The following is a 115,343-nucleotide window of genomic DNA, read 5'->3' as shown; positions in this document are numbered from 1 at the left end:
ATGTCCGCCAAGGCCAGAAGCTTTAATCTATGGTCTAATGCAATTAAAAGAAAAAATTCAAAATCCTGAAGTAGTAAGGATGGGAAAAGATGAGCAGGAAATATCTGAATAAAGTTTTATTGGGGAAAATTGAAAATACATTTAAGGATTCAGTAGAGTTTATCGGTGAAGAAGACTCTCCAGCGATTCTTACAGATGCGAAACATTTATTAGATGTATTAACATATTTAAAAAAGGAACCGGCAATATGGCTAAATATGCTGAGTAATGAAACGGCTGTAGATTATCCGGAGTATTACGAAATGGTATATCATTTGTATTCTCAGATGGTGGGTCATACAGTAGTGGTAAAAGTTAGATTGCCAAAGGAAAATCCAGTTGTATCAAGCATCACTAAAATTTGGCAGAGTGCAGATTTTCAAGAACGGGAAATTTATGATTTAATGGGAATTATTTTTGAAGGTCATTCAAATTTAAAACGAATTTTATTACCAGACGATTTTGAAGGACATCCATTACAAAAGAACTTTAAAGCTTTAAAACGGGAAACGGGGTGCTAGAGAATGCCTATTACAGAAAAATATACCTTAAATATGGGACCTCAGCATCCAAGTACGCATGGGGTTTTACAAGTTGAATTGGAGCTTGATGGTGAACGAGTAATAAAAGTTACACCCCATATGGGATATTTACATCGTGGAATTGAAAAATTATTGGAAAGCAGAAATTATGTGCAAGCAGTTCCTTATACAGATCGATTGGATTATGTTTCTTCAATGAATAACAACTTGGCATATTGTCAAACGGTTGAAAAATTAGCGAATATTACGGTGCCGCAGCGGGCTGAATATATTAGAGTAATTGTAGCTGAACTTAATCGTATTGCCAGTCATTTAATTTTCATTGGTACTCTAGCAATTGATTTAGGTGCAAGCACGGGAATGATTTATGCATTTCGTGATAGAGAGAAAATTCTTGATTTGTTTAATTTGATTTGTGGCGCACGAATGACTTTTCATTATATACGTATCGGTGGAGTAGCTGCTGATGCACAGCCAGAGTTTATCAAAGATACTTATGATTTTCTTGATTATGTACCCAAAATGTTAAAAGAATATGATGAATTGCTTTCAGGAAATGAAATTTTTCAAATGCGCTTGAAAGGGACATCTATTTTGACAGCAGAAGAGGCAATGCATTTTGGTGTAACAGGTCCTACGCTTCGTGCTAGTGGCGTCGCATATGATTTGAGAAAAGCCGATGGTGGCTATGGTATTTATAACCGTTTTGATTTTGATATACCGATAGGGAAAAACGGCGATAACTGGGATCGATATATCGTTCGATTTAAAGAGATTGAGGAAAGCGCGAAGATTATCCGTCAGGCTTTAGATCAATTGCCAGAAGGCGAGATTATGGCGAAAGTGCCACGGGCGTTAAAACCGCCGGTTGGAGAAATTTATCATAGTGTGGAAAATCCTCGTGGCGAATTAGGATTTTATATTGTAAGCAACGGAACATTAAAGCCATATCGCGTACATATTAGAAGACCGTCGTTTATTAACTTGCAGGCACTAGATACGATGTGTAAGGGAATGTTAATCGGTGATGTAGTAGCGGTATTGTCAACGATAGATCCACTGATGGGTGAAGTGGATTGTTAGTAAACTTTTGTTTAGGCAGGTGAGAGTATGCATAGCGGGATATTGATGTCTGTTGCCGATTGGATAGAAAATTTACTTATGGCGTTCATCGGCAATATGGATATCGTTAGTATAATTATGCTTTTTGTAAAAATTGGTGGAATATTTGGTGTTGTTTTAACATCCGCAATTGTTCTTGTTTATATGGAGCGAAAAATATGCGGGTTTATGCAGGTTCGGCTAGGGCCGAATCGTGTTGGCCCACGAGGAACTTTACAATCGGTAGCTGATATGTTGAAGCTGTTAGGAAAAGAGGATATTATTCCCGAACGGGTAGATAAAATTGTCTGGGCGCTTTCACCAATGTTGTTATTTGTGCCAGCGGCACTTGTATATTCTGTGTTTCCTTTTGATGATGGCGCGATTTTTGCAGATTTGAATATTGGGATTTTCTTTGTAATTGCAATTTCTGCTCAATCGGTATTGCCTTTTTTAATGGGTGGTTTTGCATCGAATAATAAATACTCGCTTATTGGTGCAATGCGTACGGTAGCGCAGATGCTTAGCTATGAAATTCCACTGGTGTTTGCATTGCTTGGTATTGTGATGATTACCGGTTCAATGAAAATGAGTACAATTGTAGAAATGCAATCTGAAGTTTGGTTTATTGCATTACAACCTCTAGCCTTTTTAATTTTTGTTATTTGTGCGACTGCGGAAACGAATCGTACTCCGTTTGACTTAGTAGAAGGGGAATCAGAAATTATTGGTGGCCCATTTACTGAGTATAGTGGTATGCGCTGGGCTTTATTTTTTCTAGCCGAATATGCAAATTTATTGGCGGCATCTATTTTGACAACGACTTTATTTTTAGGTGGTTGGCATGGTCCGTATTTGCCGGGAATGTTATGGTTCTGGATTAAAGTGTTTGCAATGATTTTTATCTTTATGTGGTTTAGATGGACATTCCCACGCTTTAGGGTAGATCAGATGCTATCTTTTGGTTGGAAAGTACTATTGCCTGTAGCATTAGTTAATGTATTATTAACGGGTATTGGTGTATACGTGTATAGATGGTTATGTTAGGAGTGAAATGACATGTGGGGCAAAGGTTTACTAACTGGAATGGGCATCACATGGAAACATTGTTTTGGGAAAAAGGAAACCGTGCAATATCCAGAAGAAAAATTGCCGATGTCAGAGCGTTTTCGCGGTGGGCAATTAATTGTTGATCAGGATAAATGTATCGGATGTAAAATGTGTTCGATTTCTTGCCCAAACGAAGCAATTTCCATTGATGTTAGTGTAGATGAAAATAAAAAAAGGCATCTTGAGAAGTATATACATCATTCAGGAAGATGTATGTATTGCAATTTATGCTTAGAAGCATGTCCGGTAAAGTGTTTAACATGGGATAAAAACTATGAAAATGCGGTTTATTTCAAAAAAGATACAGAGTATGATTGTATAAAAATAAAACAGCAAGAGGTGAAAGAAAATGAATGAGTTAGTGTATTCAGTTGCTTTTTATCTGCTTGCAGCAGTTACTTTGTTTGCAGCAATTGGTGTTGTTGCAAAGAAAAACTTAGTGCATAGTGCATTGCTTCTTACTGTATCTTTTATTGGTGTAGCTGGTGTTTATATCTTATTACATGCAGATTTTCTAGCGGCAGTTCAAATTCTTGTCTATGCAGGAGCAGTTGCGATTTTGATTACGCTTGGGGTAATGTTAACAAGGCGTGAAAGTATGGATGATTCAAATCCGGATCATGGACATAAAATGACATCGCTATTTTTAGTCGGTTTATTTGCCATTGTAATGATTAGCATTTTTGTTGCCACACCTTGGCAATTAGATGCGAATTTGTTTACTGATACGGTAGGCGGGATTGCTGATTTATTACTTAATCAATATATTGTCGCATTTGAAGTTGCAGCTGCATTGTTATTAGTAGCAATGGTTGGGGCAATTATTTTAGCAAAAGGGGCGGATGAAGTATGACGATTGGTCTAACACATTTTTTAGTTTTAGCCGCGCTCTTGTTTTGTATAGGTTTATACGGTTTATTTGTAAAGAGAAATATTATTGCTATTTTGATGTGTATTGAGTTAATGCTCAATGCAGTGAATATTAATTTTATTGCTTTTAATCATTTTGTTCCAGTAAGTGATCTTACGGGACAAGTAATGACGATATTTTCAATTACCGTTGCGGCTGCTGAAGTTGCAATAGGTTTTGCCTTGGCGTTTAGAATTTATCGCGATAAATTTACTGTAAATGCAGACGAATTAGATGGCATGAAAGGGTAGGAAGGAGGAGTTTTATGTTTAGTGAATTTGCACTTCATCACGCTTGGTTGATTCCACTACTCCCTGCAATTGCTTTTTTGTTTGTTGGACTTGGAGTAAGAAAGTGCTGGCGGTTATCTGCAGCAGTTGCGATTACGATGAGTACAGCAAGTTTTGCTTTGGCACTTGGAATTGCACAAGCGGTTTTAAATTTAAATATCACCGTTGAAACGCCATTTGTACAAAGAATTTCTTGGATGAGCATTCCTGGATTACATATTGATATGGGTGTATTAATTGATCCATTGACGGCGATGATGTTATTTGTTGTTACGTTAGTTTCTTTATTAGTACAGATTTATTCTGTAGGATATATGCATGGAGACAATGGCTTTGGACGGTTCTTTGCATATTTATCATTGTTTGCGGCTTCGATGCTTGGTTTAGTTATCGCTGTAAACTTTGTTCAACTATTTGTTTTTTGGGAACTGGTAGGTTTATGCTCTTATTTATTAATCGGTTATTATTTTCACAAAATCTCGGCAAGAGAAGCGGCGAAAAAGGCTTTTATTACAACGCGTGTCGGAGATTTTGGTTTGCTGCTCGGTATTTTATTATTACAAATTACGTTTGGTACGCTAGATTTTGTATCGCTTCGTGAGATGTTGCCAGGCTATATTGCAGTCTATGGCACAGCATTTTTGACAGTAGTTGCGTTACTTCTTTTTGTTGGACCAATCGGTAAATCTGGTCAGTTTCCTTTGCATGTATGGCTTCCTGATGCTATGGAAGGACCAACGCCAGTATCGGCATTGATTCATGCGGCTACAATGGTCGTAGCTGGGGTATATTTGATTGCTAGAGCTTATTTCTTATTTAGTCAGTTACCTTTTGTGATGGATGTGATTGCATGGCTTGGAGCATTTACTGCATTTTTTGCTGCTAGCATTGCATTTACGCAACGTGAAATTAAACGTATTTTGGCATATTCTACAGTAAGTCAGCTTGGCTATATGATGCTTGCTTTAGGCGTAGGATCGCTTACTGCATCCATGTTTCATCTGATGACACATGCATTTTTTAAAGCACTATTATTCTTAGGTGCAGGTGCAGTTATGCATGCTCTACATGATGAGGCGGATATCTTTAAAATGGGTGGATTGAGGAAAAAATTGCCGGTTACCTTTGCTACAATGACAATTGGTGTCCTTGCAATTTCTGGACTTCCTCCATTTGCCGGTTTCTTTTCTAAAGATGAAATTTTAGCGGCAGCGGCGGCGGTTAGTACGCCACTATATTTACTGGCAACGCTTACGGCTTTTATGACAGCCTTCTATATGTTTAGATTATTATTCGTGACTTTCTTCGGCGAAGCGCGAAATGAACATACACCACATGAAGCACCATTTAGCATGAAGTTACCATTGATTGTTTTAGCGGCGCTTGCAGTAGTGAGTGGTTTGTTTGGACACCTTTTTGGCTTCGGTGATTGGGTACGGTTTGGATCTCCGCATCATGGCGGAATTGATTATACGATTGCGGGAACCTCTATTATATTATCCTTACTTGCAATGTACTTAGCTTGGAATATTTATGTTGCAAAACGTTGGTCGGCGGATGCAATCAGCGAAAAGTTCGGTTGTCTTTATGACTGGAGCTTCCATAAATATTATATTGATGAGTTTTATGCAATCTTTACAAAATACTTTGTTGATGGTATAGGTAAGATCTTATATTTAATTGATATTTATATTGTCGATGGCATTGTGAATGCATTGGCAAGATTTACTGGAATGTTTAGCAACTTATTAAGCAGAGGACAAACTGGTCAAGTACAACAATATGCAGCAGTCTTTTTCTGCGGTGTAATCGCCTTATTGGCATTTAGTCTGTTTTATGCGTATAAGATGCTAGCACTTATGCGGGCAGGAGGTGCTTTTTAATGGGTGAATTTCCTTTAATGACGGCGATTTTACTAGCACCGATTGTCGGCGCATTGATGCTTTGTTTTGTCTCTAAAGAATCAAAACAAGTTGCAAAATTAATTGCTGCTGGATCGATGATTGCAGCTTTAGGAATGACAGTTTTTGCTTATGTAAATTATGATATTTCTTTAGGTGGAATGCAGTTTGTGGAAGAAATTCCGTGGATTACAGACTTAGGTGTGGCTTATGCCGTTGGTGTGGATGGAATATCGCTTCCTATGTTATTATTAACGAATTTAATTGGCTTGGCAGCAGTATTTAGCTCCTGGAATATAGATAATCGTTCCAAAGAGTTCTTTATTCTATTATTAGTTTTGATTGCTGGTGTAACAGGCACATTTATTGCACGTGATTTATTTATTTTCTTACTGTGCTATGAGTTAGTGGTTATTCCAATTTATATTATGGTACTTATTTGGGGATCGACAAAACGAGTTGCCAAAGAATATGCTGGTATGAAATTAACGATTTATTTATTAATGGGGTCAGCATTCATGCTCGTTGGTATCGTTGCGCTTTATTTACAGGCCTATCCGGGACCACTTAGAACCTTTAGTATGGAGGCGCTTGTAGCTGCACAGCAGATGGGGCATTTTAGCGAAGAATTTCAAATCTTTGCTTTCTTGTTACTGCTTATTGGTTTTGGATCCCTTTTATCAATGTTTCCTTTTCATAGTTGGTCACCGGACGGATATGCAGGTGCACCGACAGCAGTATCGATGATTCATGCTGGTGTTTTGAAAAAAATTGGTGGATATGGTTTGATTCGTTTAGGTCTTCTTGTATTGCCTTTAGGCGCAAAATTTTGGGCACCGCTCATTGCGGCTTTGGCAATGATTAATGTTGTTTATGCAGCATATATTGCTTTAGTGCAAAAAGATTTAAAATATGTGATTGGATATTCTTCGGTATCACATATGGGATATGTATTATTAGGTTTTGCAGCACTCAATGTAATTAGTGTGAATGGTGCGATTGCCAATATGGTTGCACATGGTGTGATGAGTGCATTGTTCTTTGCGATGATTGGTTATGTTTATGAGAAAACGCATTTACGCAGTGTAGATGAGCTTTGTGGTTTAGCTCATCAGATGCCACGCATAGCAGTAGGTTTTATGCTTGCAGGGATGGCATCACTTGGATTACCTGGATTAATTGGATTCGTGCCAGAATTTACAATTTTTGTTGGTTCCTTTGGTGAATATCCAGTTTGTGCGGTTTTAGCAATTTCAGGCATTATCTTTACCGCTTTATATACCCTACGGGTATTAGCTAAAGTATTGTTTGGTCCACGTTCAGTACGTTTTGATAAATATCGTGATGCTAAAGGCGTGGAGTTAATGCCGCTTATTCTTTTGGGTATCGTCTTAATTGGTTTTGGTATATTCCCTCAACTTTTAATGGGTGTGATTAATAGTGGTGTAGAACCGCTAATGCCTTTATTTGCTCAATTAAGTGATGCACCGACTTTACTGGGAGGGATGTGCAAATGAATTTTTCGATAATCAGCACAGAGCTGCTAGTTTTAGTATTAGCATTAGTTTTAATGGCAGTTGATCTAATTCTGCCGGCAAAAGAGACACGACGCAGTATTGGTTATATTGCGATTTTTGGTCTGCTTGGTTTATTTCTTCATACGTTCACTCAATATCATTTAGGACATAGTGAATATTTTTATCAAAATTTATTTATCTTAGATAATTTTGCGATATTCTTTAAACAACTCTTTATTTTATCTGTAGGATTTACCATTTTATTTTCCTTAGATTATGTAGAGACATTGCCAAAATATCGTGGTGAATATTATGTTATTTTACTGTTTGCTTTATTAGGTATGATGGTAATGGCATCAGCGAATGATTTTTTAACAATGTTTGTTGGTTTAGAATTAATGACGATTTCATTTTATATTTTAGTTGGCTATAAGCTAGGAAATCGCTTATCAAGCGAAGCCGGAGTAAAATATTTATTGATAGGTTCTGCATCTACAGCAGTGATGTTATATGGAATCAGTTTGGTGTATGGTGTGACAAGTCAGATTACTTTTGCAGGTATTTGTATGAACTATCATTTGTTTTATGCGGCAGGACTTGCAGGGATTACAATGGTGATGATTGGATTCTTCTTTAAATTATCAGTGATTCCATTTCATATGTGGGCGCCTGATATTTATCAAGGCGCACCAACGCCTATAACAGCGCTCTTAGCAATGGGATCTAAAGCCGCAGGCTTAGCAGTATTTATGCGTATTTTATATACGGCATTTCCGATTACTGCTGATTATTGGTTACCGATACTCTCTATTTTTGCAGCAATTTGTATGATATTTGGTAATATTATGGCAATTCGCCAAGAAAATTTAAAAAGAATGTTAGCATATTCTTCGATTGCACAAGCAGGTTATATGATGGTCGGTATCGTAGCTGCCGATGTGGCAGGAATGAAAGCGGTAATGTTTTATGCGCTATTATATGTATTTGCGAATGTAGGTGCTTTTGCTGTACTTGCTGTGGTTGATAAATATAAAGGTGGCACAGATACGAAAGATATTAGGGGATTATCGAGGACAGCTCCAATTTTAGCAGCTGTGATGACGATTTCGCTACTCTCTATGGCTGGAATTCCACCAACAGCTGGTTTTGTTGGTAAATTGTATTTATTTACTGCTGTTGTTGAACAAGGGTATTTATGGTTGGCATTTGTCGGCTTTATCATGTCGATGATCTCTGTATATTATTATTTGATGGTAGCAAAAGCAATGTATATGGAATACGATGAAGATGAAACCAAAATCGTAATTTCTGGCGCAATTCGAGCGGTAGTATTAATTAGCTCAATTGCAACAATTTTAATTGGGATTTGCCCAGAAAAAGTTGCATTGATTACGAACATTGCATCGCAAACATTTATGAGATAAACAGCGCGCTTGCTTCATATGAAGTTTTAATGCCAACTGAATCTTAGAAATTGCTATCCAGGGATTTATATTATAATTTTAAAGACTGATTCAAACTTTTATGTTGAATCAGTCTTTAATTTTTCTAGGACTTATTTCACAAAATAACAATAATAGTTAAAAAACAATAAACTTATTCTAGAATTTTGTTATAATAAAAATATAATATGCTGAAAGAAGGGATATGTATGGGGATGAAAAACAAATTTTTGGTGTTAATTGCAGTTATCGCAGCGATTTTAATTATTGTATCGGGGATTGGATATTATAATTCTCAAAAGCAATTAACGGAAAGTATTGAAAGCAGATTAGCTATGATTGTCGATCAGCAAGCATATGAAGTCGATAGCTGGATGATGTCGAAAGCGAATAAAATGACAATGATTGCAGATACTTTTTTACATATGCCGGAAGATATCATCAATGCAAAAGGGTCTGTAATGGGATTGGCGAATGATAAAGACGTTCAAAATTTTTATAATGGGAGAGAAAATGGTCTATTTATTAGATCGAATGAAGCGGATATTCTACCACCGGACTATAATCCGACTACCCGTGGGTGGTATGTAAATGCAAAAAATTCAGGGGCCTTGATATTCACTGATGTATATATGGATATTGGTACTAAAAAAAATGTTATTAGTGCAGCAGTTCCATATAAAGATGCTATGGGGAAAACGCAAGGCGTTTTGGCAATGGATATTTCTCTTGATATTATGAACGAGATAGCAAAGAACATAAATATTGATAAGCATGGAAAAGGCTTTATTATAGATAAAGCTGGAGTTGTAATTGCGCAAGGTGAAGGCGGAATTGAAGAAAAAAACATGCAAGAAAGTGAATTATTTAAAAGTCATTGGCAAGAGATGCAGACTAATGATAAAGGAAACTTTGAAGTGAGTGTCAATGGACAAAAAATGATTTTTAGCTATGCAAAAGTAGAACATATGGGTTGGATTGTAGGGATTATGGTTGAAGAAAGCTTTGTTTATAGCGATTTAGCAACGATGAAAATCAACTATACTATTATCACTCTTATTAGTATTATCGTATTGTTAGTACTAGGATTACGTTTCTCTAATATGATTACAAAACCGATTATCATGTTAACGAATAGCGCTGAAAAGATGTCGAATGGAGATTTACAAGGAGAAAAGCTGCAAGTAACGACAAATGATGAAATTGGTACTTTAGTTAAGGCATTTAATACAATGAGTGATAACTTGAGAGATCTTATTCGTCAAGTATCTAGTTCCTCTGAAATGATTGCAGCATCATCAGAAGAATTGACAGCAGGTGCGCATCAATCTGCAGAAGCAGCAAATCATGTTGCAGGAACAGTTGTAAACGTGGCAGAGGGAATGCAAAATCAAATGGTAACGCTAGAAGCAACATCAAGTGAAGTTGCAGGTGTAGCAAATGAAGTTGCACAAGTAGCAGACCAAACAAATAAAGTAAGTGAAATCTCTAATAAGACAGCAACAGAGGCACAGCAAGGACAAAAATTAATGTCAGACGCAATTGAACAAATGACACAAATTGAAAAGACAGTTGTTGATTCAGCAGAGGTTGTAGCAAGACTAGGAGAAAATTCAAAACAAATCGGACAAATCGTTGATACGATTTCTGGAATTGCAGGACAAACTAATTTATTAGCATTAAATGCAGCAATTGAAGCGGCTAGAGCAGGGGAACAGGGAAGAGGATTTGCTGTTGTAGCAGAAGAAGTAAGAAAATTAGCAGAACAATCTCAAAATGCAACACAGGAAATTACAAATCTTATTACAAGCATTCAAGAAGATACGATGCAGGCCGTTGAAGCGATGGATAACGGAAGTAAAGAGGTAAAAGCAGGCTCGGAATCAATAAGAGAAGTAGGAAGCGCATTTAAAGCAATTTTGAATATGGTGCAGGAAATCACGGATAATATGGGTACAGTTGCTCAATCGGTAAAACAAGTTTCTGCAGGCAGTGAAAAAATAGTGGAATCAATTGAAAAGGTGAATAAAGTAAGTCATCAGGCAACAGACCAGGCCCAATCAATTTCAGCAGCGACACAGCAGCAATCGGCATCAACTGAAGAGATTGCATCATCATCAAGATCATTAGCGCAAATGGCAGAAGATATGCAAAACATGATTAATAAATTTAAAATTTAAAAGATTAAAATAGGCTCCAAAGATAATTTATCTTTGGAGCCTATTTTAATGTAAATATATTGTATTTTTAGACGAACTTTTAGAATGAATAAATGAAATAAAGAGATTCAATGTTAAAAAAATAATATTTTAAAATTTTTTTAGGGGATAGGAGTTTAATAGTTTGTCAATAGTAGATTTAGCTAAAGGTTGGAGACGTCCAAACAACATATATGTTCCATGATAAGAAGTACTTTTTTTCTTGTTAAAAAATGTGTCAGTATCTCGCTCATAACTAATTAAACGTAGTGAAATGTTACTTGATAAATAAGTTTCCCCATTCCATAGGTTTTGATATTGACGTTCATGTGCATTCAAAATTACAATACCAATGATTAAATCCGCCGAAAGTTTATCAGCAGCAATTTTTAATTTTTCTGGATTATTGAATTGTGTTTTTAACTCAGGTAAAATGACTTCGATTTCTTCTACAGCAATATATTCGTGAGCATGGATGATATCATTCAGTGGAATACGTAATTTCTTTGTCAATTCACTTCTTAGATAGTTTTCTAATTCTAAATTTGGGACGCTTTGATTGATCGTAGGTAAAACCGCAATACGTTTAGGTAAGGATATCGTTTCAGCAAAACAACTGGAAGTAGTAAAGAATAGTAATATAAGAAGAAAAGCCCCTTTTCTTTTCATAATAACACTTCCTAATAGTAAAATGATTTTTTAATATTCATTAAACATTTGCTGGATTTCTTCAGGTTTATTTGTCTGGGTTAAAGCTAAAGCGAGGAGAATTCTTGCTTTCTGAGGATTAAGAGTATCTGATTTCACAAAATTATTTTCATCCCAGAATGGATTAGTTGTAACGACAACACCATTTCCTGCACGGCTGCTTCGTACGACGATTACCCCTTGTTTAGCTGCATCAATTAAAGCTGCTTCAGCGTTGCAGTGAATGCTGCCATTTCCCATACCAGCATAAATAATTCCTTTAGCTCCGCTTTTTACAGCAGCATCAATTAAAATACGATTTTGATTGGCATGTGCATAAATAATTTCTACTTGTGGCAACGCTGTTATATGTTCTAAAGGTAAATCTACATTTGTGGTATGCTTGCGAGTAGTTGCACGATAGTATTTTACTTCGCCATTAATAATATAGCCGAGAATACCCAATTCTGTTGCTTTAAAGGTATTTACCATGAAGGTATTGGTTTTTGTTACATCGCGGGCAGAATGAATTTCGTCATTCATCGTGACAAGAACACCTTGTCCAATAGAATCTGGATGAATTGCGATTTTTACAGCGTTTAATAAATTTAACGGACCATCAGCGCTAATGGCTGTTGCTGGTCGCATTGCACCTACTAATACGACTGGTTTGTTGCTATTTAAAACGAGATTTAGAAAGTAAGCAGTTTCTTCCATTGTATCGGTACCATGTGTGATAACGACACCAGTAATTTCATCGTCTGCGAGTAAAGCATTAAGTTTATTCGCTAACTTAAACCATATTTCTTCAGTCATATTACAACTGTCAATTTCAGAAATTTGTTCGCCGCTTATATCGACAATTTTTTGTATTTCGGGTACAGCAGATAGCAAAAGTTCAACTCCTAATGTGCCAGCTTGATAGCCTGTCATTTCGGTGCTAGAAGCTGAACTTCCAGCGATTGTACCGCCTGTTGCTAAAACTTTAATTTTGGGTAATGTTGTCATGGTGTATCCTCTTTCGTTATTAGTTTTCCATTTTTTTTATTTCGTCAAGATAACTATAGACAGTTACTTTAGAAATGTTCATTTTTTCAGCGACTTTATCAATACTTCCTTTAATTAAAAATACGCCTTTTTTCTCCATGAAATGAATGAGTTCAATTTTATCTTTACGTTTTAATGTTGCTACATCTGTATTAGAGATAATTTTATCAATTAAATCATCCACGATTTCTACTACATGATCAAAAGGTTCAATTTCAGATGGAATCGTTTCAGTATCTATCATTAACATATCATTGCAAAAATTTTGGATGTTACGCAATGCTGATAAATCATAATTAATACAGATTGCACCAATAATTTTATCAGTAGAATCACGCAAAAATACTGTTGAAGATTTTATTTCTCTTTTATCTGGCGTACAAATTAAATAGTTTGCTTTATAATCATCGGTAAAATCTTTTGCTAGAAGTACTTGTTTAATTAAATGATCAAATGGCTGGCCAATTTGACGTCCAGTAACATGATTGTTTATCGTATAGACGACGGAAGACTGAGGCTGTGATAAATCATGCAGAACAATTTCACAGTTCTTCCCAAAAGTTTGCGCAAGCATTTTTATCATAGGAATATATTTGCTTAATTCTTTTTTCATAAAAGCTCCTTTAAAATATAAATTTTTCTATAAAAAGATTGATAATGTAGAAAAATTTATGTATTATAGACGTAGAATAATTTAATTAAGTTCATTTTATATAAAATTTTATATAAAATCAAGTTCGATGAAAAGAGGATGTGGAAATATGGAATTTATTCATACAAATCACTCAAAATTTTCAAGTGGACATTATTGTCCAGCGATTATTCATGATGGGATTGCCTATATTTCAGGGCAGTTACCAATAAATTATGACCTAAAAGAGAAATTTCCCAAGGGGTCTCTAAAAGATCAGGTAAAACAAGCTTTATCAAACTTAGAAGCTGTTTTAATTCAATGTGGCAGCAGTAGAAAATCGGTTTTAAAAACAACGGTATATGTATCGGATATTGATGGTTGGGAAGAAGTAAATCAAACTTATGCTGAATTTTTTGGTGAGCATAAGCCTGCTCGTACGATTGTACCGGCGGCAGGGTTGCATTTTAATTCACTTATTGAAATAGATGCAGTTGCGGCAGTAGAATCTGAAGAAAATAAGGGGTGAGTATATTGAAATCTTTTAAAAGTCCATATGTAATGATTGATACTCCAGCATTGTTAATTGATCAGAATATTATGATGCAGAATTTACGGTCTATGATAAATAAGGCAGAAGAAAATAAAGTAAATTTAAGACCTCATGCAAAGACGCATCGTATGCCTGAACTTGCTAGGCTTTGTCTTAATGAAGGGGCAAAAGGAATTGCTGTTGCCAAGATTGGTGAAGCGGAAGTCATGGCAGAGAATGGGATAAAGGATATTTTTATTGCAAATGAAATCATTGGTGAAATAAAATATAATAGATTAAAAGCTTTACATGATAAAATTGAAATTCGCATCGGCGTTGATGGCAAAGAACAAATTGATCAAATAGAAAAGGTATTTGTAAATACATCGAAACCTTTAGAAGTATTAATTGAAATTGAAGTTGGCGAAAATCGCTCGGGGGTTATTGAAGATGAAGATTTATTTGAATTAGGTCAATATATTCTTTCTAAAAAAAATGTAGTGCTTAAAGGTGTATTTTCTCATGAAGGGCATTGTTATAAAGCAAGCTGCGCGGAAGAATGCATTAGATTAGCACGAATTGCGCACAGACGTACTGTTGCAGCTGCTGAACTTTTACGAACAATGGGACATAAAATTGATATTGTAAGTATTGGTTCAACACCATCTTTGATGCATGGTGAAATTGCGGAAGGTGTTACTGAAATTCGTCCCGGAACTTTCATTTTAATGGATGTAGGACAAGGTAGTGCAATTTCTGATTTTAGTAAATGTGCAGCAACAGTTTTGTCTAGTGTAATTAGTCGACCTACTGCTGAACGTGTCGTTCTCGATGCTGGTGCAAAAGCATTGACTTCACAAAATCGCACGGAAGGAATATGCACTACTTATGGCTATGGAATGATTAAGAATTCAAATAATGTACGATTAAGTGGTGTATTTGATGAGCATGCTGTCCTTTACAATAGAGGATTTCGTGAAGCAATTGCTGTCGGTGACAAAGTAGAAGTAATTCCAAATCATATTTGTCCAACGTGTAATTTATATGAAAAAGCTTATCTTGTCACTGATGGTAAAGTAATAAAAGAAATTCCAGTGCTTTGTAGAGGAAAATCACAATAATTAAATATTTCGATCTTTATCTGATGATTTAGACGAAGTTAAAATTACGCTAAAATCAAGTCTTACTTTATAGCAGCTTATCTTTTTTAAGATAAGCTGTATTTTTATTTGATGATAATAGTAGTGAGTAAAGAAGTAATATTTGGCGAAAAATTAAGAAACAGATTTTTGCTAGATGAAGACTAATAGATTTTTTAAAAATAAAGAAACAAGGGAAAGGGGAGTAATTTAGCGAATAAAATAGAGAATATAGTAAAATTGATCTTGGGTTTATGAATTTGTTTTTAGTATTATCATAGTCCTTTTAGTCAGAAAGTCCAAATTTAATTTTAAAGAGGTGAAGCTAATGAAACGATTTAAGATTTTTTTTCTAGTTATTTTTCTATTAAGTTTAACTACTTCTATGGTTTTTGCAGAAAATCAAACTTGGGCAGATCGTAATTTTAATTTTAGCGGCATTCAAAATGTATATATGGAGGAGCCTACTTATTCTGATGATATTGATGAAGAGATAACACAGAGATTGCTTTGTGATGCTTTTTATGATGGAAGTTCAAAAGTAAAGAATGGAAATTTTTTTACTGCACGTGATATCAAGAGTAAATTGCTTCGTTATAAGCTTGTTGACTTAGATGCAATTACTGATGAAAGTGAACGAGATCAAGTATGGCAAGATGCGATTAAAGAATTTTCTGATGTTTGGATTAAAGAAACTATTCAAGAATATTGGATAGATAAGGTTTGGAAAGACCCTTATTACTATACAACGACTGAGTATAGAGATTATAGCTATTGGGTTGACGGAAAGAAGTATGAAGTGAAAGTTCCTGAGACTGTAGAACACTATGTTGAGGGTAAATATCTATACATTGCACATATCAGGGTGAAATTTGAGGTTTTCACGACGGCAGATAATACTTTAATTTATAGCTATGTAGATTATCGTGAAGCTGAAAAAGATTTAATTGATATGTATAAACGGATCGTGAAAGATTTTTATGCAGGATTCGGCAAGAAAATAAAATAAAAAATGAGCATTTGACTGAAAGTCAAATGCTCATTTTTTATTCTGCTAAGTAGATAGGTACTGATTTTGTTTCATTTGCAATTGTAGGTGTGATATAGCCTGTGTCTGCCATACGACTTAGAACGACCGATTGGCGTTTTTTTGCAGCATTAAAATCGACATACGGAGAATAAACTGATGGTGCATTAGGAAGTCCCGCTAACATTGCAGCTTCAGCAAGTGTTAATTCATTTGGCATTTTTGCAAAATATCCCATAGATGCTTCACTGATGCCATAAAACCCAGAACCAAAGTAAATGGTATTTAAATATAATTCTAAAATTTCTTCCTTGGAATAGCGCATTTCCATATCGACAGCTAAAGCAAACTCTTCCATCTTTCGATTTAAGGAGCGATCTTGTGAAAGAAAAAGATTTTTAACAAGTTGCTGAGTGATTGTGCTGCCGCCTTCAGTAACTTCTCCATATTGTAAATTTACTAGACTCGCACGCATAATTCCCTCAACATCAAAACCTGGATGCGTATAAAATCGGTTATCTTCAGTAGCGATGATTGCTTGTTGTAAAGATAAACTAATATTTTCGAGCTTTACATAATTTTGTTTGGCAATTTTGCTATCTACTGCTGATTTAAGTGCAATTAAACGGTAGATGCGGTCATAAGTAGACGTTAAATCATTTTTCGTTTCATTTGTCACATTTGTCAAAGAGGATATTTGATTGGCATCTAAAGCTTGCTTTATTGTAGTTTTTAAAGCAGGATCGAAAAAATTGAGAATAGTGTTACCACCCGAAAACCAAAAACAAAGAAAAAACAAAATCAATAAATATAGAAAAAAACGTCCAAAACGAAAACGTTGCATATCTAACCTCCAATAATACAAGTTAAAATCTCATTATATTTTACCCTAAATATTAAACTTTTCAAACGTAAAATTCATTTCATATAAATGAATTTTACCGCATATTTTAAAAATAAATTCTTTTTCTAAAAACTTTTATTCGATGACTAACCTGAGTTAAGACTCCATCTTTTATAAGTGGAAGTTATACCCATGGGGCACAGATGAGCCTCTAAGTCTCTGAATTAAATCTATTTTATTGTTTTGCTAGGGAGGCACATAGTATGCGAGCGTATTTTATTTCGATTCCATTGCTAAAGCGCGTAGTATTATTTAGTATTACTATTTTCTTAGCACATAGTTTAATGATAAAATATCTGGCCGATAATGAGCTGGAAATGGTCTCGTTAGATTATTTACAAGGAACAAAAGTGATTATTGATGCTGGTCATGGTGGCATAGATAGCGGAGCAGCTTATTATGGTTTGAAGGAAAAAGATCTTACTTTGGAAATTAGTTTATTGCTTGGAAAGATTTTAACAGAGAATGGTGTAGAAGTGATTTACACAAGAGAAAGTGATGTTGATTATTATACACGGGGAAAGGGCGGGAAAAGGAACGACTTGTTAACAAGAGTGGATATGATTAACAATTCAGGTGCAAATGCATTTGTGAGTATTCACTGTAATGCGGATAAAGCAACAAGATGGTCAGGTGCACAAGTTTTTTATTCAGATAAACTAATGGAAAATAAAATTTTAGCTCATACTATGCAAGAGCTATTAAGAAAATATCCGCCCAATAATAAAAGGGCGGAAAAATTGGATAATAGTATATTAATTTTAAAATCCAGCAATATTCCAGGAGTTTTGCTTGAAACAGGATATTTAAGTAATCGAAAAGAATCTGAATTGTTATCTGATAAAAATTATCAGGAAAATATGGTAAATCAAATTGCAAAAGCATTATCCTATCATTTTCATCAAAATTCTGGAGGCTGAGGAGGTATCGAGTTGGCTAAATTAATTGGAGGAGCATTTTTGTCCTGTATGATTGAACTGCTGCATGAGACAAAAGAAAAGCAAACACAAAAAATAGCAGATTATATGGAAAAAATATCACAAATGATTTGTCAGTATAAACCGCAAACGATTGTTATAGTAACAAAGCAAAATTTATTTCCATCAGCGATTACGATCGATGTACAGCCAAGAATAAAAGGTGATATGGGTAAATTCGGTTTAACGGATATGGTGCTTGGATTTGAGACTGATAGTTTACTCATGCGAAGCATTATGAATCAGAGCAAGCGTGTAGGTATTGAATTGGAAGAATTATCACAGCAGGCGGAAGATAATCATCTATCAAGAGATATCGATCATCAAAGTTTTATTCCACTTTATTATTTGTATAAAGCTGGCTTTAAAGGGCAAGTTGTCAGTATCGCTTGTAATCAGCTTCCATATGAAGAAATGTATACTTTTGGGAAGAGTTTACAGAAGGCAATTGATAAGGTAAATAAAAGGGTTATAGTACTGACCGTCGGAGAATTCAATAAATTTGGACAAGCTGATGATAAGAAAATTATGCAGGATGTTGGTGTAGCGATAGAGAAAGCAGAGATAAAGACACTTTTGAATATGGATAAATCAGTTATACCATTAGAAGATGAAGAAGCTTTTAGTAAGTTATTTTTACTTCTTGGGGTAGTAGGTGGAAAAGAGGTAACACCACAGATGTTTACCCAAGGATTTATCGAAGAGAAGCAGTGTATATTTTTATTGCATAATAAAGACTGAATAAAACCTTTGAATATACAAAGTGAAAGTGTATATTCAAAGGTTTTGTTTTATATAGTTAAGAAAAATAAATAAATATTTATAGGATATATGTGAATAAATTTGCAAAAAGTATTGAATTATTATTCATAAAAGGTGTATAATAATTAACAGAGTTGCTTGGTAAGGAGGAATTCGATGAAAGTAAGTGTTATCGGAGCTACTGGATATGCAGGAGTAGAGTTATTAAGATTATTAAAAAATCATCCGAAAGTAGAAGTTGTTCATATTACATCTGAAAGTCAAACTGGAACGGGAATTGAAAATATATACACACATTTAAACAATGTTTATACAAAAAAATTAATTAGTATGAAAGATATTGATTTGATTGCTAAAGATAGTGAGGTTGTATTTATTGCTTTGCCACATGGTCATGCAATGGCGGTAGGAAAAGCTTTTGAAGGGAAAAATGTAAAGCTGATTGATTTGGGGGCGGATTATCGTTTTAAAGATACAAGCATTTATGAGAAGTGGTATAAAGTTGATCATACGCATAAAGATGCGAAACGCGTGTATGGATTAGCAGAATTATATCGCAGTCAAATCAAAAATGCGACAATTGTTGGTAATGCAGGCTGTTATACAACAGCAAGCATTCTTGCCTTAGCACCATTGACAAAAGAAGGATTAGTTGATTTACATACTGTAGTGATTGATGCAAAATCTGGGGTATCAGGTGCGGGTCGTTCAGCGAAAGTAGATAATTTGTTTACCGAGCTGTATGATAATTTGAAAGCATATAACGTTGGTGGACATCGACATACTCCGGAAATTGAGCAGGCTCTATCTGAATTTTCAGGTGAAGAGGTTGTGCTTAGTTTTACGCCACATTTGATTCCGATGTCACGCGGAATATTAAGCACTTGTTATGCAAATTTAAAACCGGGTGTTACAACGCAGATGGTTAATGAAGCATTTGAAAAGCTTTATAAGGATGAATATTTTATTCGTTTACTTGGCCATGGGGGCTATCCAGCAACGAAAAATGTTCGTGGTTCAAACTTCTGTGATATTGGCTGGCATGTGGATGAACGTGTGGGCAGAGTCATCGTCTTATCGGTGATTGATAATTTAGTTAAGGGTGCGGCTGGGCAGGCTGTGCAGAATTTTAATATTATGTGTGGTTTTGAAGAAAAGATGGGATTAGAAGGTGTACCTTTATATCCGTGATTTTGATAGAAGATAAAAAGAAAATATTAGGGAGGTTTTATTATGTTAAGAGAAAATAACGCAGGTGTTACACTTGCGAAAGGTTTTAAAGCATCCGGAATCAAAGCTGGAATTAAAAAGAGTGGTAAAGATGATTTAGCAATTATTTATAGTGAAGTACCTGCGACTGTAGCTGGTGTGTTTACACAAAATCTTGTTGCTGCTGCGCCGGTATGGGTTTCGAAAGCAGTTGCACAAAATGGTGTAGGGCAAGCGATTGTTGCCAATGCAGGTTGTGCAAATGCCTGTACTGGAGAAATTGGGTTTGCAAACGCTAAAAAAATGGCTGAACTTACAGCAAAGGAATTGAAGGTAAAAGCTGAAGAAGTATTTGTAGCGTCTACAGGCGTTATCGGTGTGAATTTACCAATGGATAAAGTTGAATCTGGCATAAAAAAAGCTGCAACAGCTCTGGATGATAATGGTAGTATTGCAGCGGGAAAAGCAATTATGACAACGGATACTTATCCAAAAGCATGTTCCTTTACTTTTGAAATTGGTGGGAAAAAAGTAAACATTGGCGGTATTGCGAAAGGTTCAGGGATGATTCATCCGAATATGGCAACAATGCTTTGTTTTGTGACAACGGATGTAGCAATCAGCCATGACCTGTTACAACAAGCATTAGCTAAAGTTGTAACGACTTCTTTTAATATGGTTTCAGTCGATGGTGATACAAGTACAAATGATATGGTTCTTGTTATGGCAAATGGCATGGCAGAAAATGTGATGATTACTGCGGAAGATGCAGATTATGATGCATTCTTAGCGGCATTAAATACGGTATGTACAGAGCTTGCAAAATTAGTTGCCCGCGATGGTGAAGGCGCAACGAAATTCCTTGAAGTCAATGTAAAGGGTGCTGAAAGCTTTGAAGATGCAAAAAAAATTGCAATGAGTATTGCAAAATCTCCATTAGTAAAAACAGCGTGCTTCGGTCAAGATCCAAACTGGGGCAGAATTATTTGTGCCGCCGGTTATGCAGGAGCAAAAATGGTACCGGAAAAGACAGTTGTTTCGCTTGGCGATATTGTCGTATACGATCAAGGTCTTGGTGCAGAGTTTGATGAAGATGCACTTCGCGATGTTATGGCGGAGCATGATATCACAATCAATCTTGATTTACATTTAGGGGAAGAAACCGCAACGGTTTGGACGTGTGATTTTTCCTACGAATATGTGAAGATAAATGGAGAATACCATACCTGAGTTAAATTATAGGGACAGAACGATGGCGGGCAGCCGATTGCGGATAGCAGGGACGATAGACCGCGGGTAGACAATAAATACGTATTTGCGTTGTTGCTCCGCGTGAGGCTTGGTCGATGTACAGACGTATGACTCCGCGCACTCACTTGCGGTGCGCCCAGCAGCTACCTACTTCTTGTCAGCCGGCAGTCTATCTTAGTGCTGGTTTAAAAGGTTTTGTTTTGGGGGAGGTTTTGGAGCATGAGTTTTTTAGCGGAAGATAAGGCTTCTGTCTTGGTGGAGGCTTTGCCTTATATCAAGCATTTCTATGGGAAGACGATTGTCATTAAGTATGGCGGGAATGCGATGATTAATGATGAGTTAAAAGCGAAAGTTATCCAAGATATTGTTTTAATGAAGTTTGTGGGAATGCGCCCAGTGATTGTGCATGGGGGCGGGCCTGATATTACTGGATTTTTGAAAAAAGTCGGCAAAGAGACGGAATTTGTCAGTGGACTTCGGGTAACGGATGAAGAAACGGTACAGATTGCGGAAATGGTTCTTGTCGGTAAAATTAACACGGAAATTGTAAGTTTATTAAATCATAATGGCGTAAAAGCCGTTGGGCTTAGTGGAAAAGATGCAGAATTAATCAAAGCGCAAAAGCATTTGGCAGTTGTACATGAAAATGGAATACAGCGTAAAGTTGATATTGGTTTTGTCGGTGATGTGAAGAAAATCAATACGGAGATATTAAACGACTTATTAGATCAAGATTATATTCCAGTCATTGCGCCAATCGGCGTTGGTGAAGGTAATGAAAGTTATAATATCAACGCAGATTATGTAGCGGCAGAGGTCGCAGGTGCATTGGAAGCTGAAAAGTTGTTATTACTAACAGATATTGAGGGGATTTATCGCGATTATCATGATAAGAGTACATTTATCTCGACGCTTACGCAACAAGAAGCACGGAATATGATTCATGACGGTACGATTGCAGGCGGGATGATTCCGAAGGTAGAAGCTTGTCTACGTTCTTTAGAAGCTGGGGCAGCCAAGACACATATTATTGATGGACGTCAGCCACATTCCTTAATTCTAGAAGTATTCACTCCACAGGGGATTGGAACTGAAGTTGTAAAATAGGGAGAGTGAACCTTAGATGACAAATGAAGAAATTTTTCAAAAGGATAAAGATTATTATATGCCGGTGTTTGCACGCTATCAGCTCGTTTTGTCGCATGGAAAAGGCGTGTATGCATATGATACCGATGGAAAGCAGTACATAGATTATTTGGGCGGGATTGCCGTAAATGTTTTAGGTCATGCGCATCCAAAACTCGTTAAAGCAATTAGTGACCAAGCAGCAAAGATGATTCATTGTTCGAATTTGTATTATACGCAGACGCAAGCAGTTTTAGCGGAAAAGTTAGTAAAGTTAAGCGGTCTTGGCAAGGTATTTTTAGCAAATAGCGGCGCGGAAGCAAATGAAGGGGCAATGAAACTTGCGCGTAAGTATGCACATCAATTCGATGCGGATAAATCAGAGATTATTACGGCGAATCATTGCTTTCATGGGCGAACTTTAGCTACGCTTACAGCAACAGCACAGCCGAAATATCAGCAGGGTGTAGGTCCACTTCCAGAGTGTTTTCGTTACGTGGAGTACAACGATATCAAAGCGTTAGAAGCAATGATAAGTGAAAAAACATGTGCTATAATGCTTGAGCCAATTCAAGGCGAAGGCGGCGTAAATGTTCCTGATGCGGATTATCTGCAAAAGGTTCGTGCATTATGTGATAAATATAATGCGGCGCTAATTTTCGATGAAATTCAAACGGGCATTGGACGCAGTGGAACGATGTTTGCCTATGAACAATTTGGGGTAAAACCGGATATTGTAACTTTGGCAAAAGGATTAGCTGGTGGTGTACCAGTTGGAGCGTTTATTGCTACGGATCAATATGCAGCTGCTTTTCATGCGGGCGATCATGGTTCAACTTTTGGTGGCAATCCGTTAGCCTGTGCGGCGGCAAATACGGTATTAGATACAATTGATGAAGAAAATTTACTGGACAATGTAAAAACAGTAGGGGCGTATTTTATAAGTGAACTTCAAAAGTTAAAAGTAAAATATAGCGGGCTCATCAAAGCTGTGCGTGGAAAAGGCTTTATTCTCGGTGTAGAACTTACAAAACCAGGTCGTGAAATCGTGGATGAATGCTTGAAAAACGGTGCAATTATCAATTGTACAGCAGGTAATGTCCTACGTTTTGTGCCACCATTAATCATTACGAAAGCAAATGTCGATGAATTAATTGTGATTTTGGATAAAGTGTTGGCAAAACATCAATAAATGAAACGGTAAAAGTATTAAATATTTTCTTGTTGCGTGCTATAATAGTACGGTATGGGGGTTTTATAGAATGAAAGGGAAAGATTTATTATCGATCCACGATTTAACAAGTGAAGAAGTAAAGCAAATTCTTAACTTGGCAAAAGAGCTAAAATCAAAACAAAAAGCCGGAATTGAGCATCATTTATTAAAAGGAAAAACGCTAGGCATGATTTTTCAAAAATCATCGACGAGAACACGTGTGTCTTTTGAAGTTGGGATGTATCAATTGGGCGGCAGTGCATTATTTTTATCGGGGAATGACTTGCAAATTGGTCGCGGTGAACCGATTAAAGATACTGCTAGAGTAATGTCAAGATATTTAGATGGGATTATGATTCGTACATTTAATCATGATGATGTCGAAGAGTTTGCTAAATATGCTGACATTCCTGTAATTAATGGGCTGACTGACCTACTTCATCCATGTCAAGTATTAACGGATTTATTGACCATCCAAGAATATAAAGGACAAAACTTAAAAGGTCTGAAATTAGCGTATGTCGGTGATGGCAATAACATGGTGCATTCTTTGATGTACGGCTGTGCAAAAGTTGGTATGCATTTTGCTGTTGCTACGCCAAAGGGTTATGAACCAAACCCAGAGGTTACGGCAAAAGCACTCGAAGATGCAAAAGTAACGGGTGGTTCAATTTTAGTAACAAACGATAGAGTTGAGGCAGTAAAAGATGCCGATATCGTTTATACTGATGTATGGGCAAGCATGGGGCAAGAAGCTGAGCATGATGCACGGGTAAAAATCTTTCAGGATTATCAAATCAATACAGAATTGATGCGACATGCGAAAGCAGATGCGATGGTAATGCATTGTCTGCCAGCACATCGCGGCGAAGAAATCAGTGAAGAGATTTTAGAAAAACATGCGGATGAAATTTTTGATGAAGCTGAAAATCGTCTGCATGTGCAAAAAGCCATTATGGCATTAACGATGTGTGATTAATACATAAAGTAATTAGAGTCGAGGAGTGGAAACAATGAGTGATATTAAAAAAGTAGTATTGGCATATTCCGGAGGGCTAGATACATCCGTAATTATCCCTTGGTTAAAAGAAAATTATAATGGCTGTGAAGTTATTGCAGTTTGTGCAGATATTGGGCAAGGCGACGAATTAGACGTTGTTCATGATAAAGCATTAGCATCCGGTGCGAGCAAAGTGTTTATCGTAGATTTAACAAAACCTTTCCTTGAAGAATACGTATGGCAAACATTAAAAGCAGGAGCTGTATACGAAGGAAAATATTTATTAGGTACTTCTTTCGCACGCCCAATTATTGCGAAAGCATTAGTTGAGATTGCTCGTCAAGAAGGCGCAGACGCAATTGCGCATGGTGCAACAGGTAAAGGCAATGACCAAGTTCGTTTTGAACTTACAGTAAAAGCGCTAGCACCAGATTTACAAATTGTTGCTCCATGGCGTATTTGGGATATTCGTTCCCGTGAAGATGCACTTGCCTATGCTGCGAAACACAATGTTCCAGTTGCAACGAGCAATAAAACATACAGTATGGATAGGAATATCTGGCATCTAAGCCATGAAGGTTCTGATCTTGAAGATCCATGGAATGCACCAAAAGATAATGTATATCTTGTAACAAAATCACCAGAACAAGCACCAGATGAACCTGCTTATGTAGAAATTGAATTTGAAAAAGGGATTCCAGTAGCTGTAGATGGTGAAAAGCTTGGCGCAGTAGAATTACTAACAAAGTTAAATGAAATTGGGGCGGCAAATGGCGTTGGTATTACTGATATCGTTGAAAACCGTCTTGTAGGGATGAAATCTCGTGGTGTTTATGAAAATCCAGGTGGAGCAATTCTTTATTATGCACATCGTGAATTAGAATACTTAACTTTAGACCGCGCAACTTTCCACTATAAAGAAACTGTAGCAATTCGTTATGGAGAACTTGTCTATGATGGAATGTGGTTCAGTCAATTACGTGAAGCATTAGATGCATTTGTAAATCAGACACAAGAAACTGTAACAGGTACAGTTCGTCTAAAACTTTATAAAGGTAACATCATTTCAGCTGGTTCCAAATCTCCTTATTCCTTGTACAGTGAAGAATTCGTTACATTTGGTCGTGATGAAGTTTATAATCAAGCGGATGCAGAAGGCTTTATCAACTTATTCGGTTTACCGTTAAAAGTTAGAGCTTTAATGCAACAAAAAGAAGGTAAATAATGGGTAAACTTTGGGGCGGAAGATTTTCAAAAACTACAGATGAAATGATTAATGAATTTCAAGCGTCAATTCAATTCGATAAACGAATGTATCAAGAAGATATCGCAGGCAGTATTGCTCATGCAACGATGCTTGCAAAATGCGGGATTATTCCAGAAAGTGATACAAAAGCAATCATTGATGGCTTGCAAGGAATTTTAGCTGATATTGAAGCTGGTAATTTTTCTTTTGATGTCGCACTTGAGGATATCCATATGAATATAGAAAAACGGCTGACTGATCGTATCGGTGAAGCAGGTGGAAGACTACATACGGCGCGTAGTCGTAATGATCAGGTTGCCTTAGATACGCATATGTATGTACGCAAGGAAACTGCCAATATTGCAAAATTGGTGCTTGATATGGAAAAAGCACTCGTTGAAGTTGCGGAAAAATATTCAGATGCGATTATGCCTGGATATACGCATTTACAACGGGCACAACCGATTCTTTTTGCACACCATATGTTAGCGTATTTTTCAATGTTAAATCGTGATTTTTCTCGTTTGAAAGGCGTATATGAGCGGGCAGATATTATGCCGCTTGGTGCAGGTGCATTAGCGGGAACGACGTTCCCGATTGATCGCCAGCTTGTAGCTGAGCAATTAAATTTTGGTGCAGTCTACAATAACAGTTTAGATGCTGTTAGTGATCGTGATTATATCTTAGAATTTTTATCTTTTGCATCAATTATGATGATGCATTTAAGCCGCATCAGTGAGGAAATTATTCTTTGGTGTTCACGCGAATTTTCATTTATTGAATTAGACGATGCACATTGTACTGGTTCAAGTATGATGCCGCAAAAGAAAAATCCTGATGTATCCGAACTTGTACGCGGAAAAACAGGCAGAGTGATCGGACATTTAATGGCGATGCTGACAACGGCAAAAGGGTTACCGCTTGCATATAATAAAGATTTGCAGGAAGATAAAGAAGGTTTATTTGATACAATTGATACGGTTAAATTTAGTTTAAGCGTATATAGTGCGATGATTCGCGCGATGCGTGTCAACCAAGAGGTGATGCTAAAAGCTGTGCGTGAGGATTTCTCCAACGCAACGGATTTGGCAGATTACCTTGTAAAAAAAGGATTGCCATTTAGACAAGCGCATGAAGTTTCAGGAAAGAGCGTACATTACTGTATTGAACAAAAGAAATGGTTGATGGATTTAACTTTAGAAGAGTTTAAACAATTCTCGCCATTATTTGAAGAAGATATTTTAGAAGAAATCAAACCAGAAACTTGTGTAGCAAACCGTAATTCCTTTGGGGGTACTTCTTATCAACAAGTAGAATTACAAATCAAAACGGCAAAAGAAATCATGAAAAATCAGCAAGTAATTGTTGATGAATATGATAAAAAAATTAAGTTGTAAAAATAAACGAGATATTGCTTTTGGCAATATCTCGTTTATTTTTACAAAAAAGCTGGTATTTTATCATAAATATGATAAAATACTAAAGTGGTATATATTTTTAAGTAGCTTATGACTATTGGGTTATGAGCTTTTTCTGTTTTTAATATGTGCCATAAATATTTTTTGAGAGATTTTATAGGGGGAGAAATCGTGAATAACTGGTTTAAGTTTTCGGAACGTGGGACGAATATTTCTACGGAAATATTAGCGGGTCTTACTACTTTTGTTACTATGATTTACATAGTTATCGTAAATCCGGCAATTCTTAGTCAAGCAGGTATGGACTTTAATGGTGTATTTGTTGCGACGATTGGGGCAACGATTGTTGCTACTTTAATTATGGGGATTTTTGCGAATTATCCTATCGCTCTTGCACCTGGTATGGGAATGAATGCGTATTTTGCCTTTGGTGTCGTTATTGCAGGTGGAATTGCATGGCAAGGTGCTTTAGGTGCAGTATTTGTATCAGCAGTTATATTTGTTTTATTATCATTGACAAAATTTCGTAATACTCTAATTGATGCAATTCCTATGAGTTTAAAACAAGGGATTACAGCAGGAATTGGACTTTTTATCACATTTATTGGTTTACAAAATTCAAAAATTATTGTAGATTCACCAGCTACTTTGGTTACTATGGGGAATTTAGCTGAACCAATGACTTTTCTTTCAATTATTGGACTTATTGTTACAGCTGTATTAATGGTTTATAATGTAAAAGGTTCTTTATTTATTGGAATGATTGTTACAGCTGTTATTGCATATTTTGAAGGTTTAGTTGTTATTCCAGAAAGTTTCTTTTCAATGCCAACAGGTCTTGAACACACAATGATGCAAATGGATGTTGAAAGTGTGTTTAGTGGTGGTTTATATGCAATTGTATTTACATTTTTAATTGTTACTTTGTTTGATACTACTGGAACAATGCTTGGTGTTGCTGAGCAAGCGGGCTTACTTAAAGATGGTAAATTCCCAAAAGTAAGAGGCGCTTTACTTGCTGATGCAATTGGTAGTACAGTCGGTGCTATGCTTGGTACAAGTCCAACATCTTCTTATGTTGAATCTGGTGCAGGCGTAGCTGCAGGTGGCCGTACAGGATTTACTGCGGTTGTTGTTGCAATTTTATTTGCACTTACACTATTTTGTGCACCAATCGCGCAAATGCTTGCTTCAGTTCCAGCTGTTACAGCACCATCCTTGATTGTTGTTGGTTTTTTAATGATGGGCGGACTTCGCAAAATTGATTGGTCTGATATGGAGGAAGCTTTTCCTGCATTCCTAGTATTGTTCTTAATGCCAATCAGTTATAGTATTGCGACTGGTATTGGTGTAGGATTTATCGTATATCCACTAATTAAAGTGTTACGTGGTAAAGGATCAACAGTACATCCATTGATGTATGTATTTATGGTTCTTTTCATTATTCAACTAGGGTTTTTACATCACTAATTTTTGAATTTTAAGTTGTAGAGGTAGTATATGAAGAATAAGATCATACAAAAATTTTCTATTGTTTGTTTGACCTTTGTTTTTGTTTTTGCTGGATTTAGTATGATTGCAAATGCAAAACCGTTTGTATGGGTAGATAAGCCAAAAGACTATGGCAATAATAGCAAGGAATATTCCATTATGGGGGATGCAATTGCAACAAAAGAGCAATGTTTGAAATACTTGTTAAAATCTAATCCAAGACCGTCTCTTACCGTTAGTCCTAAACAATTAGTAGATTACTATTATGAAGAGGGAAACCGCGAGGGAATCAGACCGGATATTGCTTTTGCGCAAGCATTACAAGAAACTGGCTACTTCCGCTATGGTGGATCAGTATTAGCAGGTCAAAATAATTATTGTGGATTAGGTACTACAGGTGGTGGTGTAAAAGGTGCATGGTTTAAATCGGCACAAATTGGCGTTAGAGCGCATATTCAACATATTATGGCATATGCAACAACGAAAAAACCACAAGCAACAATTGTTGACCCACGTTATGATGTAGTAAAAACTACACGCAATTTTGGTAAAGCAAAAACATGGTCGGATTTAAATGGAAGATGGGCAATCCCTGGAAATGGGTATGGTCAAAAGATATTAAAAATTCATAGTGATATATTAGCGACGAAATAGAACGAACAGAGGGGGGAATCTCACAATATGAGATTCCCCCCTCTGTTTTCAATGCCATTTTAAAATTTTAAATTCAGCAGGTGTAACTTTACCTGGAGGTGAGTTAATTATCGTTACAATATCTCGAAATGGTTTAATAGCACTTCGCTTATATTTTAAGATAGAACCAACCTTTAAAAATACAGGTTCAGCAATTATGTTACCTTTGGCCTGCATAGCGCCAAAAAAATTAACATCGCTACTTTTAAAAGTAATATTGCCAAAAGAAATCAAAGTGACATAATCAAGACCAGCATTATTATTAACGAGAACGTTACCTCGAACAATTAATAAAATTTGTTTGTTTGGATTTTGTTCTATATAATCGCCAATACAAGCCGAATTTTGTATTGTAAGGTCTCCGTCTACAAAAATTTCTAATTGACCTGGGCGGGATAATTTCAAAGTTAAATAGAGAAATTCGCGGGAGATATCGCCATCAATGAGTAAATTCCCATCGATATAAAGTCGTTCGCCAGGAGGATATGCTTTATCTCGCAATAATTTGTAAGTTTTTTTCCCGTTAGCTGTTGATACCGATACATTGCTATCCTTAGCCCATTCAGGTGCTAATTTACGAGCGTTTTCAATGTATCTATCAGGAAGGTTATAAATTCCTGCATCATTATTAATATAATTATTAGTAGCGAAACTACCAACAAATCCATTATGTTTTACATTTTTTTTAGGGCAAGCGTAGATTGTACTGCTATAGGAAATGGAGTTGAATAAATCTATTGAAGTATTAGAATATATATTTCCTCCCCATAATCCAGCAAATAAATCAATCTTACCTTCAGCAAAGGCAAAAAAGTATTCATCATACATAAAACTATTCCAGGAGTTTGGAGTTTCTTTTGTTTTTGCTTGCACATCTACCCGTACGGTTCTTTCGGTATTGTTGTATCTACCCGTAGAAATTATTGTGTAATTATTGGTTCCGGAAGCATGTGTATGTGTAGTCGTATAAGTAGCAGTATAAGCAGGAGAATGAGGATCAGTTGTAACCCGTTGCGGAGTGACATAATCGATAATGATTAGGCTATCATCAAGGTCCTCATAAAACTCGGCAATTACTCTTTTGGCTCCAGCTTCAGCTACTGCTTGAGCGATTTCTCCGTTTTGATCTATTTTTGTCATATGTAGCATATTTGTTGCTGCTGGTAGTAATCCTGCCATCACAGTAAGGATTATTGCAGTGATAATTAAAGCGATGGCAGTAGAAAATCCTTTATCATTAAGCATAATTACGACTCCCTTATTACATTTGGTGCGAAGAAAGTTTCTTGATATTCAACTGCTGGATAATTAGGATTATCAGGGTCGAGGAGAAACATTCGAACGCGGATATACCGACGATCTTCAAAGCTGGCAGTAAACAGCGTTGAGCGAGTAATATCAATGCATTCTGGAGTGCGACGAATTTCATTACCATTTGCATCTGTGACCATAAAGCAAGCATTGACTTCGCGCATGTGATGAGTTCCAGATGATGTACTATATTGACAAGTTGTTTGATTAGTAGTGTCTTGGAAAGGATCATCATCATTTTTATTTATATCTTTTATTCCTTTTGCAGGTAATTGAATTGTAGTCATATTTCTAAATTCTTCTTGCAATATTTGATGAATTAATTTTTCTTGTGTCTCAATAAATTGTTTTGAGAGTTGGTTTCTATTAGTTGCATACGAATAAGAAAAAACTGAAAATAGTATTGAAAGAATAATGGTGAGAATAGAAATGCCAATCATCAATTCAATTAAGGTAAATCCTTTTTGCTTCTGCATAGTGTTGACCTCCTATAAATTTTGAGGCTTGCTGAGAAAATATTTTATGACTTCATAACTTCTATCTATCGAATTTCCATTAATATTTTCTTGCCAAGTAACCGTGACTTTTATTGGAACAATATCGAATTTAGAAAGGATTTCATTAGGTATTTCACAAGTCGGAAGCGTATCATCAACATTTTTTATACTTATAATTTGATTGTTTTGCTCTGCTAACTCAATTAATGTTTTATTGCCGCTTTTTATTGGATAGCCATTATTATTTATTATTTGAGATTTTGTTGTTTCATTAATATAGTCGTATCCGGGTAAAACCGTACATTCTATAGTGTATTTATGTTCTCCTTGCCCATTTGCTCTATTACTAGGATGGTTATAAACTTCGGGACAAATATTCCACCAGTTTAGATTTAATCGGTCAAAACCTCTATATTCATATTGTTTTAAATAATTTATTTGTGTACGTGCTAATATTACCGCTGCTTTTTCATCGTCATTCATAATATTTGTTTTACTAACCATAATATAAAGTCCAAGAACAGAAATGAATGCAATACTAATGACAATAACAGCTGTTAGTACATCTACTAAAATGAAACCATGATTTTTACTAATTTGATTCAAAGAATTTACCTCCTAGTGGATTAAATTAATTTGAATGACCGGTCATTCTTGGGAAAACAAAAAGAATTCACATATCTAAATAATGATATAATAACTTGAACTTAAAAATAATCAAAAAGATATGTGATTACATAATAAATAAAAATAATCAAATATTTGCATTTTTCTTTGGGCTATTTAATAAATCATTGACTTTATCATTGGTTATTCTACAAAAATAGCAAAAAATCCTTCCTAAATTTAGATAATGTAGGAAAAAATCTTACGAATAAATCCACTGGTAGGAAAGCTTTGTTTATATATTAAATACTAAAGATACAGAATGGAGAAATAAATCAGAAAATAATGATTCTAAACTTGACATGTATACAATCGGAGAAATATAATAAGTAATTATAGATTTAAGTATATTTCTGGATTTTCTGAGTTGAAACGAATTCGGAGATATCTTTTGAATTAGCGTTAAGGGGATGTTTTTATGGCTGAAATTAGATTTGAGCAGACTGCTACATTAAAAGAGAAACCTGATGTATCCAAAATTGGATTTGGAAAAGCGTTTTCGGACTATATGTTTGAAATGGATTATAATCCGAAGGATGGTTGGCATGATCCAAGAATTGTTCCATATCGTGATATATCTGTCAGCCCAGCAAATTGTACGCTTCATTATGGGCAGGCAATTTTTGAAGGAATGAAAGCTTTTCGTACCTATGACAATCGGATTGTTATTTTTAGACCGCTCGACCATATTAATCGTTTAAATAATTCAGCACGTATTCTTGATATTCCACAGGTCGATGTTGAAACGGTTCATCAGGGATTAAGAAAATTAATTGAAATAGAAAAAGATTGGGTTCCAGCGAAAAAAGGAACAAGTTTATATATTCGTCCATTTATTTTTGCAACAGATCCTTATTTAGGTGTTAGTGTAAGTGCTACATACAAAATGATGATTATTTTATCCCCGGTAGCAGCTTATTACGCCGCTGGATTTAATCCAGTAAAAATTATGGTAGAAGATACTTATGTGCGTGCTGTTCCGGGCGGATTAGGCGAGGCAAAAACACCGGCAAATTATGCAGCAAGTTTGCATGCTGGCCTTGTTGCACATGAAAAAGGCTATGATCAAACGTTATGGCTAGATGGCGTACAGCGTAAGTACATTGAAGAAGTTGGCTCAATGAATATCTTATTTAAAATAAAAGGCGAAATTGTTACACCAGCACTTTGCGGTAGTATACTTTCAGGGATTACACGCAAAACAGTTTTATCAGTTGCAAAAGAGTGGGGCGTGCCGACAGCGGAACGTCGTATTACAATAGATGAAGTACATGAAGCTTATCAAAATGGCGAGTTGGAAGAAGTATTTGGATCAGGAACAGCAGCTGTAATTTCTCCTGTAGGCGAGCTTTATTATAAAGGCGAAAAGATGGTTATCAATGATGGGAAAATAGGTCCATTTACGCAAAAGATGTATGATCATATTACGGGATTGCATAGCGGTGAAGTTAAAGATACATTAGGTTTTGTTGAAGAAATTATAAAATTATAATAAGGATGAAAGAGAATCCCCGATGACTGAAAAAATCATGATTCGGGGATTTTTTATGGATAATTAGATACAATAATATATATTAGAAAAATGCAGTCATAATGTTTGTATTTGACATATTTTCGGTGTAAAATATATAGGGTGTTATAGGCATTAAGGTTTATTTTTCTTATTTATCTAAAAACATCGCAAAACAAAAAAGGTTTTTACCCTTAAAAAAGAGAATAGCTTTTTATGAACACTAAGTTGAGGGGTTTTGTATATGCCAATACAATTAAAAGGATTAATTTCAACCATTAGCTTCCTTGACATAGTTGATATTCTGATTGTAGCGTTTATTTTATATAAACTTTATATGCTACTAAAAGATACTAGGGCAATCACTTTAGTGAAAGGGCTTTTAGTTCTTTTGGTGCTTACAATGGTCAGTAATTGGCTAGGTCTTAATGTAATCTATTGGTTAATGCAAAAAACGGTTACGCTTGTATTCGTTGCTTTACCTCTGGTTTTTCAACCAGAGCTTAGGCGAACTTTGGAACATTTAGGGCAGGGGAAATTATTTGGTAAATCTGTATTCTTAAATATAGAAGAAGCTAAATCTTTGGTCAACGAATTGGATAAGGCGGTCATGGTGCTGGCGCAAAATAAGATTGGTGCATTAATCGTTTTAGAGCGCGAAAATATATTGAGTGATTATATTGCAACGGGTATTCAAATTGATGGATTGGTATCATCTGAATTTTTAATTAATGTTTTTATTCCGAATACACCATTGCATGATGGCGCGGCAATTATTCGCGGGAATCGAATGATATCAGCAGGTTGTTTGTTGCCGTTAACGGATGATCGGACACTTAGTAAGGAACTCGGAACTCGACATCGGGCGGCGATTGGGATTACGGAACAATCGGATGCAATTGTGCTGGTTGTGAGTGAAGAAACCGGAACGATTTCTATTGCAAGAGGTGGGCGATTGACTCGTCATCTTGATTCGGAAAAACTGAAACAAAATCTTAAACCATTATTTACGACTCGTCCAACCAGTATCATGGATTGGTTTAATTGGAGGCACTCGAAATGATGGATATGTTAAATAGAAATGTTGCTGCGAAAATTATCGCTTTAATTGTAGCTATTATTTTATGGTTTTTTGTGATGAATGAACAGAATCCCGCAATTGATAGCAATATAACTGTACCATTAGAAGTACAAAATGCTGCTGATGGCTATGTGGTGAATCGTACTGTTGAGACTGTAAAGTTAAAGATAAGAGGTCCACGCAGTTTATTTGCTATGGCTACAGAGCGTGATTTTAAAGCTTATGTTGATTTAAATGGTGCTACAGAAGGAAAGCATTCAATGAAAATACAGACTTCATTGCCACAAGGATTTGAAGTTGTTACTGTATCTCCAGAAAGTGCAATTTTTGAAATTGATAAAATCGTCCAGAAAGATGTATCAGTTGAAATTGCTTTTTCCGGAGCATTAGAATCTGGGGCGACGATAGGAAAAGTAGTTCCTGCATTTGAAAAGGTTCGAATTGAAGGACCAAGTAATGCCATACATGAAGTAGCAAAGGTTGTTGGGTATTTAAATTTATCTGGTAGAGACAGTGACTTTAACGTTGCTGTTCCAGTGGTTGCAGTGAATAATGATGGAAAAGAAGTCTCAGATGTACAAATAACGCCAGCAGTGGTCAAAGTCGATGTATCTGTTGTCAAAGGATTGTATAAAAAATATGTAGATATTAAGCCAAATGTAAAAGATGATTTAGCGGCAAATTATGTATTACATGGTGTTCGCTTAAATCCAGTGAAGATTGATATCTATGGGGATCAACGTGTGGTTGATACATTAGAAGTTGTATATACAGAACCAATTAGTTTAGCAGATGTCAAAGGCTTGACGAAAAAGCAGATCAAATTACAGCTGCCGATTGGTATTACCGTAATAAATGATGTAATTCAGGTTGAGATTGATGTTGCAGAAAAGAAATAAAGCACAAGGAGATTTAGATTATTGTTACGCATAAATAATTTTAATGTGCCGTTTGACGATGTTTCTCCTTTAAAAGAATTAGTAGCAAAACGTTTAAAAATGCCACCTCAAGTTGTACTTGAGGTGGTTGTTGTGCGTAAAGCTATTGATGCACGGCGGAGAAAGAACAGTCCAATTTATTTTGTGTATTTATTGGATGTAAAAGTTGACGCAGAGGAAAGAAAAGTTTTAGCTAGATTAAAAAATGATAAAAATATTGCGATTGTAGAACCTAAAGAAAGAGAAGTTCTTCATTATGGTGATATTGGGTTAAAAGAGCGCCCTGTCATTGTGGGGCTTGGGCCAGCAGGACTTTTAGCAGCGGTTACTTTAGCGCAGCATGGGTATAAGCCGTTGGTATTGGAGCGGGGAAAAGATGTTGATCGTCGCAATGACGATATTGAGCTGTTTTGGCAAACTGGAAAACTATCGGAGCAATCGAATGTGCAATTTGGTGAAGGTGGTGCGGGGACTTTTTCCGACGGTAAGTTGACGACACGCGTAAATGATAGTAAAATGCGTGATGTGTTAAACTTATTTGTGGAAGCCGGCGCACCAGCGGAGATTAAATATTTACATAAACCGCATATTGGAACGGATAAGCTGAAAATCATGGTAAAAAACTTGAGAAAAAAGATTATCCAATTGGGCGGCGAAGTGTTATTTGAAGCACAAGTTACCGATGTTGAAATCAAAGAAGGTAGAGTATGTGGCGTTGTTGTAAATCAGGATGCACAGATAAAATGTTCTCTGCTTATGTTGGGAATCGGTCATAGCGCACGTGATACTTATGAAATGCTTCATCAAAAAGGGGTTGCGATGCAGGCAAAACCTTTTGCTGTAGGTGTGCGCATTGAGCATCCGCAAAACTTTATTGATGATGTACAGTATGGAAAAGAAGCTGGACACGAGCGGCTGCCGGTTGCAGATTATGCATTGACTTATCAAGATAAAGAAACAAATCGTGGTGCATATTCTTTTTGCATGTGTCCAGGTGGTGAAGTTGTAGCGGCGACATCTGAATTCAATCAGGTGGTAACGAATGGAATGAGTAACTTTAGACGTGATTCAGGTGTGGCAAATAGTGCGTTACTTGTGACTGTTGGACCAGAGGATTTTGGTAGTGATGTTTTAGCCGGAATTGCTTTTCAACGCAAATATGAGAAGTTGGCGTTTGAATGTGCCGGTAGTAATTATTTTGCACCAGTGCAAACAGTTGGAGATTTTCTAAATGGTAAAAGTGGTAGTAAAGATTTTCTTATTCAGCCAACCTATCGTCCGGGTGTAACTCCAGTAGACTTAAGAGAGTGTTTGCCTAAGTTTATTACGGAGACCTTGAGACATGCATTGCCTGATTTTGGACGGAAAATTAAAGGCTTTGATCATCCATCAGCAGTAATGACAGGTATTGAATCTCGTTCGTCAGCGCCATGCAGGATTATTCGTGATAAAGAGTATGTATCTATTAGTACTGAGGGATTATATCCGATTGGTGAGGGTGCAGGGTATGCAGGGGGAATTATGAGCGCAGCATTAGATGGATTAAATGCTGCTTTAGCTGTAATTCGCAAATATAAGTCGTTTTAAATCAAGATAATTTTAATAGATTGAATAGATTGAATAGAGTGATTTGAAGGGAGCAAACAAATTTGGCTAGACTTTTTGGAACAGATGGGGTACGTGGTGAAGCGAATCGTGAGCTTACGCCAGAATTAGCATTTCGTTTAGGACGAGCTGCTACAGTTTATTTCGGTGAACATACGCATAAGCAACCAGTAATTATTATTGGGCGTGATACGCGTATTTCAGGAAAAATGTTTGAATCTGCATTAGCGGCAGGTATTTGTAGTGCTGGTGGTAGAGCTGTACTTGTTGGTGTAGTGCCAACGCCGGCAGTAGCTTTTTTAACTCGAAAAATGGAAGCGCAAGCAGGTGTCGTGATTTCTGCATCACATAATCCATATTATGATAATGGAATTAAGTTTTTTGGCGCAAGCGGTTATAAATTACCGGATGCTGTAGAAGATGAATTAGAAGAAATTGTACGGACGATGGAAACAAATGATACATACTATCGCCCATTGGCAGATAAAGTGGGAAAAGTAGAGTATCATCATGAGTATATCAATGAATATATTGATTATGCGATTGATACAGTGAAAGATAGTTTTGCTGGAATGAAAATTGTTATGGACTGTTCCAATGGTGCGTCTTATGAAACTTCACCCATTGTATTTAGGCAACTTGGTGCGGAAGTTATCGTGATTCATGACCGCCCGAATGGTACGAATATCAATGACAATTGTGGTTCAACGCATATTGAAAGTTTGCAAAAGGCGGTACTGGATCATAAAGCAGATATTGGAATTGCACATGATGGTGATGCTGATCGGTGTTTAGCTATAGACAATAAAGGACAATTGATTGATGGCGATCAGATCATGGTAATTTGTACTTTAGAGAAAATAAAACAGGGTACACTAAAAGATAATACTTTAGTTACAACGGTGATGAGCAATATTGGATTGCACCAAGTGATTAAAGCAAATGGTGGTAAATTGGAAATCACTGCAGTTGGTGATCGTTATGTATTAGAGAATATGTTGGAAAATGGTTATAATTTAGGCGGAGAACAATCTGGGCATATTATTTTTAGTGAATTTTCTACGACTGGTGATGGACTTATTACGGCATTACAGCTTGTTTCAGCTGTAAAAAGAAGTGGCAAAACATCTGCCGAGCTTGCCGGAGTAATGACACGGTATCCGCAATTGTTGGTAAATGTACGTGTAGGAGATAAAGCTGGATGGGAAGCAAATGAAAAAATTAAAGCGGCGATAATGGCTGGTGATCAAGAACTTGGTGAATCCGGACGTATTTTAGTCCGTGCATCTGGTACAGAACCTTTAATTCGCGTAATGGCAGAGGGACCTAACCAACCACAGCTTGATCGAATTTGTCATGAAATTGCCGATGTAGTCAAAAAAGAACAAGGTTAAATAATGATTGACCAAATAGAAATATTATATTAAAATGTGTACATGCAGAGGAGCAATTAAGCTCCTCTGTTCTATGTAAAGGACAAAAAGGAGGAGGATAGAATATTTGTAAAGAGAATATCATAAAATAATTATAGCGCTAGCTCTCATTTGATGAGATGACGAGGGAGAGGTTTATCGAATTGTCGGCGGATGCCTCTCGGCTGACTGAGGTCGTGAATAACTGAGAAAAATACAAAGTGATTTGTATGACAAAGCAGTTTAATCAGTAATATAGTAAAAAATATAATCATGTGAATTTTAATTTATTGGAGGAATCCTTTTATGTGTGGTATTGTTGGTTATGTAGGCGCAGCGCAAGCAACGCCGTTTTTGATTGAAGGTTTAACAAAACTTGAGTATCGCGGTTATGATTCGGCTGGTATCGCGGTATTTGATGGTGAAAAAATAAATGTAGAAAAAAGCGTAGGACGTTTAAATGCTTTAGAAGAAAAAATTAAAAATAATCTTCCAACTGGTACGGTTGGTATTGGGCATACAAGATGGGCAACACATGGTCGCCCATCTGATCGCAATTCTCATCCACATACAGATTGTACAGGTGATTTTGTTGTCGTTCATAATGGAATTATTGAAAATTACTTGCACCTAAAAGAAGATTTAATTGAAAAAGGTCATGTATTTACTTCAGAAACAGATACAGAAGTTGTTGCGCATTTAATGGAAGAATTATATGATGGTAACTTTGAAGAAACTGTTCGTAAAGTATTAAAGAAAATTGAAGGATCTTATTCTCTTGTATTTATGTCTCGCCGTGACCCGGATAGATTAATTTGTACGAAACAAGACAATCCATTAGTGATTGGCCTTGGTGAAGGAGAAAACTTTATCGCTTCTGATATTCCTGCAATTATTGCCAGAACGCGTAAAACATATATTGTAAGTGATGGAGAAATTGCTGTTGTAAAATCGGATTCTGTTTGGATTACAAATCGTGAAGGTGTGCCAATTACGAAGAAAGTATTTGAAGTAAATTGGGATGCAGAAGCTGCGGAAAAGGGCGGCTATGAACATTTCATGATAAAAGAAATCTATGAACAATCCAAAGCGGTTCGTGAAACAATGTCTGCACGTATTGCAAAAGATGATAGTGCTATCGTAATGGATGAATTAAAATGGAATAAAGAGTTTTTAAATTCTATTCGCAAAATTTTCATCGTTGCTTGTGGTACGGCATATCATGCAGGCTTTGTTGGCAAGTATTATATTGAAAAATTGGCTCGTATCCCAGTTGAAGTGGACATTGCATCTGAATTTAGATATCGTTCCCCGATTATTGATGATCGTACGTTAACTATCGTAATCAGTCAATCAGGAGAAACAAGTGATACTTTAGCTGCACTAAAAGAAGCGAAACGCCTTGGTTCTAAAACGTTAGCGGTAACGAATGTAGTTGGTTCATCTATTGCTCGTGAAGCAGATCAAGTAGTTTATACTTGGGCTGGACCTGAAATTGCGGTTGCTTCTACAAAAGCTTATACAACACAATTGATCATGATGTTTATGTTATCTCTTTATATGTCTGAGATTAAGAAAACGATTGAAAAAGATTATACAAAACATCTCATTGGTGCACTTCGTCAAGTGCCAAGTCAGATTCATGAAATTCTTGAAGATGTCGAACCAATTAAAACGTTTGCGCAAAAATATGGATTTAATGAAGATGTGTTCTTTATTGGACGTTCCTTAGACTATGCTGTAGCGTTAGAAGGTTCATTGAAATTAAAAGAAATTTCCTATATTCATGCGGAAGCGTATGCGGCAGGAGAATTAAAACACGGTACGTTAGCACTTATTATTGAAGGTGTACCAGTGATTGCACTTGCTACGCAAGAAAGTGTTTATGAAAAAACTTTGAGTAATATCAAAGAAGTAAAAGCGCGTGATGCAGTCGTTATTGGGATAGCACTTGCAAATGATGATCAAATTGAAAAATATGTGGATCATATTATTAAAGTACCAACGACAGATGAATTATTGGCACCGCTTTTAGCTGTTGTTCCACTTCAATTGCTTGCTTATTATGCAGCAATTACAAGAGGCTGTGACGTTGATAAACCTCGTAACCTTGCAAAATCGGTTACAGTTGAATAAAAATTAAGTTATAAGACCTCTTGATGTTGTATCCCAAGAAAGTTTGAACATTTACAAGAAAATATGAACATTTACAAGAAAGTTTGAACACTTTTAAAGAAAGTTTGAACATTTGCCTCTTGGGATATAACTATCCCAAGAGGTATTTTTGTATATTAGGAGGAGTTTATTTGGAATCTAAGATAAAAACCGATGTATATGATCAGATTAAAAGAGGAAAAGAATATAAGCCAGCTATTACTATTCAAGATGTTCCTTCATTAGGAAGATCTACTCGTATACATGGAATAAAAACTGGAAGACAACATGAATTTTTATCTGATATGGAAAGAAATTATTTTCATATTTTAAATTTCTCTGATTTTGTGATTGATATTCGAGAACAATTTCCATTGCAACTTGATTTAACAATGTTGATTGCTGAAGAATTAGGTATTAAACATCCAATACATCCTAGAACCAAAAAGCCTGTTCATATGACATCTGACTTTAATATAACAATAAATCAAAACGGAAAAATTAAAGACATAGTTCGCACGATAAAGCGGAAAGATGATCTAGTTGATAAGCGGATTGTAGAAAAGTTTGAAATAGAACGTATTTATTGGAGTCGGCTTAACCTTGATTGGGGAATGGTTACCGATATTGAGATTAATAAAACACTTGCTTTAAATATTGACGATGTAATGCATTATTATAGCCTTGAACAATTAGAAGCTTTTTCACAGTTTGATAATAATGAATTTGAAGATATAATACTTGCTTTCCTGCAACGTTTTATTGATTCTAATAAAACCGTTAGAGAATTAACTTCTATTTTTGAAAGAGATATACACTTAGAAAAAGGTGCTGGTATTGCTTTATTTAAATATTTGATTGCAAATAAATTTATAAAGATAGATTTATTAAAACCTCTAAATATAGATGCTGTAATTAATTTCGATTTGACACAAAAAAGTATGAGGCTTGGAGAGGCAGTATTATGATTGTAAAAAACGCTGTTTATCAATATTTAGATGAAAAGACAAGAATTCGCATAATTTATTCTTCAAATGATGATCTTTTTGCTTATGTTAACATTGAAGCAAATTTAGCAGTACCAGTATTAGATAGTATTGCAGCAATTGAAGCAGAAATAGAAAAAAATAATATAGTCGAAATTGTTGATCCTTTCTTACAACTGGTAGAAGAGGATAATTTATCTGATACTGTACGAAAGAGAAGAGATGACAATTGGAATGTTATTCAGCAATATTGGGAACCTAGAAAAATAGATTTAATTAATCGTTCTACTAGAATGAATGTTTTTCGTGAAATTTCAGAGACACAAAATATTTCTTTAATGACAGTCAGACGTATGTTTAGTCGATTTTGGCAACGTGGAATGACTCCAAACGCTTGTATTTTAGACTATGAAAATTCTGGTGCACCAGGAAAAGAAAAATCTTTTAATGTGAAAACGGGAAGACCAAGAATCAGTATTTCAAAAGATGGTTCATTAGGAATAAATGTTGATGATAAAGTAAAAAAACAATTTGAAGTAGGTAGAGATAAATATTATCGTAATAAACAAAAAAAATCATTGTATACTGCTTATCTAGAAATATTAGAAGAATTTTATTCCGTAACAGTTAAAGAAAAGGGCAAGAATAAACGTATCCTTCAAAATACAGCTAATGTTCCTACTTATAAACAATTTTATTATTGGTTTAAGAAAAATGAAAATTTAGGTATAGATATAAAAAAGAGAGACGGAGAAAAAACATATGAACTTACGAGTAGACCAATATTAGGTGATGCTAGAATGGAGGCCCCAGGACCTGGTTTTCGTTATCAAATTGATGCTACTCCAGCCAATATTCATATTGTAAGTGAAACAGATAGAAATAAACTTATAGGGCGTCCTGTAATTTATTCAATTATAGATGTATATAGCAGAATCGTTACGGGTGTTTATGTTGGATTAGAAACAAATTCATGGAATGGTGCAATGATGGCACTCGATTCAATGATTGCTGATAAGGTAAAGTTATGTGCTGAGTATGGAATACCAATTGATAAGGAACTTTGGCCTTCTTCACAATTACCAGAAATAATAATTGCAGATCGTGGGGAAATGAAAGGTCATGGTGTTGAAAATTTAATTAAAAACTTTAAAGTATCCATAGAAAATACCTCTCCTTATAGAGGTGATCTTAAAGGGATTATTGAGAGAATTTTTAGAACAATTACTGAAAAATTAACAGGCTTTATGCCTGGGGCCATTATGAAAGATTTTCGTAAAAGAGGAGATGCCGATTATCGATTAGAGGCTAAATTAACGCTTCGAGAAGTTACAAAGGTAGTTTTATTATCTGTCCTTGAACATAATTTAGGTTCAATTGATGGATATCCGCTTACACCTGATATGATACGTGATAATGTTAGACCAATTCCTCTAGAAATATGGAATTGGGGTATAACTAACCAAAAAGGTTGTTTGAGAAAAGTAGATCAATTAACCTTTAGACTAGGAATACTACCTCGAGCAACAGCTACCTTCAGTAGAGGGACAGTAGTTTTTCATAAATTGCATTATGGTGCCTCCGAATTATTGGTAGAATATAAACATATGCAAATAGCTGAAAAGAAAATTGAAGTGGTTTATGATCCACGCAATCTACATAATATTTATATGCTTCAACCAGATAGAAAAAGCATTTTATTAAATCTGTTGGAAAAAGATAAAGTATACGCAAGCTTTTCCTTAGAAGATGTGTTAGAAGCAAATAAAAAATCTGCTATTTTAAAAAGGTCTGCTGATGAAGAACAATTAGCAATTTCAGTACAGCTAAATCAAGAAATAAAAAATATAGCAAAGGCTGCAACTAAAGTGACAAATGAACAGTTAAATCCTAATGTTAGTAAAGCAGAAAAATTAAAAGATATAAAAGCTAATAGAGCAAAGGAGAAAGCAATTCAACGAGAAAAAGAGAGTTTGATTTCTTCTGGAAATAATAATGAAAAGTTAGCAGATGTTATAAAGTTGACGAATATTAGCGACGAGGATAATACTGAAGAAACTGAAAGCATGATTGATCTAATTCGGAGGCGTAAAAATGAACGGAGAAAAAAATAGTAGACATTTATTTTCAGCGTATGTAGAAGCAGTATATAAACCACAAAAAATTGAAGATTATGCCGGAAATCCACTTATAGAAGCTTTACCAAGAATATTGGAAACAGAAGAACAAGTAGTTGATGCTTTCTATAGTCTGCCGACAGTGAAGCCTGAGGAACGTAATTTACCTCCATTATTAAGAACTCATGTAATAAAAAGAGTAAAAGGCTTTATACAGCCCTTGCCTGTTCATATAAAGTTAGAGTCTAAGATATCAGTTCTAATTAGGCAATCTTACATTTGTAGAAATCCTATAAAGCTTGAGTATAAGAAAAAGCTACAGCTATTAAATCAGCTAAAAACTGAAAATAACGTTGGTATTGAAACTGTAGAAAATTATTATCGGGATTTTCAGTCGACTGCGGAATGTATTTTTATTAATGGTGTCTCAGGTATGGGGAAAACTACTGCAATTAGACGGATATTGCAATTATATCCGCAAATTATTCGTCATAGCGTATATAATGATCAAGCTTTTACAAGAACGCAACTTGTATGGATTAAGATAGATTGTCCTTATGATGGCAGCTTTATAACTTTATGTAGAAATGTATTTCAAGAAATTGATCGACTTACTGGTAGTCGATGGAACGAAAAATATGGATATTTAACACGTTCTACTTCTACCATGGTGATGTATTTAACTACCTTATTAGCGAATTATGATGTTGGATTATTGGTTATTGATGAAATCCAGAATCTTTATAATGCTAAGGGTGACCCTGCGGAAATGCTAGACTTCTTTGTAACATTAACGAATATGTTTTCAGTACCAATCGTATTTATTGGTACAAATAGGGCCAGAAATTTATTTCAAAAGAATTTTAGATTAGCAAGAAGAGTTCAATCAGATGGATATATTGAAATTGCCAATCTAAAAAAAGCTAGCGCGGAATGGGAGTTATTCTTAGAATCTTTATGGGAGTTCAGTGTAATGGAAGAAAATCTGCCTTTAAGTAATGACGTTAAAGAAGTTTTTTATAACCATTGCCAGGGTGTAATTGCAGTTGCAGTAATGCTGTTTATGTTTTCGCAAAATATGGCTATAAGTAAAGGCAAAAAGTTACTAACCACTGAAATCATAAAGAAAACTGCTGATGAAGATTTGAACTTGATAAAGCCAATGCTTAAAGCGCTGCGTTCAGGAAATCCTTTTGAAATAGCTAAATTTGATGATATTACGATTGATGAAGATGCTATCTTAACACATTATGAACAAAATATAGGAATGTCAGAACGCGTACAGGAAAAAATACGTCAGAAAAAAGAAGAACTCGAAGGGGTTAGAAATAAAGTTAATGATAGTCTTTATCTAGAATTTATCACATCAGGTTTATTCAATAGTATTAAGCCAGATGTAATAAGAAAGATTATTGATGCTGAGGTAGACAAGGCTCCAATGAATTTAGATTATGAGGACTTGAGAGATCTTGTTTTAGAACTGCTTCAGGCTGAGAAAAAGAAGTTAAAGAAGCCAAAGCTTGATAATGTGGTTTCTTTAGAAAAACAATCTTTGTTAGTGCTATTTGAGCAATCTGTAAAAAGCAAGCAACATCCCTATGAAATATTTAAAAAACATGGGATTATAAAGAATCCAATTACAGAATTTTTAAAGGTGGAGTAATACTATGTTACCTTTTTTTAGTGATCCATATAAGGAGGAATTATTGTATTCTGCATTTGCTAGGTATCACTATTATTCAGGTAACATTGATTTAAAAGATACTTTGAGAGAATTGTTTGGTAAAGACTCAGTTATTCCAAGTTTTGAAATTGGAAACCATCTTCAGTTTTTTTGTGATGCAATGGGAAAACATTATAGTCCAAATTGCTTGATACAAGAACATACGTTATTCCCTTTTTACGCTCCTTTTCTACCTATAGACCGAAAAAAAGAAGTGTTGAAAGCTATTACAGTTGGTGATGGACAAGGTGTTTATGCTCAAATAGGAATTGTTGCGGGAAGTATTTGCAAAAAAGAGAGTATCTATTACTGTTCAACGTGCGCTAAATCAGATATCTTGCAATATGGTGAACCCTATATACACCGCGAACATCAGCTACAAGGAATTATGGTATGTCCACATCATGAAGAGGTGTTAAAGAAATATTTAAGTAAAAAATCTGATATTAGTCGTTTAGAATATATTCGATTTGATGAAAAATTACTGGATTTATCAAATCTTTATTTAGCGCAAGACAGATATCATGAAAAACTTGTGCAAATTTCTAAAGCTGCTTATTATCTACTGACTCATGATTTAAGCAGTATCAGTAAAACTGATATATTATTTCGGTACAAAAATTTGTTATACGAAATGGGACTTGCAACTAATAATTTAAGAATTAAACAAAACGAATTACATGAATTCTTTCTCGGGCATTATGGGGTAGATTTATTAAATGCTTTGGAATCGAGTATTGATAAACAGGATGAATATAACTGGCTTAGGGTAGTTACCCGTGATTTAGAGAGAACTGTACATCCTTTGCGGCATATACTTTTGATATTATTTTTAGCTGGTGATATGGAGACTTTTCTCAAAGATATACGAAATGAATATAAACCTTTTGGTGTAGGACCATGGCCTTGTCTTAATAAAGCATCGGAACATTATAGGCAAGAGGTGGTAAATGATTTAAAAATTACTGCTGACTATAAAACACGAAAACCTATAGGAACATTTACTTGTGAATGTGGTTATATCTATGCACGAATTGGACCAGATAAAACTGAGGAAGATAGATACCATAAAGGAAGAGTTAAAGCTTTTGGAACTGTTTGGGAAAATAGACTTAGAATTTTAATAAGCGAGAAAAAACACAGCTATCGTAAATTAGCAAATTATATGGGGTGCGATATAAAAACTGTACAGAAGTTTGAAGTTGCACTTACAGAAAAATTAGAACCTCTAATTGATAATAATTCAGATAAATCTGCTGAGGCTTATAAAAATAAAATATTAAGTCTCTTAAATGAGCAGCCTGGGTTATCAAGAACGGTATTACGTAAGCTGTGCCAGAAGGAATATATTTTTCTCTATCGGCATGATAAAGAGTGGCTTTTTACAGTGCTTCCAGTACCCAAGAAAGCAATCGGAAAGAGAAAGACCGTTGATTGGGATAAGCGGGATAAGGAGCTTCTATCTAGCTTAAAAAAGGTTTATATAGAATTAATTAAAAGTGAAGAATTGATTCGGATAACTCAGTCGTCATTAGGTAAAAAAATCAATAAGCTTGCTTTGTTAGAGAAAAATATAGATAAGTTACCAGCATGTAAGGCTTTTATTAATAAAGTTTCGGAAACAAAGCAGCAATTTCAATTGCGAAGATGTCAAATCATCATATTAAAACTAAAAAAAGATGATTTATTTTTAAGCGATTGGAAGATTCAAAAGCAAGCAGGTTTACGAAAAGAAGATTATTTAGCACTAAAGGAGCAGATTGTAGAAATAGAAAGTTGCGAGGAAATGAATAATGCCTAAACAAAAAATAGGATTTGATAGTTGGCCCTTTAAAAAAGGGGAGAGAGTAAAATTAATTAAAATCAGCAAGCCTTATTCTTATAATGGATTATGTTATTTAAAAGCAATATATCTTTCAATTGCAACACATCAAGCTAAATTTGTGGAACATTTCTTTGGTGACTTGCATTTACTTGTTTTAGAGGCAGAATATATAGATGGGATTAGGCAAAATATGCCCAAGTGGGAAACGGTTGATATTAAAATTTTTAATAATTTATTGAGTGGTAAAAAGATTGAAGCACGACTTGTTACAAATGGTAAATACAATGAATTTGATTATTATACTTTTGGTGCTAGTGGTAAGAACGGATATTATATTATCCCTTTATTTGAAATGTTGAGGGCTATATTAGCACCAGATGTGTTTTGGCTTAATCAGATACCAACACTTGACTCTATAGATACTCGGATTATATGTAGTCAATTTGGAGCTACCTTAAATTTGCATTTTAGTACAGATGTACCTGTGCGATACGTAAGTATGGATGCGAAAATAAAACATATTGCTTGGATATTTACAAATATGGAAATTCACAATATGTTTCAAAAGCTTTATCATAATATTCAAGCAGGCAAAGGTGTTTTATTTGATTTTTTATTTAATGAACTAGTAATAAAAGCAAATATTGAAAAATGGAATGGCAGAAATTATGTCCGGGAAATTATAGAATGTAAAGAAAAACGACTTAATTGTAATGAAATTATCGTACAACATCCAAATCTAGTTGAGTACACTAAAAATCAAAATAATGATTCAAATGAAGAGTTGAAGCGGAAAAGACGTATTCCCATAGGAAAAAATGGTTTAGATAAAACTTTAGTTTCTAACATGACAGCAGCCCAAGGTTTTATTGATGTTGAATCGGAAGATTCCATTTATTCAGAGTATAGTTCATTTGCAAAAATAAAAAGAATTAGAACATCTAGACTTAGTAAACGCAATTTAAGTGAACAAAATGAAAAAGTACCTGGGACTAATAAAAGAACAACAGCTGATTTTGGGGGTGTAGAGACTGTACCACAAATGGAATTTCAGCATAGTATTAGTGAAAAACTTAAAGGTGATTTCGCTGATATATATGCTATTTTAAGTTTAATGGAAGATAGAAAAGAAGTAGCATCAATCAGATATCATGTAGGTAAGTTGGAGGATCATTTTAAGTTTAGATCAATTTGTACACTTGCCGATAAGATTACACCGCGCAAATATTTGGTAGGAATAATATTGTTAAAAAACGGAAAACAAGCTATGATAATTGAAATTCAAAGGGAAAAAATATCATTGACAACACTTATGTTAATATCCTCAAATAATCAAAAATGGAAAGTTATCTGCCATAAAATTTTAAACGGTTTAATTGAGAAATCAGGATCATGGACAGATGTTGAAAGTGAATTTGATCAATTAGAAGTATATAGATTTAAACATACAAGTGCAACGATTAAAATTAGGGAAAAGAAAATGTTTGATGCGATAAATAGTTTCTTTGAAATTTGAGATAAAAGATAATTTTGAATATAATAAACAAATATTTATTAAAGAAAACATATAGATGAAATTAATGTTGCTGGAGCGTAATATATACTGATAATATTATTTGTTAATTAAATGTAAGATAATAAATCTTTTTGTTACATAATTAAAAAATATGTAGCAGGATTTAAATGTCGAAAATTGAATATATAACCATAGAACAAAATGTATATAAAGATTATAAGGATTAAAGATATTTCGAAAGATTGTTTGTCGTGTATTTTATGCGTAATGCAAAAACATGCGTGTTGGGAGTATTTTTAAAATCTCAATATCATTATAAAACTAATATGTAATAGATAGGTGATGTAATGAATTTTAATGTTTTAGATTTATTTTCAGGCGCTGGTGGCATGGCTGAAGGGTTTATTCAAGCAGGGTTTAGAGTTCCTTTTGCAAGTGATCATAGCAAAGAGGCTGCTGCTACATATAAAAATCGGCATGCGCAGTTGGGCTATAATTTAAATTATTATGAAGGAGATGTAAAAGATCTTACCAAAAGAAAATTTTTATGTGATTTTTTAAATAATTCTAAAATTGATGTAGTTGTAGGTGGTCCTCCTTGTCAAGGTTTTAGTCTTGTTGGAAGGCGAGCAGAAGATGATTTTAGGAATGTGTTATTTTTAGATTTTTTAAAAGTAGTTAAATTGGTTCAACCGTCTTATTTTGTTATGGAAAATGTAGAGGGGATATTAACCTATGAATTTAAGAAAATCAAAGGAATTTCAGGGCGAGAGTATGAAAATATTAGTGCGCCTGAGGTGATTGTTAAAGAAGCTAAATATTTTGGATATGCAGTAAAGTATCAATTACTAAATGCAAAAGATTATGGTGTTCCTCAAAATAGACCGCGTGTTATATTTTTAGGTTATCGTGCTTGTTTTAGAGGAGCAAAAGTACTTAATTTAGTTACTATTCCAGAGTTTCCTGAAAAAAGAAATAGTATTGTAACAATTGAAGAGGCAATTTCTGATATTAGGTTTCTAAAATCTGGTCAAACATCAGAAAAATATGATAATCGATTTAAACTTTCTGAGTATCAAAAATCTTTGCGGAACGGATTAACTCCGGATGTGAATGGTGATTTTATACCAGCTGCTACTTTATATAACCATAAAGCATCCGTCCATCGCGAAAAAACTACTGACAGGTTTAAGCTTTTAAAGCCAGGTGAAGATATTGATTCACTTCTAAATAGATTAGATCAAGAACAATATAAAATATATGTTACAAAAAAATATAGGTGTAGGAAGTTAGCCCCTAATTCTGTTTCACCTACGGTTTTGACGCTTCCTGATGATATAGTTCATTATGATTTAAATAATCCGAGGATATTAACAGTTCGTGAATTGGCTAGAATTCAATCTTTTGATGATAGCTTTGAATTTTTGGGAAAAAGGACAACAGGAGGAAATCGACGTAAATTTGAAGTTCCACAATATACTCAAGTTGGAAATGCTGTCCCGCCATTATTTGCATGTGCTATTGCAGGAAAAATCATGGTAGCTTTAAAATGTATGTTAAATGAATCAGAAATTTTGAATATTAATAAATCATAGAGGGAGATTTTTATGCCTGAATTAAGATTTAGGACAAATGCAAAAGTTGAAAGATTGATTGGTAGGGAGTTAATTACTAATAATAAAATTGCTATCTTTGAAATCATTAAAAATTCATATGATGCTGGTGCTAAAAAAGTAGAAATAACCTTTCGTAATTTTCTTCCTTTTCGAGATAATAATGGGACAATCGTTTCAGATACAAGATCTTACATAAAAGTGTGTGATAATGGCAAAGGTATGACGCTAGATGAGATTAAAGAATATTGGATGGAACTTGGGACTCCTAATAAAGAGAAAAATCGTGTCGAACATTTCCGCGTAAGAGATTCCCAAATTGAAAGTATTGCTAGAAGAGTAAATGGAGAAAAGGGAATTGGGAGGTTTGGGGTAGATAAGATAGGATCTTCTTTAATCATGGATTCGATTGATAGACATCTCTCAATGAGAACAATTGTAAAATTTAATTGGGAGCATTTTAATAATACTAATAAATTAATTGAAGAAGTACCATGTAAATATAAAATTAGAAACGTACCACTTGGAGCGCATTCTGGATTGTCTTTAAAAATTAAAAATTTAAGAGATCTTTGGTCTCAGAGAGATATAATAGCTCTTAAAAGAAGTCTTAGAAAATTTTTATCTCCGATACAGGCGGAAAACGATGAATTTAAAATATTGTTTCATTATGAGTATAAAGAAAATGGAAAAGTAGTTAGAGACTCTGAAGAATTGATTAATGATACTTTTGATTATCTAAAAACAAATATTTCAACTACATTGGATATTAATGGAAATGGATTTTATGAAGTTTATGATAAAGACGAAATTGTAGAGGAAAAAAATTTCAATTTTGAATCAAAGCACCCTTTCGGTGCGGTTGAACTTCGAATTTTTTATTTGGATAGATATGATAAATCAATTTTTTCTAAAAAAGTGGGCTTGACTACTAGAGAATACGGTAATATAAAAATATTTCGTGAGAATTTTAGAATATTGCCGTATGGTGAATCGCATAATGATTGGCTTGAAATTGATAATAAGCATGCTCAAGGTGTTTTTAGGACATTTGCTACTAGAGATGTTATTGGGTATATATTATTATCATATGACCCCGAAAAAGGGAATTCGGGGTTAAGAGATGCAACTGATAGGGTTGGTCTAATTGAAGATGTGCCTGAATTTGATGAACTTAAAAATTTTGTTTGGATGTCAATTAAAATTCTTCAAGAATATGTTTTTAACCGTGAAAAGGCGCGTGCAAAAGAAGCTGTTAATATATTAAAAATAGAATCTGCTTCTTTAAAAGATGATGTAGTTCAAATGGTAAGTAGTTTTAAAAATTTTGTGGATAAAACAGAAATGCCTAAAACAGAAAAAAAGATGTTTTATAAAGAGTTGTCTACATATGGAGATGAGTTACTAAGAAAAGCAGATGTAGTTGATAATGCGAGTAAAGAGTTGGATAAAAAGATAACAGTATTTGCTCAAATAACGGCTAAAGAAGGTATTTTATATGATATGCTTCATACTATAAAGAATAAGTTGGCTGTCATTAATGCTCAGATAAGAGGTTTTAGTTATCAATTAGATAAATTAAATGTTTCTATTAGTACTACAGAATTAGATATTGCTTTTCAATCAATAAGTAAGTTAGTTGAAGGAGCTTTAAATAAAGTTAATACATCAAGATTGAGAAAAATTATTGTACCAATTGATAAGGTTATTCAAGATGTTGTTGATTCGTATAAACCTCGTTTGCACGAAGAAAAAATTGAAGTTTTAACGATTCTTAAAAGTCAAGAAATTATGATTAGGTGTAATCCGGAAATTTTAAAAAATAATATATTTGAAAACTTACTTGATAATTCCGTAAAAGCTTTGCAAAGTATAAATAGTAAAAAAATTATTATCGAAACTGAAGTTGATAATAGCTATGTAAATATTTTCTTTTCTGATAATGGAGTAGGGATTATAGAAAGTAAAGTTCCGTTTATTTTTTCTTTATGGAGTTCTAATACTGATGGGACTGGGATTGGATTAGCGACAGTTAAAGATTCGATTGAGGATATGGATGGACAAATTGACTATGTTGAATTAGATGATACTAATAAGAAAACTACATTTCGGATACGAATACCTATAATAAAGAACGTGGGAGATTAGTAATATGGAGTATGTATTTCAAGCATTAGTTGTTGATGATGAATCACAGATGAATAGCTATTTTGATGTAATAAAAATGGAGCTAAAGGATGCTGGTATAGATATTAACTTTGATATAGCTCGGGATGAAAAAGCTTATCAAGAGTTTATAAATAGCAAGAACTATGATCTTTTATTGTTTGATTTTAATCTCACAAGGGGCTACTCAGTAGATAAGCCACACGGAAATGAGTTTATAAAAGAGTTTAGAAAAGATAATCGCATCAGTAAAATTATTTTCTATTCAAGTTCGTTTATTTATCTTGATGCGAAAAAAAAGTATTCAATAGGTCTTCCAGAAAAAGAAATATATGACCTAATTAATGATTTTCAAGTGGATAAAATTGTTTCAAGAGAAAATATTAGTATGATGAAAAAGGCAATAAAAGATTGTTGCGAAGAATTAGATATATTGCCTGTAATGCTAACCAAAATGCTCTTACAATATAAAAAGGCTGGTATTACAACAATGTATATTGACTCTAATGGAGAAGAAATTGACGCTAATGAATTAATTAGTGAAATAATGAAAGATAAGAATGAGGGAAGATTGTTTAAAGAACGTTTTACTAAAGCCATTTTAAATACGGTTTTTAGTTTTAAATATTAAATACGGAGATTTATATATGAGTGTATTAATTTATCGACCAAGACTTACAAAGAATATAAAACGTTTTGGTCGTTTCAGCAAAGAAATAAAAAGCAGATTGACAAATAAGGGAATTATAGTGGATGTAGTTAATGATGCTAAAAAAAGTATTTGTTTACAACAAATGAGAAATCATGAAACTATTATTATTATTGGCCATGGAGATGATGGTGTAATTTATCATAGGCTTCATAGGCAAATGACGAAAAAACAATCGCTTATTAGTAAATATGATATTGTTCAAAAAAATACAAATGTGCTTTCTGCTATTCGTGGGAAAAAAATTATAGCTATTGCATGTAGAACTGCTCGGTCTTTAGGAAAATGTGTATGTGAAAAAGGGGGATGCCTTGCGTATTTAGGGTTTTACAGCAAAATACACTTTGATAAGCGTGATCATCAAGGGATAGACGAAGTATCACCTGAATATTATCATTTTCTTTTAAAGTTTTATAAAGCGGTTTTTGCAGATGTATTAGAAATGGCAATAGAAAATCAATGGACTTTTTATAAATTATCTATTGTACTAGAAATTGAGCTTCAAAAGAGAATCTTTACTGCTATTAATAATGAGGATTCTATCAAATCACCATATTATAAGGAATTAGTTTTTGGACAAGCACAAATTGCAGTACTGAATGTATCCCAAAATATAAAAGTATATGGAAATGATCAAGAGCAGGTTGTGTAGAAGTTTTTTATAAAAATATGCTTCTACAATCAGTGAGCTTTTTTGCTTGAATAATTAATCTGCATGCTGGCCAATTTTTTGGATCATGTCCTAAAACTATTAACAAATCAGCTTTATATAGTTCTTCTAGTGCAAGATGAAAATCTTTTAAAGGTTCGCCTTTAAGTACGATATCTGGTCTAAGATTTTCAGTATGACATTTTGGACATATTGAAAATAAATTAATATTTTTTTCTAAAACATTAATTTTATATTCGCATTGTGTACATTTTAATTCGGTAATATTTCCGTGTAGTTCAACTACGAATTGTGAACCAGATTTTTTATGAAGACCATCAATATTTTCTGTGATAATCGGAATTCCAAGATCTTTTAAAATAAAATGATTTTTTGTTGGAGAAAGATTTCTAGCTTTATTTATTAATTCGTTACAAATTTGAAAAAAATTTTGGTTTTTATTTTTGAAATTTTCTAGGTTTAATAAATTAATAAGATGATTATTCCCCCAAAATGCATTTATATCATTAATTTTTGCTGAGAACATTTTTGGGCCAGTATAACATATAGGGTATTTGGATTTATTTATTAATTCTACTAAATTGCGTGTTATCTCCAAAAATAATTCCTCCACTCTTAATAATAAGGTTAATCTATTATACAACCAAAAGGTAAAAAATACCAGTAAAAATAAACAAAGATTTTATTTTAATCTTTACTGGTATTTTTTGTTGCTATGATGTATAGAATTTTTGATATAAATATTTAACTGTAATAAAAATAAGAATAGGAAATAAATTAATTCTAAATTACTTTCAATTGTATTTTTGAATAAAAATAGTTTTAAATGATAATCTTTTATTCGATATAATAAATATGAAGGTAATTTTCAAAGATTTATTAATCATAAGGTTGTATTTTTATATTAAATGTATTTTCTCGCATTAATTTGATTTTATCCTCTTTATAGTATTTAAAGTTTTCAAATTAATATATTCCTTTTTGTCATGAATTTACTTGGTTGTAAATTTATTAAAATACCATAATTTAAATCGGTGCTTTGTAAATGTAAAAAATTTTTATCAAAAGAAAGTTTGAACAGATTATGTTATAACCGACACATCTGTTCAAACTTTCTTTTATAATATTTAAGCAAATTCATCAAAAAAGAGTATCTTTTATCTAAGTTATGTTCAAACTTTCTTTTAATCTAACACTTGAGTTCAAGCTCAAGAGGTCTTATATATTCTCTTGACAAAAAAAGATATTTCTTTTACTATAATATGAGAATAATTATCAATATCAAAATTAAATGTAGTTTTAAATCTATTTAAATTCTAATTTTATAAAAAGAGTAAGGAGGAAAGAAACATTATTAATTTACTTTCTCTTGATTTTAGGTGAATAAAAGAGAAAATGACAGAGCTAAAATTAGTGCAGTTACAATTGAAATATTACAGTAATGGTAAATGTATGGAATGAATTTATTAGATTAAATAAAAATTGTAGTAGGGGATGATTTTATGAAAAAGATAATGTCAATGATGGTTGCAGGGGTTATTATGACAACTATACCGGTGTACGCTGCACCTCTTGAAGTAACAGGAGATGCAAGTATAAAATACCAAAGAGATACTGCTGACAGAGAAGATACAATCTCTGGAACGGTTACTAGCATAAAACTCATGGGAGAAGTTGAACTGGGGTCAAATTGGTCGTTATATGGACGATTGGGTGCTCAGACGACAACGAATCCACTATTAGCAGATTATAATATTTCTCCTGAAGTATATGGAGAAAATAAAAAAACAGTTGCTACGTTAGATCAATTTGGATTTAATTATCAATCTGATGAATTAGCATTAAAGATTGGACGTCAGGATATAACGATCGGCAAGACTGCTTTATTATATAGTCGTCCGGATTCTAATATTGGGGAAAAGGCTTTTGTAGATGGAATTTCTTTTGCGCAGGAAAATGGGAGTTTTGAATTATCTGGGGTAATTGCTCGTGAAGATAATTCTGATAATGAATCTAAAAATAAAATTTATGCAATGAGAGCGGGTTATAGCCCTAGCGAAGATTTTAGTTATGGAGTTACTTTGGGACGCTATCAAGGGGATGCTAGTACAAATCATTGGGCAGCAGATGTAACTTATACATATGGTAAGAGCAGTTTAACTGCTGAGTTCGCAAAATCCAATAGTGATTCAGATAATAAAGCGTATGCAATCGCACTGAATTACGAATTTGATGACAAAAATGATATTTCTATTACTGGATTTAGAGTAGAGGAATTTGCTTCTATGGGGCAACAAAGTGATTTTGACTTTGATAATCGCGGCATACATTATAGCCTTACACATAAATTGAATGATAATGCGAACGTAAATTTAGTTTATAAAGATCAAAAGACGATAAGTGAAGATATGAAAAATAAATCATTTGAAGCGACCTTGAATTATGCTTTTTAATATAGTTTTATTTTAATTTTAGATTTTTTATTACAAGTATAATAAAATTTTTTGCTATTTCCTCACTTGACCGTCGTTAATTGTTTAGTTAAATAATGAATAAAATTAATGACGCCGAACAGGCATGATAAAACCCCCAGTTCAACTGGGGGTTTTAATTATAAGCAGGTTATAGTAATTTAGGAATTTGTAGTATCCTCTAGATACAGTTGTTTGCTTTTTTCATCGTATGCAAACAATTCGGCGTAGCGTCCCCAAGTGATTAGAATATCCATGTGTTTTTGGACTTCGGTCGGGGAAAATGAATTGGTCAAAATATCTTCAAAAAATTCAATGCTCATGCGTTTATTAGATTTTGATTGCAATATGGCTATAATTTTATTAATAAAAGGTACATGTTGTATAAGTTGAGAGCGGAATAATTCCTTCCGCTCTAGTACGGAAGCCTGAGCAAACAGAACACCTTCCGGTGTAAGCTCAATATCTCCGTCTGTGACTTTAGTAAACTTGAGAAGTGTAGTACCTTCGACAATAGGAAAAAAGTCTTCACTGTCCATCATAAAACGATCAGCTAATTTATATAAATCAGTTTTTTTGTTTAGATCCTTTAGTAACTCTAAAAAACCAGTAAGTGCGCCTGCTGATACCTGAGGAATCACTGCTATTTCACGGCTTTCCACAGTAATGACTCTATGCGTCTCAACATGTTCTTTCTTCATCATAAGAGAATATAGTTTATCAACAAAATTGGTGAACAATGGATCTTTTTTATCTCGCCAATGAGGTAAAGTCACTTGCATATCATAATTAATGCGTGCCGGGTTACCAGATACTACGATTATACGGTCAGCCATATAGACAGCTTCTTCAATGCCATGGGTTACCATGATGATCGTCTTGGTGGGAATTTTTTTATCTCGCCAAAGTTTTAATAAATCTCGCCGGAGATTCTCTGCTGTTAATACATCCAAGGCAGAAAAAGGTTCATCCATCAGGAGTACATCGGGGTCACTTACTAAAGCGCGCCCAAGTCCAACACGTTGCTGCATACCACCTGATAACTCCTTGGGGTATGCATTTTCAAAACCATCAAGGCCAATTACATCGATAATGTGCAATGCTTTTTCTTTCTTTTCATCATCATCAATGGGCTTAGATTCCAAACCAAGCGTTACATTCTCTAATACTGTTAACCAAGGGAATAGAGCGAAGGACTGAAATACCATAGCAGCACCAGGGTTTACACCGTGATATTCCTTTCCTAAATAAATTATTTCCCCAGAACTGACTGGCGTTAGCCCAGCGATAATGCGGAGAAGAGTAGATTTCCCTGAGCCGGATGGGCCCAATATTGCAAGAAACTCTCCAGCGCGAATGGTGAGGTTTATGTTAGTCAAAACTGGAATAGTAGCGTTACCACCCATATCCCATTTTTTCTGGACATTTTTTAATTCTATTAAGGATTGTTTATTCATAATGCTTTTCCCCTTTAATTCAAATGGTATTTAGTTTCAGCTAGTTGATAAAGTTTGCGCCAAAAAAAGTGGTTAATCAGGACGACAAAAGCACACATGACGGTAATACCGCTAATAATCCCTGGCCAGTCGCCCGTAGCTGTAACTTGGTTAATGAAGCTTCCTAGCCCCGTAGCGCTGAGTTGATTAGATTTCCAAATTACCAGCTCGGATACAATACTAGCATTCCAAGCACCGCCAGAAGCAGTGAGACAACCGGTAATGAGATAGGGAAAGATGGATGGCAAAATCAGTTTACGCCATCTTTGCCATTTTGAAAGATTAAAGACTGTAGCAGCCTCTTTTAAGTCGTTAGGAATCGCCATAGCACCGGCGATTACATTAAATAAAATATACCATTGAGTACCAAGCATCATTAGAGGAATGGCGCCAAATTCAAAGTTGACCGTGTATTTTATATAGAATATAGCAACAAAAGGATAGATCATATTTGCTGGGAAAGAAGCCGCTACTTGCACAATGGGCTGACAAATTTTACTTAATCTAGGATTGGTTCCAATCCAAACTCCCACAGGCACTGTCCATAGTAGCCCGATCAGGCTGGCCGCCATTACTCGCCCCAGAGTGTAGAACCCAACTTGGATAATATTTACTAGATTTTCAAATCCCATAGAGACCATCATATGATAGCCTTCATAAGCTTGTTGTGTAGTGTAGTACAGCATTATAGAAAACAAGGTCCATTTTATAGTAAAAGATAAATAAGAAAGAGAATTGCTGCTTTGAATTTTAGCTGATGTTCGATCAGTAAGATGGGCAGTAAAATTAAATATATTATAAAATATTTTCCACAGAGGAATTAATGCATATTTTTGTAACCATACTAAAAATATCGATTGTTTACAAATGTCGTATACAAATGAGGTTGGAACTTCAAGAGCTTCTGTTCGTTCCATTTTAAATTTTTGCGACCATACTACAAGTGGACGCCAAAAAAGTTGGTCAATCAGCACAATCATAATAACCATCGTTAAAATAGCATAAACGAGTGCTTTCATATTACCTTCTTCTACTGCAGCCGCCATAAAAGATCCAACACCGGGCAGTCGGATACTTTCATTGAGAACAGTGATGGCCTCACTAGCCGCCAGGAAAAACCAACCGCCGCCAAAGGACATCATGCTGTTCCATACTAAGCCAATCATGGAAAAAGGTACTTCCAAGTGAATAAATCGTTGCCACCAATTCAAGCGAAGTACTGCCGCTGCTTCATGAAGTTCTTTAGGAATTGTAATCAGCGAATGATAAAAACTGAAAGTCATATTCCAACATTGCCCGGTAAAAATAGCAAAGATGGAAGCAAGTTCAACACCTAGCAAGCTATAAGGGAATAATCCCATAAACATGGTAATGGTAATAGACAGAAATCCAAGTACTGGAACAGATTGTAAAATATCCAATAGTGGGATGAGAACCTTTTGCGCTATACGAGTTTTAGCGGCAATACTACCGTAGATCAAAGTGAAAATTAGAGATGCACCATAAGCTAAAAACATTCTAAGAAGCGACCGTCCAGCATAATAAGGTAAATCAGAAGGATCAGTGGAAATTTCCATCTGGACTTCTGGTGAAAATGGAACGGTCATTCCTACTCCCAGATGTAGGAGGGAATACAAGATTGCAAATACAAATCCGATAACCAGTATGTCGGTGAAGCCAAACCGGCGGGTGGGTATGTGAGTGGTAAATACGGACATATAAATCACTTCCTAATTCAATTGTGTTTGTGTGTAAGTAGCCGGTCAACACCGGCAGGTGTATATCTGGTACAGGACTATCCGGATCAGAACTATCTGCATTCATTGTATACTCACCTCCTTTACAAATAAAAAAACCTTCCTAAAAGGAAGGTCTCTAAAGTCGATCAAAATGTATAACAAAACAGCAGTAAATGACCTCCCCACTCGTTTGAGTTTCGGCACTGTATAACGTAGAGTCAAGTTAAAACTCAGCCACCTTAAGTAAAACCTTATGTCGGTAATACCTGTTCTACCCATTGGCGTCTCTCGACATTTCCGGGCAGTGGCCTATGTTTATATAGGAGCCTCACCTAACGAGGAAGCACTATTTAGTTAAATACTATATTAAATATAAGACTGATCCCAAATAATGTCAATATAGTATTTGTAATCTTTTCGATAAATTTATAGATATTAAGTCTAAAAAAGGAGTTTAATTCTAATGTGAGTATACGTTTTCTTATAGTATATTTTTTATAGGATAGAATGGTTACTTCAGATTCTAGTTTTAGTGATTTAAGATAGGATGTAAATTAGAATTTAAATCTAACTTTTAAACAAGACTTATTTATATTGACAATATGTATTTTTTGATTTAATCTGTAGTTTATGTACTATTGCAAAGAGTAGAACAATATTGTGTTTTATCCGAATGGTTAAGTCTTTATTTATATTGCTGTTTTTAAATATCACAATACTAGAGCGGAGGATATTATGTTTAGTGTAAGAACAAAAGTTAACTTTTATGAAACGGATGCTATGGCTGTGGTTCATCACGCAAATTATTTTCGTTGGTTTGAAATGGGACGGGTTGAATTTTTGCGTAAAGCTGGAATTACATTGAATGAATTAATGGCAAAGGGAATTGTTTTTCCGATTACGGAGGTTTCATGTAAGTATAAGGCTTCTGCTAAATTTGATGATTGGATTGTGATTGAAGTGACGCCGACGGCTTTAACTCCTGTGAAAATGGCTTTTACCTATCAAGTGTTTCGTGAAGCAGATCATACTTTGTTAGCCGAGGGGACAACACAAAATCTATTTACAAACATGGAAGGGAAAATTATTCGTTTAGAGGCTGAGTATGTAGAAAAATTAAAGAAAATAGCAGAATTGTAAGATTTATTCTGTGTTTTATTTTTATATTGAAGTAATCCATGGGCTAAGGAGGGGGTGCAATGATTAATAAGAATGCACCAATCGGTATATTTGATTCGGGAATCGGTGGTTTAACGGTGGTAAAGGAAGTGCGTGCTTTATTACCACATGAAGATATTATTTATGTAGGAGATACAGCAAGAGTTCCGTATGGATCCCGAGCGACAGAGGAAGTAAAATGTTTTATGCATCAGACTTTACGATTTTTTGCAAAACAAAAAGTTAAGATGGTGGTATTTGCCTGTAATACGATGACAGCTTGTGGATTTTCAGAGGCTGCATCAATGTACCAATTTTTGCTTGTGCCAATGAATAGTGCTGTTAAAGACGCTATTGAAGTAAGTCCAACAAAAAAAATTGGCGTAATTGCTACCCAAGGGACAATCATGAATCAAATGCATAGCAGAGCGGCTGAAAAAATTGATGCTGAGGTAGAAATTTATGCGATGGCTTGTCCGAGTTTTGTTCCATTAATTGAAGGAGGAAAGATAAGAGGAAATGAGCTTGAACAGGTTACTTCTGAGTATATGAATGAATTTAGAGGGAGTGGAATTGATTCATTAATTTTAGGATGTACACATTATCCTTTGATCTGTGATATTTTGCAAAAATATGTTGGAAGTCAGATTCATTTAATCAACCCAGCGAAATCTACGGCAATGGATGCAATGAATCTCTTGCAAAGCGAACAGCTATTAACAGCGAAAGAGAGTATGGGAGATTTGACAATGTGTTTTTCGGCTGATATCGAAAAAGCTAAGCAAATGACCCATTTAATATTAAATACTGACAAAGCTAAATTTAATTTAATAAATTTAGCAGATTATTGATGTTTTTATGTAGATTTGACCAAATTTTTGATATAATACTAATATTGTATAGATTAGTATAATTGGGGGCGTAAGTTTTGGTAGTTTTATATGGTTTAGTAGGGATAGCAGTCATCGTTGTTTTAGCGACATGGTTGTATATTGAAAATAAGGGGAATGCTCAATTCGTAGTGAAAAATACTGAGCGCAGCGAATTTAAATTAGTCGCCCAGTCTCAAAAGAGTATTACTCTGCAATGTGAAGTTGAAATTGCAAATGAAGGTAAACAATGTGGCACAATTATGGATTGTTATAGCCGTCATTTAATGCCTTATGAATATTTTGATGGTGTTGAAGTGAATTCGCGGATTCAGCGTAAGGATGCATTGCGTGAGGATGACTATTTTGAATCGTTTATTATTTATCAACGAAGCAAAGCTATCTTAATCGTTGAAGTAGAACTTATTGCGCGTAAAGATGAGTCAATTAAAGATACTTTAGTTAATATGGTGGACATGCCAATTGATATTGTCTATCAAATGGTAACACGTAAGGATTGGCATATTGAGAAATCTAGAATTGAGCTAAAAGCGAGTGAGGTAGCTCAAGCTGTGGGAATTACTTTGGCATAATTTCAGTGAATGAAAGTTTATGCTGGGGAGATAAGCAGGTCTAGACTTCCTTCGAAGTGTTTTTATATAAATAGGGAGATGTAAAGATGGCGAATGTAGAAATTATACCGGTACCAACACGGATTTTAACAGATAAAGATAATATATTAGATGTAATGGATAAATACGTGAAAGATAAAATAGGTCCGAACGATGTAGTATCTGTGGCCGAGAGTGTAGTGGCGATTACACAAGGAAGAATTGTTAGACCAGAAGAAATACAGCCTTGTTTTTTGGCACGGGTTTTATGCAGATTTATTCATCAGGATGGGAGTTTAGCAAGTCCTTATGGAATGCAGGCGTTAATGAACGTAGAAGGTATGTGGCGTGTCTTTTTTGCTTTTATTGTTGGGATGCTTGCAATGGCAGTTGGTAAACGTGGCGTTTTCTATCAATTGGGTGGTGAACAAACAGCTTTAATTGATGATGTTACAGGTACGATGCCTCCGTTTGATAAACATATTGTATATGGACCAGCAAATCCACAAAATGTAGTGAATGAAATAAAAGAACGGTTAGGTTGTCACGGTGTAGTTATTGCTGATGTTAACGATTTGAAACGTTCTCGTATCGTTGGCGTAACCGAAGGTACAGATGGCGCAGTAGTTGCACATTTACTTATTGATAATCCGTTTGGCAATGCGTCACAAAAAACACCAATTGTAATTATAAAAAATTTTACAAAATATAATGGCTAGTGAAGAGTATGAAACCACGGCGAAAGAGGATAGACTATAATCTATCCTCTTTCCTTGTGTTTTGATAGATTTTAAGAAAAAATTGATTAACTAAGTTGCTGTTTTCACAAAGTAGTTATAAAATAAGAGGTAGCTAAAAATAGTAGAGGATTTGTATAAAATTCGCTTAAATGACGTTAACAAATTGATAGTAGGTGAAATTGTGATTAGAGTAGATGGACGACAAGTCGATGAAATGAGAAAAGTAAAAATAACTAGGAACTATTTAAAATACCCAGCAGGCTCGGTTTTAATTGAGTTTGGAAATACAAAGGTAATTTGTGCCGCGACAATTGAAGAAAGAGTTCCTCCATTTTTAAAAGGAAGTGGAGAAGGTTGGATTACGGCAGAATATTCTTTGCTTCCAAGTTCTACGCAAACACGTAATGCACGTGAATCAATGCGTGGAAAGGTGTCGGGAAGGACACATGAAATTCAAAGATTAATTGGTCGGTCACTTCGCAGTGTAATTGATTTAAAAGCATTAGGTGAACGAACCATTATGATTGACTGTGACGTTATTCAAGCGGATGGTGGGACAAGAACTGCTTCGATTACAGGAGCGTTTGTGGCATTGGTGGATGCTGTAGCTACAATTTATCATCCGGAGAAACCATTTCCGGTAAAAGACTTTGTTGCGGCAATTAGTGTTGGCTTATTAAAAGACGGCACATCTATCCTTGACTTATGCTACGAAGAAGATTCAAATGCTGCTGTAGATATGAATGTGATTATGACAGGAGAAGGTAATTTTGTTGAAGTTCAAGGAACTGGGGAAGAGCGCCCTTTTTCTCGGATAGAAATGAATGCTATGCTTGAAAAAGCCGAAAAGGGGATACAAGAGCTCATTGATTACCAAAAGGATGTACTTGGACAATTGGTTTGGAAAGTAGGGCGCGAACCGTGAAAGAAATTGTAATTGCCAGCAAAAACAAAGGAAAAATTGCAGAAATTGAAAAGTATTTTGCCACCTTACCGGTAAAAGTAATTTCATTGGCTGAATTTCCTGAGGTTGATGAGCCAATTGAAGATGGAGATACTTTTGAAAAAAACTCTCTCATTAAGGCAAGTTATTATGCTTTGCATACGGGGAAAGCTTGTTTGGCCGATGATTCTGGGCTAGAAGTAGATGCTTTAAATTATGCTCCAGGAGTGTATTCGGCTAGATTTGCGGGAGAACATGCTACTGACGCGGAAAATAACCAAAAATTATTAGTTTCATTAGAGAATATTTCACAAAATAAACGGCAAGCAAGATTTCGCTGTGCGTTAACATTTTTAGATACGGATGGTACTGTAATTACTTGCGATGGAAGTTGCGAGGGAGAAATTGCTTTTGCGCTTTCTGGTGATGGTGGATTTGGGTACGATCCTTTGTTTTATCTACCTGAATTAAATAAATCCATGGCACAATTATCAATGGAAGAAAAAAACAAAATTAGTCATCGCGGCAAGGCTTTAAAAAAAATGGCTGAAAAATTAGCAGGGTACTTAAGATGAGAATAGGTGTAATGAGTGATAGCCATGGTGATGAAGATGCGGTAAAAAAAGCTGTCCAAAGTGCAGGTAACGTCGATATTTGGTTACATGCAGGGGATTATTATCATGATGTTAACTTTATTCGCAAAAATCATATAACAAAAATTGTTTCTGTAGCAGGAAACTGTGATGGGATTGGAATAAAGTGTCCAGAAGAAGAGTTTGTTCAATGTGCAGGGAAAGAAATATGGATTTGTCATGGGCATCGGTATGGGGTTAAATCCAGTACTCGCGAATTAGAATGGATGGCTAAAACATATGAGGTTGATATTGCTGTTTACGGACATTCACATATTCCAGAGATGCATTGGGAAGATGAATTATTAATTTTAAACCCTGGAAGCGTATCGCGTCCTAGATTTAAAAATCCGACATTTGCCATTATTGAAATTGATGATTGGGGAAATATTAAACCTGAAATCATAGAATTGGTATAATTATCGTAAAATATATTTATTATATTATAATGAAAGTTTATTGTTTGGGGTTGTTTGGCTTATACAGCTCATAAAGGCACGAATAATCTAGCTTGAAAGGCAATTATATGTTTGAAATTCTTTTGAAAAATTGTTGAAATGGCATAGTAAATGTGCTATCATGTTGCTGTTGAGTATATAAAAAATTTATTATTGGGAGGGTCTGAATTGCGCGAAATTGATGTGAAACAAGTTACTGAAGTTGTTTCAAAAATGTGTAAAGAAGCAGCTTATTATTTACCGGATGATGTTTATGCAGCTTTGGTAGAAGGTCGTAAGACTGAAGAATCTCCAGTAGGTAGAGACGTTTTAGATCAAATCATTAAAAATGCTGAAATTGCAAAGGCTGAAGATAGACCAATTTGTCAGGATACGGGTATGGCTATCATCTTCTTAGAAGTTGGACAAGATGTTCATTTAGTTGGTGGTGATTTGGTTGAAGCAGTAAATGCTGGTGTAGCTGATGGTTACATAAGTGGTTACTTACGTAAATCTGTTGTGGCGGAACCGTTATTTGATCGTAAGAATACAACAAATAATACACCTGCGGTTATTTATACTTCCATCGTACCAGGTGACAAATTAAAAATTAAACTTGCACCAAAAGGTTTTGGCAGTGAAAACAAGAGCGGATTGAAAATGCTTGTTCCTGCTGATGGTGTAGAAGGCGTGAAAAAAGCTGTCCTTGATATTATCAAACATGCTGGTCCTAACCCTTGCCCACCAATGGTTGTTGGTGTAGGTATTGGTGGTACTATGGATAGAGCAGCTCTTCTTTCTAAAGAAGCACTTGTTCGCTCCATTAATGTTCGTAATGCACATCCTGAATATGCAAAATTAGAAAATGAACTTTTAGAAATGATTAACAAAACTGGTATCGGACCTCAACTTGGCGGTACGACAACAGCTCTTGCAGTTAACATTGAATGGTATCCTACGCATATTGCCGGTTTACCTGTTTGTGTAACGATCTGCTGTCATGCAATGCGTCATGCTGAAGTTGTGTTATAGGAGGGGAATGTAAAATGAGTGAAAAAATTCGTATTACAACGCCGTTAACAGAAGAAGTCTCTCGCAGCTTAAAAGCTGGTGATAGTGTACTTATCAGCGGAACGATTTTCAGTGCACGTGATGCTGCTCATAAAGCGATGACAGAAGCATTAGCACGTGGTGAAAAATTGCCAGTGGACTGGACAAATCAAATCGTTTACTATTTAGGACCAACACCTGCAAAACCTGGTGATCCAATTGGTTCTGCTGGTCCTACTACAGCTGGTCGTATGGATGCTTATACACCTACAATGCTTGATCAAGGTATTAAAGGGATGATTGGTAAAGGCTCCCGTAGCCCAGAAGTCGTAGAAGCAATGAAAAAACATGGTGTTACTTATTTTGCTGCTGTTGGTGGCGCAGCAGCACTTATTGCAAAATCGGTTAAAAAATACGAAGTGCTTGCTTATCCAGAACTTGGTCCAGAAGCAGTTGCTGCTTTAACAGTTGAAGATTTTCCAGCTATCGTAGTAATTGATTCAGAAGGTAATAACTTCTACGAACAGGGTCAAGCACCTTATCGTAAGTTATAATATTTGACTCGTGAGGGTCGCAAAAAATATAGGAGGTTTAACATGGGTAACAATGATTTTTATGTACGTCGTCTGCATTCATTATTAGGTGTAGTACCTGTCGGTGTTTTCCTATTGGAACACTTGATTACAGTTTCGACAGTAATGGGTGGGGCAAAAAGCTTTGACGATGCTGTAGCAAGACTTGCAGCAATTCCTCATGAACTTTTAATTTTTATGGAAGTTTGTTTTATCGCGATTCCGCTATTATTCCATGGTCTTTATGGTGCATATATTGCATTACAAGCTAGAAACAATGCAATTGGAAGATATGGGTATACTCGTAACTGGCAATTCTATTTACAAAGATTGACTGCTTGGTATACTTTATTATTTTTAATTGGTCATGTTGGCTATTTACGTTTTGCAATGAAAGGTTCAGGAGTACCAATTGATTTTGCACTTGTGAGCGCACATTTAAGCAATCCTATCATATTTGTATTATATGCGATTGGTGTAGTTGCAGCGGTATTCCATTTCACAAATGGTTTATTCACATTTACTATCACTTGGGGTATTGCAAAAGGTCCTCGCATTCAATCTGTAGTTAATAAATGTGCATGGGCTTTATGCGTGATTTTATCCGTATTAGGTGTAGTATCACTTACTCGTTTTATTGCTTAATAACATCGATATAGAGATGACGATTCTATATAATCTAGATTAAGGAGAGAACCTGCGTGAAAAGTAAAATTATAGTTGTAGGTGGCGGTTTATCCGGTTTGATGGCTACCTTAAAGATTTGTGAAGCTGGCGGCGAAGTAGAATTATTCTCCTATTGCCCAGTAAAACGCTCTCATTCCCTTTGCGCACAAGGCGGGATTAACGCATGTATGGATACAAAAGGTGAAAATGACAGCACATATGAACATTTTGATGATACTGTATATGGTGGCGACTTCCTAGCTGACCAAACGGCAGTAAAAGGTATGTGTGAAGCAGCGCCAAAATTAATTAAAATGTTTGACCGTATGGGCGTAACATTCACTCGTACAGATGAAGGTTTACTTGACCTTCGTAACTTTGGTGGTCAGAAAAATAAACGTACTTGTTTCTCTGGTTCCACAACAGGTCAACAACTTCTTTATGCACTAGACGAACAAGTGCGTGCATGGGAAGTAAAAGGCGCAGTTAAAAAATATGAATTCTGGGAATTCATTAAAATCATTAAAAATAAAGAAGGCGTTTGCCGTGGTATCGTAGCACAAAGCATGAATTCTATGGAAATCAGAGCTTTCCGTGCTGATACAGTTATCTTAGCTACTGGCGGTCCTGGTATGGTATTTGGTAGATGTACTGCTTCTACAATCTGTAATGGTTCGGCAGTATCCGCAGTATATCAACAAGGTGCACATATCGGTAATCCTGAATTTATTCAAATTCATCCAACTGCTATTCCTGGTACAGATAAGAACCGTTTAATGTCCGAAGCTTGTCGTGGTGAAGGCGGACGTGTTTGGGTATATAAAGATGGTAAACCTTGGTACTTCCTTGAAGAAATGTACCCTGCATATGGTAACCTTGTACCTCGTGACGTAGCATCTCGTGCAATTTATGATGTTTGCATGAATCAAAAACTTGGTATTAACGGCGAAAACAAAGTATATCTTGATCTCTCTCATATTCCAGCTGATTATTTGGAACATAAATTGGGCGGTATCATTGAAATTTATACAGAATTTGTTGGTGATGATCCTCGTAAAGTTCCAATGCAAATTTATCCTTCAGTTCATTATTCTATGGGCGGTATTTGGGTTGACAGAAAACATAACACAAATATTCCTGGACTTATGGCATCAGGTGAGTGTGATTACCAATATCATGGTGCAAACCGTCTTGGTGCTAACTCTCTTCTTTCCGCTGCATATTCGGGAACAGTTTCTGGTCCAGAAGCTATGCGTTGGGCTAAAGAAGGCGAAAAAGGGTCTGAACTTACAGATGCTGAATTAGCACAAGCAGAAAAAGAATGTCTTGACGAATATCAAGCGATCTTGAAAATGGATGGCTCTGAAAATGCACATCAACTTCACCATGAACTTGGTGATTTGATGAATAAATATGTAACAATTGAACGTGTAAATAAAGATCTTGACTACTGTTTTGCAGAAGTGAAAAAGATTCTTAAACGTTGGGAAAATATTGGTTTAACAGATAAAGGAAACTGGGCAAACCAAGAAGCTATGTTTGTAAGACAACTTCGCAATATGATTCTTTATGCTTTAGTTGTAACAAAAGCTGCACGTATGCGTGATGAAAGTCGCGGTGCTCACTTCAAACGCGAATTCCCTCAACGTGATGACGAGCGTTTCATGAAGATTACTGTTGCTGCTTATGATCCAGCTACTGAAGAACCTGTAATCAGTTATGAAGATTTTGATCATTCTTTAGTAAAACCTCGTCCTCGTAACTATGCTGTTGCTAAGAAGGAGGCTAAATAATCATGGCAGAAACTAAGAAAAAAGTACATTTTATTATTGAAAGACAAGATAGCCCTACAAGTGCTCCTTACACAGAAGAATTTGAAGTTGACTATCGTCCAGCTCTTAACGTAGTTGCGGCTCTTATGGAAATTCAAAAGAACCCTGTAACAAAAGATGGTAAAAAAACAACTGCTGTTGTTTGGGAATGTAACTGTCTGGAAAAAGTATGCGGTGCCTGTATGATGGTTATCAATGGCAAAGCTCGCCAAGCTTGTGCAGCTTTGATTGACCATTTGGAACAACCAATTCGTTTAGCACCAGCTCGTACTTTCCCTGTAATCCGTGACCTTATGATTGATCGTTCTGTAATGTTTGAAAGCTTAAAACGTGTACAAGCATGGGTGAAAGTTGACGGTACTTGGGAGGTTCATAATGACGCTCCTCGCCAAAACCCTAAAACTGCTGAAACTGCATACGAAATTTCTCGTTGCATGACTTGCGGTTGTTGTATGGAAGCTTGTCCTAATGTAAATGCAGGTTCTGATTTTATTGGTCCTGCACCTACAGTTCAAGCGCATTTATTCAACTTACATCCAATTGGAGCGTATTCTAAAGAAGAACGCTTGAATGCTTTAATGGACAAAGGTGGCATTGGTAGCTGTGGTAACAGCCAAAACTGTGTACAAGCATGTCCAAAAGATATCAAACTTACTGAATATCTAGCACAATTAAACAGAGATACAAATAAGCAAGCATTAAAAAACTTATTTAATAAATAAGAAATGTTTGTTAAAGCCCTGCGCTAAAGCGCAGGGCTTTTTATTTACAATTTTCTTTTTAAGTGTTAAAGTAATAGAGTTTAGAATAAAATTTTAAGAAAGAAATAAAAGTATGAACAAATTTTTTCAACTCTTTACATATACTTTGAATAAAAAAAACTTATTAACCGTAATGAGGGGGAGCTTTATGCTATACATTTTTCTGGTATTCGTTTTTATGGGAGTTATGACAAAAGCATGTTTTGCTTCTGGAATAACAAATTATCCACGTCTAAATACAGCAGAGTTTTGGCAAGGAATAGAGAAAAATGGCGATGAACTTATACTGAATGATGAAGAAGTAGCAAGATTTAATCAAGAAATAATAGATAGAAGTAACAGCGTATATGATTTAAGCAAATATCCAACATTAATTTCAGGAACTCAATTAAAAAAAATGTTAGAAACAGAGGTGCTAGATGAATCTGTTTTTATCGGGTCGCACCTTATGTCTAAGGCAGAAAAAGAAAGATTACGAAGTGAAAGAAATTTGACTGAGATTTTTGAAGATAATAAAGTTCAGTATGGCGTTGCTGTAAGAAGAAGTAATTTACGGACGTTACCGACAATGGAAGGGATATTTGAATCAGCCGAAGATAAAGAGTTTGATTACTTGCAAGAAACTGCAGTTGATCCATCTGAACCAGTCGTTATTTTACATGAAAGCAAGTCCAAAGAATTTTATTTTGTTCAAATGCGCAATTACTATGGCTGGGTATTAAAAAAGGATATTGCATTAGCGAATCGCGAAATGTGGCTCACCTATGTACAGCCAAATCGGTTTCTTACTGTCTTAACAGATAAGATAGTACTGCAAAGTGTAAATGAAGCTATAATTTATCAAATGGGGAGTAAGATAAAACTAGCAGAAAGTGCTGAAAGCTTTTATGAAGTAATTTTACCGACACGTAATGCAGATGGGAAATTAATAGAGATTTCTCAAAATATAGCGAAAACCATTGGGTTAATAGAAGGAAATTTGCCCTATACGAAAAATAACATTATCCAGCAATCCTTTAAGTTTTTGCAAGAGCCGTACGGCTGGGGTGGATTAAAAAATAGTGTGGATTGTTCAAGTTTTATTGCTGATATTTATCGCTCTTTTGGCATTGAGTTGCCGCGTAACGCAGATGAGCAGGAATTGACAGCAGGAAAATATATCCCTATGGCATCTATGTCAAGTGAAGAGAGACTGGATACTTTAAAGCAACTAAATGCTGGTGATGTAATTTTTTTTGACGGGCACGTAATGCTTTATCTAGGTATGACAAATGGTACACCTTATATTATTCATTCGTTAGGAAGCCATACACTTCATCAAAATGGCACAAAAGAAAAAGTTAGAGTAATGAAGGTTGTAGTTAGTGACTTATCCTTAAAGAGATATAGCGGAATTTCTTTTTTAGATGCACTAACAGGTGTAATATCATATCAATTTTAAATGGGGTTTTTAAATGACAAAGAATAAAGGCTTAAATGAGGTAACAATATCTAAATTAAAGAATCAAGTGCAAATGTTGCGCAAGCAGATTATTCACGTCAGCAACGATTTGGAATATGAACATTTATTGCATCAGATTCGAGATTTAAACCGAATTATACAGAAAAATTCCGGTAGTAAATAATATTACTACCGGAATTTTGTTTGCAATAAAATAAATTTGTGATAAACTAAATAAGAATTTTACTATTTAGGAAGTTGATGAAATGGAAAAAATAATAAAGGTACTTAGAGAAAATGGTTACAAAATTACACCACAAAGGCGTGCGGTTATCTTAGCATTATTAAAATGTGATAAATTTTTAACTGTGCAGCAGATTCTAGACTTTGTAAAGCAATCTAATCCAGATGTTAGCCTAGACACAGTATATCGCAATTTGGATATATTTGTTCAGTTAGGGTTGGTACATGAGATTCATACAAATAATAGAGAGGGAAATGTTTTTGAATTGATGATCTCAGGTCATCATCATCATTTGGTTTGTTTAAAATGTGGTGAGATGGAATGCATGGAAAATTGCCCTGTCAATGATAGATATTTTGAAGAAGCGGAGAAAAAAGGATTTGCAGTAAAAAGGCATATCTTTGAAGTGTATGGTTACTGTAAAAATTGTAAAGAGTTTAAAGAGTAATTTAGGAGGATTTAAGGTGTTAAGAAAGTTTTTTCATCATCATACAGGAAAAGCGGACGATAAGTGCAATAAATTATGCTGTACGAAAATAGATGGTTTTTCTGTTACGTTTGGGAAAAATGATGTTTTTCATGATGTGAATATTCATATTCATTGCGGGGAGTTAACCGCTTTAATTGGACCGAATGGTGCAGGTAAAAGTACTTTACTAAAAGCTATTTTAGGTGAGATTGATCATCAAGGGAATCTCTATTATTTTGATGCTAAAGGAAAACATACCGGAAATCCAGTGATTGGATATGTTCCACAATATTTGAATTTCGATTTAAGTACCCCTACGAGTGTATTGGACTTGTTTAGAGTGTCATTAAGCAATCGACCAGCTTGGTTTCAAAGTAAAGCAAAAGAACGGGAAAGTGTATTACATACATTGAAAAAGGTAAAAGCGGAACATTTAATAGATAGGCGATTAGGCGCACTTTCTGGAGGAGAATTGCAACGGGTGTTATTAGCTTTGGCACTTAACCCACTGCCTGACTTGCTCTTATTAGATGAGCCTGTATCGGGTGTAGACCAAAATGGATTAGAAATATTTTATGAAATTGTTTCGGATTTGAGAAAAAGTCATGATTTAGCAATTATTTTAATTTCTCATGATTTTAATTTAGTAGCAAAACATGCAGATAGAGTCGTGTTATTAGATAAGACAGTAGTTTGCAATGGAGTACCTAAAGAGGTATTTAGGGATGCACGGACACATAAGATTTTTGGGATGTTAGTAAATCAAGGAGAACGGGGGGAATAAAATGGAGTTCATTTATCAAGTTATCGATATGGTTTTGCCTTTTGAATGGCTGTCTTATACTTTTATGAAAAATGCTTTTTTAGCAATAATTTTGATTACTCCCCTATTTGGCTTATTAGGAACGATGGTTGTCAGCAATCGGATGGCTTTTTTTTCTGACTCATTAGGGCATGGTGCATTTACTGGCGTTGCGATAGGTGCACTCCTTGGAAGTATAGAGCCACTTTTATCAATTGTTCTTTTCTCCGTTCTTTTTGCAGGGATTATTACTTATATTAAGGGAAAGAGCAGTGCATCGACGGATACGATTATTGGCGTTTTTTCTTCAACAGCGATTGCTATTGGGCTTATGCTTATGTCATATGGAGGAAGTTTTAATAAATTTTCTTCCTATTTGATTGGAGATTTATTGAGTATTTCAGATAGTGACTTAGTTGTCCTTTTTTTCGTTTTTATTGCAGTACTTATTGTTTGGATGATTATATTTAATAAATTGCTTTTAATCAGTATTAATACGTCGCTTGCATCAAGTAGAGGTATTAATACTATGGCTATTGAAATGATTTTTGCGGCTATGTTAGCAATAGTCGTTGCAATTAGCATTCAATGGGTAGGCTTATTGATTATTAATTCGATGCTTGTCCTGCCTGCAGCGGCTGCTAGAAATATTACGAATAGCGTTCAGAGTTACCACTGCATATCTATTACATTTGCTTTGCTATCAGGTATCTTTGGGCTTGTTGCTTCATATTATTTTAATACAGCTACAGGGGCAACCATTGTCTTAATTTCGTCAATACTATTTTTTGTTACTTTAGTGATGAAACCTTACGCTGTGAAATGATAAAAATCTTAGATGAAGATTGGCTTTTATATGGGGTGACGTTGTGTTCGATGAAGAATCGTTAAATGATTTGGAGGAAATTTTTGTCTATGTAGATTTACTCAGTTCGATTATAGCTGTTATGGTATATTATGACCAAAGAAGAGTGGATAAGGAAGCAGAAGAAAAAGTAGCTCGAGAAGGAGTTATGCTACAGAATGAAATAAATGATATAAAATCTCGAATTGATGGTTTAGAGGAAAAATTGGATGTATTGATTGAAAATTTATTAAAAAATAATAAAAATATTGACAAGAGGATTAATCAATGATAATATATAAAAGCTAACTGATGCGGGAGTGGCGGAATTGGCAGACGCACCAGACTTAGGATCTGGCGCCTTTGGCGTGGGGGTTCAAGTCCCTTCTCCCGCACCATTTATTAAATTAAATATTTAGCTTTAAATAATAATCAATTCTAGCTCGGAGCATTCCGAGCTTTTTTATTTGCCTAGAAAATGTATTGGGATTTATAGCAAGAATAATTGAAGAAAAACTAAAATAAAGAAATAATTTATCTAATCTTTCCATAATATGTAAAAATATTTACTTTAAATGAAAATATGCTGATTTTTGTAAGATTTTATGGTAAAATAGAAAATAAAATGGTAGTAGGACAAAAGGCTGAGATACGAAAGAGAGTAGAGTTCTATGCTGAAAAATCAATTTGATGAGACAAGTTTAGAAAGACAAACTTTAGATGATGTAAGAGTAGAATATCTTGACCAGTCTGAGTTGAATCGAAAATCTGTTGCTAATGTATGTAATTTAGCAGATGGTGTAGCATTGCTTATTGCATTTATATCCTCTGCTTGTGACATGTCAAAAGTAGGGGAGTTTATAAAGAGATGTTTACCAGTTAATACAAAATTTATGATGATTTCTACAGCGGGAGAACTTTGTCATTTTGAAGGGAAAACTTCTATTTATCCGCCAAATCAAGTTGGCAGAAAGAAAATAGTTTTACAGGCATTTTCAAATAGAATGATTACCGATTGCCAAATTTTCACTATAGATTTGCCGAATGATGATTTATTAAAAAATGAGAGCGTAATGACGCCTAAAGAAAGAACCGACATTATTGTAGAAAAGTTAAAAAAACAGCCTGTTAGTATGTCGATTAATGCGCAAGATACGGTTGCACTTGCCTATATAGATGGAATGGCAAAATGTGAAACGTTTGTTATGCAAGCTGTATACGATAGTCAAAAATTTCCTTGTATTTTTGTTGGGGGATCGTCGGGAAATGATGAAGCCTTGGGAAGTGCGTATTTGTATGATGGGGAACGATTAATAGAAAATCATCTAATGGTTTGTTTGCTAAAAATAAACTCTGGATATAAATTTGGTATGTTTAAAAGTCAGGGATTTTGTCGCACTGAGAATTCCTTTATTATTGCAGATGGAAATCCTTCACTGAGATATGTTTCAAAAGTTTTGGATGAGCAAGGACGCTTTGTAGATTTTATTGATGCGCTAAAGCTGAAATTTTCTTGTAAAACAATAGAAGAGTTAGAAAAGATTATTTATAATTATAGTTTTGCAATAGATGTCAATGGAGAGATTTTTGCGCGAACAATTCTAAAAATTGATGAGATACAAAATAGAGTTTATTTTTATTGTGATATTGGCATTGGAGAAAAGCTTTTAGTTATTCATCGGGCATCTTTTTTAGAGACATTACAACGCGATTGGGATGCTTTTATGAAGAATAAACCCAAACCTTTTGCTGGAATACTGAATGATTGTATTACTAGGCGAGTAGTCAATAGTGAAGAACTTCATAAAATGAATCTTTTTAAAGATATTACAATCGGAGGATTTTCATGTTTTGGTGAGTTTATGGGGATTCCATTAAATGACACTTTAACGTCGGTTTTCTTTTTTAAAGTGGATAAAAATGCTTCATATGAAGATAAATATTATGATTATTTTCCTATTTATTACGCGGAATTTAAAGGGTACTTTCTATTAAGACGCTTGAAGCAAGTGCAGATTGTTAATAATTTAGAAAAGAAAGTCCTTGAAATTTTAAATGAATATCGTCGGGCTAAAAAAGGTGAAAAGAGCGAGCAGAATAAAAATCAAATGAATATTGATATGATTTTTTCTTCATTAATTACAGATTTTAATTATGATAAAGTATTGGAAAGACAGTATCAAGACAATCGAAAAGTAATTCTTGATACATTTGGTGAAGCTTCAGACGAAGAGAAAAAAGTGAGTTATGGCGAGATTGGAACGCTGATTTCTTATATGCAAATGGCATTGGATAAATTATCTTCTCAACGAAAACGCTTAGAAAAGAAAGTACAGATTATGGAAGAATCTATGTCGAGATATACAAAAGATGAGTTAACGGATGTATATACAAGAAGATTAGGTTACGAGATTATTCATCAATTATTAAATAACCCTATAAGTCAAGGGACGATATTAACCTTTGCTTTTATTGATTTAGATAATTTAAAAATTGCAAATGATTATTATGGGCATGAAGAGGGCGATGAATATTTACGTACAGTTGTTGGACTCTTAAAAGAAAAAACTCAGCCCCAGGATATTATTTGTAGATACGGTGGAGATGAATTTATTATTGTTTTCTCTAACCGTAATGAGAAAAAAGTTATAACTTTATTAGAGCGCATTAATAAAAATTTGAATTCTTTAAATAAAACAGAAAAAGATGGTTACCAACGATCTTTTGCTTTTGGCGTTTTAGAATATACCTATAGAGATGAACTGACTTTCGATGAAATTATGCAAATTTTAGATGCAAGAATGTATCAGCATAAAAGTAAAAACAAAATATTGAATAAAAAGAAAATGCATAGAGTATGATAGGGATAATATAAAGATTTGTTAAGAAAAATTTTTATCCGATGGCTAATGGGCGGTTTCAGGAGAAGATAAAACTACTACGGAAATCGTTTTGTCTTTAAAGTAAATTATTTTTACTCGACTTACTGCCTTATATATGATATAATATTATTCGTTATGATTTGCGCCTGTAGCTCAGTGGATAGAGCGCTGCCCTCCGGAGGCAGGTGCGTAGGTTCGATTCCTACCAGGCGCACCAGTTAAATACTTTATATGAAAAATATGAATGAGAATTGATAAATAAAGAATGGGTAGATAAGATATCTTATCTACCCATTCTTTATTTATCAATTCTCGTACTAAAAATCCGATTAAAAATGTTTGATTATTTTCCATTAAAATTTGGTCTAGTTTGAATTTATTATGGTTTTTGCTTTAAGTTTTAGCAACCCGATTAATTAACCTTTAGCATTCTTATTGACACAATTACACTAATTATAGAACCACAAAGAAAAAATAAGGAATAAAGCAGTCTGAGTTTATCGGTAGTAATTATGTAAGATTGCATAAAAATCCCTCACGAATATATTTTTTATAGTATATGATCTCTGTGTTAAGAGAGATACTTAAATGTTCGTAATATAAATTATATTTATTTTTTATAAGATATATTAACAAAATGAAATATAGTGTAAAATAATGAAAAGAGTAAAATTTTGTAGTGTTATATCACATTGAAAGAGCTCCGTTAAACTAAAAAAATAATAAAAGCATTATCAGCTTAATTTTATTTAATAAATATGAATAAACGAAATAGAGGGATGATTATGTTAGTTTATGTCATTGGTGGAGTTCTACCTTGTTCGCCAGTATACATCTCCTGTTACCAATCGCCACTATGTAACTAAAGGAAAATTGATTGATTGGAATGGAATAGACGCACATATTGAATATATTTCTGATGAAACTGAACGTATCAATAATCAGAAAAATATTTTAGAGCTGAATAAAAAACTTATGATTAGTGAAAATTTATTGCAAGCTGTGATTTCACATTCTGGATTATTTTTTTTGGAGTATGATGTACAGAAAAACTGTGCAATGCTGGATGAAAAATCTCAAAAGGAACTTAATCTACCACGATTCGTCGAAAATTATGTAGAAACATTAATTAGAAAGAACATTATCCTTTCTGAATTTATTGAACCTTTTAGAAAATTACATCATGATCTAAAATGTGGAGTTAGAGAAGCAGAGCAAACGATTAGAGTATTACTGCCTAAGTTATCACGAACCAGCTGGGTGAAAATTTGTTATACAAATATTTTTGATGAAAAAGGAACCCCGATTAAAGAAATCGGAACGGGGCAAAATCATGATAGGTATAAAGAACTGGAAGAGCAATTTTTAATTTCAGCCAAACAAATGGGGATTACCACGTGGATATATAATATTGAAAAAAGGCAAATTCATTTAAATAATAACTTGCAGGACAATTATGGATTAAAATCTATTATTAATAATGTCCCAGACAGCATGATTGCAAGAAAAATTATTCACCCAGATGATATAGAGACTTATCGTAGAATGCATGAAGATATATTTAATGGGGAAAAAATATAGAAGTAATTCTTCGGATTTTCTCAAAAAATAAACAAGAATATCGTAGGGAAAAGATCAGTTATACCGTAGTTTATGATTATTTGAACAATCTGATTCGAGCGATTGGCAGTGGGATTGATATTACCGAAGAATTTATTGATCAGACTAGATATAAAGAGCAGATTAATGTAATTTCTACTTTTGAATTAAATTCTATCGGCAGTTTTCGTTTTAATTTAACAAAAAATTGGTGATATAGTCCTTATCCTAGCGTTTTAAAGCTGCAGGAAGCCGGAACTGTAGATGGATTTTTTGAATACGGTTATTCGCAACATGCAAATGCAGATGATTTAATAGAATTTCGTAAAATTTTTAATCGTAAAAGTTTAATTGCACATTTTCATAAAGGGGAGGACCGTTTATCTTTTGAGCATAGGTATTATATGGAGGATGGTTCGATTGAATGGATTAAAAGTTATATTAATATGACAAAAAAACCCTATACGAATGATGTGGAAGCGATAATTTATGCAATCAATATCAATGATCAAAAAATTATCGAGGCATTAACGGATACGGTGATAAAAAATAATTATGATTTTATCATGTTAATTGATGCTGTGAAGGGGACAACGCGAACTTATGGGATAGAAAAAGATAGGCCGTTTTTTAGCGAATATGATGATGTGAATAGAGTTAGTAGGGCGTTTTTGAGTAGATGTTATGTAGGCGATGATTTTGAAGAGTTTATTAGAAAAACAAGTATTGCTGGATTGGTGAAAAGTTTAGCGATGAAATCACGTGATAGTTTATTTTATTCTTTAAAATCTTCTGAAGGGCAGTTATATCATAAATGTTTTACTTATTCTTATTTAGAAGCAGGAAGTCAGCTTATTTGTTGTGTGATTCGCGATATTACGGATGTATATGAAGAAGAAAAAAGAAAGAATATAGAAATGAAAAATGCGCTTGATCTTGCCAATAAAGCGAATAAGGCCAAGAGTATTTTTCTTTCCTAAAATGAGTCATGAAATTAGAACACCGATGAATGCGATTTTTGGTATGACTAAGTTGGCTTTAGATGAAGTTGAGGATTCTTTAGCAGTGAGATATTTGAATAAAATTTATTCAGCTGGTGAATATTTGCTCCGGCTAATTAATGATATTTTAGATATATCCAGAATTGAACAAAATAAAATAGAATTTATATCAGAAGTTGTTGAGGTCGATAAATTCTTTGATAATATTGTTTCAATTATAAAACCTCTGGCAGAGGAAAAGCAGATAAATTTTAAATTTATAAAAAATGAGAGTCGGTATCCATATCTTAAATTTGATAAAATACGCGGGCAGCAAGTCTTTGTAAATTTAATCTCTAATGCGATAAAATTTACTCGTACAGGTGGAAATGTTGAAGTTTATATTGAATTTTTAGAAGAAAATGATAAGGTTGCCAAGACAAAGCTGGTGGTCAAGGATAATGGGATTGGCATGAGTGAAGAGTCTAGTTGAAGTATCGGGTGGTCGTATTAGTGTTGAAAGTAAGCTTGGCGTTGGTACTACTTTTACTGTTTATAAGAATTTTGAAGTGGTCAGATATATAGAAGCAGGAGAAAAGGCGGTAACAGATAAGTTAAACTTTAATGGCAGACGAGTATTGGTTGTGGAAGACAATGAAATTAATATGGAAATCGCTCTTGCTATCCTTGTGAAAAAAGAGCTTTTGGTTGAAACCGCAAAAAATGGACAAGAGGCTTTGAGAATGTTTGAAAAATCCCCACTTTGGTATTATGATTCTATTTTAATGGATATCAAAATGCCAATTATGGATGGATTAACAGCAGCGAGGAGTATTCGTTTATTAAATCGAGAAGATGCGGCCGCTGTGCCAATTATTGCGATGACAGCAAATGTTTTTGATTCTGATATTGAAGAATCAAAACAGGCGGGGATGAATGATCATATAGCAAAGCCGATTAATACCGATTTACTATATGAGGTTTTGGGAAAGGTTCTAGGAAAAACTAGATTTGACTAATCTGCTTTTTTAAGATAAAGTAATTCTATTATCAGAGAATTTTTGTCTATTGGAGGTAATCGTTATGCAGTTATGGTGCACAGAAAATCAAACTGAATATCTTGGCTTAACAACAAGGGTAAAAGAAACTCTTTTTACTGGAAAATCTGAGTTTCAGGATGTTGCAGTAGTAGATTCATATCAATTTGGCAGAATGCTTGTTTTAGATGGAGTTTTCCAAACGAGTATTGCAGAAGAATTTGTTTATCATGAGATGATTGCGCATGTTCCGCTTTATATGCATCCGAATCCTAAACGTGTTTTGGTCATTGGCGGTGGTGATGGTGGAGCTGTACGTGAAGTTGTACGCCACGATAGTGTAGAAAAAGTTGAAATGGTGGAAATTGATGGTATGGTAGTTGAAGCTGCTAAGAAGTATTTACCGGAAATTAGCGTGGCAATGCGTGAAAACCATCCTAAGCTAGAGTTGAAAATTGGTGATGGAATTGCTCATATGGCGGCTGCAGAAAATGCGTATGATGTAATTATTGTAGACTGTTCTGATCCAATTGGTCCAGGAGAAGGCCTATTCACAAAAGAATTTTATAAGAATGTACATAAAGCACTCAAAGAGGATGGTTTATTTGTTCAGCAGACAGAATCGCCTTTTTATCATCAAGAATTAATTAAAAAAATTGCGAAAGATGTAAAAGACATTTTCCCGATTCATGATATGTATTTAGCATATATTCCAATTTATCCAGGTGGAATGCATTGTTTTACTATTGGTTCTAAAAAGTATAAACCAATGGATGTAGATTTAACAAATCGTCAAAAGTTAGAAACTCGTTATTACACAGCAGCAATACAAAAAGCATGTTTCGCATTGCCTCAATTCGTACAAGAGTTAATTAAATAATGATAAATTGGCTGTCTTAATATAAAAATTTAAGGCAGCCATAAATTTATCCTTATAATATAATTAAATTGAGTTACTACTAAAATATTCCGTAATAAAAATCAGAATTTATCTGACTGTATCTTTAAAAATTTAAAGATATAATATAAATGGAAAATTTTATTTATAATTATATAGGGGATGAGAAGAGATGCAGAGAAGCAAGATAATGAGACGTATGGTGATTGCAGGTCTAACAGCTGCCGTGATTGGGTTAGGTGGAAGTTTTGTCAGTCAACAGCAAGCTTATGCAAAAGCAAGTTTTGATGTATTTGATTTTGAGCCACATCGTGGTGGCCGTGATGCACGTCCAGAGAATACGTTATACTCTTATGCATATGCAATGGAAATGGGAGCTACATCAATTGAATGTGATATGCAATTGACAAAAGATAATCGTATTGTGATGAGTCATAATCCAATTTTAAATCACAAGATCACAAGGGATAAAAATGGAAATTATGTAGAAGATGGAAAATACGATATTCGATTAATGACATTAGATGAACTTAGAAAATTTGATGTGGGCGTTATGGATCCTAATTGTGGAGAGTACTATGAAGGGCATGGGAAGACTCAGATAACAGTATCAGGTGCACAGATACCGACGTTAGATGAATTGTTTGAATTAATTCAGGAATATGGAGATAAAAAAGTTATTGTCAATGCAGAAACAAAATCTTATCCTGACCCATTATCTGGGGATGCTTATAAAAATAGTGTAGATCCTGTTCGGTTTGTAAAAGCATTTAATGATGTTGTTAAAAAATATGGTATGGAAGATCGCGTTTTATTACAGTCGTTTGACTGGAGAACTTTAATTGAAATGAAAAAAATAAATCCAAATATTTCCTTGGTGGCTTTATGGCAGGAACAGCCTTCTTGGGGGCCTGATGCAGTATCATTAAGAGCATACCAGAAAGGAAAATCCCCTTGGCTTGGTGGATTGGATATTGATGATTATCAAGGCAATCCAATTTTAGCGGCAAAAGCGATTGGGGTGGATATTGTATCACCTTATTATCCGGAAATTTCCAAGCAAGATGTCGATTTGGCACATGAGCTTGGAATGAAAGTAGTTCCTTGGACAGTAAACAGTGTAACTGATATCAATATGATGATTGATATGGGTGTGGACGGTATGATTTCAGATAAGCCTTGGGTTTTACGCAGTGTGTTAGAAAAACGCGGAATTAAATTGCATGAGCCAACGATAAATCCTAAGAGTAAATATCATACGGGTGTAGATTATATAGACGTAAAAACGAAAAAAATGGCTGGCGGTGGGGATTCCGCAGAATAAACAATAAATAACGCTTTAGACAGGTTCGGGAGAACCTGTCTATTTATATATCAAATTGATTTTTAGGAAGAATTTAATTTGATATATAAATAGATAATTTTTCATTTCACACTTTGGGGAAATTTTTGCATGTTAGATATAGTTTTGATAAAATTAATAAAATATAGAGGGGAGGTAAATCATATTGATTTATGCTTTAAAAAATATAGCCGCTTTTTTATTACCACCAGGTATTTTTATTCTTCTTTTCTTTTTCGTAAGTATTTTAATTTGGCGAACGAATCGGTTTTGGTCAAAAATTTTGATGGGAATTACATTAGTTTTTTATATTTTTTCTACTTCCTATGTTAGTTCTTATTTAATTCATTCTTTAGAAAGTCAATATACGGTTCCAGAAACGATTCATGGGGATGTTATCATTATGCTGGGTGGAGGTGCTACAGTGGAAACGCCGGATATTGATGGAGAGGGCAACTTATCTGGTAGTGCAGCAAATCGTTTATTGATGGCAGCGAGGTTACAACATCAACTAGAGATTCCGATTATTGTGTCTGGTGGAAAGGTTTTTTCTGATTCAGGCAGAGAGGCTTTAGTTGCAAAGAGAATGCTAATGGGGATTGGTGTTGAAGAAGAAAAAATCATCATTGAGGACAATAGTTTAAATACACGGCAGAATGCACAATTGGTACATGAAATTATGAGGCAAAATGGATATGAAAAAGCAATCTTAGTTACATCTGCATTTCATATGGAGCGCTCTATGATGAATTTTAAGAAAGAAGGCATTGATGTTTTGCCTGTTCCAGCGGATTACTTAGTAAGTGGTAAAAATGACTTTTATTTAAATAAAATAGTTCCATCAAGTTCCGCTCTACAAGCTTCCTGTATATTTTTTCATGAATGGTTAGGTATATTAGGTGGAAAAATAATGAAATGAAAAAAATCCATATGTATGTAAGTGAATGCATACATATGGATTTCCTTTTACTTATTGATGAGTTTTGCAATATTTTTCAAGTTGATAGAAACGGTACCATTTTGATTATTGACAAATTCAACGTAGTCTTGATTTTCAAAGTATTCAACAGGAATAATTAACTCAATACCTGTGTCAGTTTTAATTCTATGCGTTTTTGTTTTTTTGATAGCAAATTCACGATCAAGATTCACTTGAGGGCTGATTCCGGCAGTTTGAATCTCTTTAATGTATTCCTCTTGCAACATAGGGGAAGAGGCAAAGACTTGCCTACCTAACGCTTCGGGATTTACAGATTCAGAGTATTCAATATTATCTACAATGTAATTTTTAGCTTTTACTATGGCATCGACGCTATTTTGCCCATGATCTTCAGCTATTTTTTTGGCAATTGTCTGCATGGCTTTTAATGAGTCTTTACTTGATAGTTGAAAGTTACATTGCAAGATATAGTCAGAAAGAAGAAATGCAGCATCACCATCGATAGAGTATTTTTTATCTGTAAATTTAATTTCTAATGTTTCAGCATTAATAAATGCACATTCATCAATTTTTTGTGATAACATGGGCATAATCGCGTAATGGTTGATAATATCATTTTTAACACCACCATCATCTTGCATGACTTGATGAACAAAGCCCATACGATTATTACATTTTAATAAAGCGATATAACGGACAGTATCCACATCAATATCACAAATTAACAAATCGGCAGATTCAGGATTTTCGACCCGTTGAATCATCGTATAAGCATGATTGGCGAGTGTTTTAGAAAAATCAACAAAAGGAATTTCCTCATTTAAATAACTGATAAGGGAAGCTTTAAATGGACTGGTTTCATAAAAATTACCTGTTTTAAGATTAGTGTCGGTAAATGATTTTTCTAAGTGTTTTAGCAAGAATGTTTCTACACTATTTTCTATGGCTAATTCTTTATCAGAAAAAACAGTTACACCTGAGTTGAAATCAAATATATGTAATATAGAATGATTAATAATAATCATCGAAATACCTCTTTCTTTATGTAAAGTAAAAGTTTTGACTGGAAATAAGCGAAGTGCAAGTATTATTTCCAGTCAGAAACGTTTGGAATGCTATTTTAAATTTTCAGGATTGAGTCCTTGAAGTTCTGGTATGGTGAAGAGTCCATCTTTTCTGATTAATACATCATCAAAATAGATTTCACCACCGCCATATTCAGAAGTTTGAATACAAACTAAATCCCAATGAATGGAGGAGGAGTTTCCATTATTCGCTTCTTTATAAGCCATACCTGGGGTAAAATGAAAACTTCCGGAAATTTTTTCATCAAATAAAGTATCTTTCATCGGCTTTGTGATATATGGGTTTACACCAAGTGCGAATTCACCGATAAAACGAGATCCGTCATCAGTATCAAATACCTTATTGATTTGCTCTGTATGATTTGCTGTTGCATTTACAATTTTTCCGTTTTTGAATTCTAAAGAAATATTTTCGTAAGATACCCCCTGATAAACGGCAGGTGTATTATAGGATAGTTTTCCGTTTACAGAAGTCTTAACTGGTGCGGTATAAACTTCACCATCGGGAATATTGCGGAGACCGCAACATTTTACTGCGGGAATATCTTTGATCGAAAAAGTCAAATCGGTATTAGGACCCACGATTTTTACTTTGTCTGTATGATTCATTAGCTGAATAAGTGGTGTCATTGATTCAGCCATTCTTGCATAATCGAGGTTACATACGTTGAAATAGAAATCTTCAAACTGTTCACTGCTCATATTAGCAAGCTGTGCCATTGCACCATTAGGATAGCGCATAACGCACCATTTCGTATGAGGAACACGGATATTACTGTGGACTGGATTCTGCCAATACTGCTGATATAAACTCATTTTTTCACTTGGTACATCGGAGAGTTCACTGACATTTTGACTTGCGCGTATACCGAGATAGGCATTCATGTCACGCATACGTATAGATTCATAAGAGGCAATAAAGTCGAGTTGCTCTCTGCTTGCACCTAGCAATAGTTCTCTTTGTAAGACATTGCTTTTGACGGTTAGGAAAGGAAGTGCACCTACTTTGTATACTTCTTTAATCAATGCTTTTGCAAGTGGATGTGCGTCGTCGAATACTTCAATGAGGATTTTTTCACCTTTTTGCAATCTTGTTGAGTAGTGAATTAATTGATGAGCCAATTTTTCTATTCTTGGATCCATGAAATAAAGACTCCTTTAGATGTTATTTAGCGTTTAAAGCTAGTATTAGATAGAATTCGGAAAAAAATTTATAAAACCTGCAAAAAAAATAAAAAAAGTACTTGCATTATTTAAAACAATCCGCTATAATAATAAATGTTCCTTCCTTGATAGCTCAGTTGGTAGAGCAATCGGCTGTTAACCGATCGGTCGTAGGTTCGAGTCCTACTCAAGGAGCCATGGCGCGTTGGTCAAGTGGTTAAGACACCGCCCTTTCACGGCGGCTTCACGGGTTCGAATCCCGTACGCGTCACCAATTTTATATGGGCGATTAGCTCAGCTGGGAGAGCGCCTGCCTTACAAGCAGGATGTCAGCAGTTCGATCCTGTTATCGCCCACCATACTAAGAAATATTACCCTCATCTTTGATGAGGGTTTTGTTTTTATATAGTTTAGAAATTAAAGAAGGTGAAACAAAGTGACCGTTTTAAAACGATATTGTTTGTTTATATGTGGAATTTTCTTTATGGCATTAGGCATTGCTTTAATTATTCAAAGTTTCTTGGGAACATCGCCGATTTCAAGTGTACCTTATATCTTAAGCTTTCGTTATCCGATTACTTTAGGTGGTTTTACATTCATTGTTAATATGCTTTTTATTATAGGGCAAATATTTATTTTACGACGGCAGTTTCAGTACATTCAATTTTTGCAGATTCCAATGACGCTAATTTTTAGTTGTTTTATAGATCTGGCGATGCTTTTATTTTCTCTGATACAGCCAGAAAATTACTTATTTAAATTATTATTATTGTTTATTGGCTGCGCTTTGTTGGGATTAGGAGTCACGTTGCAGGTAATTGGCAATGTAGTTATGATGTCAGGCGAAGGCTTAGTAAATGCGATTGCAATGCAGTGGAAGTTTAATTTTGGTTATACAAAAATCGCTTTTGATGTTTCACTTGTAATTATAGCGCTTACGTTATCTTTGATTTACTTTGGCGAAATTCATGGGATTCGGGAAGGTACGGTGATTTCCGCTTTTTTGGTAGGTAGCATGGTAAGAGTTTATTTACCGAGGCTTAGTTATCCTGATGAACATGGCAATTTAATTTTTTGTTTGCCATTTTTCAAAAAAAGATTAAATGTAAAATAAATTCTAAATTGCATAGAATAAAAGCAAGCCTTTTGTTTTTTCTACTTACGGTATATAATAATTACATTGTAAAAGACGGAAAGAGGGATAAATACATGGATAGAAATTCGCAATGTTGGTGTGGAAGTGGGAAAAAATACAAAAAATGTCACTTGGAATTTGATGAAAAGATAATGAGTATAAAACTGGATTTTTATAAAGGTCAAATTCGCCCACCTCATACAATTATAAAGACACCAACCGATATTGAAGGAATAAAAAAAAGTGCGGTCATTAATGATGCAGCATTAGATTTAGTTGCAGAGCATATGAAAGTTGGCGTTGATACAGAGATGCTAAATCAATTGGCTCATGAATATATTGTTTCACAAGGTGGCATTCCGGCTTGCTTAAATTACGAAGGATATCCAAAGAGTATTTGTGTTTCAATTAATGATGTTGTATGTCACGGAATTCCATCTAAAGATACAATTTTAAAAGATGGTGATATTGTCAACGTGGATATCACAACGATTTACAATGGATATTATGCGGATGCATCAAGAATGTTTATGATTGGCAATGTAAGTGAAGAGGCTGAAAAATTGGTTCGTGTAGCACGTGAATGTATGATAAAAGGAATTGAAGCTATTCGTCCATGGGGATTTTTGGGAGATATTGGTGCAGCTGTACAATTACATGCGCATGCGCATGGTTATTCAGTAGTAACGGATTTAGGAGGACATGGGATTGGAAAGAAATTCCATGAAGAACCATTTGTACCTCATGTTGGTGAAGCTGGAACAGGAATGCTTCTTGTACCAGGTATGGTATTAACGGTTGAACCAATGATTAATACAGGAAAATATGCTGTTTATATAGATAAAAATGATGATTGGACTGTTTATACAAAAGATCACTCGCTATCTGCACAGTGGGAACACACCGTTTTAATTACTGATGATGGTGTAGAAATTTTAGCAAAATAAATCATTTTAAAAATTATTGAAATATCTTTAAAAATTGTGTTGACAATCTATTTGTTTATATATATAATATTACAAGTAAAGCACGTGACTCTGTAGCTCAGTTGGATTAGAGTATTTGACTACGAATCAAAGGGTCGCAGGTTCGAGTCCTGCCAGGGTCACCATTTATTTATAAAGAAGTTGACATAAAGTTATTGCTTTGTTATAATAAATGACGGTTTACAGCAGTTTTTATGGTGGCTATGGTGAAGCGGTTAACACGCCGGATTGTGGCTCCGGTATTCGTGGGTTCGAGACCCACTAGTCACCCCATAAAATACTGGGGCATAGCCAAGTTGGTAAGGCACGGGACTTTGACTCCCGCATGCGTTGGTTCGAGTCCAGCTGCCCCAGCCATTTTGATCCACTAGCTCAGTCGGTAGAGCACCTGACTTTTAATCAGGGTGTCCCGCGTTCGAGTCGCGGGTGGATCACCATTTATGAGATAGAAGTCCTTTAACACATAGGTTAGAGGGCTTTTTTGCTATTTTATTATCATAAAGGAATTTGAAATGGAAAAGAAAAAAGGAATTTTAATTACAAGTTTTGGATCTGCAAATTTAAACGCACATTCATTATTGAATGATTTTGTTAAACAAGTAGAATTGAATTTTTCAGATGCAGTTGTCAAAAACGCTTTTACTTCAGTATTTATTTCTAAAAAGCTTAACGACAAAGGAATTACTGTTAAAAGTGTTCAGGAATGTTTAGAAGACTTTGCACAAGCAGGTATTTTAGATGTTGTTATACAGCCAACAAATTTGGCGACAGGAAAAGAGTATGAAGAGAAAATTGTTAAAGTTGCAGAAAAAATGAGGCGGATTTTTAACAGTTTAAAAATTGGAAAACCATTAATGTATGTTGGAACTGCGAGCGAAAATGAAGTGAATTATACTTTATTAGCCCTTGCACTACAAAAGCAGTTTAAGAATTTCGATGATTGTGAATTTGTTTTCATGGGGCATGGTGTAAAAAATCGGTGCTTACAAGAATATAAATTATTGCAATCAACATTTAATAAAATGAAGCTTCCTGTATTTATTGGGTTAATGGAGGAATGTTTTAGTCTTGAGCATATAGTAGAGTGTTTGGCGGTAAAGTCTAAAGGCAGGAGAATTATCCTCATGCCTTTATTATTTATTGCAGGTGGACATGTAGAACAGGAATTGCTGACTGATGATAAAAGTTCATGGAAAAATAGATTAAAACAGGCGGGGTATGAGGTGGAAGTTTATCCGCATGGAATTTGTGAAAATAGAGAGGTACAAGAGATTTACATAGGGAAAATTAAGAAATTGTTATAGTCTTTATTGACAGTGGTATTCATTAATGGTATTATTGGACACGAATCGATTCAATTGTAAAATTAAATAAAAGAAACAGGTGTCCGCAAGGACTTAATAGGGAAGTTGGTTGAATGCCAACGCGGTCCCGCCACTGTAATAGGGAGCAAACTCAAAAATGTCACTGGAAATAATTCTGGGAAGGCTGAGTGAGCGATGAACTAGAGCCAGGAGAACTGCCTGTTTAACATCACCGTTATACCTACGAGCGATAGGGAGGGGGATTCGTCAGTCTTATATTTATTACTGAATATGATGAACCTTTTCTATGCGAAGTAGAAAAGGTTTTTATTTTTCTAAAGATGAAAATATGGGAGGATTTTATGAAAACTTTATTATGTGGAGTAATGGCAGTTGTTTTTTCTGTTTCAGCGGTATTTATGACGGGAGCTTCTGTTGCACAGGCAAATAGTAAAAAAGCTTTAGTTGTTGTAAGTTTTGGTACTACTTTTGAGGAAGCTAGACAAAATGATATTGAGGGGATTGAAAATGCATTAAAGAAGGCTTTCCCTGATCGTGAGTTTAGAAGAGCGTTTACATCTAAAATAGTAATGAAACGTATGTTAGAAAACCAAGGAATTAAAGTAAATGATTTAGAAACAACATTAAAAGAATTAAAAGCAGAAGGATATGAAGATATTTTAATTCAGCCAACGCATTTGATTCATGGAGAAGAATACGAAGGAAAAGTTTTAGGAACAGTTAGCAAATTTGAAAAGGAGTTTGCTAAAGTTTCCGTGGGAAAACCTTTGATGACTGACGAAAAAGATTATGCAATTGTGGCTGCTGCTTTAGCAACACAATTCCCAGCTTTAGAAAAAGATGAAGCTGTCATTTTCATGGGGCATGGATCGCCGCGTGATAATAATAAGTCATTTGGCAACACTTATAAAACATTACAAGCTGCATTTGATGCTGAAAAAATGTCTGTTTTAATTGGTGTTGTTGAAGAAGTTGACCATCCAAATTTTGAAGACATGTATGCGATGTTTAAAGAACGTGGATATAAATCTGCAGTATTTATGCCATTGATGGTAGTGTCTGGTGATCATGCCAATAATGATATGGCTGGTGATGAAGAAGATTCTTGGAAATCTATGATTGAAAAGGATGGTTATAAAACTAAAGTTCAATTTGGTGGAATTGGACGTAACGTGGCAATTCAAGCAATTTATGTAGAACATGCTCTTGAAGCTTTGAAATAATAAAATATTAAAATATATGAAAAGATATGCATTAAGGGTGCATATCTTTTCATATATTTAATCTAGTTAAAGACTTTAGTTATGAGACGAACTGTCGATAAAGTTCACTTATAAAAAATTTTTTCAAGTGTTAAATCCTTGGGATTTGTAAGATATTTAATAATTTCTACTAAAACGACAAGGAAAATCCACTTTTATATAGTATTTCTACTTATAGGGTATTTTTTGATACGTTTAATATGTATACAAAATACGAAGAAAGGTGGGGTTTTTATGAATGGAGAGCCAGTAACAACAAATCCCTTTTTAATCATGTTAATTAACATGACCATTGTATTCGGCGTTTTATGGTTGCTTGGATGTATGATTAAGTTTATTCATTTTATTGATCCGACGAAGAAAAAAAACACGGAAAAAATTATTCCGACTGCACCTATGCAGCCAGCGACTGTTGTTGTTTCTGAAGATGATTTACCAGATAAATTACAGGAAAAAGAGTTGGTTGCAGTTATTACCACAGCAATTATGGCGTATGGGTATCGCGACGTGAGAATTACCTCGATAAAAGAGATACACGATTAACTTTATTGAAGTAAAAAGAATTATTTACAGGAGGTATAAATAAATGGAAGCATTTAGTATTGCGTTGCAGTCAGTTTGGGCGAATAGTGGATATGCCGGGTTTAGTATAGGCAATGGCATCATGATTTTAGTTGGTATTCTTTTATTGTATTTAGCGTTTGGCAAAAAATTTGAGCCATTATTATTAGGTCCAATTGCATTTGGCTGTCTTTTAGCAAATATACCCAAGACTGGTTTTGATGTTGAGCCTGGTGTCATGCAGGCGATTTCTTACGGAATTCAATATGAAATCTTTCCACCGTTGATTTTCTTAGGTGTAGGTGCAATGACAGATTTTGGGCCGCTCCTTGCAAATCCCAAAATGTTATTACTAGGTGCAGCAGCACAATTTGGTGTTTTTGCGGCTTTAGCAAGTGCAATGTTCTTTGGGTTTACTGTACAAGAAGCATCTGCGATTGGGATTATTGGTGGGGCAGATGGTCCTACAGCAATTTATATGACAATTAAATTAGCGCCTCATCTGTTAGGTGCAATTGCTGTCGCCGCATATTCATATATGTCGTTAGTTCCACTCATTCAGCCGCCAATTATGAAACTTTTAACAACAGAAAAAGAACGTGCGGTACAAATGGGACAATTACGTGAAGTAACTAAATTTGAACGTATTGCATTTCCTGTAGTATCTACGATTGTAATTAGTTTATTATTACCACCAATTACTTCATTGATTGGTATGCTTATGCTTGGAAATTTATTTAGAGAATCTGGAGTAACAGACAGATTGTCAGATACAGCGCAGAATTCTTTAATTAATATTGTAACAATTTTCTTAGCGACAGGAACTGGACTTACGATGTCAGCAGAAAATTTCTTACATATACAAACAATAAAAATTATCGGGTTAGGTTTATTTGCTTTTGCAGTTGGTACAGCATCTGGAGTTCTTTTAGGTAAAGTTATGTACTGGACAAGTGGAGGAAAAATTAATCCATTAGTTGGTGCAGCGGGCGTTTCAGCTGTTCCAATGGCAGCGCGAGTATGTCAAGTTGTTGGTCAAAAGGCGAATCCATCCAATTATTTGTTAATGCATGCAATGGGGCCTAATGTTGCTGGTGTAATCGGAACTGCTGTTGCAGCAGGAACTATGTTGGCTATGTTCAAATAATGTGGTATGCTATAATAGCATATTTGGTTAGGTAAGTTAGGAGGATAACGAATGTCAGGAATTTTTTATGGTATCGGCGTTGGGCCTGGGGATCCAGAATTATTAACGGTGAAGGCAATCAATGCGATTAAAGAAGTCGATATCATTATTGCACCAAAAACTGAAAAAAAAGAGGATAGTGTAGCACTTTCTATTGCTAGGCCATATCTTCGTGATGATGTAGAAATTGTAAAACAAGTTTTCCCAATGGTAGTCAACTTTGAGAAATCACCTGAAGCGTGGGAAAATAACAAAAATGAAATTTTAGCATTACTAAAAGCCGGTAAAAAGGTTGCTTTTTTAACTTTAGGTGACCCAATGTTTTATAGTACATATATTTATGTTTTTAGATTGTTAGAAAACGAAGGGTATCCAATTGAAACAATTCCAGGAATACCAGCTTTTTGCGCGATAGGGAGTAAACTTGGTTATCCTCTAGTTGAAGGTAATGATATTTTAACGATTATTCCAGCAACAGCAGAAGAAGCTAAAGTAAAACAGGCAATTGCTGTATCTGATAATGTAGTTTTGATGAAAGTATATAAGAATTTCTCTGAAATCGTAGATTGTTTAACAGAGAATCAGTTAACGGATAAAGCGGTTATGATTAGTCGTTGTGGATTGCCGGAAGAAGAAATTATTCATGATTTAGAAAAAGCGAAAGATAAAAAAGTTAATTACTTATCGACTATTTTATCTCGTCGTAGATAGTTTTCTCAGCTTCATCTGGAATTATGTTCCACGTGAAGCTGAGTTTATTTTAAGGTAAAAGAAGAGGAAAAGATTTATATGAGAAAGTTTAAATATAGAAGTCTCTTTATTCTTGCCATTGTGATTGCTTTATCGATTATAGCTGGATGTGGCAATCAAAAACAGCAGATGGATACTGCTGATTCAGCGGAGAATAAAATAACGGTTATTGATGATTTAAATCGAAGCGTATTCATTGATAAATATCCTAAAAAAATCGTAGCATTATCACCGTCTTTTTTAGAAATTCTTAGTGAAGTTGACGCAGAGCTCATTGGCAGACCAAGCTCGAAATCTAATGTTCCCGAAAATTTCAAAGCAATAGAAGAAGTTGGCGCTGTTTATCAGATTAATATTGAAAAAGTTGTCGGGCTTCAGCCTGATTTAGTCATAGCTTATGAAGGTATGCATAATAAATTTATTCCAATCTTAGAATCAAATCATATTCCGGTGATTGTATTAAAAATGAAAACATATGAAGATGTAATAGATAAAATTCAATTATTAGGGAAAGTTGTTGGAAATGAAGCTAAGGGACAAGCATTGGTTGAAAAAATGCAAAAAGAAGTGAAAAATATTGTTGATAAAGTTCCAAAGGAAAGCAAACGAGTGGCAATTCTTCATTCTACAGCTAAAAGTGTAACCGTAGAACTGGATAGTAGTATAGCTGGGTCTACTGCAAAGATGTTTGGTTTTAAAAATGTTGCTACAGGTAGCAAAGCTTTAGAAAGTGATCCTGACTCTACTCCATATAGTTTAGAAAAATTAGTAGAAAGTAACCCAGAAGTTATTTTTGTTGTTACTATGGGTGAACTAGAGGCGATAAAAAAACGAATGTTAGAAGATGTAGAAAGTAATCCTGCTTGGAATTCTTTAGAAGCGGTAAAGAATAAAAAGATATATTTCTTGCCACAAGAGTTATTTTTACTTAATCCAAGTATTCACTATCCAGAAGCAGTTCATAGGATGGCTAAATTAGTATATCCAGAGGTATTTATGAATGGAGAATAATCCAATACATGAAAATGAATATAAAAAGTTTGGGATTCCAATTAAAGTATGGCGGATATCTGTTCTCATTTTATTTACGATATTAATGCTTGGAGGAATTATGATCAGCTTGATTAAAGGAGCTGTAGATATTTCTTATCAATCTATTTATCAAGCATTATTTAGTGGGATAGTAGGAACAAATGAGCAAATTATTTATAATATTCGATTGCCGCGAACAATTGTTGGACTTTTAGTAGGAATGAATTTAGCATTATCGGGAGCAATTTTACAAGCGATTATGCGAAATCCATTAGCTGATCCACATATCATTGGGATCTCATCAGGCGCAGGACTCGCAGGAGTTACAATTATGATTCTATTTCCGGCAATGGAATATTTGATTACACCTGTAGCTTTTATTGGTGCAATGCTCGCAGCCGTTTGTATTTATATCTTAGCTTGGAAAGGTGGAATCAGGCCCGTTCGTATTATTCTGGCTGGCGTAGCAGTTTCGGCTTTTCTTGGTTCGGGAATATCTGCATTGATGATTTTTTATAGTGACAGAGTCCATGGAGCTTTGATGTGGATGGTTGGAGGTCTCGCAGCGCGTAGCTGGCCGCATGTCGATATTATTCTTCCTTATGCTATTATTGGTTTTCTTCTTGCTTTCTTCGGTGCGAAATATCTTAATATTTTGCAGCTAGGTGATGAGATTGCTCGTGGACTAGGTGTTAACGTGGAATTAACACGTATTCTGATGACTGCGGTAGCAGCGCTTTTAGCGGCAAGTGCAGTAAGTGTTGTTGGTTTATTAGGTTTTGTTGGATTAGTTGTTCCACACGCAGCTAGATTGATTATCGGGTCTGATTATCGGTACCTGGTTCCTGCTTCGGCATTATTAGGAATGTCGGTAGTTACATTTAGTGATACGTTTGCACGTACGGCATTCGCTCCAATAGAATTACCGGTAGGGATTATTATGGCGTTTATTGGTGCTCCTTTCTTTTTGTTTTTATTAAGGAGAGAGTTGTAATGAAAATTTTAAAAGGTGAACATATTACAGTAGAAATAAATGAAAAGGTTATTTTAAAAGACATATCAGTACAAATAGAACGGGGCAAACGAACCGCTATTATTGGGCCTAACGGATCCGGAAAAAGCACGTTATTAAAAGCCTTATCAGGTTTGATAAAGTGTAAGTCAGGCTCTATATCTTTTATGGAAGAAGACATTAAAAAAATGGGTAGGAGAGAATTGGCGCAAAAAATGGCAATTTTACCGCAGGCACCCCAAGTTCCGGCTGATGTAACGGTAAAAGATTTAGTTGAATACGGACGCTTTCCGCATCGGAAGTGGTGGGCTAAGTCAGAATTTGACGAAAAGGATACTGTAGAGTGGGCGTTAAAACAAACGGGAATTCTTTCTTTGCAAAATAGATTCGTAAATACTTTGTCGGGTGGAGAAAGACAACGTGCTTGGATTGCAATGGCACTAGCACAGCAACCGTCTTTATTAATGCTTGACGAACCGACTACGTATTTAGATATTTCACATCAATTAGAAGTGATGAATATTATTAGCGAACTAAATAAAAAAAATGGGATTTCTATTGTTATGGTATTACATGATATTAATCATGCCATGCAATTTGCTGATGAAATTATCATTGTGAAAGATGGAAAAATTGAAGGACAGGGCAGTCCAGAAGATGTAATTGATGTAAATATGTTTGAACGAGTATTTGGAGTAACAGCAGAGGTCTTTAAAAATAAGGCTGGAAAGTATATCTTTATGCCTATACAATTAGAAAAATCGTAAAATAGCTGTTGATTTTTTTATTTAGAGGAGTAAAATAAATAGTGAATTCGGGGTGTAGCACAGTTTGGTAGCGCGCATCGTTCGGGACGATGAGGTCGCAGGTTCGAATCCTGTCACCCCGACCACCATGAATTCCAGGGACTTGGCAGTGTGCCAAGTCCCTTTTTTGATGAAATAATGTAGTTGAGTGATTGCTGCTTTTTACAATCTCTTCATATGATTTGTATAGCATCATAAAATGATAAAGATTATCTGTATCATCAGATTATATGTTGGATTCTTCATAAATTATTGTTTACATGAATAAGATATTTCAAATAGGTGTTTATGTATTGGAGGATATTTATGGGGTATTATGTTAGTGCTGCAGAAGATATAAAAATTTATGTGGAAGATTTGAACCCAGAAGGGAGAAAGACAATTCTATTTGTTCATGGTTGGCCGGGAAGTCATAAATTGTTTGAATATCAATTCGATTGTTTACCAAAGCTGGGATATAGGTGTATCGGGATCGATACCAGGGGATTTGGAAATTCTGATAAGCCTTGGACGGGGTATGATTATAATACATTGGCTGATGATATTTGGTATGTTATTAATGCATTAGAATTAAAGGATATTATACTGGCAGGACACTCAACAGGAGGCGCAATTGCTATTCGATACATGGCTCGGCATCAGAGTAATGGTGTATCAAAGCTGGCTCTATTTGCAGCAGCAGCACCCAGTCTGATTAAACGCCCGAACTTCCCGTATGGATTGGATAAGGAAATCGTTGTACAATTGATTCATCAAACAGATGCAGATCGACCTAAAATGCTTCAGGATTTTGGCAATATTTTTTTCTTTCAACATATTACACAAGCTTTCTCAGAATGGTTCTTTCAGTTAGGATTACAGGCAGCTGGATGGGCCACTGCGGCGATTGCAAATATGTGGATTCGTGAGGTTTTATTTTCTGATCTTGAAACAATTACGGTTCCAACTTTAATTATTCATGGTATTCATGATCAAGTTGTTCCTTTTCAACTTGGTGAAATACAGAGCAAAAGTATCAAAAGTTCAAGGCTAGTACCATTTTATTATAGTGGTCATGCAGCATTTTATGATGAAAAGGACAGATTTAATGAAGAGTTGGTAAAGTTTGTTGAAGTGTAAACTTACCTGTAAATAAAAATAAGCCATTCATAAAGTATTATATAAGATACTTTATGAATGGCTTTTCGTTGTTTCGGATACTCTTAGTTTAATGTTTCATTATCTGTAGCGCTTAAGAGTTCGACGATGGTAATATCATTTTCTTTATTTAAATCGATAAAATCCCCCGTATTTGACTGAACGATTGGTAATGACGAAATTCTAGTTTCATCAATATAAATAATTTTCACTTTCATTCCATTGCTTAACTTTGCCCAATTTCCAATCATAGCATGACATACATTTTTGATAAATAAAACGCAATAATGTGTATCTAGTTTATTCGTCATTTCATTAGATAGTTCGGTAAAAATGTCGAAAGGATTCTTTTTACCAGCGTAAACTTTATTGGATGCCATTGCATCATAAATATCTGCTATGGCAATAATTTTAGCAAATTTATGAATTTTATCTGCTGTTACGCCTAGAGGATATCCAGAACCATCCAAACGTTCATGATGTTGCAATACCCCTAATAGGATATCCTTATTTTCAAAAAGTTTAGTATGTTGGAGGATGTCGAAGCCTTTTTTGGAATGCTGTTTAACTTCTTTAAATTCGATCGGTGTTAATTTTCCTGGTTTATTTAAAAGTTCTTTATCTATTTGTGTCTTGCCTATATCGTGTAGTAAACCGGCAATAATTAAATTATGTAGTTCTTGTTTAGGCAGATGTAGCCAACGTCCTAATACTCCGGATAAAATTGCGACATTAATACTATGGTGCAATAGATAATATCCGTCTCTAGAAAGGTTATGTAAATGCGTAATTGCTTTGAATCCATCAGAAAGTTTGAAAAAATGATGGTTAACAAGTTGTGCTAATAAATGTTGATTAATATTTCCTGTATATCGAGAAATTGAAAATAATTGTTTTAATGCATCAAATACTACATAATAAGATTCAACAAAATCTTGATCGATTACATAGGCATCTAATGTTGCAGCAACTTTGATTTTAGGCGTAGAGAATTTTATGTTTTCGATAGGTTTACCTGAATCTTCTGGAAGTGCTTCGGCAATCGTAACAAAGCTTACAAAATAAGTTGCTAAGGCATCAATTATTTGCTTGGTTAAAATGGTCCCTTTCGTAATAAGTTCTCTCTCAAAGTGGTCATGAATAGTTTTTCCTACAATCATTCCAGCTTTTAGTTCTGCTAAAGGATATCTCTTTAATATTATTTGCGACATTGTTCCTCTCCTTAATGTAGATTCGAGAATAGAACGAAAAATATAATTAGTTAAAAATTCTATTTTTAAGAATAATTTTCCTGCTATAATCTGATAGAATATAGCAGATTTTTTATGTTTTAGGGAGGACTTTATTCCTATTTTTTAAATTCAATTTTAATTAGATCGGATAGTTTCTGAAGTGAATAAGTTAAATCGTCTATATTAGCATATGCATATGAAATGCGCAAATTAGTATTACTTAGATTATCGTAAAGATTTCCTGGATTGATCAAAATATGATAAGAGAGAGCGAATTTAAATATCTTATACATTGATATCGGCTTATTTATTTTTAACCATATGTAAAATCCTCCTTTGGGAATTGTCCATGAGGCGATTTGGGAAAAGTATTTCGTTAAGAGATTAAGAACAATTTTTTGACGATTAGCTAAAGTTATCCGAAGTTTTTGCAAATGCATTTCATGGGAACGTGAAGCAAACCATTCGGCAGCTACCCATTGCGAAAGACAACTAGAGCCATAGTCATTTTGCATTTTTATATCAGCAAGTTTGTTAACTACAGGTTCAGGTCCGACGATCCACCCGATGCGAAGTCCAGCTCCAACTGATTTAGATAAGCTATCGATATAGATGACATTTCCTGTTTTGTCCATTGCTTTTAATGGTAATGGAGGAGGCTCATGTAGCCATAACTCATGATAAACATCGTCTTCAACAATAGGCAATTGGATTTGTTTACAGGTAGCAAGCAGTTTTTTTCGTCTCTGCTGGGACATTAAAATACCGGTTGGATTATGAAAGGTAGGGATTGTATAGAGAAGCGTATGAGGATTTGCTTTATGCTGATACCGTAAAGCGTCGATATCAATCCCTTCTTCATCTAAAGGAATTTCTGAAAACTTAGCTTTAATTGTCTTGAGCATTTTTAGCGAAGATAAATAAGAAGGCTGTTCAAGAAAAAGTTGAGAATTTTGTGGGAGTAAGCCAAAAAGAATTAGTTGTAATGCTTGTAAAGCGCCAGAAACAATTAATATTGAGTTAGGCGATGCTTGAATTCCGAGTGTTTTAAGATGAATACTAATCTGTTGCCGTAAATAAAATAATCCTTTAGGTTCTTCATATCCGAAATTATCTATTTTAGCTGCAGTGCATTTTATTAATTCGCATAATGTCTTAGTCGGAAGTAGTGATTGGGATAACTCACCTGTTCCCAAGCGAATAATATTTTTTTTAAATTCAAGCGAATTAATTTCTTGAATAAGCGGAAGATTTGAAAGATGGGAATTTTCATTTAGGTACTCTTGCCAGTCTATCAACGGAGTATGGGAAAATTTAGACCATGTATTGTTAGATACCCAAACACCACTACCAACTTTGCTCGTTACGAGCCCCTCAGCAATTAATTCGTCAATTGCAATTCGGATGGTACTTCGATTTACTCGAAATTTTGCAGCTAAATCTCGTTGAGAGGGTAGTTTTGTATGAACGGAAAGCTCCCCGTTTAATATTCTACTTTTTAAATGAAGATAAATTTGGCGATATAGAGAAAGTTTATCATGTTTGACAGGAATCCATTGACTTTCAATCATAAATCTCAACTACCTTTTTACTCTAAGTATAACAATTGGATGGTATAAAAACAAACCAATTGGATGGAGACATGGAAAGATAGGTTCTTTATAATAAAGTAGATGTAATTCAGCTGGAACACTTATTCTATTTGAATCACGTCATCTCTATCCAGAAATTAAGCCATTCTTAGACTCAAGCTTATAGAAGTGAAAAGTCTCAGAGCTGATTAGTTATCGGATAAAGAAAAGCTTTAGTTAAGGAGATTGAAAATGATTGCATTTGTTCATGGTTTTTGTTTAGCTTTAGGTTTAATTTTACCTTTGGGGGTACAAAATTTATTTGTTTTTCAGCAAGGAATTGTCCAAAGAAAACTGTTATATGCAATTCCTGTAGCTGTAACGGCGGCAATTTGTGATACTATACTTATTATTTTATCAGTTAGCGGAGTATCTATGGTTTTTATACATTTTTGTGTATTAAAAAATTGTTTGTTAGTATGCGGGATATTATTTTTACTTTATATGGGATATATCAATTGGCGAAATTGTGGTGATTTGCAAGGTGTGAATGTAAAAGCATTTTTGCCTAAGCAGCAGATTGTTTTTGCTATGTCTGTATCTTTTCTTAATCCATATGCTTTTTTAGACATTATAGGAGTGATTGGTACAAGTTCTTTACAGTATGAAAATGAAGAAAAAATGTTGTTTACATTTGCATGTATCTTGGTTTCTTGGATATGGTTTTTTTCGCTTGCATTTGCAGGGCGATGTTTGGGGGCTGCCGATAACTTAGGAAATAAAATAAAAATAATAAATAAAATATCATCTCTTTTTATTTGGGGAACAGCTTTAATGTTGATATATAATTTAATTTTAAATAGTAAATTATTGTAAGATGCTAGATAAACAAGGCTAATTGGATTTCGGTATCTACCAAATGAAGGATTTTATATTTATTTAGAGAAATAGATAAATTAAAATTACTGCAAGGAGGACTTTTTATGAATGATTTTTCACGTATTTTAGTTCCTGTGGATGGATCAGAAATTTCTGAACGGGCGGCACAAAAAGCGATAAACTTGGCTCAGTTGAGTGAAGGGACGATTGATTTCTTATATGTTGCAAATATTACAGGGATTACCGGTGGAAATCATTTAAAAAGTGATTTAAATCTACCAGCTGAAGTTTTAGAAAATTTGAAAGCCTCTGGGAAAAAAGTTCTTGAAAGAGTGGTAAAAAATGTACCAAGAGGAATGAAAGTAAATATTCATTGCAAAACAGGGCTTCCAGCAGAAACTATTCTAGCCACAGCTTCAGAATTAAATAGTTCTCTGATTATCATGGGGTCAAGAGGTTTAAATTTAGCCGAAAGTATGTTGCTAGGAAGTGTAAGTCAGTTTTTACTAACTAGAGGACATTTTCCAGTTTTAGTTGTTAAATAAAGATTTATAGAAAAGATTAAATAAAAAAAGCAATCAATTGATTGCTTTTTTTATTTAATCTTCCTAATTCATTCTGTTATGAGGTCCATGTCCGTCTTTACGTCCACCTTGATGAAAATTACCATGTTTGCCAAAAGGTCTATCCCCATCAAAGCAATTTTTGATTTGCTCACGACATTCTTGGTATCCATTATCATCGATACCAAGTTGGGAAGCAATATCTTTCCAATGATTATTGATTTGCTTCATGCTCAATACAGATTTAATATCTTTTCCAGATTTCTCAGCTAATGCATTTGCCATCACGATATCATGTGGACGGTAGCCCTCTTTTACAAGTTGATTAAGTATAGATTTATTCATTCCTGTCGATTTTGCAATACGTTCAGACATTAATTGTTGCCTAAACTCATTCATTTGTTCTTTAGTCACGCCAAAAGAGTCAGCAACATCTCTCCAAGTATTTGTTGTAGTTTTTGCGTTCAATATATCTCCTATTTGTTTACCGCTTAATTTAGCGATAGAAGCGGCTCGATGCAAATCATGCATTTGCCAACCTTGATTGTGATAATCTAGAATGGATTGCTGGCTAATTCCAAAGCATTCTTCCATATTTTTCGCCATTTCTTTATTTGATATTTGTTGATCTCCGCCGAAGCGCGGGTGCATTGTTGGGCAATCAAAATTTTGCGCCGATTTTGCTGCAGCATTAGCGATAGATTCAGGTAAATTTGTTAAAGCAAATCCTCCAAGGGCAAATGCTCCAGCTAATGCTAGTGCAATAAATTTTTTTGTTAAAAGTTTTGTTTTTAAATTAGATACTTTCATGCTGTATCCCTCCATCTCTTTGTTTGACTTTACTATAAAGCAATAATATGACAAAGCTGTGACAAAGTGATAGATTAGAAAATTTTTATGAGCTTTTCATCTGAGGAAGAGTAAATTTGAAAGTAGTTTTATCATCTATGGTACTTTGAGCAGTAATAGTTCCGCCCATGCGCTCTACTAATTGTTTTGTAATTGAAAGCCCTAAGCCAGTACCACCGTTTTCGCGAGAGCGTGATTTGTCCACTCTATAGAATCTATCCCAAATAAATGGTAAATCTTTTTCGGGAATACCGTGCCCTGAATTTTCAACGGCGACTTGGAAAAGTTGTGAAGTCCGGGCAAAGGTAATTTTAATGACTGTATCAGGGAAAGAATAGCGAATTGCATTACTGATTAAGTTAGCAAAAATTTGTTCAAAATAACGAATGTCAGTGATAATATGAGTAATGTTTTTATCATACAAGAAAGAAAAATGCAGATTTTTATCTTCTAATAGGGAGCTGTATTTTAATTGTAGCGAATCAGTAAAATCTTTAAGAGAAAGTTTTTCATTCTTAAAATCTGTAGATAACGACTCTAGACGCGCTAAATCTAATAAATCATTAATTAAATGATTCATGCGATTCGTTTCTTTTACAATCGTGCTTAGATAACGTTGCCGTTCTTCTTTACTATCAATAACACCATCTAACATGCTTTCAGTCAAAGCTTGTACTGCGGCTAATGGAGTTTTTAATTCATGTGTTACATCTGAAAAAAATTCACGACGATTTTTTTCGATGGTAGCAAGACTTGTCGCCATTGCATTAAAAGTATTCCCTAAATTCCCAATTTCATCTGTTCCAATGGCGTTGGTTCGGCTACTATAATCGCCCTTGGCAAAATTTTGTGCTACTTTAGTGATATCAGAAATTGGTTTGGTTAGATTGCGTGAAACAAAATAAGCCAGGACAGCAGCTAGAACTAAAGTGGCGATTAAACAAGATAACAATAAGTTTGTAATTGCGCTAGAGGTTTTCGTAAGCCCTTGAATAGGGGCTCGCATAAATAAGGCAACATCAGGATGATCTTTTAAGGGAATTACAACAGAGATCGCAGGATCTTCATCGTTTTGAGGCGTTTTTTGTATCCAAGAACATGGCGTATTTTGCTCAAATGCGATTTTGGCCTTTTCAAGTAACTTTTGATGATGTTTACTGTGATTTTGTCCATTGCGGATTTCTCGTCCTTCGCGAGGGCGTGGACCAGGTTCTACTCCGGCACAAATCATGCCGTTTTTATCCATGAGAAACATTTGCGAACCAGATAATTCGCTTAATCCATCAATTAATTCGTTTAGAACTTTTTCATTGTAAAATGCAGCATCAAGAAATCTGGCAGCGGCAATGCCTTTGTTATAGAGATCATCACGTTTGCTTTCAATGAGGTATTCAGTGATGACATGAGAAAGAAATAAACCTAATGTTAAGGTGAAAATTAAGATTAATGCAATATGTGCGGTGAAAATTTTTCCAAAGAGTGATTTAATCATGATGAACCTCAAATTTATAGCCAAATCCACGTATCGTGTGAATGTAATTGTAATCTGGATGGGCAATTTTTTGACGAAGTCGTTTTATTGTTGCATCAACTGCTCGGCCATCTCCATCGTAATCATAGCCCCATATATTTGTTAAAAGTTGCTCTCTGGAAAAGGTTTGTTTTGGATGGCGGATTAAAAAAGAGAGTAGTTCAAATTCTTTTGGTGATAAGGAGATTTCTTTTTGATTGATTGTAACTGATTTTAGTGCTTGGTTGATCATCATTCCGTCAACAGAGAGATTATTATCTGATTCATGAAGCAATCCACTACGACGTAGGACTGCTTTTGTTCTAGCAACTAATTCTCGAGGACTGAATGGCTTGGTAATATAATCATCAGCACCTAAAGAGAAGCCTGTAATTTTATCTTCCTCGGCTGTTTTTGCTGTAAGAAAAATAACAGGAACAGAACGCTCAATCGATTGACAAATCTCAAGTCCTGTAAGTTTTGGTAGCATGATGTCTAAAATGAGTAAATCAGGTCGCTCATTTGTTTCGATTGCTAATGCTTCTTCACCGTCACGAGCTGTTAAGACAGTAAAACCTTCTTTCTTTAAATAAAGAGCTACGACCTCGCGAATCGAAGATTCATCGTCAGCAATTAAAATTTTCATTAAAATTATCCCTCGCTATATTGTGACATATTTACAAATATGCTATCATATTTGCTTGGAATTATAAATACTTACATTTTATATTTTGAAGAATAGTTTAAGGTGAACTTTTGCTGTATCTTTAATAGTGAAAAAATATCTTGTATTTTTGTATAATATTGTTTGATTATCAACAAATGATACGTTATGATTAGGTTGATTAGTGCTATTGAATATAGAAAGTGAGATTAAGGAGCATAAAAATATGCGTTCTAGTGTGCTAAAACTGCTAAGAAGCAGGGCGGGAAATTATATTTCAGGAGAAGAGATTGCAAAACACTTAAATGTTTCAAGAACAGCAATTTGGAAACATATTAGGGAATTGAAACAGACTGGATATGAGATTGTCAGTCATGCCAAACGTGGATATGCCCTAATGGGGACTCCAGATTTATTGCTGCCGAATGAGGTGAAGTCTGTTTTAAAAAGTGATTTACTGGGGAAAGAAGTTGTTCATTTTTTTGATACAGATTCGACGAATAATGAAGCAAAAAAATTGGCTGCAGATGGAGCCGTCGAGGGGACAATTGTAGTTAGCGAAGCACAAAATAGTGGACGAGGCAGGCTTTCAAGAGGATTTTTTTCGCCGGCAAGTAAAGGAATTTGGTTATCTGTTATTTTACGTCCATCTTTTGCACCACAACATGCATCAAAATGTACGTTGGTGACAGCTGTAGCTGTAACGAAAGCTATTGAAAAGTTCACAGGAATTCGTTGCGGGATAAAATGGCCAAATGATATATTTTACGAAGGAAAAAAGCTTGTTGGTATTTTAACGGAAATGAATGCGGAAATGGATGCCGTGAATTATATTGTGATTGGTATTGGGATTAATGTGAATATTGCGCAGGCAGAGTTTCCTGAAGAGTTACAGAGGATTGCTACATCTCTGCAAGTGATAAGTGGCAATGCAATAGAGCGAAAAGAATTATTGAGTCAAGTTTTAGTAGAATTAGAAAGTGCTTATCTAGAAATATTGAAGAATGGGTTCCTTCATATATTAAACGAATGGAAAACATATTCGATTACATTAGGACAAGCAGTAAATGTAATTGGGATTGATCAAACTTTTTCTGGAATTGCAAAAGATATTGATGAAGATGGTGCGTTGTTAGTAGAAACAGAAAATGGGGTTGAGCGTGTTTTAGCTGGAGATGTATCCATTAGGCCGAAAACGTAAAATGATGGAGGAATTTATAAATGTTATTGGTATTTGATATAGGCAATAGTAATATTGTATTGGGTGCATATAAAGGCGAGCAACTATTACGCCATTGGAGAATTTCTACAGATCGGCAAAAAACCGGTGATGAATATGGTTTGCTAATTAACAATTTATTTGAACATCATAAATTAAATGTAAAAGATATTCAGGCGATTATTATTTCTTCGGTTGTACCGCCGCTTGTTGTACCGATTTCAAAAATGTGTAAGCGCTATTTTAATATTGAGCCGTTAATTGTTGGACCAGGAATAAAAACGGGGATCCGATTAAAATATGAAAATCCGCGTGAAATTGGAGCGGATCGTATTGTCAATGCTGTTGGTGCATATGAAAAGTTCGGCGGTCCCTTAATTATTATTGATTTTGGTACAGCAACAACATTTTGTGCAATTGATGATAATGGTGATTACTTAGGTGGCGCGATTGCGCCTGGAATTGGAATTTCAACAGAGGCTTTATTTCAGCGTGCAGCTAAGTTACCAAGGATTGAACTTGTTACACCGAAGTCTGTGATTTGTCGCAATACGGTAGCAAGTATGCAATCGGGAATTATCTTTGGATTTACTGGGCAAGTAGATGAAATTGTTCGACGGATGAAAGAGGAATTAGGCAAAGATGCAAAGGTCGTTGCAACGGGTGGTTTAGCAAATTTAATTGCAAAACAATCAAAGGCGATTGATATTGTAGAGCCTTTTCTTACATTAGATGGCTTGTATATATTATATAAACGAAATTCATAATAAGGTTGATAAAGTTTTTTGTCGCTCGTGCTATTTGAGTTCGGGGATTCGTTTTTAGGAGGTTTATGGAGTGAAAATAGGCAATGTAGAGATCGCGAATCCAGTTTTTTTAGCGCCAATGGCTGGAGTTACAGATTTACCTTATCGAATTTTAGCGAGAGAGCTTGGGTGTGGGCTTGTTTACTCGGAAATGGTCAGCGATAAGGGGATTAATTATCGTAATTCACATACTTTGGAAATGCTAGAAACTGATCAAGCTGAACGACCGATTTCTTTGCAATTGTTTGGAGCGGAGCCGCAAAGTATCAGTGAAGCGGCAAAATATGTAGAGAGTCTAGGCGTTGCAGATATTTTAGATATCAATATGGGGTGCCCGGCTCCAAAAGTAACGAAAAACCATGAAGGGTCAGCTTTGATGAAAACTCCGAAAATTGCATTTTCTATCATGGAAAGCGTAGTAAAGGCGGTAAAATTACCGGTTACAGTTAAATTTCGTAAAGGCTGGGACGATAATACGGTAAATGTTGTCGAAATGGCAAAACTTGCAGAAGCAGCGGGGATTGCAGCAGTTGCCGTTCATGGGAGAACACGTGAAGCTTACTACTCAGGACAAGCGGATTGGGATATCATTGCCGAAGTCAAACAAAATATTCGTATTCCTGTAATTGGAAATGGAGATATTCGCACATGTCGAGATATGAAGAAAATTTTTGCTCATACTGGCTGTGATGCTGTGATGATTGGACGGGCGGCACAAGGGAATCCATGGATTTTTCGTCAATTAACACATTACTTATTAACTGGAGAGGAGTTGCCGTCAGCTAATTTTGCCCAGCGGAGAGAAGTAATTATTCGTCATTTGGATATGCTAATTGAGCATAAAGGCGATTATATTGGAGCTAGGGAAATGAGAAAGCATGCAACGTGGTACACCAAGGGATTGGCACATTCTTCGGAATTAAGATTAAAATTTAATCAAGCAGAGACAAGAGCGGATTTTATTCGAGTACTGGATGAAGCTGATATATAGTAAAAAAATTTTTTTTGGACAAAATAACTACAGTCAATCGACTGTAGTTATTTTTATTTTAAGCTGGTGAGATTATGAAACGAATTGTAAGTATTAGTTTGGGTTCATCAAATCGAGATCATCAAGTGGTTACACATTTTGCAGGAGAAGAAGTTAGTATTAAACGGATCGGAACAGATGGAAATGTGCAGATGCTCAGGCAGCATTTACAGGAGCTTGATGGAAAAGTAGATGCTTTTGGGTTGGGTGGAACAGATTTATACATATATGCGGGAGATAAACAATATACATTTAAAGAATCAAAAAAATTGCTGCAGATCGTGAAAAAGACTCCTATTGTCGATGGGAGTGGATTAAAAAATACGCTAGAAGAAAAAGTGATTTATAAACTGCAAGATAATAAAGTGATAAATTTTCAAAATTTATCAGTATTACTTGTTTGTGGGGTAGATAGATTTGGTATGGCACGGGGTTTGGCGAAATTATCAAAAAAAATTGTATTTGGCGATTTGCTCTATGGGCTTAGTATACCGATTCCTATTCATCATCTCACAGTTCTTAATTTTGCAGCCAAGCTTATTCTACCGATTATTACACAGGTTCCAATTCGATATCTTTATCCAACAGGAAAAGCGCAAGAACAAATAAATCCGCATTATACGAAATATTTTTTTGATGCAGATGTAATTGCTGGTGATTTTCATATAATTAAACGGAATTTACCTCCAAAGCTTGAGGGGAAAATTATTATTACCAATACAGTAACGAAAGAGGATGAATTTTTTCTCAGAACTTTAGGAGTCAAATTATTAATTACAACTACACCGTTATTAGAAGGACGGTCTTTTGGAACCAATGTCATTGAAGCTGTATTAGTAGCATTGGCAAACAAAGGAGGCGCATTGATACAAAATGATTATGAATGGCTAATCCAAAAATATGGATTAAAGCCGCGAATTCAATTTTTTTGAGGTGATTTAAGCGTATGGAACAATTCGCATTTGTTGTACATCCATTATCACCGGAAGATTTAATTCACAAATTTTCTTATGCAAAATATTGTCCGCCGGAGTTATTGGAATATTTCATGAAATGGCTTCCGCCATTAAAAGTTTCAAAAATTAGTGGAGTAAAATCTAAATATAATCAAGTGGAAGGAAATTTTGTTGCCTGTCCGCTTACCTCTAGACAAATTCTTGAGTTACCGCAAGAGTATGTGATTAAGAAAATAATTAAAACAGGAAAATTAGCAGAAAAATTGGGAGCAAAAATTTTAGGTCTTGGTGCGTTTACGTCTGTTGTTGGGGATGCGGGGATTACAATAGCAAAAAATTTATCGATTCCTGTAACAACTGGAAATAGCTATACAGTAGCGACTGCTATAGAAGGGACTAAACTAGCTGCAAAATTAATGGAAATGGACTTATATAATGCAAATGTTTTGATTTTAGGGGCAACGGGTTCGATTGGTGCTGCGTGTGCATGTATTTTAGCAGATGAAGTAAGAGCGTTAACCTTAGCTGCACGGAATGTAAATAAATTAGAGAAGCTCGCAAACAAAATTTTCCGTGAACATGGAGTTGCGGTTAGAGTAACGAATCAAACACAAAGTGCAGTAAAGAAAGCTGATATCATTATTACGGTAACGAGTGCGATTGATAGCATTATTATGCCAGAGGACTTAAAAACAGGAGCAATCGTTTGTGACGTTGCTAGACCGCGAAATGTATCTAAATTGGTAAATGAAATACGTGATGATGTATTGGTGATTGAAGGCGGCGTTGTTGAAATTCCTGGCGATATAGATTTTGGAATAAATTTTGGCTTTCCTGTAAACACTGCTTATGCTTGCATTGCTGAGACTATGATTTTAGCTTTGGAAAAGCGATATGAGAACTTTACCATTGGTAGGGACTTAACAGTTAAGCAAATAAAAGTAATAGGGGGTTTAGCAAAAAAGCATGGATTTAAATTGGCTGGGCTTAGAAGTTTTGAAAAGCCTGTAACTTTAGAAAAAATTGAGGCGATAAAAGCAAAATCAAAAAATATAAAAAAAACAATTCAAGATGTAGGATAGACTTAGAAGTAATTGACAAAGATTTAAAAAAAACATATAATGATGAATAATCAGTTAGGCAGGGATTGACTAGGTGTCAAGTTATACTTGACACTATTTATATTGCCTAAAGTACTGATTTTTGATTTTCATAATAGAAATCATGATTATTTTTATTTACTAGAAACAAAATAGATTGTATAAAAGGGGATATTTTAGATGGCTGAAAAGCAGGTAATGCTTACTGAAGAAGGTTTAAAAAAGCTTGAAGAGAAGTTGGATCACTTAAAAACTGTTCGTAGAGGTGCAGTAGCTGAACGTATCAAACAAGCAATTGAATTCGGTGATATCAGCGAAAACTCTGAATATGAGGATGCAAAAAATGAACAAGCATTTATTGAAGGGGAGATTATGACTCTTGAAAAAATGCTTCGCAATAGCCATATCATTGAAGAAGGTGCTAATAATGATACAGTTCATTTAGGTTGTACTGTTATTATTAAAGACCTTGAGTTCAATGAAGATTTAGAATATACTTTGGTAGGTTCAGCAGAAGCGGATCCTACTGAGTTTAAAATATCCAATGAATCTCCTGTAGGTTCTGCTATTATTGGGCAAAGAGTTGGTAGTACAGTAGAAGTACATGTACCAGCAGGGGTTTTACAATATAGAATTGTTGAAATAAAAAGATAACTGGGAAAGTTGTAAGTGCTGGAGGAGAAGTTTTTAATGAGTGAAGTAAATGAACAACAACTTCAAAATGATGAATTAAATGAATTAATGAAAGTTCGTCGTGAAAAGATGGCTGCGATTGCTGAAAAAGGTATTGAACCTTTTGGTCGCCGTTATGCTTATACGCATCATGCGAAGGATGTTATAGATAATTTTGAAGAATTAGAAGGAAAAACGGTAAGTGTTGCGGGTCGTTTAATGGCAGTACGTGGACATGGTAAAGCTAGTTTTACCACGGTAGGTGATATGAGTGGAAAAATACAGCTTTATTTTCGCCAAGATGTATTGGGAGAAGAAATTTATTCGAATTTCAAACTTCTTGATATTGGTGATATTATTGGGGCGGAAGGAATTGTGTTTAGAACACAACGTGGTGAAATCAGTTTAAAAGTAACTAATTTTGAGATTCAATCGAAATCACTTCGTCCATTACCGGAAAAATTCCACGGATTAAAAGATGTAGAAACTCGTTATCGTCAACGTTATTTAGATTTAATTGTAAATCCAGAAGTAAAAGATACTTTTGTATTACGCAGTAAAATTATTAAAGCGATGCGTGGATATTTAGATGCAAGAGATTTCCTAGAAGTAGAAACTCCAATGATGCATCCAATTGCCGGCGGTGCTGCAGCTCGTCCGTTTATCACTCATCACAATGCGCTAGATATGGATTTATATTTACGCATTGCTCCGGAACTTTACTTAAAACGCTTAATTGTTGGCGGTTTTGAAAAAGTTTATGAATTAGGGCGTGTATTTAGAAATGAAGGCATTTCTATTCGTCATAATCCTGAATTTACGTCGGTAGAAATTTATCAAGCATTTGCGGACTATAATGATTTAATGGAACTTACAGAAGGAATTGTTGTAAGCATTGCTAAAGAAGTGCTGGGTAAAGCAACAATAAACTATCAAGGAACAGAGATTGACCTTGGCTCACCTTGGACGCGCCTTAGCATGACAGAAGCTGTAGAAAAATACACAGGTGAAGATTTTAGTAATGTTACTACTATTGATGGAGCTCGTGCAATTGCTGATAAACTAGGCGTAAAATATGAAAAAAATCATGGTATTGGTGGTATTTTAAATGCCGTATTTGAAGATAAAGTAGAAGAACATTTGATTCAACCTACGTTTATTACTGGTCACCCAACAGAAATATCGCCACTTGCAAAGCGAAATAAAGAAAAGCCTGAAAATACGGATCGGTTTGAAGTATTTATTTATGGAAGAGAACTTGCAAATGGCTTCTCCGAGTTAAATGACCCTATTGATCAAGAAGGTCGTTTTTTAGAGCAAGCAAAACAACGCGAATCCGGTGACGATGAAGCTCATATGATGGATCATGACTATGTAACGGCACTTGAATATGGACTACCTCCAACAGGTGGTTTGGGAATTGGTGTTGACCGTTTAGTTATGTTCTTAACTGATAGCACATCAATTCGTGATGTTCTTTTATTCCCACATATGAGACATAGATAAACTTGTAATTTACATTGCAAAAATGCGGTTACAAATTGCTTTTATCTAATAAGTGAAAGATGCTATCCATTATTATAATTTTATTTGGATAGCATCTTTTTAGTTTAAGCTTGATATGTTTAGTCTGATGGATTTCGATCTAAAATAAAAAATAGAATTTTGTTCTTTATAAAATTATGCCACGTACTGGAGTTTAGTACGTGGTTTTTAATTAGAATTCATAGGAATATGAAAGGGTTAATAATTTTTATAAATTTTTATTTATGATTTATTGGAAAAACTCCTTACTATTCATATATAATAAGAATAGTGCACAATATGATATTAATTTACATAAAAATAAGTTTTGGAAAATAAAACAGTGAATTTGTCCTAGATTTATATTTTTTTATAAAAAAATAGTGAAAAAATTTTATATGTAGGAAAATGTTTTATCAATAGCGAATTTAGTTTAAATAAAGAATTTGGACGGAAAAATAATTAGGTGGAATGTAGATGAATAGTAAAAAGAAAAATCAATATAAAATTTTAATTGCTGATGATAGTGGGACTGATGTTGAAATATTAATGGCGGGTATTGCCGATGAAGAACGTCATTTAACGGCTGCCTATAGTGGAAAAGAAGTTTTAAAATATATAAAAAAAGAAATCCCAGATTTAATACTGTTAGATGTTATGATGCCAGATATGGATGGGTATCAAGTGTGCAAATTATTAAAAAAAGATATTAGAACGATGCATATCCCTATTATGTTTCTAACCAGTTTAGCGGATACAGAAGATGTAACGAAAGGGTTAGAGTTAGGAGCCGTTGACTATATTGTAAAGCCTTATAATCTTACGGTTATTAATGCTAAAATAAAAAATCAATTAATATTGCAGCAAGGACATAAGAAGTCTCTAGCTCTTTTAAAGAATTTTGCTAGTTCTATTTCAGATGCGGCAATTATTATGAATGAGAAAGCTGAGATTCTTGAATTGTTTGGTAATTACCATATTTATTTTCCAGAAATTCCCGAACAATTTGTTAACATAAATCTGCTTGAATGTTTGCCGAAGTATTTACAGAAGCAATTTATGATTGCGATAGAAGCTGTGATAAACTCAGAAGAAAATTTTGAATTTGAGACAGAATTTATTGGTGCAAATCGTTTCATTTTGCAAATTACGATGTCGATTATGGATAATTCCGTTCATAACAAAAAGATAATTTCCGCCCATGTTCAAGATATAACAGAACGCCGTCTGACCGAGAGAAAAGTCGATTTAACATATGAATATCAAAAACGCAGTCGCTTTTTTAACAGTGTTTTAACGGGAGGATATAGTCAAGAACAGCAAAATCAACTATTAAGCGTATATGGAATTGAGAATCAAAAACCATTAGTTTGTTATGTGGTTTCGACCTCTCTGTTAGATGAAACGGCATATTCTCCAGAAAATATTCGTGCAAGCATCGGAGAATGGTTAATTGAAAAGGGTTATGGATGGATATGGAACAGTAATTTTGGTATAGGTATACTTATGCAGTATCCAAGCAGTATGGGCGATGTGGAAAGAATTGCAGGACTTTTAAAGGAGTCAATAGAAATGCGATTTCCCAAAATAGTAATTCGTATTGGGGTATCGACTACGAGAGGGATGATTCTTAACTTTAAACAATTATATTATGATGCTTTAGCTGGATTAATGATGGCAATAGATGAGAATCGTGATGTTGCTATTTTGGATTATTCGCAAAATGGATTATATGAAGTTATTGTTCATACCTTTGAAAAAATGGATATAGAGCGTTTTATCGATAATGCATTGGGGAAGATCATTCAGCATGATTGTAAAAATAATAGTGAACTTTTGTTAACGTTAGAACAATTAATCTTTTCAAATAGTATAAAAAGTGTTGCTGCTAGTTTATTTATACATCCTAATACTGTTTTATGGCGTAAACAAAAAATAGAAGAGATTTTAGAATCATCCATTGACGATATCAATGTTCGTACTCAAATAAATTTGGCGTTAAAGTTGATTCATATTAGAGACTTTATTAAAAAAGATGCTAATTTTTGGAATGCAAAGGACTTATAGCTGAAATTTTGAGGTGTTAGTATGGAGAAAAAACAAATCTGTTATAGTTTTATTAATGAAGCCGATGTTATGGAACGGTTAGGGGGAAATATAAATTTATTCAATCGTTTATTTAATAAGTACATAAATTCATATAAAAATGCTGATGGGGAAGTAAAAGAACTTATTAATAAAAAAAATTATGAGGATGCTCGACTTTTAGCTCATACGATAAAAGGAACATCAGCTAATTTAGGAATAACTAATATGCGGGAAAAAGCGATGGAACTAGAAAAAGCTATTATTACTGAGGATGATTTGGAAATAGAAAAAAGGCTGAGAGAGTTAAAAGAAGAGTTACAAAGAATACTTACAGAGATAAATTTTAAATGAAGAAGATACATAGGGTGTGCTCAATAGGCTGGCTGGCGTTATCTAAAAGATGAGGTTAGCTGGTTCTAACAGAAAAATAAACAGAAAATTCATAAAATTAAAAATATTAATTTTCGATTATAAATAAAATTAGGATAAAGAAGAAAGGTGATTGATTATGACAAATAATATTGAAAAGGATTTAGAAAATTTAAAAGTAGAAGATGTTTTTGATATGAAGTTTCTGCAAGAATTCCAAGATTCTTTTGCAAAAAGTTTAGGAATGACAGCTGTTACTGTTGATTTGAAAGGAAATCTAATAACACGCCCTAGTTACTGGACAAAATTTTGCATGGAATATACGCGTAATTCACCAATTGGGAATAAGCGTTGTATGGAGTGTGACCGTATTGGTGGAGAAACTTCAGCAAAAAATGGTAAACCTGCAATTTATGAATGTCATGCTGGTTTGATGGATTTTGCAGCTCCAATTATGTTAAATGGGAAGCAGATTGGTTCAATTTTAGGAGGCCAGGTTTTAACTGAGCCGTTAGTAGAAAGCAAATACAGAAAAATTGCAGAAGAAATTGGCGTTAATCCAGACGAATATGTTGCAGCGGTTCGTGAGATTAATTATATGCCACGGGAAAATTTAGAGGCAGCGGCAAATGTTTTATTTTTAATGGCAAATGCATTTTCTCAAATGGGATATTATAAATTCTGCTTAAAAGATATGTCTGAAATTATTAATGAAAAACTAATGCATGTATCTGCGACGATGGAAGAATTAGCGGCATCAGCAAATGATGTAAATGAAAATCAGAATAATTTAAATAATGAAATTAAAAATGTAAATCTTATTTCAGTAAAAATTAACGAAGTGACAGATTTAATCAAAGATATTGCAAATGAAACACAATTGTTGGGATTAAATGCGTCTATTGAAGCTGCTCGTGCAGGCGTAGCTGGTGCTGGATTTGGTGTTGTTGCTCAAGAAATTCGCAAGCTATCCGGCAATTCAAAAGAAACCGTAGAAAAAATAAGAGAATTTACAGGAATGATTAATTCATCTGTAAATGAAACCGTAGATAAAGGGGCAGCTACATTAGAAATTGTCAGTCAACAGACTAGTGCAATTGAAAGCGTAGCAAATGAACTAATAAAATTATCAGAAACAGCAGCTGCATTATATAATTTAGCACACGAAAAATAATTTAATAAAATAAGAATACGGTGCCTTGTCGATTTTTCAAAAAATATGTTGACAAGGCACATTTCTTTTGATATCATAATAAAAGTCGTCAGCGGGAAACGCTTACGGCACTAACTAAAAAGAAATTCATAAAAAAGAATTTCAAAAAATATGTTGACAACAATCCTTGATTGTGTTAATATAAATGAGCTGGTTCGCCAGCAACCAAGTGTTCCTTGAAAACTAAACAATGTAGATATTAAGTAATGTATTACTTGATTCAATTATGCCAGATGTGCGGGTTTCGTTTTAAACGAAACACAAAACAAATGTTACAATAAAGTAACAACAATTTCTTTTA

At 34.6% G+C, this 115,343-nt stretch carries 109 protein-coding genes, 10 tRNA genes and 2 riboswitches (1 of these 121 running past the window's edge); of the genes, 102 read left to right on the top strand and 17 right to left on the bottom strand.

What is annotated here, in order from left to right:
- The 11 genes from ACWZFG_RS05355 to ACWZFG_RS05305 all read left to right on the top strand — a co-directional run.
- On the top strand, positions 1-112 hold the 3' end of the coding sequence (locus ACWZFG_RS05355; RefSeq protein ID WP_147670395.1) for an NADH-quinone oxidoreductase subunit B. The gene continues 407 nt to the left of window position 1, outside the view; 112 of the gene's 519 nt are visible here — the last part of the coding sequence; the start codon falls outside the window, past its left edge; the stop codon is at positions 110-112.
- Positions 90-560 carry an NADH-quinone oxidoreductase subunit C gene (locus ACWZFG_RS05350; protein WP_177504446.1) on the top strand — a complete coding sequence of 157 codons (471 nt, stop codon included), beginning with the start codon at positions 90-92 and terminating at the stop codon, positions 558-560. Before ACWZFG_RS05355 ends, ACWZFG_RS05350 begins: the two co-directional genes overlap by 23 nt.
- 3 nt (positions 561-563) lie before the next feature.
- Entirely contained in the window at positions 564-1,664 is a 1,101-nt protein-coding gene (locus ACWZFG_RS05345) for an NADH-quinone oxidoreductase subunit D (protein ID WP_177504444.1), read from the top strand.
- Between the two features lie 27 nt (positions 1,665-1,691).
- Positions 1,692-2,729 (top strand): NADH-quinone oxidoreductase subunit NuoH, encoded by a 1,038-nt coding sequence (gene nuoH / locus ACWZFG_RS05340; RefSeq protein ID WP_147670401.1) that lies wholly within the window; start codon positions 1,692-1,694, stop codon positions 2,727-2,729.
- A gap of 12 nt (positions 2,730-2,741) precedes the next feature.
- The gene (locus tag ACWZFG_RS05335) at positions 2,742-3,149 is read left to right on the top strand and encodes a NuoI/complex I 23 kDa subunit family protein (protein WP_177504442.1); all 408 of its coding nucleotides are present in this window, start codon (positions 2,742-2,744) and stop codon (positions 3,147-3,149) included.
- Entirely contained in the window at positions 3,142-3,645 is a 504-nt protein-coding gene (locus tag ACWZFG_RS05330) for an NADH-quinone oxidoreductase subunit J family protein (RefSeq protein ID WP_177504440.1), read from the top strand. The genes ACWZFG_RS05335 and ACWZFG_RS05330 overlap by 8 nt, the downstream gene beginning before the upstream one ends.
- The gene (nuoK, locus tag ACWZFG_RS05325; protein WP_147670409.1) at positions 3,642-3,953 is read left to right on the top strand and encodes an NADH-quinone oxidoreductase subunit NuoK; all 312 of its coding nucleotides are present in this window, start codon (positions 3,642-3,644) and stop codon (positions 3,951-3,953) included. The genes ACWZFG_RS05330 and nuoK overlap by 4 nt, the downstream gene beginning before the upstream one ends.
- A 14-nt stretch (positions 3,954-3,967) precedes the next feature.
- A complete protein-coding gene (gene nuoL / locus ACWZFG_RS05320) occupies positions 3,968-5,875 on the top strand; it encodes an NADH-quinone oxidoreductase subunit L (RefSeq protein ID WP_418627331.1) in 1,908 nt (635 codons plus the stop codon).
- Positions 5,875-7,410, top strand: coding sequence for a complex I subunit 4 family protein (locus ACWZFG_RS05315; RefSeq protein ID WP_177504436.1), 1,536 nt, complete (start codon positions 5,875-5,877; stop codon positions 7,408-7,410). Before nuoL ends, ACWZFG_RS05315 begins: the two co-directional genes overlap by 1 nt.
- Positions 7,407-8,834, top strand: coding sequence for an NADH-quinone oxidoreductase subunit N (locus tag ACWZFG_RS05310; protein ID WP_177504434.1), 1,428 nt, complete (start codon positions 7,407-7,409; stop codon positions 8,832-8,834). Before ACWZFG_RS05315 ends, ACWZFG_RS05310 begins: the two co-directional genes overlap by 4 nt.
- Before the next feature lie 227 nt (positions 8,835-9,061).
- Entirely contained in the window at positions 9,062-11,032 is a 1,971-nt protein-coding gene (locus tag ACWZFG_RS05305) for a methyl-accepting chemotaxis protein (RefSeq protein ID WP_177504432.1), read from the top strand.
- Positions 11,033-11,161: 129 nt separating this feature from the next.
- Here ACWZFG_RS05305 and ACWZFG_RS05300 read toward each other — a convergent pair whose 3' ends face one another.
- The 3 genes from ACWZFG_RS05300 to ACWZFG_RS05290 are packed head-to-tail and all read right to left on the bottom strand — an operon-like array spanning position 11,162 to position 13,397.
- On the bottom strand, positions 11,162-11,719 hold the full coding sequence (locus ACWZFG_RS05300; RefSeq protein ID WP_177504429.1) for a hypothetical protein: 558 nt from the start codon (positions 11,717-11,719) through the stop codon (positions 11,162-11,164).
- Positions 11,720-11,749: 30 nt separating this feature from the next.
- Positions 11,750-12,745: a type II asparaginase gene (locus tag ACWZFG_RS05295; RefSeq protein WP_177504428.1), complete on the bottom strand. Its 996-nt coding sequence runs from the start codon at positions 12,743-12,745 to the stop codon at positions 11,750-11,752.
- Between the two features lie 19 nt (positions 12,746-12,764).
- Positions 12,765-13,397, bottom strand: a complete 633-nt coding sequence (locus tag ACWZFG_RS05290; protein ID WP_177504426.1) for a helix-turn-helix transcriptional regulator — start codon at positions 13,395-13,397, stop codon at positions 12,765-12,767.
- 127 nt (positions 13,398-13,524) lie between these two features.
- Between ACWZFG_RS05290 and ACWZFG_RS05285 the strand changes: the two genes are divergently transcribed.
- The 3 genes from ACWZFG_RS05285 to ACWZFG_RS05275 all read left to right on the top strand — a co-directional run bounded on the left by ACWZFG_RS05285 (position 13,525) and on the right by ACWZFG_RS05275 (position 16,095).
- Positions 13,525-13,944: a RidA family protein gene (locus ACWZFG_RS05285; protein ID WP_455577228.1), complete on the top strand. Its 420-nt coding sequence runs from the start codon at positions 13,525-13,527 to the stop codon at positions 13,942-13,944.
- Positions 13,945-13,949: 5 nt separating this feature from the next.
- Positions 13,950-15,068, top strand: coding sequence for an alanine racemase (locus ACWZFG_RS05280; RefSeq protein WP_455577227.1), 1,119 nt, complete (start codon positions 13,950-13,952; stop codon positions 15,066-15,068).
- 346 nt (positions 15,069-15,414) lie between these two features.
- Positions 15,415-16,095, top strand: coding sequence for a hypothetical protein (locus tag ACWZFG_RS05275; RefSeq protein WP_147670429.1), 681 nt, complete (start codon positions 15,415-15,417; stop codon positions 16,093-16,095).
- 37 nt (positions 16,096-16,132) lie between these two features.
- Here ACWZFG_RS05275 and ACWZFG_RS05270 read toward each other — a convergent pair whose 3' ends face one another.
- Positions 16,133-16,957: a transglycosylase domain-containing protein gene (locus tag ACWZFG_RS05270; RefSeq protein ID WP_177504422.1), complete on the bottom strand. Its 825-nt coding sequence runs from the start codon at positions 16,955-16,957 to the stop codon at positions 16,133-16,135.
- A 263-nt stretch (positions 16,958-17,220) separates the two neighbouring features.
- Between ACWZFG_RS05270 and ACWZFG_RS05265 the strand changes: the two genes are divergently transcribed.
- The 12 genes from ACWZFG_RS05265 (at position 17,221) to ACWZFG_RS05210 (ending at position 29,363) form a co-directional block, all read left to right on the top strand.
- Positions 17,221-17,937: an N-acetylmuramoyl-L-alanine amidase gene (locus ACWZFG_RS05265; protein WP_177504420.1), complete on the top strand. Its 717-nt coding sequence runs from the start codon at positions 17,221-17,223 to the stop codon at positions 17,935-17,937.
- A 12-nt stretch (positions 17,938-17,949) separates the two neighbouring features.
- Positions 17,950-18,735 (top strand): DODA-type extradiol aromatic ring-opening family dioxygenase, encoded by a 786-nt coding sequence (locus ACWZFG_RS05260; protein ID WP_177504418.1) that lies wholly within the window; start codon positions 17,950-17,952, stop codon positions 18,733-18,735.
- Between the two features lie 177 nt (positions 18,736-18,912).
- Positions 18,913-19,947 carry an N-acetyl-gamma-glutamyl-phosphate reductase gene (gene argC, locus ACWZFG_RS05255; protein WP_177504417.1) on the top strand — a complete coding sequence of 345 codons (1,035 nt, stop codon included), beginning with the start codon at positions 18,913-18,915 and terminating at the stop codon, positions 19,945-19,947.
- Between the two features lie 42 nt (positions 19,948-19,989).
- Positions 19,990-21,195, top strand: coding sequence for a bifunctional glutamate N-acetyltransferase/amino-acid acetyltransferase ArgJ (gene argJ, locus ACWZFG_RS05250; RefSeq protein WP_177504415.1), 1,206 nt, complete (start codon positions 19,990-19,992; stop codon positions 21,193-21,195).
- Between the two features lie 116 nt (positions 21,196-21,311).
- Positions 21,312-21,458: a hypothetical protein gene (locus ACWZFG_RS05245; RefSeq protein ID WP_418626528.1), complete on the top strand. Its 147-nt coding sequence runs from the start codon at positions 21,312-21,314 to the stop codon at positions 21,456-21,458.
- Complete coding sequence (gene argB, locus ACWZFG_RS05240) at positions 21,436-22,323, top strand: acetylglutamate kinase (RefSeq protein ID WP_177504413.1); 888 nt, start codon at positions 21,436-21,438, stop codon at positions 22,321-22,323. The genes ACWZFG_RS05245 and argB overlap by 23 nt, the downstream gene beginning before the upstream one ends.
- Before the next feature lie 16 nt (positions 22,324-22,339).
- Entirely contained in the window at positions 22,340-23,533 is a 1,194-nt protein-coding gene (locus ACWZFG_RS05235) for an acetylornithine transaminase (RefSeq protein ID WP_177504411.1), read from the top strand.
- Positions 23,534-23,603: 70 nt separating this feature from the next.
- A complete protein-coding gene (gene argF / locus ACWZFG_RS05230) occupies positions 23,604-24,533 on the top strand; it encodes an ornithine carbamoyltransferase (protein ID WP_177504409.1) in 930 nt (309 codons plus the stop codon).
- A 34-nt stretch (positions 24,534-24,567) separates the two neighbouring features.
- On the top strand, positions 24,568-25,779 hold the full coding sequence (locus ACWZFG_RS05225) for an argininosuccinate synthase (protein ID WP_147670447.1): 1,212 nt from the start codon (positions 24,568-24,570) through the stop codon (positions 25,777-25,779).
- The gene (argH, locus tag ACWZFG_RS05220; protein ID WP_177504407.1) at positions 25,779-27,197 is read left to right on the top strand and encodes an argininosuccinate lyase; all 1,419 of its coding nucleotides are present in this window, start codon (positions 25,779-25,781) and stop codon (positions 27,195-27,197) included. Before ACWZFG_RS05225 ends, argH begins: the two co-directional genes overlap by 1 nt.
- A 192-nt stretch (positions 27,198-27,389) precedes the next feature.
- Positions 27,390-28,688, top strand: a complete 1,299-nt coding sequence (locus ACWZFG_RS05215; protein WP_147670451.1) for an NCS2 family permease — start codon at positions 27,390-27,392, stop codon at positions 28,686-28,688.
- A gap of 30 nt (positions 28,689-28,718) precedes the next feature.
- A complete protein-coding gene (locus ACWZFG_RS05210) occupies positions 28,719-29,363 on the top strand; it encodes a glucosaminidase domain-containing protein (RefSeq protein WP_177504403.1) in 645 nt (214 codons plus the stop codon).
- A gap of 48 nt (positions 29,364-29,411) precedes the next feature.
- On the opposite strand, the gene ACWZFG_RS05205 is transcribed toward ACWZFG_RS05210, so the two are convergent.
- Genes ACWZFG_RS05205 through ACWZFG_RS05195 form a run of 3 tightly spaced genes read right to left on the bottom strand, consistent with a single transcriptional unit; the run spans position 29,412 to position 31,816 of the window.
- Entirely contained in the window at positions 29,412-30,647 is a 1,236-nt protein-coding gene (locus ACWZFG_RS05205; protein ID WP_177504401.1) for a hypothetical protein, read from the bottom strand.
- A 2-nt stretch (positions 30,648-30,649) separates the two neighbouring features.
- Positions 30,650-31,189: a prepilin-type N-terminal cleavage/methylation domain-containing protein gene (locus tag ACWZFG_RS05200; RefSeq protein ID WP_177504399.1), complete on the bottom strand. Its 540-nt coding sequence runs from the start codon at positions 31,187-31,189 to the stop codon at positions 30,650-30,652.
- Positions 31,190-31,201: 12 nt separating this feature from the next.
- Complete coding sequence (locus ACWZFG_RS05195) at positions 31,202-31,816, bottom strand: hypothetical protein (RefSeq protein WP_177504397.1); 615 nt, start codon at positions 31,814-31,816, stop codon at positions 31,202-31,204.
- 478 nt (positions 31,817-32,294) lie between these two features.
- Here ACWZFG_RS05195 and ACWZFG_RS05190 point away from each other — a divergent pair, with 478 nt between their 5' ends.
- The 15 genes from ACWZFG_RS05190 to ACWZFG_RS05120 all read left to right on the top strand — a co-directional run bounded on the left by ACWZFG_RS05190 (position 32,295) and on the right by ACWZFG_RS05120 (position 53,883).
- Positions 32,295-33,368, top strand: a complete 1,074-nt coding sequence (locus ACWZFG_RS05190) for a branched-chain amino acid aminotransferase (protein WP_177504395.1) — start codon at positions 32,295-32,297, stop codon at positions 33,366-33,368.
- Positions 33,369-33,630: 262 nt separating this feature from the next.
- Positions 33,631-34,449 (top strand): diadenylate cyclase CdaA, encoded by an 819-nt coding sequence (gene cdaA, locus ACWZFG_RS05185; protein ID WP_147670463.1) that lies wholly within the window; start codon positions 33,631-33,633, stop codon positions 34,447-34,449.
- Entirely contained in the window at positions 34,446-35,366 is a 921-nt protein-coding gene (locus ACWZFG_RS05180) for a CdaR family protein (RefSeq protein WP_147670465.1), read from the top strand. The genes cdaA and ACWZFG_RS05180 overlap by 4 nt, the downstream gene beginning before the upstream one ends.
- A gap of 21 nt (positions 35,367-35,387) precedes the next feature.
- Positions 35,388-36,992 (top strand): NAD(P)/FAD-dependent oxidoreductase, encoded by a 1,605-nt coding sequence (locus ACWZFG_RS05175; protein WP_177504393.1) that lies wholly within the window; start codon positions 35,388-35,390, stop codon positions 36,990-36,992.
- Between the two features lie 62 nt (positions 36,993-37,054).
- Positions 37,055-38,404: a phosphoglucosamine mutase gene (gene glmM, locus ACWZFG_RS05170; protein WP_418626527.1), complete on the top strand. Its 1,350-nt coding sequence runs from the start codon at positions 37,055-37,057 to the stop codon at positions 38,402-38,404.
- A 324-nt stretch (positions 38,405-38,728) separates the two neighbouring features.
- Entirely contained in the window at positions 38,729-40,558 is a 1,830-nt protein-coding gene (gene glmS, locus ACWZFG_RS05165; RefSeq protein WP_177504389.1) for a glutamine--fructose-6-phosphate transaminase (isomerizing), read from the top strand.
- Between the two features lie 170 nt (positions 40,559-40,728).
- Positions 40,729-41,544, top strand: a complete 816-nt coding sequence (locus tag ACWZFG_RS05160) for a TnsA endonuclease N-terminal domain-containing protein (RefSeq protein ID WP_418626526.1) — start codon at positions 40,729-40,731, stop codon at positions 41,542-41,544.
- Complete coding sequence (locus ACWZFG_RS05155) at positions 41,541-43,676, top strand: Mu transposase C-terminal domain-containing protein (RefSeq protein ID WP_455577226.1); 2,136 nt, start codon at positions 41,541-41,543, stop codon at positions 43,674-43,676. The genes ACWZFG_RS05160 and ACWZFG_RS05155 overlap by 4 nt, the downstream gene beginning before the upstream one ends.
- The gene (locus tag ACWZFG_RS05150) at positions 43,657-45,342 is read left to right on the top strand and encodes an ATP-binding protein (RefSeq protein ID WP_455577225.1); all 1,686 of its coding nucleotides are present in this window, start codon (positions 43,657-43,659) and stop codon (positions 45,340-45,342) included. Before ACWZFG_RS05155 ends, ACWZFG_RS05150 begins: the two co-directional genes overlap by 20 nt.
- A gap of 4 nt (positions 45,343-45,346) precedes the next feature.
- Entirely contained in the window at positions 45,347-47,203 is a 1,857-nt protein-coding gene (locus tag ACWZFG_RS05145; RefSeq protein WP_455577224.1) for a TnsD family transposase, read from the top strand.
- Positions 47,196-48,743, top strand: coding sequence for a Tn7-like element transposition protein TnsE (locus ACWZFG_RS05140; RefSeq protein ID WP_455577223.1), 1,548 nt, complete (start codon positions 47,196-47,198; stop codon positions 48,741-48,743). Before ACWZFG_RS05145 ends, ACWZFG_RS05140 begins: the two co-directional genes overlap by 8 nt.
- 347 nt (positions 48,744-49,090) lie before the next feature.
- A complete protein-coding gene (locus ACWZFG_RS05135) occupies positions 49,091-50,338 on the top strand; it encodes a DNA cytosine methyltransferase (protein ID WP_455577222.1) in 1,248 nt (415 codons plus the stop codon).
- Positions 50,339-50,350: 12 nt separating this feature from the next.
- A complete protein-coding gene (locus ACWZFG_RS05130) occupies positions 50,351-52,504 on the top strand; it encodes a sensor histidine kinase (protein WP_455577221.1) in 2,154 nt (717 codons plus the stop codon).
- A gap of 4 nt (positions 52,505-52,508) precedes the next feature.
- The gene (locus ACWZFG_RS05125) at positions 52,509-53,153 is read left to right on the top strand and encodes a hypothetical protein (RefSeq protein ID WP_455577220.1); all 645 of its coding nucleotides are present in this window, start codon (positions 52,509-52,511) and stop codon (positions 53,151-53,153) included.
- Positions 53,154-53,169: 16 nt separating this feature from the next.
- A complete protein-coding gene (locus ACWZFG_RS05120) occupies positions 53,170-53,883 on the top strand; it encodes a hypothetical protein (protein WP_455577219.1) in 714 nt (237 codons plus the stop codon).
- 7 nt (positions 53,884-53,890) lie between these two features.
- Here the strand turns inward: ACWZFG_RS05120 and ACWZFG_RS05115 are convergent, their stop codons facing one another.
- The gene (locus tag ACWZFG_RS05115) at positions 53,891-54,499 is read right to left on the bottom strand and encodes a Sir2 family NAD-dependent protein deacetylase (protein ID WP_455577218.1); all 609 of its coding nucleotides are present in this window, start codon (positions 54,497-54,499) and stop codon (positions 53,891-53,893) included.
- A 904-nt stretch (positions 54,500-55,403) separates the two neighbouring features.
- On the opposite strand from ACWZFG_RS05115, the gene ACWZFG_RS05110 reads away from it, so the two are divergent.
- Entirely contained in the window at positions 55,404-56,354 is a 951-nt protein-coding gene (locus tag ACWZFG_RS05110) for a porin (RefSeq protein WP_455577217.1), read from the top strand.
- Positions 56,355-56,533: 179 nt separating this feature from the next.
- Here the strand turns inward: ACWZFG_RS05110 and ACWZFG_RS05105 are convergent, their stop codons facing one another.
- Both ACWZFG_RS05105 and ACWZFG_RS05100 read right to left on the bottom strand, forming a co-directional pair.
- Positions 56,534-57,829 (bottom strand): ABC transporter ATP-binding protein, encoded by a 1,296-nt coding sequence (locus ACWZFG_RS05105; protein WP_177504386.1) that lies wholly within the window; start codon positions 57,827-57,829, stop codon positions 56,534-56,536.
- Positions 57,830-57,843: 14 nt separating this feature from the next.
- Entirely contained in the window at positions 57,844-59,586 is a 1,743-nt protein-coding gene (locus ACWZFG_RS05100; RefSeq protein ID WP_177504385.1) for an ABC transporter permease, read from the bottom strand.
- Positions 59,587-59,781: 195 nt separating this feature from the next.
- Positions 59,782-59,954, bottom strand: a riboswitch (M-box (ykoK) riboswitch).
- A 388-nt stretch (positions 59,955-60,342) separates the two neighbouring features.
- Here ACWZFG_RS05100 and ACWZFG_RS05095 point away from each other — a divergent pair.
- The 29 genes from ACWZFG_RS05095 to ACWZFG_RS04955 all read left to right on the top strand — a co-directional run bounded on the left by ACWZFG_RS05095 (position 60,343) and on the right by ACWZFG_RS04955 (position 83,335).
- The gene (locus ACWZFG_RS05095) at positions 60,343-60,747 is read left to right on the top strand and encodes an acyl-CoA thioesterase (protein WP_177504384.1); all 405 of its coding nucleotides are present in this window, start codon (positions 60,343-60,345) and stop codon (positions 60,745-60,747) included.
- Between the two features lie 59 nt (positions 60,748-60,806).
- Positions 60,807-61,616, top strand: a complete 810-nt coding sequence (gene murI, locus ACWZFG_RS05090) for a glutamate racemase (protein ID WP_177504383.1) — start codon at positions 60,807-60,809, stop codon at positions 61,614-61,616.
- Positions 61,617-61,693: 77 nt separating this feature from the next.
- Positions 61,694-62,227: a hypothetical protein gene (locus ACWZFG_RS05085; RefSeq protein WP_177504381.1), complete on the top strand. Its 534-nt coding sequence runs from the start codon at positions 61,694-61,696 to the stop codon at positions 62,225-62,227.
- An 86-nt stretch (positions 62,228-62,313) separates the two neighbouring features.
- A complete protein-coding gene (locus ACWZFG_RS05080) occupies positions 62,314-62,964 on the top strand; it encodes a coenzyme F420-0:L-glutamate ligase (RefSeq protein ID WP_147670485.1) in 651 nt (216 codons plus the stop codon).
- A gap of 202 nt (positions 62,965-63,166) precedes the next feature.
- Positions 63,167-63,910 (top strand): ribonuclease PH, encoded by a 744-nt coding sequence (rph, locus tag ACWZFG_RS05075; RefSeq protein WP_418626707.1) that lies wholly within the window; start codon positions 63,167-63,169, stop codon positions 63,908-63,910.
- On the top strand, positions 63,907-64,503 hold the full coding sequence (locus tag ACWZFG_RS05070; protein ID WP_177504380.1) for an XTP/dITP diphosphatase: 597 nt from the start codon (positions 63,907-63,909) through the stop codon (positions 64,501-64,503). The genes rph and ACWZFG_RS05070 overlap by 4 nt, the downstream gene beginning before the upstream one ends.
- The gene (locus ACWZFG_RS05065) at positions 64,500-64,979 is read left to right on the top strand and encodes a metallophosphoesterase (protein ID WP_177504378.1); all 480 of its coding nucleotides are present in this window, start codon (positions 64,500-64,502) and stop codon (positions 64,977-64,979) included. Before ACWZFG_RS05070 ends, ACWZFG_RS05065 begins: the two co-directional genes overlap by 4 nt.
- 207 nt (positions 64,980-65,186) lie before the next feature.
- A complete protein-coding gene (locus tag ACWZFG_RS05060; protein ID WP_177504377.1) occupies positions 65,187-66,029 on the top strand; it encodes a fumarate hydratase in 843 nt (280 codons plus the stop codon).
- Between the two features lie 14 nt (positions 66,030-66,043).
- Positions 66,044-66,601 carry a Fe-S-containing hydro-lyase gene (locus ACWZFG_RS05055; protein ID WP_147670494.1) on the top strand — a complete coding sequence of 186 codons (558 nt, stop codon included), beginning with the start codon at positions 66,044-66,046 and terminating at the stop codon, positions 66,599-66,601.
- A 42-nt stretch (positions 66,602-66,643) separates the two neighbouring features.
- Positions 66,644-67,264, top strand: a complete 621-nt coding sequence (locus ACWZFG_RS05050) for a succinate dehydrogenase (RefSeq protein WP_177504375.1) — start codon at positions 66,644-66,646, stop codon at positions 67,262-67,264.
- A 101-nt stretch (positions 67,265-67,365) separates the two neighbouring features.
- Positions 67,366-69,078 carry a succinate dehydrogenase flavoprotein subunit gene (gene sdhA, locus ACWZFG_RS05045; RefSeq protein WP_418626708.1) on the top strand — a complete coding sequence of 571 codons (1,713 nt, stop codon included), beginning with the start codon at positions 67,366-67,368 and terminating at the stop codon, positions 69,076-69,078.
- A 2-nt stretch (positions 69,079-69,080) separates the two neighbouring features.
- Entirely contained in the window at positions 69,081-69,839 is a 759-nt protein-coding gene (gene sdhB / locus ACWZFG_RS05040) for a succinate dehydrogenase iron-sulfur subunit (RefSeq protein WP_177504370.1), read from the top strand.
- A 187-nt stretch (positions 69,840-70,026) separates the two neighbouring features.
- Positions 70,027-71,319 (top strand): C40 family peptidase, encoded by a 1,293-nt coding sequence (locus tag ACWZFG_RS05035; protein ID WP_177504369.1) that lies wholly within the window; start codon positions 70,027-70,029, stop codon positions 71,317-71,319.
- A 13-nt stretch (positions 71,320-71,332) separates the two neighbouring features.
- Complete coding sequence (locus tag ACWZFG_RS05030) at positions 71,333-71,503, top strand: hypothetical protein (RefSeq protein ID WP_177504367.1); 171 nt, start codon at positions 71,333-71,335, stop codon at positions 71,501-71,503.
- Positions 71,504-71,585: 82 nt separating this feature from the next.
- Positions 71,586-72,011: a Fur family transcriptional regulator gene (locus ACWZFG_RS05025; protein WP_147670505.1), complete on the top strand. Its 426-nt coding sequence runs from the start codon at positions 71,586-71,588 to the stop codon at positions 72,009-72,011.
- A 16-nt stretch (positions 72,012-72,027) separates the two neighbouring features.
- On the top strand, positions 72,028-72,816 hold the full coding sequence (locus ACWZFG_RS05020; RefSeq protein ID WP_455577216.1) for a metal ABC transporter ATP-binding protein: 789 nt from the start codon (positions 72,028-72,030) through the stop codon (positions 72,814-72,816).
- Between the two features lies 1 nt (position 72,817).
- Positions 72,818-73,660 (top strand): metal ABC transporter permease, encoded by an 843-nt coding sequence (locus ACWZFG_RS05015; protein ID WP_177504365.1) that lies wholly within the window; start codon positions 72,818-72,820, stop codon positions 73,658-73,660.
- 43 nt (positions 73,661-73,703) lie between these two features.
- Positions 73,704-73,970: a hypothetical protein gene (locus tag ACWZFG_RS05010; RefSeq protein WP_177504363.1), complete on the top strand. Its 267-nt coding sequence runs from the start codon at positions 73,704-73,706 to the stop codon at positions 73,968-73,970.
- Between the two features lie 22 nt (positions 73,971-73,992).
- Positions 73,993-74,076: transfer RNA gene (locus tag ACWZFG_RS05005), tRNA-Leu, on the top strand.
- 273 nt (positions 74,077-74,349) lie between these two features.
- Entirely contained in the window at positions 74,350-76,539 is a 2,190-nt protein-coding gene (locus ACWZFG_RS05000) for a sensor domain-containing diguanylate cyclase (protein WP_455577215.1), read from the top strand.
- A gap of 163 nt (positions 76,540-76,702) precedes the next feature.
- A tRNA-Arg gene (locus ACWZFG_RS04995) sits at positions 76,703-76,777 on the top strand.
- Between the two features lie 578 nt (positions 76,778-77,355).
- A complete protein-coding gene (locus ACWZFG_RS04990; RefSeq protein WP_455577214.1) occupies positions 77,356-78,141 on the top strand; it encodes a hypothetical protein in 786 nt (261 codons plus the stop codon).
- Between the two features lie 80 nt (positions 78,142-78,221).
- Positions 78,222-78,374: a hypothetical protein gene (locus ACWZFG_RS04985; RefSeq protein ID WP_455577213.1), complete on the top strand. Its 153-nt coding sequence runs from the start codon at positions 78,222-78,224 to the stop codon at positions 78,372-78,374.
- Between the two features lie 231 nt (positions 78,375-78,605).
- The gene (locus tag ACWZFG_RS04980) at positions 78,606-79,139 is read left to right on the top strand and encodes a hypothetical protein (RefSeq protein ID WP_455577212.1); all 534 of its coding nucleotides are present in this window, start codon (positions 78,606-78,608) and stop codon (positions 79,137-79,139) included.
- Position 79,140: 1 nt separating this feature from the next.
- Positions 79,141-79,632 (top strand): sensor histidine kinase, encoded by a 492-nt coding sequence (locus ACWZFG_RS04975; protein WP_455577211.1) that lies wholly within the window; start codon positions 79,141-79,143, stop codon positions 79,630-79,632.
- Entirely contained in the window at positions 79,616-80,158 is a 543-nt protein-coding gene (locus ACWZFG_RS04970) for an ATP-binding response regulator (RefSeq protein WP_455577210.1), read from the top strand. Before ACWZFG_RS04975 ends, ACWZFG_RS04970 begins: the two co-directional genes overlap by 17 nt.
- Before the next feature lie 64 nt (positions 80,159-80,222).
- Positions 80,223-81,056, top strand: coding sequence for a polyamine aminopropyltransferase (gene speE / locus ACWZFG_RS04965; RefSeq protein WP_455577209.1), 834 nt, complete (start codon positions 80,223-80,225; stop codon positions 81,054-81,056).
- A gap of 190 nt (positions 81,057-81,246) precedes the next feature.
- Positions 81,247-82,398 (top strand): glycerophosphodiester phosphodiesterase, encoded by a 1,152-nt coding sequence (locus tag ACWZFG_RS04960; protein WP_177504350.1) that lies wholly within the window; start codon positions 81,247-81,249, stop codon positions 82,396-82,398.
- Between the two features lie 184 nt (positions 82,399-82,582).
- Positions 82,583-83,335, top strand: coding sequence for a YdcF family protein (locus ACWZFG_RS04955; RefSeq protein ID WP_177504348.1), 753 nt, complete (start codon positions 82,583-82,585; stop codon positions 83,333-83,335).
- Positions 83,336-83,382: 47 nt separating this feature from the next.
- Here ACWZFG_RS04955 and ACWZFG_RS04950 read toward each other — a convergent pair whose 3' ends face one another.
- The gene (locus ACWZFG_RS04950; protein WP_177504347.1) at positions 83,383-84,381 is read right to left on the bottom strand and encodes a nucleoid-associated protein; all 999 of its coding nucleotides are present in this window, start codon (positions 84,379-84,381) and stop codon (positions 83,383-83,385) included.
- 90 nt (positions 84,382-84,471) lie between these two features.
- The gene (locus ACWZFG_RS04945) at positions 84,472-85,584 is read right to left on the bottom strand and encodes an aminopeptidase (RefSeq protein WP_177504345.1); all 1,113 of its coding nucleotides are present in this window, start codon (positions 85,582-85,584) and stop codon (positions 84,472-84,474) included.
- 143 nt (positions 85,585-85,727) lie between these two features.
- Here ACWZFG_RS04945 and ACWZFG_RS04940 point away from each other — a divergent pair.
- The 19 genes from ACWZFG_RS04940 to ACWZFG_RS04850 all read left to right on the top strand — a co-directional run bounded on the left by ACWZFG_RS04940 (position 85,728) and on the right by ACWZFG_RS04850 (position 96,779).
- Positions 85,728-85,803, top strand: a tRNA-Asn gene (locus ACWZFG_RS04940).
- Position 85,804: 1 nt separating this feature from the next.
- Positions 85,805-85,879 (top strand) — tRNA-Glu (locus ACWZFG_RS04935).
- A gap of 9 nt (positions 85,880-85,888) precedes the next feature.
- Positions 85,889-85,964, top strand: a tRNA-Val gene (locus ACWZFG_RS04930).
- 77 nt (positions 85,965-86,041) lie between these two features.
- Positions 86,042-86,719: a YczE/YyaS/YitT family protein gene (locus ACWZFG_RS04925; protein WP_177504343.1), complete on the top strand. Its 678-nt coding sequence runs from the start codon at positions 86,042-86,044 to the stop codon at positions 86,717-86,719.
- 95 nt (positions 86,720-86,814) lie between these two features.
- Positions 86,815-87,687 carry a type I methionyl aminopeptidase gene (map, locus tag ACWZFG_RS04920; RefSeq protein ID WP_147670527.1) on the top strand — a complete coding sequence of 291 codons (873 nt, stop codon included), beginning with the start codon at positions 86,815-86,817 and terminating at the stop codon, positions 87,685-87,687.
- Positions 87,688-87,773: 86 nt separating this feature from the next.
- Positions 87,774-87,851: transfer RNA gene (locus ACWZFG_RS04915), tRNA-Arg, on the top strand.
- Between the two features lie 72 nt (positions 87,852-87,923).
- Positions 87,924-87,999 (top strand) — tRNA-His (locus tag ACWZFG_RS04910).
- Positions 88,000-88,007: 8 nt separating this feature from the next.
- A tRNA-Gln gene (locus ACWZFG_RS04905) sits at positions 88,008-88,083 on the top strand.
- 4 nt (positions 88,084-88,087) lie between these two features.
- Positions 88,088-88,163 (top strand) — tRNA-Lys (locus ACWZFG_RS04900).
- Between the two features lie 75 nt (positions 88,164-88,238).
- Positions 88,239-89,030, top strand: coding sequence for a sirohydrochlorin cobaltochelatase (locus ACWZFG_RS04895; protein ID WP_177504341.1), 792 nt, complete (start codon positions 88,239-88,241; stop codon positions 89,028-89,030).
- 60 nt (positions 89,031-89,090) lie between these two features.
- Positions 89,091-89,267: riboswitch (cobalamin riboswitch) on the top strand.
- A gap of 125 nt (positions 89,268-89,392) precedes the next feature.
- Positions 89,393-90,274: a sirohydrochlorin cobaltochelatase gene (locus ACWZFG_RS04890; protein WP_455577208.1), complete on the top strand. Its 882-nt coding sequence runs from the start codon at positions 89,393-89,395 to the stop codon at positions 90,272-90,274.
- A 273-nt stretch (positions 90,275-90,547) separates the two neighbouring features.
- The gene (locus ACWZFG_RS04885) at positions 90,548-90,856 is read left to right on the top strand and encodes an OadG family protein (RefSeq protein ID WP_177504336.1); all 309 of its coding nucleotides are present in this window, start codon (positions 90,548-90,550) and stop codon (positions 90,854-90,856) included.
- A gap of 43 nt (positions 90,857-90,899) precedes the next feature.
- Entirely contained in the window at positions 90,900-92,021 is a 1,122-nt protein-coding gene (locus ACWZFG_RS04880) for a sodium ion-translocating decarboxylase subunit beta (protein WP_177504334.1), read from the top strand.
- A 51-nt stretch (positions 92,022-92,072) separates the two neighbouring features.
- Entirely contained in the window at positions 92,073-92,771 is a 699-nt protein-coding gene (gene cobI, locus ACWZFG_RS04875) for a precorrin-2 C(20)-methyltransferase (RefSeq protein WP_177504332.1), read from the top strand.
- A gap of 78 nt (positions 92,772-92,849) precedes the next feature.
- Positions 92,850-93,821, top strand: coding sequence for an ABC transporter substrate-binding protein (locus ACWZFG_RS04870; protein WP_455577207.1), 972 nt, complete (start codon positions 92,850-92,852; stop codon positions 93,819-93,821).
- Positions 93,822-93,906: 85 nt separating this feature from the next.
- Entirely contained in the window at positions 93,907-94,836 is a 930-nt protein-coding gene (locus tag ACWZFG_RS04865; protein ID WP_309320791.1) for a FecCD family ABC transporter permease, read from the top strand.
- Complete coding sequence (locus tag ACWZFG_RS04860) at positions 94,836-95,621, top strand: ABC transporter ATP-binding protein (protein ID WP_177504325.1); 786 nt, start codon at positions 94,836-94,838, stop codon at positions 95,619-95,621. Before ACWZFG_RS04865 ends, ACWZFG_RS04860 begins: the two co-directional genes overlap by 1 nt.
- A gap of 48 nt (positions 95,622-95,669) precedes the next feature.
- Positions 95,670-95,746, top strand: a tRNA-Pro gene (locus ACWZFG_RS04855).
- Between the two features lie 220 nt (positions 95,747-95,966).
- On the top strand, positions 95,967-96,779 hold the full coding sequence (locus tag ACWZFG_RS04850; protein ID WP_177504323.1) for an alpha/beta fold hydrolase: 813 nt from the start codon (positions 95,967-95,969) through the stop codon (positions 96,777-96,779).
- A gap of 83 nt (positions 96,780-96,862) precedes the next feature.
- Here ACWZFG_RS04850 and ACWZFG_RS04845 read toward each other — a convergent pair whose 3' ends face one another.
- Complete coding sequence (locus tag ACWZFG_RS04845; protein ID WP_177504321.1) at positions 96,863-98,008, bottom strand: HD domain-containing phosphohydrolase; 1,146 nt, start codon at positions 98,006-98,008, stop codon at positions 96,863-96,865.
- 137 nt (positions 98,009-98,145) lie between these two features.
- A complete protein-coding gene (locus ACWZFG_RS04840) occupies positions 98,146-99,600 on the bottom strand; it encodes an aminotransferase-like domain-containing protein (RefSeq protein WP_455577206.1) in 1,455 nt (484 codons plus the stop codon).
- 252 nt (positions 99,601-99,852) lie between these two features.
- Between ACWZFG_RS04840 and ACWZFG_RS04835 the strand changes: the two genes are divergently transcribed.
- Positions 99,853-100,476, top strand: a complete 624-nt coding sequence (locus ACWZFG_RS04835; RefSeq protein WP_177504316.1) for a LysE/ArgO family amino acid transporter — start codon at positions 99,853-99,855, stop codon at positions 100,474-100,476.
- 107 nt (positions 100,477-100,583) lie between these two features.
- A complete protein-coding gene (locus ACWZFG_RS04830) occupies positions 100,584-101,024 on the top strand; it encodes a universal stress protein (RefSeq protein WP_455577205.1) in 441 nt (146 codons plus the stop codon).
- Between the two features lie 63 nt (positions 101,025-101,087).
- On the opposite strand, the gene ACWZFG_RS04825 is transcribed toward ACWZFG_RS04830, so the two are convergent.
- From ACWZFG_RS04825 to ACWZFG_RS04815, 3 genes are all read right to left on the bottom strand, one after another.
- Positions 101,088-101,852 carry a hypothetical protein gene (locus ACWZFG_RS04825; RefSeq protein ID WP_455577204.1) on the bottom strand — a complete coding sequence of 255 codons (765 nt, stop codon included), beginning with the start codon at positions 101,850-101,852 and terminating at the stop codon, positions 101,088-101,090.
- A gap of 85 nt (positions 101,853-101,937) precedes the next feature.
- Positions 101,938-103,383 carry an ATP-binding protein gene (locus tag ACWZFG_RS04820; protein ID WP_177504309.1) on the bottom strand — a complete coding sequence of 482 codons (1,446 nt, stop codon included), beginning with the start codon at positions 103,381-103,383 and terminating at the stop codon, positions 101,938-101,940.
- On the bottom strand, positions 103,376-104,053 hold the full coding sequence (locus ACWZFG_RS04815; RefSeq protein ID WP_177504488.1) for a response regulator: 678 nt from the start codon (positions 104,051-104,053) through the stop codon (positions 103,376-103,378). The genes ACWZFG_RS04820 and ACWZFG_RS04815 overlap by 8 nt, the downstream gene beginning before the upstream one ends.
- A gap of 238 nt (positions 104,054-104,291) precedes the next feature.
- Here ACWZFG_RS04815 and ACWZFG_RS04810 point away from each other — a divergent pair, with 238 nt between their 5' ends.
- The 10 genes from ACWZFG_RS04810 to ACWZFG_RS04765 all read left to right on the top strand — a co-directional run bounded on the left by ACWZFG_RS04810 (position 104,292) and on the right by ACWZFG_RS04765 (position 115,003).
- The gene (locus ACWZFG_RS04810; protein WP_177504307.1) at positions 104,292-105,266 is read left to right on the top strand and encodes a biotin--[acetyl-CoA-carboxylase] ligase; all 975 of its coding nucleotides are present in this window, start codon (positions 104,292-104,294) and stop codon (positions 105,264-105,266) included.
- Between the two features lie 20 nt (positions 105,267-105,286).
- On the top strand, positions 105,287-106,051 hold the full coding sequence (locus ACWZFG_RS04805) for a type III pantothenate kinase (RefSeq protein WP_147670555.1): 765 nt from the start codon (positions 105,287-105,289) through the stop codon (positions 106,049-106,051).
- 70 nt (positions 106,052-106,121) lie between these two features.
- The gene (gene dusB, locus ACWZFG_RS04800; RefSeq protein WP_147670557.1) at positions 106,122-107,081 is read left to right on the top strand and encodes a tRNA dihydrouridine synthase DusB; all 960 of its coding nucleotides are present in this window, start codon (positions 106,122-106,124) and stop codon (positions 107,079-107,081) included.
- Positions 107,082-107,155: 74 nt separating this feature from the next.
- The gene (locus ACWZFG_RS04795) at positions 107,156-108,052 is read left to right on the top strand and encodes a quinate 5-dehydrogenase (protein WP_177504305.1); all 897 of its coding nucleotides are present in this window, start codon (positions 107,156-107,158) and stop codon (positions 108,050-108,052) included.
- Positions 108,053-108,066: 14 nt separating this feature from the next.
- A complete protein-coding gene (locus ACWZFG_RS04790) occupies positions 108,067-109,158 on the top strand; it encodes a shikimate dehydrogenase (RefSeq protein ID WP_177504303.1) in 1,092 nt (363 codons plus the stop codon).
- A 198-nt stretch (positions 109,159-109,356) separates the two neighbouring features.
- Positions 109,357-109,830, top strand: coding sequence for a transcription elongation factor GreA (gene greA, locus ACWZFG_RS04785; protein WP_177504301.1), 474 nt, complete (start codon positions 109,357-109,359; stop codon positions 109,828-109,830).
- Between the two features lie 36 nt (positions 109,831-109,866).
- Positions 109,867-111,354 (top strand): lysine--tRNA ligase, encoded by a 1,488-nt coding sequence (gene lysS / locus ACWZFG_RS04780; protein ID WP_177504299.1) that lies wholly within the window; start codon positions 109,867-109,869, stop codon positions 111,352-111,354.
- Positions 111,355-111,849: 495 nt separating this feature from the next.
- A complete protein-coding gene (locus ACWZFG_RS04775; protein WP_455577203.1) occupies positions 111,850-113,439 on the top strand; it encodes a response regulator in 1,590 nt (529 codons plus the stop codon).
- Between the two features lie 21 nt (positions 113,440-113,460).
- Positions 113,461-113,811: an Hpt domain-containing protein gene (locus tag ACWZFG_RS04770; RefSeq protein WP_147670569.1), complete on the top strand. Its 351-nt coding sequence runs from the start codon at positions 113,461-113,463 to the stop codon at positions 113,809-113,811.
- Positions 113,812-113,968: 157 nt separating this feature from the next.
- The gene (locus ACWZFG_RS04765; RefSeq protein WP_455577202.1) at positions 113,969-115,003 is read left to right on the top strand and encodes a PocR ligand-binding domain-containing protein; all 1,035 of its coding nucleotides are present in this window, start codon (positions 113,969-113,971) and stop codon (positions 115,001-115,003) included.
- Positions 115,004-115,343: the final 340 nt, after the last annotated feature.

It is taken from the genome of Anaerosinus sp., from assembly GCF_965318445.1.
This window is presented reverse-complemented; position numbering and strand designations above follow the sequence as displayed.

Bases quoted from the DNA above. Each gene is read 5' to 3' on its own strand.
- nuoK (WP_147670409.1), top strand. From the start codon at position 3,642: ATGACGATTGGTCTAACACATTTTTTAGTTTTAGCCGCGCTCTTGTTT.
- ACWZFG_RS05265 (WP_177504420.1), top strand. From the start codon at position 17,221: ATGCGAGCGTATTTTATTTCGATTCCATTGCTAAAGCGCGTAGTATTA.
- ACWZFG_RS05235 (WP_177504411.1), top strand. From the start codon at position 22,340: ATGACAAATGAAGAAATTTTTCAAAAGGATAAAGATTATTATATGCCG.
- ACWZFG_RS04960 (WP_177504350.1), top strand. From the start codon at position 81,247: ATGCAGAGAAGCAAGATAATGAGACGTATGGTGATTGCAGGTCTAACA.
- ACWZFG_RS05295 (WP_177504428.1), bottom strand. From the start codon at position 12,745: ATGACAACATTACCCAAAATTAAAGTTTTAGCAACAGGCGGTACAATC.
- ACWZFG_RS05155 (WP_455577226.1), top strand. From the start codon at position 41,541: ATGATTGTAAAAAACGCTGTTTATCAATATTTAGATGAAAAGACAAGA.
- ACWZFG_RS04825 (WP_455577204.1), bottom strand. From the start codon at position 101,852: ATGAAAGTATCTAATTTAAAAACAAAACTTTTAACAAAAAAATTTATT.
- ACWZFG_RS05225 (WP_147670447.1), top strand. From the start codon at position 24,568: ATGAGTGATATTAAAAAAGTAGTATTGGCATATTCCGGAGGGCTAGAT.
- ACWZFG_RS05050 (WP_177504375.1), top strand. From the start codon at position 66,644: ATGGGTAACAATGATTTTTATGTACGTCGTCTGCATTCATTATTAGGT.
- ACWZFG_RS05055 (WP_147670494.1), top strand. From the start codon at position 66,044: ATGAGTGAAAAAATTCGTATTACAACGCCGTTAACAGAAGAAGTCTCT.
- ACWZFG_RS04860 (WP_177504325.1), top strand. From the start codon at position 94,836: ATGAAAATTTTAAAAGGTGAACATATTACAGTAGAAATAAATGAAAAG.
- argH (WP_177504407.1), top strand. From the start codon at position 25,779: ATGGGTAAACTTTGGGGCGGAAGATTTTCAAAAACTACAGATGAAATG.
- ACWZFG_RS04810 (WP_177504307.1), top strand. From the start codon at position 104,292: ATGCGTTCTAGTGTGCTAAAACTGCTAAGAAGCAGGGCGGGAAATTAT.
- argJ (WP_177504415.1), top strand. From the start codon at position 19,990: ATGTTAAGAGAAAATAACGCAGGTGTTACACTTGCGAAAGGTTTTAAA.
- ACWZFG_RS05105 (WP_177504386.1), bottom strand. From the start codon at position 57,829: ATGAATAAACAATCCTTAATAGAATTAAAAAATGTCCAGAAAAAATGG.
- ACWZFG_RS04850 (WP_177504323.1), top strand. From the start codon at position 95,967: ATGGGGTATTATGTTAGTGCTGCAGAAGATATAAAAATTTATGTGGAA.
- ACWZFG_RS05125 (WP_455577220.1), top strand. From the start codon at position 52,509: ATGGAGTATGTATTTCAAGCATTAGTTGTTGATGATGAATCACAGATG.
- ACWZFG_RS05015 (WP_177504365.1), top strand. From the start codon at position 72,818: ATGGAGTTCATTTATCAAGTTATCGATATGGTTTTGCCTTTTGAATGG.
- ACWZFG_RS04845 (WP_177504321.1), bottom strand. From the start codon at position 98,008: ATGTCGCAAATAATATTAAAGAGATATCCTTTAGCAGAACTAAAAGCT.
- ACWZFG_RS04770 (WP_147670569.1), top strand. From the start codon at position 113,461: ATGGAGAAAAAACAAATCTGTTATAGTTTTATTAATGAAGCCGATGTT.
- ACWZFG_RS05150 (WP_455577225.1), top strand. From the start codon at position 43,657: ATGAACGGAGAAAAAAATAGTAGACATTTATTTTCAGCGTATGTAGAA.
- ACWZFG_RS05205 (WP_177504401.1), bottom strand. From the start codon at position 30,647: ATGCTTAATGATAAAGGATTTTCTACTGCCATCGCTTTAATTATCACT.
- ACWZFG_RS05095 (WP_177504384.1), top strand. From the start codon at position 60,343: ATGTTTAGTGTAAGAACAAAAGTTAACTTTTATGAAACGGATGCTATG.
- ACWZFG_RS05290 (WP_177504426.1), bottom strand. From the start codon at position 13,397: ATGAAAAAAGAATTAAGCAAATATATTCCTATGATAAAAATGCTTGCG.
- ACWZFG_RS04790 (WP_177504303.1), top strand. From the start codon at position 108,067: ATGGAACAATTCGCATTTGTTGTACATCCATTATCACCGGAAGATTTA.
- ACWZFG_RS04950 (WP_177504347.1), bottom strand. From the start codon at position 84,381: ATGATTATTATTAATCATTCTATATTACATATATTTGATTTCAACTCA.
- murI (WP_177504383.1), top strand. From the start codon at position 60,807: ATGATTAATAAGAATGCACCAATCGGTATATTTGATTCGGGAATCGGT.
- ACWZFG_RS04890 (WP_455577208.1), top strand. From the start codon at position 89,393: ATGAAAACTTTATTATGTGGAGTAATGGCAGTTGTTTTTTCTGTTTCA.
- ACWZFG_RS04895 (WP_177504341.1), top strand. From the start codon at position 88,239: ATGGAAAAGAAAAAAGGAATTTTAATTACAAGTTTTGGATCTGCAAAT.
- ACWZFG_RS05210 (WP_177504403.1), top strand. From the start codon at position 28,719: ATGAAGAATAAGATCATACAAAAATTTTCTATTGTTTGTTTGACCTTT.
- ACWZFG_RS05140 (WP_455577223.1), top strand. From the start codon at position 47,196: ATGCCTAAACAAAAAATAGGATTTGATAGTTGGCCCTTTAAAAAAGGG.
- argC (WP_177504417.1), top strand. From the start codon at position 18,913: ATGAAAGTAAGTGTTATCGGAGCTACTGGATATGCAGGAGTAGAGTTA.
- ACWZFG_RS05110 (WP_455577217.1), top strand. From the start codon at position 55,404: ATGAAAAAGATAATGTCAATGATGGTTGCAGGGGTTATTATGACAACT.
- ACWZFG_RS04820 (WP_177504309.1), bottom strand. From the start codon at position 103,383: ATGATTAAATCACTCTTTGGAAAAATTTTCACCGCACATATTGCATTA.
- ACWZFG_RS05065 (WP_177504378.1), top strand. From the start codon at position 64,500: ATGAGAATAGGTGTAATGAGTGATAGCCATGGTGATGAAGATGCGGTA.
- ACWZFG_RS04990 (WP_455577214.1), top strand. From the start codon at position 77,356: ATGTCATTGGTGGAGTTCTACCTTGTTCGCCAGTATACATCTCCTGTT.
- ACWZFG_RS05025 (WP_147670505.1), top strand. From the start codon at position 71,586: ATGGAAAAAATAATAAAGGTACTTAGAGAAAATGGTTACAAAATTACA.
- ACWZFG_RS05145 (WP_455577224.1), top strand. From the start codon at position 45,347: ATGTTACCTTTTTTTAGTGATCCATATAAGGAGGAATTATTGTATTCT.
- ACWZFG_RS05130 (WP_455577221.1), top strand. From the start codon at position 50,351: ATGCCTGAATTAAGATTTAGGACAAATGCAAAAGTTGAAAGATTGATT.
- ACWZFG_RS05310 (WP_177504434.1), top strand. From the start codon at position 7,407: ATGAATTTTTCGATAATCAGCACAGAGCTGCTAGTTTTAGTATTAGCA.
- ACWZFG_RS04870 (WP_455577207.1), top strand. From the start codon at position 92,850: ATGAGAAAGTTTAAATATAGAAGTCTCTTTATTCTTGCCATTGTGATT.
- ACWZFG_RS05315 (WP_177504436.1), top strand. From the start codon at position 5,875: ATGGGTGAATTTCCTTTAATGACGGCGATTTTACTAGCACCGATTGTC.
- ACWZFG_RS05330 (WP_177504440.1), top strand. From the start codon at position 3,142: ATGAATGAGTTAGTGTATTCAGTTGCTTTTTATCTGCTTGCAGCAGTT.
- ACWZFG_RS05035 (WP_177504369.1), top strand. From the start codon at position 70,027: ATGCTATACATTTTTCTGGTATTCGTTTTTATGGGAGTTATGACAAAA.
- ACWZFG_RS05245 (WP_418626528.1), top strand. From the start codon at position 21,312: ATGTACAGACGTATGACTCCGCGCACTCACTTGCGGTGCGCCCAGCAG.
- nuoL (WP_418627331.1), top strand. From the start codon at position 3,968: ATGTTTAGTGAATTTGCACTTCATCACGCTTGGTTGATTCCACTACTC.
- ACWZFG_RS04830 (WP_455577205.1), top strand. From the start codon at position 100,584: ATGAATGATTTTTCACGTATTTTAGTTCCTGTGGATGGATCAGAAATT.
- ACWZFG_RS05350 (WP_177504446.1), top strand. From the start codon at position 90: ATGAGCAGGAAATATCTGAATAAAGTTTTATTGGGGAAAATTGAAAAT.
- ACWZFG_RS05270 (WP_177504422.1), bottom strand. From the start codon at position 16,957: ATGCAACGTTTTCGTTTTGGACGTTTTTTTCTATATTTATTGATTTTG.
- ACWZFG_RS04880 (WP_177504334.1), top strand. From the start codon at position 90,900: ATGGAAGCATTTAGTATTGCGTTGCAGTCAGTTTGGGCGAATAGTGGA.
- ACWZFG_RS04840 (WP_455577206.1), bottom strand. From the start codon at position 99,600: ATGATTGAAAGTCAATGGATTCCTGTCAAACATGATAAACTTTCTCTA.
- ACWZFG_RS05000 (WP_455577215.1), top strand. From the start codon at position 74,350: ATGCTGAAAAATCAATTTGATGAGACAAGTTTAGAAAGACAAACTTTA.
- ACWZFG_RS05200 (WP_177504399.1), bottom strand. From the start codon at position 31,189: ATGCAGAAGCAAAAAGGATTTACCTTAATTGAATTGATGATTGGCATT.
- ACWZFG_RS05120 (WP_455577219.1), top strand. From the start codon at position 53,170: ATGAGTGTATTAATTTATCGACCAAGACTTACAAAGAATATAAAACGT.
- ACWZFG_RS05345 (WP_177504444.1), top strand. From the start codon at position 564: ATGCCTATTACAGAAAAATATACCTTAAATATGGGACCTCAGCATCCA.
- ACWZFG_RS04980 (WP_455577212.1), top strand. From the start codon at position 78,606: ATGACAAAAAAACCCTATACGAATGATGTGGAAGCGATAATTTATGCA.
- argB (WP_177504413.1), top strand. From the start codon at position 21,436: ATGAGTTTTTTAGCGGAAGATAAGGCTTCTGTCTTGGTGGAGGCTTTG.
- ACWZFG_RS04775 (WP_455577203.1), top strand. From the start codon at position 111,850: ATGAATAGTAAAAAGAAAAATCAATATAAAATTTTAATTGCTGATGAT.
- ACWZFG_RS04805 (WP_147670555.1), top strand. From the start codon at position 105,287: ATGTTATTGGTATTTGATATAGGCAATAGTAATATTGTATTGGGTGCA.
- map (WP_147670527.1), top strand. From the start codon at position 86,815: ATGGATAGAAATTCGCAATGTTGGTGTGGAAGTGGGAAAAAATACAAA.
- ACWZFG_RS04975 (WP_455577211.1), top strand. From the start codon at position 79,141: ATGAGTCATGAAATTAGAACACCGATGAATGCGATTTTTGGTATGACT.
- ACWZFG_RS05080 (WP_147670485.1), top strand. From the start codon at position 62,314: ATGGCGAATGTAGAAATTATACCGGTACCAACACGGATTTTAACAGAT.
- ACWZFG_RS05305 (WP_177504432.1), top strand. From the start codon at position 9,062: ATGGGGATGAAAAACAAATTTTTGGTGTTAATTGCAGTTATCGCAGCG.
- ACWZFG_RS04945 (WP_177504345.1), bottom strand. From the start codon at position 85,584: ATGGATCCAAGAATAGAAAAATTGGCTCATCAATTAATTCACTACTCA.
- cobI (WP_177504332.1), top strand. From the start codon at position 92,073: ATGTCAGGAATTTTTTATGGTATCGGCGTTGGGCCTGGGGATCCAGAA.
- nuoH (WP_147670401.1), top strand. From the start codon at position 1,692: ATGCATAGCGGGATATTGATGTCTGTTGCCGATTGGATAGAAAATTTA.
- lysS (WP_177504299.1), top strand. From the start codon at position 109,867: ATGAGTGAAGTAAATGAACAACAACTTCAAAATGATGAATTAAATGAA.
- ACWZFG_RS05285 (WP_455577228.1), top strand. From the start codon at position 13,525: ATGAAAAGAGGATGTGGAAATATGGAATTTATTCATACAAATCACTCA.
- ACWZFG_RS05135 (WP_455577222.1), top strand. From the start codon at position 49,091: ATGAATTTTAATGTTTTAGATTTATTTTCAGGCGCTGGTGGCATGGCT.
- glmS (WP_177504389.1), top strand. From the start codon at position 38,729: ATGTGTGGTATTGTTGGTTATGTAGGCGCAGCGCAAGCAACGCCGTTT.
- argF (WP_177504409.1), top strand. From the start codon at position 23,604: ATGAAAGGGAAAGATTTATTATCGATCCACGATTTAACAAGTGAAGAA.
- ACWZFG_RS04765 (WP_455577202.1), top strand. From the start codon at position 113,969: ATGACAAATAATATTGAAAAGGATTTAGAAAATTTAAAAGTAGAAGAT.
- sdhA (WP_418626708.1), top strand. From the start codon at position 67,366: ATGGCTACCTTAAAGATTTGTGAAGCTGGCGGCGAAGTAGAATTATTC.
- sdhB (WP_177504370.1), top strand. From the start codon at position 69,081: ATGGCAGAAACTAAGAAAAAAGTACATTTTATTATTGAAAGACAAGAT.
- greA (WP_177504301.1), top strand. From the start codon at position 109,357: ATGGCTGAAAAGCAGGTAATGCTTACTGAAGAAGGTTTAAAAAAGCTT.
- ACWZFG_RS05275 (WP_147670429.1), top strand. From the start codon at position 15,415: ATGAAACGATTTAAGATTTTTTTTCTAGTTATTTTTCTATTAAGTTTA.
- ACWZFG_RS05030 (WP_177504367.1), top strand. From the start codon at position 71,333: ATGACAAAGAATAAAGGCTTAAATGAGGTAACAATATCTAAATTAAAG.
- ACWZFG_RS05100 (WP_177504385.1), bottom strand. From the start codon at position 59,586: ATGTCCGTATTTACCACTCACATACCCACCCGCCGGTTTGGCTTCACC.
- ACWZFG_RS05300 (WP_177504429.1), bottom strand. From the start codon at position 11,719: ATGAAAAGAAAAGGGGCTTTTCTTCTTATATTACTATTCTTTACTACT.
- ACWZFG_RS05190 (WP_177504395.1), top strand. From the start codon at position 32,295: ATGGCTGAAATTAGATTTGAGCAGACTGCTACATTAAAAGAGAAACCT.
- ACWZFG_RS05335 (WP_177504442.1), top strand. From the start codon at position 2,742: ATGTGGGGCAAAGGTTTACTAACTGGAATGGGCATCACATGGAAACAT.
- ACWZFG_RS04865 (WP_309320791.1), top strand. From the start codon at position 93,907: ATGCTTGGAGGAATTATGATCAGCTTGATTAAAGGAGCTGTAGATATT.
- ACWZFG_RS05180 (WP_147670465.1), top strand. From the start codon at position 34,446: ATGATGGATATGTTAAATAGAAATGTTGCTGCGAAAATTATCGCTTTA.
- ACWZFG_RS04885 (WP_177504336.1), top strand. From the start codon at position 90,548: ATGAATGGAGAGCCAGTAACAACAAATCCCTTTTTAATCATGTTAATT.
- ACWZFG_RS04835 (WP_177504316.1), top strand. From the start codon at position 99,853: ATGATTGCATTTGTTCATGGTTTTTGTTTAGCTTTAGGTTTAATTTTA.
- speE (WP_455577209.1), top strand. From the start codon at position 80,223: ATGCAGTTATGGTGCACAGAAAATCAAACTGAATATCTTGGCTTAACA.
- ACWZFG_RS04795 (WP_177504305.1), top strand. From the start codon at position 107,156: ATGAAACGAATTGTAAGTATTAGTTTGGGTTCATCAAATCGAGATCAT.
- cdaA (WP_147670463.1), top strand. From the start codon at position 33,631: ATGCCAATACAATTAAAAGGATTAATTTCAACCATTAGCTTCCTTGAC.